Consider the following 111,598-nt stretch of genomic DNA (forward strand, 5'->3'; position numbering starts at 1 on the left):
CCAGCTCGCCATCCAGACCTTTCAGCCCAGCTCCACCAACCACCTCACAACCATCCGCCGTTCCCGACAAGCGCTGCGTTGTGATCAGCGAAGCCCACGACTGTAGCATAGGTTTTTCGGATGCGGAAGCCACGCCAGTTCTTTTACTGGATCAGCAGGCGGGAACGTATTCAATCGACGTTGGCTTGCAATGCTCGCCGTCAGAACGCCGTGAGTCCGGCCGACGACCGCGGACGAACGGCGTCACGGCGAGAGTCAGGCAGCCAGCGGGCGACCGTCAAGCCTCTTCGTGGAAAGCTTCCTCGCGCTTGCTCTTGATGGACGGCAGCATGACGACGACGATCATCAGTGCCGCTGCAATCAGCAATCCGGCGGATAGTGGACGGGTCAGGAATGTGCTCCAGTCGCCCCGCGCCAGCAGCAACGCCCTGCGAAGGTTCTCTTCCATCATGGGCCCCAGAATGAAGCCCAACAGCAGCGGCGCCGGCTCGCAGCTCAGCTTGTAGAAGACGTAGCCCAGCAGCGCAAACGCCGCAGTCATATAGACGTCAAAGCTGTTGTTGTTCAGCGAGTAGGTGCCAATGCAGCAGAAGACGACGATGGCCGGAAAGAGAAACCGGTAGGGCACTGTCAGCAACTTGATCCAAATGCCGATCAGAGGCAGGTTGAGCACGATCAGCATCAGATTGCCGATCCACATCGATGCGATCAGCCCCCAGAACAGCTCCGGGTTGCTCGTCATGACCTGAGGCCCCGGCTGAATGCCCTTGATGGTCATGGCACCCACCATCAGCGCCATCACAGCATTTGGCGGAATGCCAAGCGTGAGCATCGGAATGAAAGAAGTCTGCGCACCGGCGTTGTTGGCGCTTTCTGGGCCGGCGACCCCTTGGATGGCGCCTTTGCCGAAGGGCACACGAGGATTGCGGACGACTTTCTTCTCCAAGGTGTAGGACGCGAAAGAGGCCAGCAGCGCGCCGCCACCGGGCAACACTCCCAGCACAGCGCCGAGGGCCGTGCCCCGCAGCACCGAAGGCCAGGCCTCCTTGAAGTCTTCCTTCGTCGGCCACAGGCCTTTCACCTCCTTGGTGAAGACCTCGCGATGTTCTTCGGGCTGACCCAGATTGGCGATGATTTCCCCGAAGCCGAACACGCCCATGGCGATGACCACGAAGCCAATGCCGTCAGTCAATTCAGGAACATCGAAGGAGAAGCGCGCCGTGCCGGTGATGACGTCGGTGTTGATCTGCCCGAGCAGCAGGCCAAGCACGATCATTGCAATGGCCTTGATGAGCGATCCCGACGCGAGCACAACGGCGCCGACCAGGCCGAGCACCATCAGTGAGAAATACTCGGCCGAGCCGAACTTGAAGGCCAGCTCGGTCAGCGGCGGCGCGAAGGCCGCGATGATGATGGTGCCCACGCAGCCGGCGAAGAAGCTACCCAGGCCGGCGGCCGCGAGCGCCGCACCGGCACGGCCGCGCCGGGCCATCTGATAGCCGTCGATGGCCGTCACGACGGAGCTGGACTCACCCGGCACATTGATCAGGATGGCCGTCGTCGAGCCTCCGTATTGAGCGCCGTAATAGATACCGGCCAGCATGATCAGGGCAGGTGTGGCGTCCAGCGTGTAGATGGACGGCAGCAGCATCGCGATGGTCGCGACGGGCCCCAGACCGGGCAGCACGCCAATAAGCGTTCCCAGCACCGACCCGAAGAAGCAGTACATCAGGTTCTGCAGCGTCAGCGCCGTATGGAACCCAAGACCCAGATTGTTCAGCAGGTCCATGGTGCCCTCAGCCCGTGATGTAGATGGGCCAGAGCGGGATGGTCAGCTTCAGGCCAAGGATGAACAGCGCCCAACTGCCGACCGTCAGCACAACACTGCTGATCAACACATCACGCCAGTGGAACTCATTGCCGGCCAAGGCGGACAACGTGATGAGCAACGGCAGCGTGCAGGCCAGCCCCAGGCGGGGCAGCGCGACGCCGAAGACGGCGATGGCGGCGACGATGATGAGCAAAGGGCGCCAGGCAATGGCGCCGATGGGATCGCCGCCTTCTGATTCCAGCGTCAACGCCTTGAAAAGCACGAGGCCGCCCAGCAAGGCCAGCAGGATGCCCAGGCCGAAGGGGAAATAACCCGGGCCTGGTCGGGCCGAGGTGCCGAAGGAGTATTCCGTCGAGCCCCATGCGAACGCCACGCCCACCACCAGGAACATCAGCCCGGACCAGAAGTCCCGCTGGCTTTTGATCTTCATTGCTTGTCGCCTCCGGCGCGCCGCGGGCGCGCGTTTTCTTGCCGGTGATTCTGGCAGTCGGGTCGACGCTGCCCGACTGTGGATTACACGTAAGACAAGAGAGACTAGCCTTCCCAGGACGGCGTGCTGCGCAACACCTCCTCCACCGTCGTCACCCCTTCCGCCACCTTCATCGCGCCGGCCAAGCGCAGTGGGCGCAGGCCCTCCTGCATGGCCTGACGACGCAGCGCGGCCAGGTCAGCGACCGAGGCCTTGACGCCTTCTGAAACGGTCAACAGTTCGTAAAGGCCAGCACGGCCGCGAAAACCCGTATTGCGACATTCCAGGCAGCCCACCGGCTTGAAAGGCTTGACGCCTCCACCCAGGCGCCAGTGCCGCACCAGCTCATTGAGGTTCTCCCGCGTGACCATGGGGTCGGGCTGCTTGCAGTGCGGGCACAGGGTGCGCACCAGCCGCTGGGCCAGCACACCAATGACGGTGGCGCTGATCAGATAGCTCGGCACGCCCAGGTCCATCAGCCGCGTGATTGCCGATACCGAGTCGTTGGTATGCAAGGTGCTAAAGACGAGGTGACCCGTCAACGCGGCCTGGATGGCCATCTCGGCCGTCTCCAGGTCGCGAATCTCGCCGACCATGATGATGTCCGGATCCTGGCGCATCAACGCGCGCAGGCCTTCGGCGAAACCGAGATCCAGCACGTTCTGCACCTGGGTCTGGTTGAAGGCCGGCTCGATCATCTCGATGGGGTCTTCGATGGTGCAGACATTGACCTCTTCGGTCGCCAGGCGCTTGAGCGTCGAGTACAGCGTCGTCGTCTTGCCGCTGCCGGTCGGGCCGGTCACCAGGATGATGCCGTGGGGCTGCTTGACCAGGCTCTCCCAGCGGTCGGAGTCGTGCTGGCCGAAGCCCAGGGACGACAGATCCTTGACAGCGGTCTCGGGGTCGAAGATGCGCATGACCATCTTCTCGCCGAAGGCGGTCGGCAGCGTCGACAGCCGCATTTCGACTTCGTCGCCGGCTGGGTTGCGCGTCTTGATGCGGCCATCCAGCGGGCGGCGCTTCTCGACGACGTCCATGCGGCCGAGCAGCTTGATGCGCGAGGTCATTGCGCCCATCACCGTCGGTGGCAGCTGGTAGACCGTATGCAGCACGCCGTCGATGCGGAAACGGATGACACCCATCTCGCGGCGCGGTTCAAGGTGAATGTCCGATGCGCGCTGGTCGAAGGCGTATTGCCACAGCCAGTCGACGACCTGTACGACGCCCTGGTCATTGGCATCGAGCTGCTTGTTGGTCTTGCCGAGTTCGACAAGCTGCTCGAAGCTGGCCACCTGGCTCTGCTCGCCCGCCTTGGCTGCGGCGCGTACCGAACGTGCCAGCGTGAAGAACTCGGTCGTGTAGCGCGCGATCTCCAGCGGGTTGGCAATGACGAGCTTGATGGGCTTGCGCACATGCGACTCAATCTGCGCGACCCAGCTGATGTCGAAGGGCTCGGATGTCGCGATCGTCACGTCATTGAGGCCGAACTGCACCGGCAGGCAGCGCTTGGCTTCGGCATAGCCGATGGACATCACGTCGCCGACGCGGCCCACGTCCACCTTCAGCGGGTCGATGCGCAGATAAGGCAATTTGGCGCGCACTGCCAGCCATTCGGACAATGCGTCCACATCCAGTGGCTTGCCAGTCGACAGGCGCACCAGAGCGGCGTGGCCCAGGCGAACGAGGGGATGCAAGGCGCTATCGCCGGCCGCGAAGCGCTGCTCCGTGCGCTGCACCTGGCTTTCGTCGATGAGGCCATCCTCCTGCAGCCAATGCAGCAGCTGGCGCCATTCCAGGCGGCCTTCAGTCTTCGTGGGGGCAGCCAGTGGCTTGGACTTGGTCGACATCGAGGCTCGGCTTCTCAAAGGGCGTTGAGGATGCTCATCGGCAGCGGCCGCACCAGCCTAAGCCATTTGCGGGCCGGCAACTTGAAGCGCGATTCGATATTAGCTGCGCGCTGCTCCAGGATGTCACGATGTGGCACCTGCACGCCGCGCGCCGCGACGACGACGGTGTTGCCCTCCTTGGTGGGCGCCAGGCTCCAGACCTGATCCGACCCGAAGGCCTTGGCGATACGCAATGCGCTGCGCGCAAAGCTCGCGCTGCGACCGAACAGATTGACCGTCATCAGCCCGCCGTCCGCCAGCACGCCACGGCAGGCGGCGTAAAAGGCCTCGTCGTCCAGCACGGGCGACGCAGCGTCATGGTCGTAGAGATCCACGCTCAACACATCCACCGTCTGCAGGTTGGCGCTGTCATTGACCCAGGCCGCGGCGTCGCCGTTGACGACGCTCAACCGGGCATCGTTGCCCGGCAGACGGAACCACTGCCGGCAGGCGGCGATGACCTCGGGGTTGATCTCCACCGCCGTCGTGCGCATCTTCAGCTGGCCATGGCAAAAGCGCGTCAGCGCCGCGGCGCCCAGGCCGAGTTGCACGGCATGGCCTTCGCCCAGTGCGGCCGGGTCCCGCCACAACATCCAGGCGCACATGCGCTGGATGTACTCCAGCTCCAGCTGATCCGGCTTGCGAATGCGCATCGCACCTTGCACCCAGATCGAGTCCAGGTGCAGAAAACGCACGCCGTCGAATTCGCTCAGCGTCGCCGGGCCCCAGGTCGTTGGCTTGGGCTTCATCGCCCGGCCGTCAGCAGTCTTGTCATAGGCGGGATCCTAGGCCACCAGATACGGCGCCAGCCCGGCCCGCCAGGCGGCGATCTTGTCTGCCAGGCTCAGGCCGGCATGCGCTGGGCTCGTCGACGGCAGTCGCAGCACGGGCAAGGCCACGTCGCCCAGGGCCAGCAGCGTCTGCCGGTGAGCGAGCGCGCCGTTGCAGGCAATCGCGCGCAGCTGCGGCAGCCGGGCAACGAGATCCATCAGATCGCTCGGCTCGGCGGCTTCGATGGCCGTGTCCAGGCTGCCTTCGCGCCGGCAGGCAGCCACGGCGTCCCACAGCGCCACACGGCCGCGGCGCAATGCCTGCAGGCGCTCGGCATAGGGCCGCGTCGCCAGATCCGGTTCGCCCAGCAGCGCCGCCATGACGGGCCAGAAGGCATTGCGCGGATGCGCGTAGTACTGCGCTGCCTGCAGCGAAGCAGCGCCGGGAAAGCTGCCCAGTACCAGCAGACGGTCCTGGGCGTCAAACACCGGCGCCAGGCCGACAAGACGCTCGTTTTCGGGGTTTGGAGGCCTGGCAAACACGGCCGGCAGCTGCGACGATGCGCGGGTTTTCACAGAGAGTGACTCGACATGATGAATACGGAAGCCATCTGGCTGTTTCTCAGCACCCAGGGCGTGGACTTCGGCTTGAAGATTCTCGCGGCCATCGCGGCCTGGGTCGTGGGCCGGTGGCTCATTTCAATCGCTCTGCGCGTGTTCTCGGCCGCGCTGGAGCGCGGCAAGCGCATCGACTCGACGCTGGCCACCTATCTGCGCTCCATTCTCAGCGTGCTGCTGAACCTCGTCCTCATCCTCGCGATCCTGGACATCTTCGGCGTCAAGACCACGTCCTTCGCCGCCTTGCTGGCCGGCGCGGGCCTGGCTATCGGCACGGCCTGGGGCGGGCTGCTGACCCACTTCGCGGCGGGTGTCTTCATGCAGGTGCTGCGGCCTTTCAAGGTGGGCGACTTCGTGCAGGCGGGTGGCGTGACGGGCACGGTGACCGAGATTGGCCTCTTTGGCACCACCATCAACACACCGGACAACGTGCACACCCTGGTCGGCAACAACACCGTGTTCAGCAGCGCCATCCAGAACTACTCGGCGCAGGCGTTCCGCCGCGTCGACTGCCTGGCCAAGGTTGCCAACAGCGTGGACCCGCTGGACGCCATCGCGCGGCTGCGTCCGGCCATCGCGGCCATTCCCAATGTGCTGGCCAAGCCGGCGCCCGATATCGAGATCCTGCAGTTCACGCCCGAAGGCCCGCTGCTGTGCGTGCGGCCGTACTGCCACACGGACCATTACTGGCAGGTCTACTTCGACACCCACAAGGCCGTCGTCGCGACCTTTGGCGCCGCCGGCTACCCGGTGCCCGAAACGCCCCTCGCGCCGCGCAATCGCTGAACCTGGAGAAACCATGGCTGACCTGACCGCCCGCGTCGCCGGGCTGTGGCGCTACCCCGTCAAGTCGTGCGCCGGCGAAGCCGTCAATACCCTGCTGCTGGACGGCGACGGCTGGCCCGTGGGCGACCGCGGCTGGGGCATCGTCGACGCGGGCGGCGAGCTGACCTGGATGGGCGCGCACCCGCGGCTCGCACTGGTCCACGCCCGGCTGGTGGGCTCGGACCTTGAGTTACAGGCCCTGGGCCGATCGTTGACAGTGCCCGGCGAAGGCGGCGACGCGCTGGAAGTGCGCGGCTGGAACGGCGAACGCCAGGACTTCGACGTGCTGCAGGTCTGGGATGCTGGCGAAGACGCTGCCGCGCTGCTGAAGGCGACCACGGGCGAGCCGCTGCGGCTGGTGCGCTTGAGCATCGAGGCACAGCGCCGGCCCATCCTCAATGCACTGCATATCGTCGGCGAGGGTTCGCTGCAGTCCTGGCAGGACGCCATGGCCCAGCCGCTGAACGGGCCGGCACAGCGTGCGCGACCCAATCTGCTGCTCAGTGCCGAAGACGGCGGCGACCTGCCGCCTTTCATCGAGGACATCCTGATCGAGGCCCGCATCGGCGCACTGACGCTGCGCCGCACGACGGTCTGCGTGCGCTGCGTCGTGCCAACGGTGGACCCGGCGAGCGGCGAACCGCAGCCGGTCGTGCTGGACGCCTTGACCCGGCTCAGCGCCGAGCGCGCCCCGGGCGCACCGGTGCAGTTCGGTGTCTACGCGCGTGGCGACGGCGCGGGGACCCTGCGCATCGGCGACCGCGTGGACCTGTCGCTGAATTTCGGCGAGGCCTGATCAGCCCAGTCGCGGCAGCGCGGCGCGCGCGTTGGCGCTGGTGATTGCCGCCGTCTGCTCAAGCGTCCAGCCGCGCAGCTCGGCCAGGCTTTCGCCAATGCGCGGCAGCTCGGCCGACTCGTTGCGCGTCTGGCCAGGGCTGGCTTCACGCTGCTCGGCCGTCTTGTAGAGCCACTGCGGCGGGATGTCCGGCGCATCAGTCTCCATGACCAGCGCCGTATCCGGCACGCTGGCTGCAATGCGGCGGATCTGCAGGGACCGCTCGAAGGTCAGCGTGCCGCCGAAGCCGAGCTTGAAGCCCAGCTCGATGAAGGCTTGCGCCTGCTGCTCGCTGCCATTGAAGGCATGCGCAATGCCGCCCTGCGTGAAGCCGACACGGCGCAGGCCGGCCAGCAGCTTGTCGGCGCTGCGCCGCACATGCAGCAGCACCGGCAGGCCAGCGCGCTTGGCGAGCTTGAGCTGCTCGATGTAGAAATGCTGCTGGGTGTCGGGGTCGATGCCCTCGACGAAATAGTCCAGGCCGATCTCGCCGACGGCGACGAGGCGCGGATCGGCATGATGCGTCTCCACCGCTTCGGCGAGTTTTTCCAGATCGCCCGCGGCGGCGCCCATCACGCACAGCGGATGGATGCCCAGGGCGTAGGTGAAGTCGTGCTGAATGGCCAGCAGGCGCACCGTGTCGAGGTTGTGCGCATCGACGGCGGGAATGACGATCTGCGTGACGCCGGCGGCCCTGGCACGCGCGACGACGGCGTCGCGGTCAGCGTTGAACTCGGCCGCGTCGAGGTGGCAGTGGGTGTCGATCCACATGCCTTCCCTTGTATCTCAGCGGAAGACGACCGTGCGGTTGCCGTTGAGTAACACCCGGTGCTCCGCGTGCCACTGGATGGCCCGCGCCAGGGCCACGCATTCCATGTCGCGGCCGATGCCCACGAGCTGTTCGGGCGGCATGCTGTGGTCGATGCGGGCGACTTCCTGCTCGATGATCGGGCCCTCGTCGAGGTCGCTGGTCACGTAATGGGCCGTCGCACCGATCAGCTTGACACCACGCTCGTAGGCCTGGTGATAGGGCTTGGCGCCCTTGAAGCTGGGCAGGAAGCTGTGGTGGATGTTGATGGCCCGGCCGCTCAGGTCGCGGCACAGCTCGGGCGACAGGATCTGCATGTAGCGCGCCAGCACGACGAGGTCGATCTGGTTTTCGGCCACCACTTCGCGGATCTTGGCTTCCTGCGCCTGCTTCTGTGCGTCGGTGGCGCCCAGCAGCGGGAAGTGGTGGAAGGGAATGTTGTGCGAGGCCGCGAGCTGATAGAAGTCGCGGTGGTTGGAGACGATGGCCGGGATCTCGATGGGCAAGTGCCCGGTCTGCACGCGGAACAGCAGATCGTTCAGGCAATGGCCGAGCTTGGACACCAGCAGCAGCACACGGGTCTTGCGGGCGCGGGCCACCAGCTCCCAATCCATGTCGAACTGGGCGGCCAGCGGCGCAAACGCGGCCTGCAGTGCGGCCTCCTCGGCCTTGGCCTCGAACTCGATGCGCATGAAGAAGCGCGCATGGTCAGCGTCGCCATGCTGGTGGGAGGTCAGGATGTTGCCGCCTTCGCGCAGCAGCACACCGGTGACGGCATGCACGATGCCGGCGCGGTCGGGGCATGAAAGCTTGAGGATGAATCGCGGGGTCATGCGGTCGTTGCAGGGGCTTGGAACTGGCCCGCCACCAGCAGCAGCTGCCGATCGCAGCGCGCCGCCAGATCGCGGTCATGGGTGACGAGAACGAAGGCGGTGCCGGACTCGCGGGCGCGCTCCAGCATCAGCTCGAAGACGACCGCGGCGGTGTCGCGGTCGAGGTTGCCGGTGGGCTCGTCGGCCAGCACGCAGGCCGGGCGGGTGACGAGGGCCCGGGCGATGGCCACGCGCTGGCGCTCGCCGCCCGACAGCTCGGACGGGCGGTGCTGCGCGCGGTCCTTGAGGCCGACGCGGGCCAGCATCTCGGCGGCCGTTTCGCGCGCCTGGGCAGGCGTCTGGCGGCGGATGCGCAGCGGCATCGCGACGTTGTCCAGCGCCGAGAACTCGGGCAGCAGGTGGTGGAACTGGTAGACGAAACCCAGCTGCTGGTTGCGCCAGCGGCCACGCTCGGCCTCATCCATGGACGCCAGCGACCGGCCCATCAGCGTGACGGCGCCCGAGGTCGGCACGTCCAGGCCGCCGAGCAGGTGCAAGAGCGTGCTCTTGCCCGAGCCTGAGGCGCCGACGATGGCCAGCGTCTCGCCGCGCGACACATGCAGGTCCACGCCCTTGAGCACGGTGACGTCCAGGCCGCCTTCGCTGAAGCGACGGGTCAAGGCCGTGGCCTGAAGAATCTGATCACTCATAACGCAGCGCCTCCGCCGGCTGCACGCGGCTGGCGCGCCAGCTTGGGTAGAGCGTGGCGAGGAAGGACAGGGCCAGGGACACCAGCGCAATCGGCACGATGTCGCCTTGCTGCGGGTCGCTGGGCATCTGGCTGATGACGTAGATGCTGCCGGGCAGGAAGCTGACGTTGAGCAGGCGCTCGATGGTGGGCACGATGACGTCGATATTGCAGGCCACCAACAGCCCCAGGCCCACGCCAGACAGCGTGCCGATGACGCCGGCCACCGCGCCCTGCACGATGAACACGCCCATGATGGAGCGCGGGCTGGCGCCGAGCGTGCGCAGGATGGCGATGTCGCTCTGCTTGTCGGTCACGGTCATCACCAGGGTGGAAACAAGGTTGAAGGCGGCCACCGCGACGATCAGCGTCAGGATGATGCTCATCAGGCGCTTCTCGATCTGCACGGCGTCGAACCAGTTGGCGTTGGAACGCGTCCAGTCACGCACCAGGATGTCCGGGCCCATGGCGCCCTTGAGTTCGGCTGCCACGCGGCGGGCGTCGTGGACGTCACGCAGCTTGAGCTGCACGCCGGTCGGGCCACCGGTGCGGTAGAGCTTGGCCGCGTCGTCGATGTGGATCAGGGCCAGGCCCGAGTCGTACTCGTAGTGGCCGGCGCTGAAGGTGCCGACCACATTGAAGCTCCTGTATCGCGGCGAGGCGCCCATCGGCGTGACCTGGGCGCCGGGCGCGACGACGGTGATTTTGTCGCCCACACCCACGCCCAGCTGGCGTGCCAGCTCCGAGCCCAGCACGATGTTCCAGGCGCCGGGCTGCAGTTGGGCGAAAACGCCGTCCTTGAGCTGAGCACCAAGGCCGGTGACCGTCGCTTCCTCGGTCGGCGAGATGCCACGGATGATGGCGCCGCGCATGTCCTCGCCGCGCGCGATCAGGCTCTGGCTGGCGACAAACGGCGCCGCACCCATCACCTCGGGGTTCTGCCTGGCCTTGGCCGCCGTGGCCTGCCAGTCCGGCAGCGCCTGGCCGGTGTACTCCAGCAGCTCGATATGGGCGATGACGTTGAGCATGCGGTCGCGCACTTCCTTCTGGAAGCCGTTCATCACCGACAGCACGATGATCAGCGCCGCCACGCCCAGCGCGATGCCCAGGATGGACACGCTCGAGATGAAGCTGATGAAGCGGTTGCGCCGCCCGCCGCGGCCGGCGCGCGTGTAGCGCCAGCCGACCTGGAGTTCAAACGGCAGGGTCATGAGGCTTTGCAAAGGCGTACGGCATGGGGCCGGGATGGTAACTGGCAGGCCGTGGCGAGAATGGCACCCGACCTCTTCTGGAATCGCGATGAAGCCCTTGTCTGTCCTGCTGCCAGCCTGTCTTCTGACATTCGCCCTGGCCGCCCCGGCCGCGGCCGCGCCCGATCTCGTCATCCTGGTGCGCCACGCCGAGCGCGCCACCGAGCCCACGGGGGACCCCGCGCTGACGCCCGCTGGCGAGCAGCGCGCCCAGGCCCTGGCCCAGGCGCTGGCCGGCCTGCACGTGAACAGCATCCTGACGACGCAGTTCCGCCGCACGCGCGACACCGCCGCACCGCTGGCCAAGGCGCTGGGCCTGCAGCCGCGCGTGGTGGACGCCAAGGGTGCCGCCCATGTGCAGGCGGTGGCCGACGCGGTGCGCGCCCAGACCGGCGTGGTGCTCGTCGTCGGCCACAGCAACACCGTCACGGCCGTGCTGGCAGCGCTGGGCGGCCCGAAGCTGGCGGACCTGTGCGAGACGAGCTTTCATCACGCCTTCTTGCTGCAGCCAGCAACCGAGCCGCCGCGCTGGGCGCAGTTCAGCTATGGCGCGCCAAGCGGAGCGCCCGAAGCGAACTGTCTCTAGTGCAGCATCTGCTCCACCTCGGCCGCCGGGTCGCCGGTGGCGGCGATCTTGGCGGCGAGCAGGTCCAAGTCCAGATGCAGGTGCTCGATCAGCTCGGGCACGGCCACCTTCAGCGCATGCACGGGCTCGTCATGGTGCTCGGCGGCATCCGCCAGCACCTCGGCCACATGCAGCACGGCCGCGATCAGCGAGAAGGGGCGGATCTCCAGCGGCGTGTTGGCGTCCTTGAAGGCCTCCACCATCGCCTGCGGGAAATGCCAGTGCGCAGCCAGCGACGCGGTCACGTCGGCGTGGGTGCAACCGAAGCGGTGCTCCTCCAGCGAGAAGCGGCTGCCGGGCTCGGCGGCATGGGTCTCGACGTCGGCCACCAGATGCGGCTCGTCCAAGGCCATCAGCAGCTGGCCGGTGCGCAGCATCAGCCCCGCGAGGTAGGCGGTGTCGGCCGTGGCCGCATCGGCGCCCAGCATGCGGGCCAGGATGCGCGCGTAGTTGGCCGTGGCGACCCCGTGGCGCCAGAAGGTGGCCCGGTCCAGACCCTGGACCTTGGGAAAGGCACCGCTCAGGCAGGCGGCCATGGTGAGGTTGCGCAGCGTCTCCAGGCCCAGCGCATGGGCGGCGTCAATGACGGTAGCGATCTGGTGCGCGGGGCTGTAGTGCGCCGTGTTCGCCAGGCGCAACACCTTGGCGGTCAGCGCTGCGTCCTTCTCGATCAGCGCGGCGATCTGCGAAATGCCGACGTTGTCGTCGTCGAAGCTCTTCAAGAGCCGCGAGGCCACCTCGGGCATGGTCGGCAGGGCGTTGTGCCTGACGAAGAAACGTTCGGCAGCTGCACTCATCTTTGACCTCCGGGGCGATGACAGTCGGGCCAGTCTAGGACGAAGGCCGCGGACTCGCCACGGACTTCACGTCAGGGCCTGTTAACACCACGGCAATGGGCCGCGAAGGCTAGCCGCCAGGGGCCAATCAAGGCGCAGCGCGCCGCCCGCACTCATGTGCGGGCCAGCGGTGCAACGCCGAGTGGCCCCTGGCGGCTAGCCTTCCCTTCGGGTTGCGGCCGGAAAGGCCGCGCGCGGCGTTGCAAAATCCTCGCCGGGCACCCAGCCCGGCTGCGATTTGCGCCTTGCTCGCGGCCTTTCTGGCCACAACGCGGCCCGTTGCCGTGGCGTTAACAGGCCCTAAACGATCAGCAATGCGCGGAAGTCATTCACATTCGTGAAGCTCGGCCCCGGGACGAGCAGGTCGCCCAGCGGCGCGAAGAAACTGGCGCTGTCGTGCGCGTCCAGCAGGGCCTGCGGATTGAGCCCCAGGGCGCGGGCGCGGCCCAGGCTGCTGGGAGTCAGCAAGGCACCGGCATGGGGGCCGACACCGTCGATGCCGTCGGTGTCGGCGGCCAGCGCATAGACACCGGGCTCGCACTGCAGGGCCAGCGCACAGCCGAGCAGGAACTCGGTGGCGCGGCCGCCTTTTCCAATTGCGGCCGCGGGCCGGCTCGGGTCGACGGTCACCGTCGTTTCGCCGCCGGACAGGATCACGCAGGGCCTGGCAAAGGGCTCGCCGCGGCGTGCGACGGCGCGAGCGAGCGCCGCATGCATGCCGCCGACCACGCGCGACTCGCCTTCGATCTCGTCGCTGAGGATGTGGGCAGCGATGCCCTGCTCGCGGGCAAAGGCGGCGGCCGCCTCCAGGCTCATTTGCGGCGTGGACAGCATGACGAGTTCATGGCCGGCTTGAGCGAAGTCACCGGGCTTGGGCGTCTCGAAGGTGCCTGACTCGAGTCCGGCGCGGGCGGCGGCGGGCAGCTCGATCTTGTAGCGCCGGCAGATGGCCAGCGCATCGGCGCAGGTGGTCGGGTCGGCCACCGTCGGGCCGGAGGCGATGACGGCCGGGTCGTCACCGGGCACGTCGCTGATCGCCAGCGTCAGCACCCGCGCCGGCGCGCAGGCCGCGGCCAGCCTCCCGCCCTTGACGGCCGACAGATGCTTGCGCACGCAGTTCATCTCGTCGATGGCCGCGCCGCTGTTCAGCAGGGCGCGGTTGATCGCCTGCTTGTCGGCCAGCGTCAGGCCGGGCGCGGGCAGGCTCATCAATGCGGAGCCGCCGCCGGAGATCAGGCAGATGACCAGGTCGTCGGCAGTCAGGCCGAGGGTCAGGGCCAGCAGCTTCTCGCTGGCGGCCAGGCCGGCGGCGTCCGGCACTGGATGAGCCGCCTCGACGACCTGCAGCCGGCGCGGCTTGTAGTTCGGCGGTACATGGCCGTAGCGGGTGATGACGAGGCCCGACAGCTTGGCGTCGGCCGGCCAGGCGGCTTCCAGCGCCTGGGCCATGGAACCGCCCGCCTTGCCCGCGCCTAGCACCAGGGTGCGGCCCTTGGGCGGCGGCGGCAAATGCGCCGCCAACACCCGCCCGGGCAGCGCGCGCGCGACGGCCACGTCATAGAGCTGCCGCAGCAGCGCACGCGGGTCCAGGCTCATGCCAGGCTCATGGCTGCCGAGCCCAGCGGCCGATCAACGCGCGCTCTTCTTCCGTCAGGCCGGTCGCGTTGTTCAGCGGCATGGCGCGCTGCACGATGACCTGCTGGTAGATCTGGGCCTTGTGGGCGCTCAGGCCCTCGGCCGAATCCAGCCGCACGCCCTTCTGCGCCACCTCGCCGGTATGGCAGGCCAGGCAACGCTGGGCGGCGATCGCCTGAACCTGCTCGAGCGTGACCGGCGCGGCCGCGGCGGCCTGCGGCGCGGGCGCCATTCTGACGATGAGCCCACCGATGAGTAACGCTGCCAGGCCCAGCGAATCCCAGCCGTTCACGCCCTTGTGCCGCTTCACGAAGAAGATGCGGATCGACACGCCCGCGGCCATCAACACGCACAGCACCAGCCAGTTGTCCGGCCGCTGGTACAGCATGCCGTAGTGGTTGCTGAGCATGGCAATCAGCACCGGCAGGCCGAAATAGGTGTTGTGGACGCTGCGCTGCTTGCCGCGCTGGCCGTAGATGGGGTCGGGCTTCTGGCCGGCACGCATCTGCGCGATGACCTTCTTCTGGCCCGGGATGATCCAGTGCGCCACGTTGGCCGTCATCATGGTGGCCAGCGTCGCGCCGACGATCAGGAAGGCCGCGCGGCCGGCGAAGAGATGACAGGCCAGCCAGCTCTCCAGCACGACAAAGGCGGCGACGACGGCCATCACGCGGCCGTCATTGCCGATCTGGCCGTCCTTGGTGCGGCCGAGGGCCTGGCAGGCGATGTCATAGACCGCCGAGCCGACGACCAGGAAACCCAGCGCCGCCACCACGGCCTGCCAGGGTGCGCCCCAGGTATGGACGCGCGGGTCGATCAGCATCTGGCTGGCATTGCACAGGTAGAGCACGACGAACAGCGCAAAACCGCTCATCCACGTCCAGTAGCTCTCCCAATAGAACCAGTGCAGATCCTGCGGCAGGTTGGCCGGCGCCACCATGTACTTCTGCGGGTTGTAGAAGCCGCCGCCGTGCACGGCCCAGAGTTCGCCGTCCACGCCCTTGGCCTTGAGGTCATCGGCGGTCGGCCTGACGAGGTGGTTGTCCAGCCAGACGAAGTAGAAGGACGCGCCGATCCAGGCGATGACGGTGATGACGTGCAGCCAGCGCAGCAGCAGGCTGGCCCAGTCGAGGAGGTAGATATCCATGAGCGGTGGTGTTCTCGCACGGCCCCACCACGGCGGGTGCTGTGGGGCCCAGGGGTCGCGTCAGCGCAGGCTCAACGCCTCCGACACCGCTGCGACAGGGCGGAAGTGTATGCAGCAGCGGCGCCTTGGCGTCAGCCCTTCTTGAACCCGACGTAGGCCACGCCGATCACCGCACCGCGGCCGTCCTTGATCGGGCTGTAGCAGGCGTCGAACCGTTTGCCCAGCACTTCCACTTCGCCGCTGAAGGACTGGCCCCGGCTGATCATCTCGTAGGCCTTGGCTCGCGCCAGCGGCGTACCCACGCCGCGCGTGCCCTCGGGCGTGAGCACATTGGTGCTGATGCGCACGAACTCGTCGCCGGACTTCACGAACACCGTGGCCGTGGCACCGGTCTTTCGCTTGATGTCGTCCACCAGCTCGTAATCGTTGTTCAGCTTGCGCGCGCCGAAGTAAAGGCCCGGCACCTGCTTGCCGCCTGACGTTTCAGTGCCCCGGAGCTCGGGCTCACCGAGTTGTGCCAGGCGCGCCTGCATGTCGGCGATGAGGGCCTGGGGGTTGCCGGCCGCGTGCAGCCGGAAGAACGCAACGGCGCCGACGAGTTGCTGCGCCTGATCGCGCAGGCTTTCGGCGGCGGCGGCGCTCTGCTCCACCAGGGCGGCGTTCTGCTGCGTACTGCGATCCATCTGGCCGACGGATTCGCCCACGTCGTTCACGTGCCTGGCCTGCACGGCGCCAGCGGCGCTGATCTCGTTGACGATGCGGTCCACCTTCTGGATGGCGTCCACCACCTGCTGCATCGTCTCGCCCGCGCCGTCCACCTGCCGCGAACCCTGCTGCACCTGCTCGCCGCTGTCGGCAATGAGCTGCTTGATCTCCTTCGCGGCGTTGGCACTGCGTTGCGCGAGGCCACGCACTTCGCCGGCGACGACCGCAAAGCCTCGGCCCTGCTCACCCGCGCGAGCCGCCTCCACCGCGGCATTGAGCGCCAGGATGTTGGTCTGGAAGGCGATGCCGTCGATGACGCTGATGATCTCGGCGATGCGTGCCGAGCCGTGGCTGATGGCCTGCATGGTGCCCACCACCCCGCCCACCACGGCACCGCCGCGCTCGGCCACGCCGCAAGCCGTCGTGGCCACGCTGCTGGCATCGCGTGCATGGTCCGCACCGAGCAGCACCTGCTGACGTAGCGTCTCCATCGCGCCCGCCGTGCGCTGCAACTCAGCGGCTTGCAATTCGGTGCGGTGGGAGAGGTCGGTGTTGCCCGTGGCGATTTCGGCGCTGGCCATGGCCACGCTCTCGGCACCCTCGCGCACCTGAGCGACAACCGTGATGAGCCGCTGCTGCATCTGCGCCAGACCCGCCATCACGCTGGCCTGGTCGCCGGGTTTGACGGGCACGTGGTGGGTCAGGTCACCTTGGGCAACATACTGCAGTTGCTGCGCCACGACGCGCGGCTCGCCGCCCAGCTCGCGCAGCAGCGCACGCGACAGCACGACGGCCAGCGCCACGACGGACAGGAGGCTGGTGATCAGCAGGCTCCAGATGAGTGCCTGCCCCAGCGATTGCAGCGCCGCCACGCCGAGCGCCACCGTCAGCATGACCAGCCAGCCGAAGGCCAACCCAAGCTTGTGCGCGGTCGACAGTCCGGCCCGCTTCTCGTTCAACGCCATGTCAATTCTTCGTGCACGCGCCAACCGCAGCAGGCGCCGCCGCCGGCGTCGAAAGAACGGGTTGGGCCATCAAAATCTCCGTGTCGGGGCGCATGAGTGCAAACAGCAAAATTGATCCTGCAGCCCGGGAGTATTGGCTGCATCCGAAGGTGCCGAAAGCTCGACGCCGGCGTTGTAACACCGCGTGCCGCGATTTAGTTCACGGCAATGCAAGAACCTGTGCCAACGCCGCAATTGCGATGACCGCCGGCTGTTTGCCCGCCACGCCGGGCACCCCGATGGGGCAGACGACGCGAGCCAGGTCGGTCTCGGTGAAGCCACGGGCCTCCAGCCGTTGACGAAAGCTCGCCCATTTGGTGCGGCTGCCGATCATGCCGATGAAGACCAGGTCGCCCCGCTCGCGCTGGCGCCTCAGGCAGGCGGCAATGATCTCGAAGTCCTCGGCATGGTTGTGGCTCATGACGAGGACGGCCGAACCAGGGGAGAGATCGTCGACAGCATCGGCCGCTGGATCACAGACCTCCTGGCGCCAGCCGCGCTCGGGCGGTTCGTCGGGAAACTGACCCTCGCGGCTGTCGATCCAGTGCAGCGCAAGCGGCAGGTCGCGGGCGATGTGGGCGATGGCCAGGCCGACATGGCCGGCGCCAAACAAGGCCAGGGGCCGCTGCGGTGGCTGGGGCACATGGGCGGCCAGGTCTTCGCCCGCTGCGACGCGCTCGAAGGCCAGCCAGACCACGCCGCCGCAACATTGGCCCAGGCTGGGGCCGAGGGGATAGCGCACCTCCGCCTCCAGTTCGTCGCCATCCAGCGCCCGGCGGGCGCGGGCAATGGCGTCGAACTCCAGGTGGCCTCCGCCCACGGTGCCGGTGATGCCATCCGGCGTCACCGCCATCCAGGCGCCCTCCTCGCGCGGCACGCTGCCGGTGGTGCGGGCGACCGTGACGAGAATCAGCGGTTCAGCTGCCACGGTAGGTCGAGTAAGCCCAAGGCGATGCCAGCAGCGGCACGTGGTAGTGGCTGTCTTCATCAGCAATGCCGAAGTCCAGCGGCACCTCGTCCAGAAAAGCCGGCTCCGGCAACACCGTGCCAAGGGCGCGGAAATACGCAGCCACCTCGAAGACGAGGCGGTAGCGACCCGCTGTCAGGGCCGCACCGTCCAGCAGGGGGCCGTCGGCGCGGCCGTCCCCATTCAGGTGCAGGCTGCGCAGCCACTTGGGGCCTTCGGCGTCGAAGCGGTACAGGCGCACGGCCATGCCGGCGGCGGGGCAGCCATTGGCGGTGTCGAGAACATGTGTTGTGAGCTTGCCCATGGAATCTCCGTCGATTGATGCAAAGTGTAGGGATGAGCACGCCCCATCAGCCCCGGTATCCCCGCGACCTCGTCGGCTATGGCGAGAACCCGCCCCACGCGCAATGGCCCGGCAGCGCCCGGGTGGCCGTGCAGTTCGTCCTCAACTACGAAGAGGGCGGCGAGAACTCCGTGCTGCATGGTGACGCCGGCAGCGAGCAGTTCCTGTCCGAGATGGCCAACCCGCCCAGCTTCCCGGCGCGGCACCTGAGCATGGAAAGCATCTACGAGTACGGCTCGCGCGTGGGCGTGTGGCGGCTGCTGAAGGAGTTCGAGCAGCGCGCGCTGCCGTTGACGATCTTCGGCGTGGGCATGGCGCTGGAGCGCTCGCCCGAAGTGACCCAGGCCTTCGTCGAGCTCAACCACGAGATCGCCTCCCACGGCTGGCGCTGGGTGCACTACCAGAACATCGACGAGGACACCGAGCGCGCCCACATGGCCCAGGCAATGGCAAGCCTCAAGCGCCTGACGCTGGGCCGTGACCCGCATGGCCTGGGCTGGTACACCGGCCGCGACAGCCCCAACACCCGCCGCCTGGTGGCCGATTTCGGCGGCTTCGACTACGACAGCGACTACTACGGCGACGACCTGCCCTTCTGGCTGCAGGTCAGGAAGACCAATGGCGAGCTGGCGCCGCACCTCGTCGTGCCCTACACGCTGGACTGCAACGACATGCGCTTCGCCCTGCCTCAGGGCTTCAGCCATGGCGAGCCCTTCTTCGAATACCTGCGTGACAGCTTCGATGTGCTCTATGCCGAGGGCGCCGACAGCCCGAAGATGATGAGCATCGGCATGCACTGCCGCCTGCTTGGCCGCCCTGGTCGCATGCGCGCGCTGCAGAAGTTCCTGGACCACATCGAGGCGCATGACCGCGTCTGGGTCTGCAGGCGGCTGGACATCGCGCGACACTGGAAAACCGTTCACCCCTTTGACGCCAAGACGGCCTTCGTCTGGGAATGATGAAACTCGACGACCTCAACAACGCCAGCGCCGCGGACTTTGTCGCGCTGCTGGATGGCACCTATGAACACTCGCCGTGGATCGCCGAGCGCGCCGCGGCGGCGCGCCCCTTCAAGACACTGGCCGCACTGAAGGTCGCGCTGGCCCGTGTCGTACGCGAAGCGACGGTGGATGAACAGCTCGGCCTGATCCGCGCCCACCCTGAGCTGGCCGGCAAGGCCGCTGTCGCGGGCGAGCTGACGGCCGAGTCGACGAATGAGCAGCAGAAGGCCGGTTTGACCGCCTGCACGCCCGAAGAGTTCGCCAAGCTGCAAAAGCTCAACGCCGACTACAACGCGCGTTTCGGCTTTCCCTTCATCCTGGCGGTGCGGGGCCCGCGCGGCACCGGCTTCACGCGCACCGAGATCATTGCGACCTTCGAGCGACGGCTGCGTTCCCACCCCGACGTTGAGCGCGCCGAGTGCCTGCGCCAGATCCATCGCATTGCGGAGATCCGGCTCAACGACAAGTTCGGCGTTCGGCCCGAGCTGGGCGAGCAGCTGTGGGACTGGGCCGCCCAATTGGCCGTTCACAGCGAGGCCGAGGATTTCCTGACCTGCACCTACGCCACGCCCACGCACACAGCCGTCGCCGAGCAACTCATGACGTGGATGCGCGACTGCGGCTTTGACGAGGTCAGCCGCGATGCGGTCGGCAATGTCGTGGGCGTCTACAACGGCACGAGCGCCGACAAGCGGTTGCTGACCGGCAGCCACTACGACACCGTGCGCCGCGCCGGCCGCTTCGATGGGCGGCTGGGCATCTTTGTGCCCATGCTGGTCGTGCGCGAGCTGCATCGCGCCGGCAAGCGTCTGCCCTTTGGCCTCGAGGTTGTGGGCTTCTCCGAGGAAGAGGGTCAACGCTACCCGGCGGACTTTCTCGGCTCGAGCGCGCTGATCGGCGCCTTCCAACCCGCCTGGCTGGACCAGACCGACGCCGCCGGCATCACGCTGCGGGATGCGATGCAGGCCGCCGGGCTGCCGGGCACGGCGCAGGCTATCCAGACGGTCAAGCGCGACCCGTCGCGCTACCTCGGCTTTGTCGAAGTCCACATCGAGCAAGGCCCGGTGCTCGACAGCCTGGACCTGCCCCTGGGCATCGTCACCAGCATCAACGGCAGCCGCCGCTACACCGGCGAGATCATCGGCCTGGCCAGCCACGCCGGCACAACGCCCATGGGCCAGCGCCGCGACGCCGCGGCGGGCGTGGCCGAGCTGATCCTGTTCACGGAACAGCGGGCCGCAGCGGTGCCGGACGTCGTCGGCACGGTCGGCATGCTGGAAGTGCCTTCTGGCTCCATCAACGTCATCCCCGGTCGCTGCCGTTTCAGCCTCGACCTGCGCGCAACGACCGACACAGCCCGCGACGCACTCGACGCCGACGTGCGCGCCAAGCTCGACGAGATCTGCCTGCGCCGCGGCCTCAACTTCACACTGCAGCCGACGTTGGCCGCCAACGCGGCGCCGAGCGATGCGGCCTGGCAGATGCGCTGGGAGGCCGCCGTCACCGGGCTGGGCCTGCCCATCCACCGCCTGCCCTCTGGCGCCGGCCATGACGCGATGAAGCTGCACGAGCTGCTGCCCCAGGCGATGCTGTTCGTGCGCGGCGGCAATGGCGGCATCAGCCACAACCCGTTGGAGTCGGTGACGGTAGATGACGCCGACCTGTCCATCCGGGCATTTGAACGTTTGATCGATACCCTATGACTCAGAACCGCATTGATGCCTGGATCAGCGAGAACCTCGACGACGAAGTCCGCTTTCTCCAAGCCCTCGTCCGCATCCCTACCGACACCCCGCCCGGCAACAACGCGCCGCACGCCTACCGCACGGCCGAGCTGCTGGCGGAACTGGGCTTCGAGGCAGAGAAGCACACCGTGCCCGCCGCCGAGGTGCATGCGGCCGGCATGCAGTCCGTCACCAACCTGATCGTGCGCCATCGCTTCAGCGAGGACGGCCCGACGATCGCGCTCAACGCCCACGGCGACGTGGTGCCCCCGGGCGAAGGTTGGACGCATGAGCCGTACGGGGCAGAGATCGTCGACGGCAAGCTCTACGGCCGCGCCAGCGCGGTCAGTAAGAGCGACTTCGCGACCTACACCTTCGCGCTGCTGGCTCTCAAGAACTCGGGCCTGCCGCTGAAGGGTGCCGTCGAGCTGCACTTCACCTACGACGAGGAATTCGGTGGCGAACTCGGCCCCGGCTGGCTGCTCAGGCACGGCCTCACCAAGCCCGACTACCTGATCGCGGCCGGCTTCAGCTACCAGGTCGTCACGGCCCACAACGGCTGCCTGCAGATGGAGGTGACGCTGCACGGCCTGGCTTCGCATGCCGCCTATCCGAGCACCGGCATCGACGCGCTGCAGGCCGCCAACAAACTGCTGACGGCCCTCTACGCGCACAACGACGTGCTGAAGATGCGCCGCTCCGAGGTGGCCGGCATCACCCACCCCTACCTGAACGTCGGCCGCATCGAAGGCGGCAGCAACACCAATGTCGTGCCCGGCAAGGTCGTCATCAAGCTGGACCGCCGCATGATTCCCGAGGAGGACCCGGCCGCCGTCGAGGCGGAAGTGCGCGCGCTGATCGAGAACACGGTGGCCCAGAGCCCCGGCATCAAGTTGGACATCAAGCGCCTGCTGCTCGCCAACTCCATGAAACCACTGCCCGGCGCCGCGCCCCTCATCGCCGCGATGCAGAAGCATGGCGAGGCGGTGTTCGGCGAGCCCATCCCGACCTCGGGCACGCCGCTGTACACCGATGTGCGCCTGTACACGGCCCACGGCATCCCGGCCGCCATCTACGGCGCCGGGCCGCGCACGGTGCTGGAGAGCAATGCCAAGCGGGCCGACGAGCACCTGGTGCTGGACGATCTCAAGCGCGCCACGCAGGTGGTGGCACGAGCGCTGGCAGAGCTGCTGGCCACCTGACTCAGCCGCCCAGCACCTGCTGGCGCGTGGCCAGCTCTTCGGCGGTGAAGGGGCTCCAATCGGGCCGCTGCGCGTAGAGCCGGTACAGGGCCTTCAGGTTGGCGCGCACCAGCGTGTCGTTCGGGTCCAGCGCCAGCACGGCCAGCAGTTCGTCGGCCAGCACCTTGGCCGACGCCCCATCCAGCGGCCGCTGTGCCGCCATCATGACCGCGGCTGCCTGGCGCGCCGCGGCGCCGCCGGGCAGGCGCTGGGCGGCCAGCGTGAACTGGCGGCCTGCGGCGTCGCGCTGCTCCGCAACCCAGGCCAGCTGGCCACGCAGGCCGGCAGCCACGGCCCAGGCGTTGGGGGCCAGCTCCGCGGGCACGGCGCGCTCGTAGCGGGCCAATGCCGCGAGCGCCGCGTCGGCCATGGGCTGGCGCTGCGCGGTGGGCACGCCGCCGGTGCGCAGCCGCAGCCAGCCGGCCACGCCCTCGGCGAAGTCCAGTTCAGGCAGCCAGCGCGACAGCGACCACTCCGGCGTGTCGTCACCCGTGCGGGCACGCACCCAGCCCGCCGGCAGGCCGGGCCGCATGGGTGCCAGGCGCAGCCAGTCGCCGCGCGACTCGGCCACCCAGTAAGGGAAGCTCTGGTTCGTGGAGCGGCCGATCTCCACGCCGGGCGCGTCGAGGTCGGGGGCGGGCCGCACACGCAGCGCTGCGCGGAAGGCGGCATCGATGCGAGCCAGGTCCTCCAGCCGGATGCGGCGCGGCGCAAAGGACAGCGCCTGCGCGGGAAGTGCCGCCTGCAACTCCAGCGTCGCATCACCGGCGCGCAGTGGCACCTTGAGCACCTCGGGCACGAGGCCATCGACGCCCTGGCGCGCGAAGCGCAGATAGCTCTGCAGGAAGATCTCTCCATCCTGCTCGAACAGCCGCCCCCACAGCACGACGACGCCCTGCCCCGCCTTCAGCCGGCCACTGGCCACGCCGGTGCGGCTGACGCGGTTCAGCACCTGGTCCACGTCGCACACGCGGCCGGGCTCGGCCACCAGGTCCACCACGCCGATGGAGCCGAACTTCAGCATGGACATCAGCAGCTGCAACTGGGCCAGCGCGGACATCTGCCGGCTGGCGTCCTGCAGCGCCTGCGGGCCGGCCTGGGCGCGCCAGGGCAGCACCAGGGCGTTGACGGCCGCATCGCTGAACACGACGGGATCGGAGCAGGGCCGGATGTCCATCGCCAGCAGCCGCAGCGGCAGCAGGGCGAGCGACAGCGCCAGCAGCGCGTTCTGCAGGCGGCGCATCACTCGGCTCCCGCGCAAGGTTGGGCCGCCTGCTGCAGGCGCAGCGGGCCGGTCTTGGGGTAGGCCGCGTCGGCGAGCGCGTCGTGCAGCACGCGGCTGGCGCTGCCCCGCACGAAGTCGCGCAGCGCGGCCAGGTCGGTCTTGCTGCGACCGGTCAGCGGGCGCTTGAGCATGGCGCCCAGCAGGCTGCTGGCACGGCACAGATTGGCGTAGGCCGGCTCGTAGGCGCGTTCGCGCAGCAGCTTCAGGCCCAGGGCGCTGGCGATGAAGGCGTCCAGATCGAGCGGCTTGGAGATGAGCTGCACGGCGTCCTGCGTGGGCGCGGCGCCGGCCTCGGGGTAGCGCAGGCGCTGCAGGCCGGTCGGTACGGTCTCACGCTGGTCGGCCGCAAAGCGCAGCGGCACCAGCAGATAGTTGATCTGCGCGCTCAGCACCGGTGGCGTGCCATCGCGGTCGACGACGCCCCAGACCTCCAGCAGCACGCGCTGGTCATTGAGCTGCTCGACGACCTCGGCACTGAACTCGCTGCCGTCCAGTGCCGGCGCCCGCTTCGGGCAGGCGCGAAAGGCCACCGGCGTCGCGCCCGGGTTGATCCAATGCTCATCGCGCTCCTGGTCCAGCTCGAACTGCAGCTTATTCAGGAAGCGGTCGATGGCCGCGCGGTCCGCCATGGCGCCGCCGCTGGGCTCGCTGAGCAGCACCGTGAAGCGCCCCGGTGCGGGCGCGCAATTCACAACCGCGGCGACGGCGACCTGCGCGCTCGCGGCGCACAGCAGCAGGTTCAGCAAGAGGGCTCGCATGCTCACTCCAGGTTGGCGATGGCTTCGTCCACCGCCTGCTTCAGGCGCGGATAGGCCTCGGCAGGCGCGGCGATCTCGCCGCGGAGGCGCTGGCGCAGTTCGTCGGGCTTGCCGGCCACGGCCGCGTTGACGAAATCGCGGTAGCGGCGCAGCTGCGGCAGGGCCTTGGTGCAGCCGTTGTCACCTATAAGGCTGAGCAACGTGCGGTGGGCGCCGATCTCGTAGTGCTGGTTGCGCTTGAGCAGCAGTGGCGGCAGCACGCGGCAAAGCAGATCGGGCTCGCGCACGGCCATCGCCTCCAGGCCGTGGCCGGCCGCCACGCCATGCAGGTCGGAGCGGCGCAGCTCAATCAGCAGGGCCGGCAGCGCCGGCTCACCGAAGGAGGCCAGCACCACGGCCGTGTTCTTCAGCTTGGTGACGTCTTCCTCCTCGCTGAGCTTTTGCAGCAGGCTCTGCATCTCCTTGGTGTACGACAGATCAAGCTGGCGCTGCTTGATGGCCAGGTCCACCGAGTCCTTGATCCAGAAGCCCAGCACCAGCACGACGACACTGGCCAACAGCTTGGGGGCCTCCGCGCCCATCCAGCCGAGGATGCGGGCGGGCCAAGGCTTGGGAGGCGATGCCGGGGCGTCCATGGCGCAGTGTGGGCCGCCGACGGGCCGGCGCGCAATCCCACAGGGGTACGGCATCCTCTCGGCAGCGGATCGCGGTGGGGGTGACGTCCCGAAGACATCGGCCCACAGGCGGCACAATCCGGGCGACGCCTCACCCACGCCATGACGCCCGCTCGCCACGCCCGCCGCCACCCCCGCGCCTTTGCCGCGTGGTTGCTGGCCGTGCTTGTGCTGGGCCTGTTGGCGCCGGGCATCAGCGCGGCAATGGCACATGCGCGGGGTGACTTCTCCGCCTGGCAGGACATCTGCCGCGCATCCAACACCGCGGGCAAGGCCGCCGAGTCCAAGCCCATCGAAAAGGCGTTGGATGTGCTGGCCCACGGCCATTGCGCCGCCTGCCACATCGCCGCGGCCGACTTCGCGCCGCCGCCAGTGGTGCATGCCATTGCGCTGCGCACGGAACTGGGCTTCGAGGCGCCGGAGCGCTTCTGGACGGCCCCCGTCACCGCCCACGCCTGGCGCCCCGCCAGCGCACGCGCGCCACCCGGGCTGATCTGAGTCCAACGCCGCCGCGGCCTTGCAGGCCCGGCGTTTTGCCGTCCTCTGCTGTGGGCGACGGCGCGACCCAGATCCAGCCCTTCCATGAAGAAATCCACCCTTGCGCGCGCGGCCGCCGCTTGCGTCGTCCTGTCCGTGTGGCCAGCCGCGCAGGCCTGTGACGACTGCGACGACGCCTCATCTCCGGCCCAAGTTGCCGCCGCAGACCCCGACACGCCGACGCCGCGCAACAAGCTCGACCTCGTCCGCGTGCAGGGCGTTGCGCCCAGCTCCCTGCCCACCAACATCCCAACGACTCGGGAAGCCGTTACGCGCGAAGACATTGCGCGCAGCATCAACGCGACCGACTCGGAAGACGCGTTGAAGTACCTGCCCAGCCTGCTGGTGCGCAAGCGCTACATCGGCGACTACAACCACGCCATCCTGTCCAGCCGCGCTTCGGGCACCGGCAACAGCGCGCGCTCGGCCGTGTATGCGGACGGCGTGCTGCTGTCCAACTACCTGGGCAACGGCGTCGGCGGCCTGTCCTTCCCGCCACGCTGGGGCCTGGTGACACCCGAGGAGATCGAGCGCGTCGACGTCATGTACGGGCCCTTCTCGGCCGCCTACACCGGCAACTCAGCAGGCGCCGTCGTCGACTACGTGACGCGCATGCCGACCCAGTTCGAGGCCCATGCCAAGCTGGGCTATGTGTCCCAGCCCTTCGAGCTCTATGGCACCAAGGCCAACTACCGCGCCCGGCAGGCCAGCGCCTCGGTAGGCGACCGCGCCGGCGACCTCAGCTGGTGGCTCAACGTGAACCGCACCGACAGCGACGGCCAGCCGCTGACCTTCGCCAACCGCCTGGCCAGCACGGGCACCGTGGTCACCAACGGCACCCCGGTGGCGGGCGCCGTGCTGGTGCCCAACAGCAATGGCCAGCCCTGGTATCTGCTGGGCTCGGCCACGCAATACAGCACCCGGCAGGACCACGTGAAGATCAAGCTGGCTTATGAGCTCAGCCCCACGCTGCGCGCCAGCTATGTGATGGGCGTCTGGCACAACGATTCAGACGGCAATTCAGAGAGCTGGCTGCGCGACGCGAGCGGCAAGCCCGTCTATTCGGGGCCTGTCGTCATCGATGGCAAGCAGCTCACCGCGCCGACTGGTGGCGACTTCCCGTTGACGCGCGAGCAGCTGCTGCACGTCATGCACGGCCTGTCGGTCAAGAGCCGCGGCGGCGGTGAATGGGACTGGGAAGCCGCGGCCAGCCTTTACGACTACCGCAAGGACGACAAGCGCCAGAACACCGCCGGCAACCCACAGCCGGGCGCTCGGACGGGCGGCGCGGGCACGCTGGCCGACGGCAGCGGCACCGGCTGGAACACCCTCGCCCTCAAGGGCATCTGGCGCCCCGCGGGGACCGACCACGTCGTCGACCTCGGCCTGCAGCAGGACAGCTACCAACTCAGCTACCTGACGTCCAACATCGCCGGCAACTACCTCGCCGACGGCCCCGGCGCGATGGCCGCCAATGTCCAGGGCAAAACCCGCCTGCAGGCCGCCTATGCACAGGACGCCTGGCTGCTGGCGCCCGACTGGAAGGCCGTGCTGGGCCTGCGCGCTGAAGCCTGGCAGGCCCACGACGGACGCACGGACTTCTCGGCCACGGCCGGCCAGGCCTATGCCGCGCGCAGCGAGAGCTTCCTGTCACCCAAGGCGGCCCTGTCCTGGCAGGCCACGGCCGACACCGTGCTCAAGGCCTCCGTCGGCCGGGCCGTTCGCATGCCCACCGTGGCCGAGCTGTATGGCGCCACGTCGACGACGAACTCGGCGTACATCAACGACCCCAACCTCAAGCCCGAGAAGTCCTGGACGGCCGAGCTGAGCGCTGAAGCCACCTGGGGACCGCTGCAATCGCGCCTCACGCTGTTCGCCGAGACAACCCGCGATTCGCTGTACTCGCAGGCCCTCTTCGACCCGGCGGCCAACAGGAACGTCAGCCGCGTGCAGAACATCGACAAGATAGGCACGACCGGCCTGGAGGCCACGTTCGCCGCCAACGACTGGCTGCTCAAGGGCCTGGACCTGTCGGCCAGTGCGACCTACACCGACTCCAGGATCAAGGCCAACAGCGGCTTTGTCGCAACGCCGGGCGACACCCTGGGGCGTTGGCAGCCCAACATCCCGCGCTGGCGCGCCACCGCCCTGGCAGCCTGGCGCTTCGACGAACACTGGAGCGCCAGCCTCGCGGCCCGCTACAGCGGCCGCCAGTACCGCACACTCAACAATGCCGACGTGAACGGCTTCGCCTACATGGGCGTCAGCAAATATGCGACGGCCGATCTGCGCGTGCTGTGGAAGATTGACCGCCAGTGGAGCGCCGCCGTCGGCATCGACAACCTGAACAACTATCAATACTGGAACTTCCACCCCTACCCGCAACGCAGCTACTCGGCCGAGCTGAAATTCGATCTATGAAGACATACCTCACCGCCACTCTGCTTGCCGTCGCCGGCACCGCCCAGGCCCACATCACGCTGGAGCAGCCCGAGGCCCCGGCCGGCAGCAGCTACCGCGCCGTCTTCAAGGCCGGGCACGGCTGCGAGGGCGGCGCAGCGACGAAGGAAATCGTCGTCACCCTGCCTGAGGGCTTGCGCGGCGCCAAGCCCATGCCCAAAGCCGGCTGGACGCTGACTACCAAGCAGCGGCCGCTGAAAGTCCCCTACGACAGCCATGGCAAGGCCGTCACCGACGAACTGGCCGAGGCACGCTGGGTGGCCAATGGCGAGGCCAACTATGTGCAGGACGCCTGGTACGACGAGTTCGTGCTGCATGTGTCCCTGCCAGCCGAGCCGGGCGAACTGGCCTTTGCCGTGCGCCAGGTCTGCACCCAGGGCGAGTGGAACTGGGCCGAGCTGCCGAGCGCCGCCAACCCCAAGCCGCGCGCACCGGCCGTCAGGTTGAAGGTGCTGCCCGCCCGTACCGAGGCTCACAGTCACTGAGCCGAAAAAGCCCGGTCGACCCCGGCTGATCGCGGCTTTGTTTTCAGATCACTGCGCCGATGATTCAGCCCGTCACCAGTGCATGGCCCCCGGCAACGTTGCGGCCCCTGGCGAGGCGGCACGCGAGCCGCCCGCGACCATGAAAGCACGAGATTCGGGCCCGACTGCGTCACCTCCCGGTGTCGCCCTGCCAGGCCACCTGCGCTGTGATCCACGCCGCAGCCCCACGCCCCTCCGGGGTGCGTCCCGGGCGGCGTGAAGCGCTCTTTCGCCCCGAACGGCCTTGGCCGCTCGGGGCTTTACTTTGCCTGCATGCAAACGCCACTCGGCGTGCGCGGCGGCCTTCTGGGAACTGACCGGTAGCATCGCCACCTGTTGCAGCAGCAGGAGTTCTTCATGACAGTGCTCGCTCGATTCTGCGCGGCACTGTGGTTTGCGGCGGCGGTGCAGGCTGCGGCAGCCGTCGAGGTCGTGCGCATCCCGCGCCCCGAGGTTCGGGAAGACCGTCGGTCGGTCTACGCCGATCAATTGCTGGCGCTGGCGTTGGCGCGCTGCGGCACCGAGTATCGGATCGAGCATGCGGGTGTCACCATGAACCAGGAGCGCCAGGTCCTTGAGCTGGAGGCGGGGCGCATGATCGACGTGGCGCCCATTCCCGCCTCGCCCGAGCGCGAAGCCCGCCTGCTGGCGATCCGCATCCCCGTCAATCGCGGCATGCTCGGTTGGCGGGTTGGCCTCATCCGGCGCGGAGATCAGGCACGCTTTGCGTCGCTCAACTCACTGCAGCAGCTCCAGCAACTGCGGGTAGGCCAAGGCCAGAGCTGGCCGGACACCGAGATCCTGCGTGCCAACGGCATTCCGGTCGTGGCTGGCTCGGCCTATCTGGCGCTCTTCAACATGCTGCAGGGAGAACGATTCGACTACTTTCCCCGTGGGTTGACCGAGGTCTGGGATGAACTGGAGGAGCGCTCGGACCGCTTCGAGGTGGAGTCGCACGTGGTGCTGCACTACCCCTATGACGCCTACTTCATGGTGAACCGCAAGGCCACGAAGCTTGCCGCCGACATCGAGCGCGGACTGAACCAGGCGATGGCCGATGGCAGCTTTGACAAGCTCTTTGAGCGCTACTTCGGCGAACGGTTACGCCGTGCGCGCCTGCATGAGCGCGTGGTGATCGATCTCACCAATCCGCTGCTCACGCCCGGCACCGCCACGCCTGCCGAACGTCCGGAGCTCTGGTACGACTTCCGGCGCTGGCCGGCGAAGGCGAAGTAGGCAACGACGACCTCACGCCGACAAGGCAATTTGCCTTTAAGTCGCACGTAGGCCACCCACGCTCCCAGCCCGGGTGCGCTGCCTCAGCGCATCGCGACGATGCCGCCCTCGGCTGACGGCGCCAGCAGGAACAAGCCAGCCTCGCTGCGTTCGCCGCTGCGCACCTGCACGTCCACCAGGCAGGCCTGGCCGACGTCGGTGGCACGCAGCAGGCGCGTCTTGCGCTGCTGCGACGAACGGCCCAGACGCTCGATGAGTTCGCGGTAGACCGCCACGCGGCCCGGCTCGCCGGCAGCGCCCAAGCTGCCCTCCATCGTGAACTGGGCCGTCAGGCCCCAGGCGTCGCTGGCATTCCAGCGCGAATCGAAGTCATCCAGCCGGCGTTGCAGTGTCGCCTTGTCGTCACAAGGCGACGCGGCGGCATGAGCCTCGGCGGGCAGGACCAGCACACCGGCGGCCACCAAGCCCAGAGCGGTGACGATGGCCCAGCTCAGGCTGAGTGGGGCAGAAGAGGAATCAAAACGCTTCATGAGGATCTCCTGGAAAAGGATCAACGGGACAGAGACACGCTCGATGCGCCCGGGGCAGCTCGGCGCGCGCCGCCGGTGCGGCAGTGCTGAGCAGAAGGACGAGGTCGAGGCGTTGCATGGATCGCACTTTGCCGAGCAGGCCGGGCCCTGCCATCGCCCCGAAGAGCCATGCGACGAGCCACGACCGATGGCCCGTCGGGCATGGCCCATCAGCGCGATGGCAACCGCGACGCCGGCCGGAACACTGCGGCGCATCCGGCCCCATCACGCCGGCTCAAACGGAGCCTCCACCATGACCACCCTCCCCCCGCGCCTGGACCTCTACGCCCATATCCACAAGGCTTTGCGCCTGTTCATGAGCGACACACTGCAGCAGCTGAGCCGCCTCGATGTCGACGACCCGCTCGAGCTGGCCACCAGTCTGGGCCAGCTCGACGCGTTGCTGGATGCCGCCCGGCACCATCTCGACAAGGAGAACGAGTTCGTCCACCCCGCCATCGAAGCCCGCCGCGCGGGGGCCAGCGCGGCCATCGAGGTCGAGCACGAGGAGCACCTGGACGCCATCGCCGGCCTGCGCGCCGAGTCCGCCGCGCTGCGCGCCATGCCGTCAGCGAGCGCCGCCCAGCGCCTGTACCGCCGCTTCGCGGCCTTCGTGGCCCACAACCTCGAGCACATGGGCGTGGAGGAGAGCCGCCACAACCTGGCGCTGTGGGCCGCCTACAGCGACGCCGAACTGCTCGACATCCACCACCGCCTCCTGGCCAGCATCGGCCCGCGCGAGATGAGCGAGACGCTGCGCTGGATGATCCCGGCCTTGACGCCGGCTGAGCGCGCCCTTGTCATCGGCAGCCTGCCGCCGCCGGTTCAGGCGCCGGTGCTGGCCTCGGCGCGCGCGCTGCTCAACGACACGGCCTGGACCAAGCTGTGCCGGGCGCTGGGTCAGGCCAGCGTGCCGGGCCTGGTGGCCATCTGACGCTGGTTCCACCACGCGGCCGCCTCGCCGCGTGAGTTCAGGCCCAGCTTGTCGAGGATGTTGGCCACATGCCGCTTGACGGTGTGGGGGCTCAGGTCCAGCGCGCGGGCGATGTGCTTGTTGCTGGCGCCGGCGGCGATCTGGGCGATGACTTCGGCTTCGCGCTGCGAGAGCCGGTCGTCCCCGGAAACGGCGGCGGCTTCGACCACCACCCGCGTGGCCGGCCGCACGGCGTCGGCCCAGCCGCGCAGCCGGGCGAGGTCGACCGGGTCGAGCAGGTCGCCCCAGTCCTCGGCCGCCATCTGCAGCAGCTTCGGCACGGCCCACAGCAGGCCGCCGGGCTCGCGCCGGGCCAGCGCCGGCGCCAGCGCCTCGGCCGCGCCGCCACGGTCGCCGCCCTCCAGCAGCAGCGCGGCCAGACGCAGGCGCGCCTCGGCCAGCTGGCCGAGCAGGTCGCCGCCTTCGCCGTCCGCCAGCAGACCGCGCCAGGCGGCGATGGCTTCGTCGCGCCGGCCCTGCAGCGCGGCGAGCTGGGCCTGCAGGCCCAGCAGCGGCCGTGGCCGGTGCGGCATGACGAGGTCGGGCAGGTCCGCACCGATGCGCACCAGACACTCCAGGCCCTCGGCCAGCGCCTCAAGGTTGCCGATGGCGGCCGCCATGCGCGACATGGCAAAGGTCGCATGCCAAGCGCCCCAGGCACCATAGCCCGGCACATGCTCGGCCAGGCGCAGCCGCATCAGGGCCAGGGCCTCGTCATGGCGGCCGGCGATCAGGTCGAACATCGCATGCAGGGCCTGGCCCTGGTTGCGCGCGATGACGATGCGACCCAACCAGGCTGCATCGGCTTCGGCATGAGCCAGCATCTGCCGGGATTCGGCCAGGCGGCCCTGCCAGAACAGGTTCCAGGCCTGGGACGTGTGCGCGTTGACGCCGAAGGGCAGCGACCGGTTGCCCAGCACCTGCATCGCGCCACGGTACCAGCGGTCGGCCACCGGCGACATGCCGACGCAGCTGATCTGGCGCGGCGACGGCGAGCAGATGTACCAGCTCTCCAGCGTGGTCGTGTTCAGCAGCTCGGTGACAAGGGCGTCGAACAGCGGCGCAACGGCGTCGAAGCGGCAGCTTTCCATCGCATGCCAGGTACGGCCCAGCAGCGTCACGCGGCGCAGCTCGCCGCTCAGCGCAAACGGGTCGAGGTCGCGCAGCAGGGCTTCAGCCTCCTGGAGGCGGCCCTGCGCGATCAGCAGGATGCTGCGATGGCCGCGCGCGGCGAGCAGACCGGCCTGGTCGCCGCGCGCGTCGAACAGCGCCTCGGCGCGGCTCTGATGCCATTCGGCCTGCTGGGCCTCCCACAGCACCCACAGCGCCAGCGCCTTGACGCGGTGCAGTTCCGGGCTGGACTCGGCAAAGGCAGGGTCGAAGCGCCGGGTCAGGTCCAGCAGGCCCTGGGCGCCGAGCTGGTTCATCAGCAAGGCGCCGTCTGCCAGCAGCAGCTCGGCTGCACGCTCGGGGCGGCCCGCGGCCAGCAACAGGCTCTGCCGGCGCACCGCGTCCGTCTCCAGCATCGCGGCGCGCTCCAGCTGCTGGCGGTAGACCTCGGGCTGCTCCTGGCGCAGGCGCTGTTGCAGCATGTCGCGCAAGAGCTGGTGCAGGCGCAGCGTGTGGGGCGCCAGGTCGACGACGGTCACGAAGAGCGAGAGGCGCTCCATATCGGCCAGCCAGCCGGCTGCGTGGGCGTCCTCGCCCAGCGCCTGGCAGCGCTCGGCGTCCAGCTCGTGCAGCACGCTGGTGCGCAGCAGGAAGCCGCGCAGGCCCGGTTCGAGGCGGTCCAGCACTTCGGCGGCGAGGTAGTCGAAGGTGGCGCGGTCGATGGCTGCGGGCAGGCGCTGTTGTCCCGCGCCCAAAGCCAGGCGCAGGCCGGCGGGCCAGCCCTGGCAGCGCTCGTAGAGCCCCGCCGCAGCGGTTTCGTCCAGGCCCGCGGCCTGGGCCAGTTGCTCGACCTCGCCGCGCGCCAGCGCCAGCTCGACGGGGCCGAGGTCAGCCAGCTCGCCGGCGGCCCGCAGCCGCGCCAGGCGCAGCGCGGGCTCGTGGCGGGCGGCCAGTACCAGGCGCCAGCGCTCGCCCATGCGGGCCAGCCAGCGGTCCAGGAACTGCAACGCAGCCGGGTCGACGAGATGGTGGGCGTCGTCCAGCACGATCAGGCCATGCTCGACCTCGCAGGCCTCCAGCGCATTCAGCATCGCATCGGCCACGGTGACGATCTCGGTGCCGCCGCGCAGCGCCGCGTCTCGCAGGCCCTCGGGCGCCGTGCGCCAGGGCGGGTCATAAGGCTCGAAGGCGGCGAACAGGCAGTCCAGCAGGCGGCCGAGGTCGTCGCCTTCGTCCAGGGCCACCCAGGCAATGGCCGTGTCGGCGCCCGCATCGGCCAGGGCCTGGGTCAGCAACGACGTCTTGCCATAGCCGGCAGGCGCGCAGATCAACAGCACGCGGTGAGCATCCAGCGCGCGCTGCACGTCGGCCAGCAGGGCCGGGCGTGGCAGCAGCAGGCCGGCACGCGGGCGCGGCGCACGGGTCTTGGTGTGGGCGAGAGCCATGGGCGCGGATGCTAGTTCACAGACCCCGGGCTTGAGGGGGTGAGATGGCTCCATCGGCTAACGATTGCCTAACGGTCGCTCTCCAGACTGGCGCACAACCTGATCGGAGACCCCACCATGAAGCTTGCCCGACTGCTGCTGCCCCTGACCCTTGCCGCCAGCCTTGGCGCCCATGCCCAGCAGGGCGTGAGCCTGGCGACCGGATTCACCGATTTCACGACCTGGTCGCTGTACGGCAGCGCGACGGCGTCCAACACGACGCCGGGCAACGGCTTCACCTACAGCGACCTGATGCTGACGGCACCAGGTGTCGGCGGCCAGGGCGGCGCCGGCTTCGCGCCGAATGCCCTCACGCTGGACTTCAACCAGGCCTTCGCTTTCGACTTCCACTTCTTCATCCCCGTCAGCCAGGGCCTGCGCGGCGATGGCCTCACCTTCACGCTGAGCGACACGGCCGGCGTCGGCGGCGCAGGCTCGGGCCTCGGCTATGACGGCCTGAGTCCGGCCAGCGTGGCCTTTGCCATCGACACCTTCCACTTCAACGGCGAACCGGTGTCGCCCAGCCTGCAGATCCTGTCCGGCGGCTCTGTGGCGCCGCTGGCTGCTACCGAAACCGGCCTGGGCGACGCCATCCGCGACCCTGACTTCCAGTGGTATGCCTCGGTGCAGTACACCCCCTCGGGGCTGAACGACAACGCCGGCATGCTGACCGGCACCATCGAGCACTTGAACCTCGGCATCTACACGGTCAGCGCCCAGGTCAGCTTCGACCAGCTCGGCCTCGTCGGCACGCCGGTGTTCTACGGCTTCACGGCCGCCAATGGCCTGGCCACCGACGGCCACTTCATCACCTCGGCCGTGCCGGTGCCCGAGCCGGGCAGCGGGGCCCTGATCCTGGCCGGCCTGGCCTGCCTGGCCATGCTGGCCCGGCGCCGCCGCGCGCGTTGACGTGATCCAAGTCGCTGCCCTCGGCCCGCGGCCCGCGGCCCGCCTGCGGGACGCCCTTTGACTGTCACGCCTCGGCCGCGACGTTGTAGACACCTGCCTCGGACAGGCGAAAGCCACAACGGCTGTAGAACTCCCGCAGGTCAGGCTCGAAGTCGACGTGCACCCAAGTGACCCCGCGCGCCCTGGCTTGCTCCAGCGCGGCAAGAACCAACGCCGTTCCGATACCGTGCCGCCGGCAACTGGGATGAACCGTGGGGTCCAGGACAAACGCATGCGTCTTGCCGTCCCAGGCGACGTTGACGTAGCCGACAAGTTCGGCCCCCCGGTACGCGCAGACGTAAGCCATGCTGGAGCGCAAGACGGGTTGAAATGTCGCAGGGCAATGGTTCGCCCAAGATGCGGAAAACAACTCGTTCAGTTCCAAGTCACCCAGGGGTGGCGAGAGCTTGTATTCGATGGCGGGCGCTGAACTCATGGGCGGCACGTGGTTAGGCGTCACCCCACTCAGCGACGAACGCGGTAGCGGATGTGGGTGGCTTCCGGGGTGTCGATCACCCGGACAATCTCCAACTCGACGCGCGAAGGCAACATCTCGAATAACCGGCGGCCACCACCGAGCAGGACCGGGATCTGGTGGATCTGCAACTCGTCCAGCACACCAGCCTCGAGCGCCCGTTGCGCCGTGTACGCGCCAAGCATCAGCACGATGCGATCCCCGGCGGCGGCCTTTGCCTGCGCCATTGCGCGCTCGATGCCGTCGGGCACGTAGGTCACCAACGGATAGTTCGCTACCGAAGGGCCCGGCGGCCGGTGGCTGGGCACGATGATCGGGACACCGTGGTTGTCACCGCCCCAGTGATCGACCTGCTCCACAGTGCGCCGCCCCGCCAGAATCGCGCCAGGTGAGTTCCAGTCGTCCCACAATTGTCCGACCGCCCCAGATGGACGGGAGAAGTCCCCATACCACTCGTGCAACCGGTCGAATCCGTCGCCGCCGGGGTTGCCCACTTCGTCGTTCGGGCCAGCGATGTATCCGTCGAGTGACATAGACATGAAGAGCACCGATGTGGCCATTTGGGGTCTCCTGTTCTTTCGAAGAATGGTCAGACGTACGCGATGCCGCTTGAGTGACGCCTGACGTTGAAGCTGAGCCGATAGCGGCGGCCTGCCGACGCGAGTCGGCTCGAGAGGCTGGTTCGGCCTCACGCTCGCCGCGAGTGACGCGCTACGTACTGCTGAAGCACACCGTCCATACGAGACTGCCACCCCTCGCCGGTTGACTTGAAATACGCCACGACTTCCGGGCTATAGCGGACGGACACCAACAGCTTCTTGTTCTCAGACTTAGGCCGACCACGTACAGCCTTCATCGGAACCATGGCTTGCAACTGCTTCGGAGTCAGGGGGTGCGCGTCCGGATCGGCCTTTGCGGCTGCCGTAATCCCTTTGTCTTCCGCCACCGTCGGCATGACGATGGCCGGGCGCTTAGAAACTTTGGACATAGTGCTTCACCTCGCGTCGGTTGGCTTTGCGCAAGCTGATGATCCTTCGCGTTTCGCCACGACCTACAAATGCCACGTAGTACAGGATCCCGGTATCCGGCGCTAACGCGATCATGCGCAGCTCGCCGTACTCGTACCGTTCATCAACCCACACCAGTGATGCATCCCAATCGAGTCCGGCGGCCAATGCCAGCGATAGCCCCGTGCTTCTCCAGATTGCTCGCGTCTTTGGCAGGGTCGAACTCAACTTGCACGCTTTAATGTAGCTACATTAAATGCGGCCGCCAATCGCGGGGCATGGCGGCATTGGTGAGGCCGAACGTGCTAGCTCAGCGGGCGGCGAAGCCGTCCGCTGCAGTGAAGGGTTGAACGGCAACTATCTCGCACGGGGAACGCCTGTTGGCCTGTCATTGCAGCCTTCTCCGATGACCATCAAGTCAAGGAGCATGTAGAACTCGGCGGCCCTGGAAAGTCCTTTCTGTGTAGCCGGAACGTACTCGGCGCGACTCTCAATGGCTTTGGCAGCGGACAGAAGAGCGTCGAGCACCTGCTTTGAAATGACATGCTCGACCTTTATCAATTCGGCTTTCTCGCAGAGGTACGTCTTCAGCGCGGCAAATGCGTCGTCGTCGTAGGCATCCGCAGCGAGCAGCCGCCCAACTGACTTGCGGTGCAGTTCCTGCAGGTTTGAATCAAAGTCGCTGGCGGCCATTGCTGTATTGGGTTGCAGTTCAACGTCAAAGGTCAGCGGGCGGCGCAGCCGTCCGCTGCAATGACCAGTTAGACGGGAACCTATGGCTCATTTTGTTCCTTGATTCTGTGGATGTAGATCCAATACGCGCCATACCAGAACACTCCGGCCATAAAGAGATTGATTCCCAACGCGCTCCAAAACCCAACAGGGTCTTGAGCTAGCAGATGGACTACTTTGGATTTCCCGCCTGTCACGCGCCCTTCATAGACCGCTAGCGCCAAACCCGCCGAAAGCGCTATTGCGAATCCAACGACGGCCAAGCAGCACAACCAATTCATGAGCCTTTCAAAGCGCATCCAGTTCACCGTCTAACGTGTGCGCTCAGCGGGCGGCGAAGCCGCCCGCTGCAGCAAAAGGTTAGCAGTACCGCGCATCATGTTGATTTGAGACTGCACGACTGTACTTAGACTCGAACTCGGCTCGGCTTGCGGCTGACTCCCATAGGTCTGCAACGTACGCGAACTCCTTTTCGAACGGCTCTTCAAACGCGGGAACATCTGTGGCGTACTCGCAGTTGCGGCTGAGCAGATGCCCGACGCGCTCGCCCGCAAATACCCCAGGGCGGGTGCGAGCTGGGGCTGGTTCTGGGTCTTCCCGCAAGACCATCACGCCACGGACCCGCGCACCGGCGTGTTCCGCCGGCACCACCTTTATCACGAGACCTTCCAGCGTGCATTCAAACGGGCCGTCCAGGCTGCCGGCGTCGCCAAGCCCGCCACGCCTCACACGCTGCGCCATTGTTTTAGCTACGACATGACTTGGGTACAAGTCAGTCTTCACTGAACCTTCGGTTTGCCACCCACCTGCTGCAAGCCGGCAGCGACATCCGCACCGTGCAGGAACTCCTCGGCCACTCCGACGTGGCCACCACGATGATCTACACCCATGTGCTCAAGCTCGGCGGCGGTGCCGTGCGCTCGCCACTGGATGCACTGGCCATGGCTCGACAGGAGGCTTCATGAACCTGGACACCGAACGGATCGACGACGCCGTGCTGGCCTTGTTGCTACTGGGCCTGCATGACGGCCATCGGGCGTGGAAGTCCTTCGACTGGGATGCGATGGGCCGGCTGCACGAGAAGGGGTTGATCAGCGACCCGGTCGGCAAGGCGACGTCCGTGGCTCTCACCGATGAAGGCCTGCAGAGGGCGGAGGCCCTGCTGCAGTCGCTATTTGGCAAGGCGGGCTAAGCGGCTGAGGCCGCACTGCCGGAGCGGCGCAGGCCGATTCATCACCCCGCCAGCAACTGCTCCAGCCGCTGCTCGCGCAGACCATAAAAGCGCTTGATCTCGGCAATCTGCGCCAGCAGCTCCGGCCGGCGCGCAGCCAATGCCTCGGCGGCCAGGCCCTGCGCCTTCACGGCCAGGATCATCTTGTTCTTGCTGGTGTGCTCCAGCGCGATGAACTCGAACACCTGGGTGCGGTAGCCCTGGCTCTCCAGCAGCAGGGCGCGCAGCGAGTCGGTCACCATCTCGGCCTCCTGGCCGAGGTGGATGCCGTGCTGCAGCATGGGCCGCAGCACCGCTGGCAAGGTCATCTGCGGGCGCAGCTCCTTGTGGCAGCAGGGCGAGCTCATGATGACTTTGGCGCCCGACTGCAGGCCGACGTGCAGGGCATGGTCGGTGGCGATGTCGCACGCGTGCAGGGCAATCATCACGTCCAGCGGTTGCACGGCCTGCGTTCTCACGTCGCCCTGGTCGAAACGCAGGCCGGTCAGGCCCTCGTTGTCGATGATGGCACCGCACAACTTGACCATGTCGTCGCGCAGCTCGATGCCCGTGACGCGGGGGCTGAGGCCGTGGGACTGCAGCCAGGCGTGCACGGCGAAGGTCAGGTAGCCCTTGCCAGAACCGAAGTCCGCCACCCGCACGGGGCCTTGCAGTTCGGCCTCGTCGACGGCCGAGGACAGGATCTCGACGAAGCGGTTGATCTGCTTCCACTTGCGCGCCATCGCCGGCACCAGCGCCGGCTCGCCCTTGACAAGGTGGGTCAGCCCCAGCGCCGACCACACGGGATTGAGCATGTCCAGCGGGCGCTGCTTGGCCTTGTCGTGGGCAGCGGGAGCAACCGCTTCAGACCCATCGACGCGCGTCACCCGCAGCGTTTCGCGGCCCTTGCGGCTGACGGCGAACTGCACCTCTTCGGTCGCCGTGTGCAGATGGGCATTGCGAAAGCGCGCGCCCAGCAGCGTGGCGATCTCGGCCAGGCCCGCCTCGGGGGCGTGGTTCTTGGTGACGTCCTTGGTGCGGTGGCGCCAGAGAAAGCTCAAGGCCGGCTCACCGCGCAGTTCGACCAGGCGCACGGTGAGGCGCTCGACGTCCTCGTCATCACCCACGGGGCCGGACAGCAGCAACTTGCCAAACTGCCCGCCGGCCAGGGCCAGGCGGATGAGGTGCAAAAAGCGCTCGTGGGCCGGCGCGGTGGCGGCCGGCGGCGGCGTGATGAGGGACGTGAACAAGGGCGCGGCCATAGCCGCGCATTGTCAGTGAGCCCGTCGGCGCTGGCTCCACAGGCCGATGAAGCCCATGCCCGCCATCAGCAGTGCCAGGCTCTGCGGCTCCGGCACGGCGGCCGTGACCTGCAACGGCTCCCAGCTCATGGACACCAGGCCCAGGCGCTCGTCGGCGACGACGCCCGGGATCATGTAGCTGGGCCAGCCCTTGCTGTCGAAGCTGAAGAAGCGCACGCCCTCCTCGTTCTGGCTGAAGGCGGCCATGTGCGAGAGCGTGCCGCTGGAGAGTTCGAACTCCAGGCCGGCGCGTTCGCTGAAGCCGAGGTTGAAGGCCTGCACGGCGCGGTTGCCGGACCAGTTCAGCTCAAACTCGGTCAGCTCATAGGCATAGAGCCAGCCATTGCCGTCGAGGTCGCTGCCGGCGAAATGGCCGCTCAGCGTGGCACCATCGGCGTAGCCGGTCTGGTTGAAGCTGTAGCTCTGGGCCTGGGCCGGTTCAACGAAGGTGGCGGCCAGGCTGATCAGGGTGGCGAAGGCAAAAAGGCGGGGTGAAGACATGACGGAACTCCATCGGGGGTTGAGGAGTCGTCATGCTGCCGACCGGGTCGCACGGCCGCTTCGCCCAGGAGAGCCATGCCCAGTGCCGTCGGTATTGGCCCGTTTGGGGCCGGCGCGCTCAGGCGTGCGTGATGTGCGCCCGCATCTCCGCCGTATCCAGGTGCGGCAGCGTGTTGAACGTGACGAGGTGGTGGCGCTTCGGGTTGAAGGCAAACTCGGTGACAGCCGAGTTGCGGATGCGCAGGTTGAGTTCCACAAAAGTCTCGGGCGGCGTGGACAGCACCTGGGCCACGGCCGTGGCGATAGGCCCACCGCTGGAGACGATGAGCACCTGTTTGCCCACACCCAAAGCCAGCACGCGTGCCAGCGCATCGGCCACGCCGGCGGCGAAATCCGCGTGCGCCGGCATGCCCACCGGTGCCGTCTCGCCGCTCATCCAGGCCAGCAGGCCCTGGCGAAGCAGCCGGAAGTGGTGCTTGACGGCCTCGGGGGTCGTCGGGGCATCGATGGGGCCGGGGTGGATGGCGCGCACGACGGCCTCGCTGTCGTACTCGTTCAGCCCCGGCAGTGCGACGGCGGGCAGATCCTCACCGTAGCCCTCGACGATGCCCGCCAGCGACTGCTTGTGCCGCCGCAGCGTGCCGGTGAACACGGCATCGAAGCGCTGGCCGCGTTCGCGCCAGTAAGCGCCGAGATGGCGGCATTGCTCATGGCCCTTGGCGCTGAGCTGGTCATAGTCGGCCGCACCAAAGCTGGCCTGACCGTGGCGGACGAGATAAAGGCTTCCCATGAACGTGATCATGAACGGCAAGGGCAGCGCCCGCTGTCGCGACAATGACGCCATGACACTTCGAATCGCCACGCGCGACGACACTGCCGAGATCTGGCGCGTGCGCTATGCCGTCACCGAGAACAAGCTGACCCCGGGCCGCATCTCGGATGCCGAACTGCATGTCTATCTGGAAGATTTCGGCCGTGGCTGGGTTGTCGAACTGGAGCCCGGGCGCATTGCGGGCTTTGCCATCGGCGACGCCCGCGACGGCCACATCTGGGCGATGTTCGTGGACCCGGCGTTGCATGGGCAGGGCTACGGCCGCCAGTTGCACGACGTGATGGTGAACTGGCTGTTCGCCCAGGGCCACGGGCGCCTGGACCTGGGCACCCAGCCCGATTCGCGCGCCGAGGCCTTCTACCGTCGAGCCGGCTGGACGCCGACCGACGAAGGCCTGGACGACTACGGCGACAAACGCTTTGAACTTCGCATCGAGAACTGGAACCCCCATGCTTGAAACCCATGTCGTCGAGACCGGCCCCAATCCCGGCACGACGCTGATCGTGCTGCACGGCCTGGGGGCCGACGGCCATGACTTCGTGCCCATCTGCGGCGAGCTGGACCTGAAAAGCCTCGGCGCCGTGCGCTTCGTGTTCCCGCATGCCCCCGAGCGGCCGGTGACCATCAACGGCGGCTATGTGATGCGGGCCTGGTACGACATCCTCGGTGCCGACCTCGTCAAGCGCGAGGACGAACCCGGGTTGCGCGAGTCGCTGGCCCAGATCATGGAGCTGATCGACCGTGAACGCGCCCGGGGCGTGGCGGCGGACCGCATCGTCCTCGTCGGCTTCTCCCAAGGCTGCGCGATGGCGCTGATGACCGCCCTGCGCTACCCCGAGCGTCTCGGCGGCGCTGTCGGGCTGTCGGGCTATCTGCCGCTGGCCGCAACGACGGCTGCCGAGCGCTCACCCGCCAATGCCAACCTGCCCATCTTCATGGCGCATGGCACGCAGGACCCGGTCGTCGTGCCCGCCCGCGGCACGGCCAGCCGGGATGCATTGCAGGCCCTTGGGCACGACGTGGAATGGCATGAATACCCGATGCCGCACTCGGTCTGCATGGAGGAGATCGAAGATCTGAACGCCTGGCTGCTGAAGCAACTGGGCTGAAGTGAAGCCCCTCGTCCAAGGAGTACCTTGGCCGGTCACCCGGGGGGACGGCGATGCTTGCGGCATCAAGCCTCAAGCACATCGCCCAAGGCGGGCCGGCTAAGGAGCGGCCCGGCGCTCGGCCCGCGAATACCCAATAAAGAGCTGGGATGAGCGCTCATTTCGCTGAGCTGCATCGCCTGCGGCTCGGCGAAGATCAAGTAGTCATGGAGCGCCTGGCCGAACAGATCGTTGACTGGCACAACCGCCACCCGCTTGCGCGGCGCATCGCCGTGGGCGACGTGCACACCGTGGGCGTGGTGGCCCTGCCCTTTGTGCGCGCCTCTGCCGAGGCGGGCGGCTTGGTCGAGCCCGTGCTGACCGATGTGGTCAGCGCCTTCGACGCACTGCATGGCTCACCGCCCCTGTCACGCTGGGCGGCATGGAAGCAGCGCCTGACGCATCTGCCGCGCCTGATCGCCCGGCGCCCGCGCACGCAGTGGCGCGCCTTCAGCGAGAAATTCCTGCCCGGCCTGAGCGCGGCCCAGGTCGAGCGCTTTGCGCTGGCCCATGGCTTTGCCGAGCCGCCGGCCACCCCCGACAGCCGGCCCTGGCGCGTCATCGTCATCGACGAGACCCTGGCCAGCTCCCACGGCGGCTGGCCTTTCGAGCTCTATGTGATGACGGCGGGCGTCGATGTGGGCAGCGCCCGCACCCGCGTGCTGGCCGGCCGCGGCATCCCTTCGGAAATCATTGGCCGCCGGCTGTGGGACCCGATCCGCCTGGGCGCAGCGGGTGCCGTGCTGGCGGTCCTGATCGCCGTGGGTGCCTGGATGCTGTGGCCCCAACGCGCGGCCGAGCCGGCCGCTGCGCCGCCCCCGACGGCAGCGTCGGCGGCATCAGCGCCGGCCCTGCCTGTCTCCGCCTCAGCCGCTTCTGCGCCCGCCTCCGCTCCAGAGTCGGCCGTTGCGGCCGCTTCGGCCGCGCAAGCGCCCGCCAGCGAGGCCGCAAGCGACGCGCCACCGCCCGATATTCGCCCCCGCCTCGTGGAGCGCACCGACGGCATCAAGCGCCCGCCGATCCTGCGCTCGGACAAGCCAGCCGAGGCGCCTGCGGAAAAGCCGGGCGAAAAGACGGTCGACAAGCCCGAGCCTGCCGCCAGCAAGCCCGAGCCCGTCGACCCACGCCTGGCTCGCCTGGCCCAGTCATCGGACAAGGTCGTCGTCGCCCTCGTTGGCCCGCCGGGCAGCAAGGCCGAGGCCGAGGCGCTGCTGGGGAAGATGAAGACGGGCCTCGTCGGCGTGCACGGCAACCCCGACGCGCTGCAGGCCGATGTCATCCAGACGCCCGAGGGCTGGCGCGCAACGGTCTGGCCTTTCCCGAGCAGGGAGCAGGCCCAGCTGATCAACGCGACGCTGGTGGCTCGCGGCCTCAAGACCAAGGCCGTGAACTTCTAGGACCGGCGTATGACGAAGGCGCGCTTGTCGCCGCTGTCAAAGCCACAGCGCTCGTAGAAGGCCCACACGGCGGGGTCCTTGCGGCTGGTTGTCAACACGACCTTGTAGGCACCTGCGCCCCAGGCTTGATCAATCGCATGCCGGACGACGGCCTGGCCATGCCCCTGGCCGCGATGGTCCGCATGGGTGACGACGTTCTCGATGACGCCATAGCTGCTGCCGCCGCGCGTCAGGTTGGGGATGACGGCGAGGTTGCAGCTGGCGATGAGCGTCTCACCGTCAAAAAGCCCGAAATGGCGCAGCCACGGATGTGCGAACACGGCGTGTACCGCCTCTTGCGAAGGCGGCGCATCGCCGGCGTTCAGATGCTGATAGAGATCAAGCAGAGCGTCGACATCGCCGACGCCCAGGTCACGGATCACCACAGCACTGCTCATCGCCCTGCGGGCCGAGCGCTGGGCCGCTCCCGAGCCGGCCCGCGCTGGCGATGTGCTTGCGGCTCGACGCCGCAAGCATCGCCGTCACCTCGGGGGACCGGCTGGACTCGCCCGCGTTCAGCGGCGCGAGGCCGGACGAGGGGTCTCATTATTTGACTTCCAACTTCATCGTGTTGGCAATGAAAGCCAGGATGTCGCTGCGCTCCTCGATGATCTTGGATGTCGGCTTGCCCGCGCCGTGGCCGGCGTTGACCTCGATGCGGATCAGCTTCGGAGCCGCACCCGTGTCGGCGGCCTGCAGCGTGGCGGCGTACTTGAAGCTATGGGCCGGCACGACGCGGTCGTCATGGTCGCCGGTCGTGATCAGCACGGCCGGGTACTTGGCGCCGCTCTTGATGGTGTGCACCGGCGAGTAGGCGCGCAGCGCGTTGAACATCTCCGGGCTGTCGGCGCTGGTGCCGTAGTCGGTAGCCCAGGCCCAGCCGATGGTGAAGTTCTGGTAGCGCAGCATGTCCATCACGCCGACCTGCGGCACGGCGACCGCGAACAGGTCGGGGCGCTGGTTGGTGACCGCGCCGACCAGCAGGCCGCCGTTGCTGCCACCGTTGATGGCCAGCGTCGCGGGGCTGGCGACCTTGTGGCTGATCAACCATTCGCCGGCGGCGATGAAGTCGTCGAAGACGTTCTGCTTCTTCAGCTTGGTGCCGGCCTCGTGCCAGGCCGAGCCGTATTCGCCACCGCCGCGGATGGAGGCAATGACGTAGACGCCGCCCATCCTCATCCAGGTCGCGGCCGTCACGCCATAGCCCGGGGTGATGGAGATGTCGAAGCCGCCATAGCCGTAGAGCAGGGTCGGGTTGCTGCCGTCGAACTTCAGGCCCTTCCTCGCGGCGATGAAGATGGGGAAGCGGGTGCCGTCCTTGCTGGTGACGAACTCGCGGCGGGTCTCGAACTCATCGGGGTTGAAGGCCGTCTTGGGCCGCTTGAAGAGGCTGATCTTGCCGGTCTTGACGTCGTAGCGATGGATCTCGGCCGGGGTGGTCAGGCTGGTGTAGCTGAAGAAGGTTTCCTTGTCGCTCCAGCGCCCGCCGAAGCCGCCAGCCGTGCCGATGCCGGGCAGCTTGACCTCGCTGAGCTGCTTGCCGTCGGCGCCATGCACGCGCACGAGGGTCGCAGCGTCATGCAGATAGCTCAACAGGAAACGGCCGCCGACGGCAGAGGCTGCCGTCATCGCATCCGGGCCCTCGGGCACCAGCGTCTTCCAATTGGCCTGCGCCGGGTTCTTCAGGTCGACAGCGACGAGCTTGCCGCGCGGGGCGCCCTTGTCGGTCTTGACGATCAGCTTGCCGTTGACGGCGGCGACAGGGGTGTACTGGGCGTCGAAGTCCAGCGTGATGGGCTGGGGCTTGCCGCCGGCAAAAGCCCCCTTGGGCAGGGGCAGCACCATCAGGCCGTTCTTGCTGCCGGCGCTCTTCCAGACGCTGATGACCAGCAGTTGGCCGTCGTCCGACACCTCGGTGCCAAAGCCCCACTCCTTGTCGTCGCGGTTCTCGGCGACGAGCAGGTCCTCGCTCTGGGCCGTGCCGAGGCGGTGGTAATAGAGCTTCTGGAAGTAGTTGGCGCCCTTGAGCTTGTCGCCTTCCTTGGGCGCGTCATAGCGGGCGTAGAAGAAGCCCTTGCCATCGGCCGTCCAGGCGGCGCCGCTGAACTTGACCCATTCGATGGTGTCGGCGAGATCCTGTCCGGTGGCCAGGTCACGCACCTTCCAGGTCTGCCAGTCGGAGCCGGCACCGGCGATGCCATAGGCCAGCAACTTGCCGTCGCGCGAGGGCACGACGCCGCTCAGTGCCACGGTGCCGTCCTTGGACAGCAGGTTGGGGTCCAGCGCCACGACCGGCGTGTCGGCCAGGGACTTGGCCGTGTAGAGGACGTTCTGCTGCTGCAGGCCGTCGTTGCGGGTCCAGAAATAGCGGCCGCCTTCGCTGAAGGGGATGCCGAAGCGCTCGAAGTTGTAGAGCTCGGTGTAGATGCGGCGCGCCGGCAGGCGCTGCGGCATGGCGGCCAGGAACTTGTCGGTGACCTCGTTCTGCTGGACGACCCAGGCCTTGGTCTCGGCGCTGTTGTCGTCCTCCAGCCAGCGGTAGGGGTCGGCGACAGCCGTGTCGTGATAGGCGTCGACCTGGTCGACCTTGCGCGTGGCGGGATAGCTGAGGCCCTGGGCCTGGGCGCTGGTGGCGAGAACGGCTGCGAGGGTGATGGCAGACAAGGTGAGCTTCATCGAGCGGTGTCCGGGATGTGTTCCGTGAAGCCGCGGATTGTCAGCGCCGCCCGCAGGCGGCGCCGATCGTCATGCGATGAAGCCCTGACAGCAATAACCCTCAGCTTCGATAGTCCGCGTTGATGCTGACGTAGTCGTGGCTGAGGTCGCAGGTCCAGACGGTGGCGCTGGCCGAACCGCGGTTCAGGCCGACGCGGATGGTGATCTCGGACTGCTTCATGACGCGCTGGCCGTCTTCCTCGCGATAGGTCGTCAGGCGCCCGCCCTGGCGCACCACGGCAACGTCATCCAGGTCCAGGTCGATCAGGCCCTGGTCCAGGTCGCCAATGCCGGCATAGCCGACGGCCGCCAGGATGCGGCCCAGGTTCGGGTCGCTGGCAAAGAAGGCCGTCTTGACCAGCGGCGAGTGGGCGATGGCATAGGCCGCCAGCCTGCACTCGGCCTCGTCACGGCCGCCTTCGACGGTGATGGCAATGAACTTGGTCGCGCCCTCGCCGTCGCGCACGATGGCCTGCGCGAGTTCCTGGGCCAGCGCGATCAGCGCCTCGCGCAACGTCTTGGCCTCGGCGCTGTCCAGCGACGTGATCTCGGCATGCGCCGCGCGGCGCGACGCAATCAGCATGAAGCAGTCGTTGGTGGAGGTGTCGCCGTCGATGGTGATGCGGTTGAAGGAGGCGTCGGCCGCTTCTTTCACCAGCGGCTGCAGCAGGGCCGGGGCGACGTTGGCGTCGGTGACGACGAAGCCCAGCATGGTGGCCATGTTCGGCCGGATCATGCCGGCGCCCTTGGAGATGCCGGTCAGGGTGACGGGCACGCCGCCGATCTCGATGCGGCGTGAAGCGGCTTTAGGCAGGGTGTCCGTCGTCATGATGCCGGCGGCAGCCTCGGCCCAGTTGTCGGCCTTCAGCGCGGCCAGCGCCGCGGGCAGGCCGGCCGTGATGCGGTCGACCGGCAGGGTCTCCATGATGACGCCGGTCGAGAAGGGCAGGATCTGCTCTGGCTGGCAGCCGATCAAGCCGGCCAGGGCCTGGCAGGTCTGGCGCGCACGGGCCAGTCCGTCGGCACCGGTGCCGGCATTGGCATTGCCGGTGTTGATCAGCAATGCGCGGATGGCCGAGCCGCCGGCCAGATGCTCGCGGCAAAGCTGCACGGGAGCGGCGCAGAAGCGGTTGGTCGTGAAGACGCCGGCGACCGCGGCGCCCTCTTCCAGCGCGATGACGCTGAGGTCCCGCCGGTTGGCCTTGCGCACGCCGGCCATGGTCACGCCAAGGCGCACGCCCGGCACGGGCAACAGGGAGGCGGGATCGGGGGCGGTGAGATTGACGGGCATGGCGCGCTCGGTAGGTGTCAGGGAAAGCGCGAGGATTCTAAGAAGTGAAAAAGGCTCCCGAGGGAGCCTTTGCAAGGAGCTGAAAGTGGATCAGCGCGGCAGACGGCGGCGGGCCAGCAGACCGATGACGCCGAGGCCGCCCAGGAAGAGGGCATAGGTCTCGGGCTCGGGGACCGCGTTGACGGCGCTTGCGACGACGAGGTCCTGGTAGCTGGCGTTGCTGAGCTTGGTCAGGCTGTACAGCGCCGGACCCTCGTAGCCCTGCGCGGCGGCCAGGTAGTTGGTGGCCAGGGCCTGCACCGAATTGTTGATGCCATTTTGCTGGCCGGTGGCACCTTCCGTCCTCAGGAAAAAGCTGCCACTACCCTGGGCAACGCTGAGCGTGCCGCTGCTCTCGCGCATGATTTCCCAGACTGCGAGCTGGAAGGCGGCTTGCTGGTTGCCGGAGTGGACCGAAGCAAACTTGCTGGAGTACAGCGCCTGCAGCAGTGTGTCCTGGCTGCCACTGAAGCTGCCGACCGTGTAGGTCTTGAAGTTGGGCGTCACGCCGTCGCTCTTGAAGCTCAGCGCGAAGGACTGGGTCGGCTCGATGCAGTAGGCCAGGAAACTGCCGGTGGCGGCATCCGTGAAGTTCAGTCCACCGGTGACGTAGTTGGTCGTCAGCGAGGTGGTGAGCGCCGGATCGCCGGCATCACGGTCGACGAAGCGGATGCTGACGGTGTCGGCGGCGAATGCCGAAGCGCTCATCAGCAGGGCGGCGGCGAGGGTCAGAGGCTTGAACATGGTTGGACTGCTTTCGTGATTGGGGCGGCTGGACGCGACTCAGCGAGCGCGGCGACGGGACAGGCTCATTCCGGCCAGGGCCACGGCCACCAGGGCCAGGGCGGTGGGCTCGGGCAACTCGGTGGTCGACGTGCTGCCTTCCAGCGTGGCGGTGTAGCCCTCGAAGCCCTTGGCGCTGAAGCCGGCGCCAAGAACGTGCAGCTGCCAGGCGCCCGCCGACAGCCATTGCTGGCCCAGCGTCCAGGTCTCGATGCCGAAGATGTCGTTGTCCACGTCGATGCCGGCGCCGACCGGCGTCAGCGCGACGGACGTGCCACCCTGGGTGAGGTAGGCCGAGGTGATGTCGACGCTGGCCTGGTCTTCGGCCGAGAACGTGATGACGCTGCCGCCCATCAGCGTCACACCGTTCAAGGTGAAACCGAAGATGTCGTTGAACTGCGCGGCACCTGCGCCGTTGGACATGATGGCGTCGTTGGAAAAGCTGAACGACACCGGCGTCACCGCTGCGGTCGCATTGCATGCAGCGGCAACCAGACTGAGGGCGGCGAGCGCTTTAGACAACGTTTTCATCACGTACTTTCAGGTTCTCTATTCGGGTCTACCCGGAGTTTCACCGGGGAATGGCTGCACTCTAGGGGGGTGAGAGCGGTCCGAGCACCCCTCATGCGCGTGGCGCAGGCGGCGGGATGTGCCCAAACGCACGCTTTTCCCCCCACATGGGTGGGCTGCGCGGGGTGAGCCACCAATGAAAACGGGCCGGCAAAGCCGGCCCGTGGCGGGATGCGACCAGGAAAACTCAGGCCAGCTTGCCGTGGCAGAGCTTGAACTTCTTGCCACTGCCGCACGGGCAGGGGTCGTTGCGGCCCACGTGGCCGTATTCGGCCAGCAGCGTGGCGGGGTCGACGTCCTGGCTGATGGAGCCGTCCTCGTTGGGGTGCTGGTAGGTCACGTTGGACACCGCTTCGGCACGGCGCTCCATGGCCTCGGCGGCCTGGCTGGCCTCTTCCTGGCTCTGGATGCGCACATTCATCAGCGTGCGGGTGACTTCCATCTTCACGAGGTCCAACAGCTGGGAGAACAGCTCGAAGGCTTCGCGCTTGTATTCCTGCTTGGGGTTCTTCTGGGCATAGCCGCGCAGGTGGATGCCCTGGCGCAGATAGTCCAGGGCCGCCAGGTGCTCGCGCCAGCGCTGGTCGATGCTCTGCAGCAGCACCATGCGCATGAAGGGGTTGAACTGATCGATGCCGACGCGCTCGAGCTTGTCCTGGAAGAGCTCGTCGCCGGCCTTGGTGACGGTTTCCAGAATGTCGTCGTCGGTGATCGAGTCGCTCTTCTTGACGAGTTCGGTCAGTGACAGGCCAATCTGCCATTCGCCCTGCAACACCTGCTCCAGACCGGGCAGGTCCCACTGCTCTTCCACGCTCTCGGCCGGCACGAAGGTGCGCACGACATCGCTCAGCGTGGACTCGCGCAGCGAGGCGATCTGGGCGATGAGGCTATCGGCCTCGAGAATGTCGTTGCGCTGCTGGTAGATGACCTTGCGCTGGTCGTTCGAGACGTCGTCGTACTCGAGCAACTGCTTGCGGATATCGAAGTTGCGCGCCTCGACCTTGCGTTGGGCGCCTTCAATGCTGCGCGTGACGATGCCGGCCTCGATGGCCTCGCCTTCGGGCATCTTGAGCCGGTCCATGATGGCGCGCACGCGCTCACCGGCAAAGATGCGCATCAGCTGGTCGTCCAGCGACAGGTAGAAGCGCGAAGAACCCGGGTCGCCCTGGCGGCCGGCACGGCCGCGCAGCTGGTTGTCGATGCGGCGGCTCTCGTGGCGCTCGGTCGCGATGATGCGCAGGCCACCCTCGGCCCGCACCTTGTCATGCAGGCCCTGCCACTCGTCCTTGAGCTGCTGGATGCGGCGCGCCTTCTCGTCGGCGGGGACCGCCTCGTCGGCCTCGAGGAACTTGACCTGGTTCTCGACGTTGCCGCCCAGCACGATGTCGGTGCCGCGGCCGGCCATGTTGGTGGCGATGGTGATGACGCCCGGGCGACCGGCCTGGGCGACGATCTGCGCTTCCTTCTCGTGCTGCTTGGCGTTCAGCACGTTGTGCGGCAGCTTGGCCTGGTCCAGCAGCTTGGAGATCAGCTCGGAGTTCTCGATGGACGTCGTGCCCACCAGCACCGGCTGGCCGCGCGTGTGGCAGGCGCGGATGTCCTCGATGACGGCGTTGTACTTTTCCTTGTCGGTCTTGTAGACCAGGTCCAGCTCGTCCTTGCGGATGGTCGGGCGGTTCGGCGGGATGACGACGGTCTCGAGGCCGTAGATCTCCTGGAACTCATAGGCCTCGGTGTCGGCCGTGCCCGTCATGCCCGACAGCTTGCCGTACATGCGGAAGTAGTTCTGGAAGGTGATCGAGGCCAGCGTCTGGTTCTCCGCCTGGATCTCCACGCCTTCCTTGGCCTCGACAGCCTGATGCAGGCCGTCGCTCCAGCGTCGCCCGCTCATCAGGCGGCCGGTGAACTCGTCGACGATGGTGACCTCGCCGTTCTGCACCACGTAATGCTGGTCGCGGTGATAGACGTGGTGGGCCCGCAGCGCTGCGTTCAGGTGATGCATCAGCGTGATGTTGGCCGCGTCGTACAGGCTCGCGCCTTCCGGGATCAGGCCGGCCTCGGTCAGCAGCGCCTCCGCAACCTCGTGGCCGTCTTCGGTCAGGTGGATCTGGTGCGACTTCTCGTCCACCGTGAAGTCGCCCGGCTCGATGACGCCTTCACCGGTGCGCGGGTCGAGCTCGCCGATCTGCTTCTTCAGCTTGGGCACAACGGCGTTGATGCGCTTGTAGACGTCGGTGTGGTCGTCCGCCTGGCCCGAGATGATCAGCGGCGTGCGTGCCTCGTCGATGAGGATGGAGTCCACCTCGTCGACGATGGCGTAGGACAGGCCGCGCTGCACGCGGTCGGCCGTCTCGTAGACCATGTTGTCGCGCAGGTAGTCGAAGCCGTACTCGTTGTTGGTGCCGTAGGTGACGTCGGCGGCATAGGCCGTCTGCTTCTGCTCGCGCGGCATCTGCGGCAGGTTGATGCCGACCGACAGTCCGAGGAAGGTGTAGAGCTTGCCCATCCACTCGGCGTCGCGGCGCGCCAGGTAGTCGTTCACCGTGACGACGTGGACACCCTTGCCCGTCAGCGCGTTCAGGTAGACCGGCAGCGTGGCCATCAGCGTCTTGCCTTCGCCGGTGCGCATTTCGGCGATCTTGCCGTCGTTGAGCACCATGCCGCCGATCAGCTGCACGTCGAAGTGGCGCATCTTCAGCGAGCGCTTGCTGCCTTCGCGGCAGACGGCGAAAGCTTCGGGCAGGATGTCGTCGACCGTCTCGCCGGCAGCGATGCGCTGCTTGAATTCAGCCGTCTGGGCGCGCAATTCGTCGTCGCTCAAGCCCTCGTACTTCGGCTCCAGCGCGTTGATCTGCTGCACGGTGCGGCGGTACTGCTTGAGCAAACGCTCATTGCGGCTACCGAAAATCGAGGTGAGAAGCTTGGGCAACATGCTGCGAGGAATGAGGAGCTGCGCGGCACCGGGCGGGCTGTCCAACCGGTGGGAGGCGCGAATCTGAGGGCACGGCGAGGCATTGCAAGACGGACTTGCCCGGCCGCGCAAAACGGCGCAGTTTAGCAGTGGGCTTTTGGCCAGGATCGCCGCCTCACTACACTGCGGCTATGGCCAACCCGCCCCGCTACCTTGCTCCCAAGAGCGTGCGCGTCAGCGTCCCGTCGCCGACACCGGTGGCCGACGCGTTGCGTGCTCACGAGGGCCTGAGTCAGCTCAATGCGCGCCTGGAGGCGTCACGGCGGCGGCTGCGCATCATCGGGCCCGCGTTGCCGGGCAATCTGCTGGCCAGCCTGCAACCCGGGCCGCTGGACGAAGAAGGCTGGAGCCTGCTGGCCGCCAACGCGGCCGTCGCCGCCAAGCTGCGCCATCTGCTGCCCCGGCTGGAAGCCCTGCTGGCCCAGGCCGGGCTGCCTGGACATATCCGCGTGAAGCTGATCCAGAAATAGGCGCACATGAAAAAACCCACTGTCGCGAGACAGTGGGTTTTTGATTGGTGCCGGCTATCGGATTCGAACTGATGACCTACCGCTTACAAGGCGGTTGCTCTACCAACTGAGCTAAGCCGGCGAAAAACAGGCGAGATTCTAGTCGCTCACTTCACCCGTTTGAGTGAAGGCCGCGGGCCACCGCTGGGCGCGTCGGGTGGCGGGGGCGTGTCATCGCCCTCGTCGTCGCTGGCTTCGCTGGCCAGACGCAGGCCGCTGCGGCGCGGCTCCTGCGGCGCCGGGCTGGGCAGCGGTGCACCTTCGGCCAGCGCCTCGGGCGCCGGAAAGGCCATGCCCTGGCCGTTCTCGCGGGCGTAGATCGCGACAACATGATCCACCGGCACGACGATCTCTCGCGCGACGCCGCCGAAGCGCGCCTTGAACTGGATGAACTCGTTGCCGAGATCCAGTCCGCTGGTGGCATCGAAGCCGACGTTCAGCACGATCTCGTTGTTGGACACGTACTCCATCGGCACCTGCACCGAACGATCGACGTGGACCGCGATATAGGGCGTGAAGCCGTTGTCCGTGCACCAGTCGTGCAGCGCGCGGATCAGGTACGGGCGGGTGGACGTGCCGTTGCCCGCGCCACCTTCAACTCCTTGCGATTTATCCATGTACGACAGTCAACCCGGTCAGGGTGCAATACGGTCTGTAGACCCCGCGGCCGCCATGGAACCGGCTTTGCCGGGCCACTGACGGCGCCCCCTTGAGGGGGAAGCGCACAGCGCTTCGGGGTGGGCAATCAACGGCGCATGACCTTTTCCGAGGGCGTCAGCGCCTCGATGTAGGCCGGGCGGCTGAAGATGCGCTCGGCGTACTTGAGCAGCGGCAGCGCGTTCTTGGACATGTCGATGCCGTAGTAGTCCAGGCGCCACAGCAGCGGCGCGATGGCCACGTCGAGCATCGAGAAGTCGTCGCCCAGCATGTACTTGTTCTTCAGGAAGATCGGCGCGAGCTGGGTCAGGCGGTCGCGGATCTGCGAGCGGGCCTTTTCGAGCTGCTTGTCGGTCGCCTTGGTCGTCGTGCCGCGGCCCTCGAGGATGTTCACGTGGGCGAACAGCTCCTTTTCGAAGTTCAGCAGGAACAGGCGCACGCGGGCACGGGCCACCGGATCGCCGGGCATCAGCTGCGGGTGCGGGAAGCGCTCGTCGATGTACTCGTTGATGATGTGCGACTCGTACAGGATGAGGTCGCGCTCGACGAGGATGGGCACCTCGTTGTACGGGTTCATCAAAGCGATGTCTTCGGGCTTCGCGAACAGGTCAACGTCACGGATTTCGAAGTCCATGCCTTTCTCGAACAGCACGAAGCGGCAGCGGTGCGAGTAGGGGTCGGTGGTACCGGAGTAAAGGACCATCATGGCTTGGGCTCCCGAGGGGTCAGTCAATCAAAAACGCGCGACGGCTGGGGCCGCGCTGAAAAAGCAAACGCAGTGGGTGGCTACAAGCGCGCCCCACTGCGTGTTTCGACACCGCCCGAGAGCGGTGCCGGGATGGACGGGCTTACTTCACGTCCTTCCAGTACGAGGCGTTCAGGCGCCAGGCAAACACGGTCAGGATGGACAGGAAGATCAGCACGATCACGCCGAGCTGAAAGCGCTGGCCCTGCGCGGGCTCGCCCATCCACTGCAAATAGGCAACCAGGTCGGCCACGGCTTCGTCGTACTGGCGCTCGGACAAAGTACCTGGCGTCAGTTGCTGATAGCCGGCGAAGACGTGGGTCTTCTTGTCGTGGTCGTGCGGGTCGGCGACTTCCTCGAACTTGGCGGCGCGCTGGCCTTGCAGCTCCCACATCACATGCGGCATCGCGACGCTGGGGAAGGCCATGTTGTTCCAACCGGTGGCCTTGGTGTCGTCGCGGTAGAAGCTCCGCATGTAGGTGTAGAGATAGTCCGCACCCGAGCCCTTGGCACCGTCGGCACGCGAGCGGGCGATGACGCTGAGGTCGGGCGGGTTGGCGCCGAACCAGGCCTTGGCGTCCTTCGGGTCGATGCTGACCTTCATGGTCTCACCGACCTTCTCGGCCGCGAACAGCAGGTTGTTCTTGATGTCGGCCTCGGACAGGCCAATGTCGCGCATGCGGTTGTAGCGCATGTAGGCGGCCGAGTGGCAGTTCAGGCAGTAGTTGACGAACAGCTTGGCGCCGCTTTGCAGCGCCGCCATGTCCGACATCTTTTCCTTGGGGAACTTGTCCCACTCGATGCCGCCGGTGTTGGCCTGGGCGGCACCCACGAAGCCCAGGGTGGCCAGCAGGAGAGCGATCAGCTTTTTCATTGGTGTTGTTGCTCCGCGGCTCAGTGGGCGTGGAAGGTCACACGGTCCGGCACGGCCTTGGGCGTGCCGAGGCGGCTCCACCAGGGCATCAGCAGGAAGAAGCCGAAGTAGAACAAGGTGCCCACCTGGGCGACCAAGGTGCCCACGTCGCTCGGCGGCTGGATGCCGAGGTAGCCCAGCCACAGGAAGAAGACGACGAAGACGGCATACACATACTTGTGCCAGTCGGGGCGGTAGCGGATCGATTTGACCGGGCTGTGATCCAGCCAGGGCAGGAAGAACAGGATGATGACCGCGCCACCCATGACGACCACGCCCCAGAACTTGGCGTCGAAGACCTTGAGCAGGAAGATCAGCACGGCGGCCGCCACCAGCAGGGCCACCTTGGCGGCACCGCCGAACTTGCCCTTCAGGAAGCTCACGACGGCCGCGACGGCGACGACGCCGCACAGCACGTTGACCATGGTGTCGGTCGTCGCGCGCAGCATCGAGTAGAACGGCGTGAAGTACCAGACCGGGGCGATGTGAGCCGGCGTCTTCAGCGGGTCGGCCGGGATGAAGTTGTTGTACTCCAGGAAGTAGCCGCCCAGTTCCGGCGCGAAGAACAGGATGGCGGTGAAGGCCATCAGGAAGATGCAGACGCCGTAGATGTCGTGCACCGTGTAGAACGGATGGAAGGCGATGCCGTCCAGCGGGATGCCGGTCTTCGGGTCCTTGTGCTTCTTGATCTCGACGCCGTCGGGGTTGTTGGAACCGACATCGTGCAGGGCCAGCAGGTGGGCAACCACCAGGCCCAGCAGCACCAGCGGCACGGCGATGACGTGGAAGCTGAAGAAGCGGTTCAGGGTCGCGTCGCCAACCACGTAGTCGCCGCGGATCATCAGCGCCAGGTCCGGGCCGACGAAGGGCACGGCAGCGAACAGGTTCACGATGACCTGGGCGCCCCAGTAGCTCATCTGGCCCCATGGCAGCAGATAGCCCATGAAGGCTTCGGCCATCAGGCACAGGAAGATCGCGCAGCCGAAGATCCAGACCAGCTCACGCGGCTTGCGGTAGCTGCCGTAGATCAGGCCGCGGAACATGTGCAGGTAGACAACGACAAAGAAGGCCGAGGCGCCCGTGCTGTGCATGTAGCGGATCAGCCAGCCCCAGGGCACATCGCGCATGATGTACTCGACCGACGCGAAGGCCAGGCCTGCGTCGGGCTTGTAGTGCATCACCAGGAAGATGCCGGTGACGATCTGGATCACGAGGACCAGCAGCGCCAGCGAGCCGAAGATGTACCACCAGTTGAAGTTCTTCGGCGCGTAGTACTCCGACATGTGGACCTTGTAGGCGTCGAACGCGGTCGGGAACCGGTTCTCCAGCCAGGTCATGGTCTTCACGCCTGCCGAGGCGCCTGCGGGTGCTTCTTTGAATTCAGCCATGTCTCGTCCCGTGCTCCGTTAGGCCTTCTTGTCTTCACCGATGACCAGCCGGGTGTCCGACAGATACATGTATGGCGGCACTTCGAGGTTGTCGGGCGCGGGCTTGTTCTTGAACACGCGGCCGGCCATGTCGAAGGTCGAACCGTGGCAGGGGCACAGGAAACCGCCCGCCCAGTCATCCGGCAGCGAGGGCTGGGCGCCGGTTGCGAACTTGTCGCTCGGCGAGCAGCCCAGGTGCGAGCAGATGCCGACGACGACGAGGTACTCGGGCTTGATCGAGCGGTTCTCGTTCTTGGCGTAGTCGGGGATGGGGAAGGCCTTGCGGTCTGAGTTCGGGTCGGCCAGCTGGCCGTCGTTCTTCTTCAGGGCCTCGAGCTGTTCCGGCGTGCGGCGCACGATCCAGACCGGCTTGCCACGCCATTCGACGGTCAGCTTCTCACCGGGCTTGATGCCGGAGATGTCGACCTCGACGGGGGCACCAGCGGCCTTGGCGCGCTCGCTCGGCGCAAAAGTGCTGACGAAGGGCACGGCAGTCGCAACGCCACCAACGGCGCCGGCGCAACCGGTTGCAATCAACCAGGTGCGCTTGCCTTGGTCCACTTGCTGGTCACTCATGAGGGTCCTCTAAAGAGACTTCTGATCAGGGGCAGCCCAGGATTCTAACGGACGCTTACCCGAGGCTCGGCCAAGCGACGACCGACCGCAGGTTTACCCGCCTTCTAGCTCGCCGGACTTGGCGCCAACATCCGTCCGAGTCATCTCACAGACATCGCCATCCAGGAGCCCCGCATGAGTTTCTTCTCCGAGTTCAAGGAGTTTGCCGTCAAAGGCAATGTCGTCGACCTGGCGGTCGGCGTGATCATCGGCGGCGCCTTCGGCAAGATCGTCGACTCCCTGGTCGGCGACGTCATCATGCCGGTCGTCAGCAAGATCTTCGGCGGCCTGGATTTCAGCAATTACTTCATCCCGCTGGCCGGCCAGACGGCCACGACGCTGGCCGAAGCCAAGAAAACCGGCGCCGTGCTGGCCTACGGCAGCTTCCTGACCGTGTCGCTGAATTTCATCATCCTGGCCTTCGTCATCTTCCTGATGATTCAGCAGATCAACCGCCTCAAGCGCGAACCCGAAGCCGCGGCCGCGCCGGCCGAGCCGCCGGCCACGCCGGAAGACATTCAACTGCTGCGGGAGATTCGCGATTCGCTGAAGCGCTAAGCTCTCGCGCCGCCCGTCGCCCGGTAAGCAATGGTTACCGGGCTTTTTTGTGCCAGGAATTTGGCAACTGGTTGAAAACCCGCGCCTGTTGCAGGCGCGATACTTTCAATGCAGCTCGTGCCACCAGTTGATGAACGCGCCAGAGATACGCCTGAACCCGCACCTCGAAGCCTCGCTGACCCGCATTCGTCTGGCGGGTGAGCAGGCGGCCGAGCGCTGCGCGGAGGGTCTGGGGCTGTCGGCGTTGTCCTCCGGGCAGGTCAAGCGCCGCGACACCCTGCTCGCGGCTCAATTCGTGTTCCGCCAGCAACAAGGCGTGTTCTCGCAGCGTTTTGTGCAGAGCTTGCGCAAACAGGTGTCGGCCGAACAATCCGATACCAAGCCGCCGCAGGCGGCGCCCACGGCCAAAAAGGCCTGGGGCGAGCTTTCGCTGATGGACGACGACCAGGTCAACAACCTGGTGGCCGCGGACCGCATCGGCCTGGCCATTGGCCACCACTGCGAGTGGGAGTTGCGCGAGGTCGAGTCCTATGTCGCCGGCATTCAGGTCGGTGAACGCAACCCCTTGCGGCCCGAGCTCATCGGCCAGGGCCTGCTTGATGCCATCCAGGCCATCACCGACGACCCTGTCACCCGCCAGACGCTGACTGACGAATTGACTCGCGCGCTGGCCCAGGAGATGCGCGCCTGCTATGCCGATATTGCCGAGCTGCTGCGCTCGCGCGGCCTGCGACCCCAGGACTTGCGCGTGCGGGCGACGCCGGATGGCGCCGCCTCGCGCCTCGGCGGCCTGGGCGCAGCCACCCAACCCGGCGATCTCGATTCGGGCCATGGCGGCATGTCCAGCCGCGGCGGCTACGGCGGCTCGGCGCATGGTGGCCTGAGCAGCCAGGGAGGCCCCGGCGGCGGCCGCAACAGCGGCTTCGGTGGGGCCGGCGGCGGCTTTGGCAGCCGCGGCGGCGGAGGCAGCGGCGGCATTGGCCGGGTCGACCCCCAGATGATGGACCTGCTGCGCCGCCTGGCGCAGACGCCCGGCGCCTACGAGCCGGCCTATGACAGCCACGGCAACTCCAGCCGCATGGGCCTTGACACCCTCAGCGGCGAGCCCAGCGCCTGGGGGCAGATGCCGCTGCCGCCCAACCTGATCAACCAGCATCGCGACGAACTGCGTCAGATGGCCACGGGCCGGCTGGACCACATGGTCATCGACGTCGTCGCCGGCCTGTTCGACCAGATCCTGTCCGACCCCAAGGTGCCGCCGCAGATGGCGCGCCTGCTGGCCCGCCTGCAGCTGCCCGTGCTGCGCGTGGCCCTGGGCGACGAAACCTTCTTCTCCTCGCGCCGCCATCCGGTGCGGGTGTTCGTCAACCGCATGGCGTCCCTCGCCTGCGCCTTTGAGGACTTCAGCGACGATCCCGGCCGCTCCTTCCTGGCCCATGTGCGCGACCTCGTGCAGGACGTCGCCCAGGGCGATTTCGACCGCATGGACGTCTACACGTCCAAGTTGGACGCCCTGGAAGCCTTCATCACCGAGCAGACCCGCAGCACGCTGAAGGCTGCCGGCGACGCCGCTGCCGTCGTCGAGCGCCGCGAGACCGACCTGCGCCTGCAGCAGCGCTACGCCCTGCAACTGCAGCAGCAGCTCGCTCGTGTGCCAATGCAGGACTTCCTGCGCACCTTCCTGGCTCAAGTCTGGTCCCAGGCCATCGTGCTGGCTTCGCGCGAGGGCGCGCCGGAGCGGGCCCTGCGCCTGCGCACGCTCGGCCGCACCCTGGTCATGAGCGTGCAGCCCAAGGGCGGCACGGCCGCGCGCGCCGATTTCCTGCGTGAGCTGCCCAATCTGATGCGCACCCTCAACGAGGGCATGGACCTGATCCGCTGGCCAGACGGCCCGCGCAAGGACTTCTTCGGCGTGCTGCTGCCCGCGCATGCCGAATCGCTGAAGGGCCAGGCCGCCAGCGCCCTGGACACCAACCTGCTGATCAAGCAGCTCGACCAGATCTTCGGCGTCGCGCCACCGGCCGAGGCCGACCTCGCCAAGCCCATGGCCGGCGAAACCGCGCCCGGCGACCTCGACGCTAGCCAGCGCCTGACGCCCGCCGAGGCCAAGAGCCTGGGCCTCGTCGAGGAAGCCAGCGTCGACTGGAACGGCGAGCTGGACCTCGACCTGTCAGGCAACGACGCGGCGGCCGCGGCCGAACCGCTGCAGGCTGTGGACATCTCCATCGACGGCCTGCCCGCCGCCGAGGGCGCACCCGAGGCCAGCAGCGGCGCCCTGCTGGTGGACAACATGCAGCTCGGCTTCGCCTACCAGATGCACACCGGCAACGAATGGCAGAAGGTGCGCCTGGCCCATGTCAGCGCCGGGCGCAGCTTCTTCATCTTCACGCACGGCAACCGCCACCAGGAGACGGTGACGATGACGGCCCGCATGCTGCGAAAGCTCTGCGAGGCCGACCGCATGCGCGCCTATGAACACGGCCTGCTGCTGGAGCGCGCGACGGCTCGTGCCCGGGCGCAACTGGCGGCGCTCGGCGGCCGCTAGCCGCCGATCAGCCGTCGCGCCATCGCCAGTGCCGCGCCCAGGCTGGCCGGGTCGGCCAGGCCTCGCCCCGCGATGTCGAAAGCCGTGCCGTGGTCGGGGCTGGTGCGCACGAAGGGCAGGCCCAGCGTCACGTTGACGCCCTGCTCCACCCCGAGGTATTTGACCGGGATCAAGCCATGGTCGTGCACCATCGCCACGACGACGTCGAACTCGCCGCGCCGGGCGCGCATGAAGATGGTGTCGGGCGCATAGGGGCCGCTGGCGTCCATGCCCGCGGCACGCGCGTCGGCGATGGCCGGCGCGATATGCAGGATCTCTTCATCACCGAACAAGCCGCCTTCGCCGGCATGCGGGTTCAGCCCAGCCACGGCAATGCGGGGCGCGGCGATGCCCATGCGCTGCAGCGCCGCCTGCGTGATGCGCAGCGTCTCTCCCACGGCCTCACGGGTCACGCGGGAGATGGCCTCACGCAGCGAGCAGTGGATGGTGACGAGCACCGTGCGCAGCTCCTCGTTGGCCAGCATCATGCGCACCGGCACGCCCCCCGCCAGGGCCTGCAGCATTTCCGTATGGCCCGGGTAGGGCGAGCCGGCCGCATGCAGGGCTTCCTTGTGAATGGGCGCCGTGATGAGGGCGCGCGCATGGCCCGCCTGGATCAGGCCGACGGCGGCCTCGATGCACAGGGCTGCGGCCGCGCCGGCACGGGCATCGACCTGGCCCAAGGGGGCATCGATCAAGCCTGCGGGCAGGCCAGCGGGCTGCCAGACTGGCAGGCAGCGCGGCGGTACGCGGCCTAACTCATCGGCCGCATGCAATTCGGCGACCGCCAGGCCACCGCCGGCAGCAGCGACCGCGCGCCTCATGACGGCAACGTCGCCGACCACCAGGGCATCCCGCGGCATCTCGTGCCGCCACAACTTGGCGATGATCTCGGGACCGATGCCACAGGCATCACCCATGCTGAGGACCAGGGGCTGGCCTAGGGAGTTTTCCGGGGTCATGCCGCATTCTTTCATCACCCCGGCAGCGCGCTGGCAGACTGCCCACCGGCTCATCACGCCGTGGAGACTTTCTTGCGCAAGACCCTTGTTGCCGCCCTGATCGCCGGTCTGCATCTGACCGCCCCCGCCGCCACCCAGCCGGCACCCAAGGCCAATGCAGCCGCTACCGACGCTGCCGCCAAAGCCCATCAGGCCCTGCTGGCCCTGTTCGACGAAGCCTGGGAGTCCGAGGCCCATGCGGCGCCGGAATGGGCCACGCTGCGCGGTGACCTGCGCTTCAACGACAAGCTGAGCGACCGTTCCGCGGCCGGCCTGGCCGCCCGCGACGCTTTTGCCCGCGACATGCTGGCCCGCGCCCGCGCCATGGACGCCGGCCTGCTGGGCGACACCGACCGCGTCTCCCTGGCGCTCTTCATCAACCGCTACCAGCAGGAGGTGGCCATGCAAGGCTTCGCCGGCTGGCGCACCTTGACGCTGGGCACCCTGTACGGCGCGCAATCGGCCCTGGCCGGCTTCGCCCGCAATGTGCCGGTCAACAACGAGACCCAGGTCAAGCAGTGGCTGACGCGCCTGGCCGCCTACCCGGCGCGGGTTGACCAGGAAATCGCCATCCTGCGCCAGGGCCTGACCCTGGGTTGGGTCACCTCCAAGCCGGTGCTGGCGCGTGCCATTGCCCAGGTGGAAGGGCAGCTGACCGAGGACGTCACCAAGAGCCCGGTCTACGAGCCCTTCACGCGCATGACGGTGGACGCCAGCGTCAAGGCCAACTACCAGGCCCAGGGCCAGGCGGCCATGCGCGAGATCTTCTACCCGGCCCAGCGCAAGCTGCTCGCCGTCATGAAAGACGAGCTGATGGCCAAGGCCCCCGACAGCGGCTCGCTGTCGAGCTACCCCGGCGGCGACAAGGTCTACGAGGCGTTGATCCAGCGCCATGTGACGCTGCCGCTGGCGGCGGGCGACATCCACACCACCGGCCTGCGCGAGGCCGCGCGCATCCGCGCCGAAATGGAGAAGGTCAAGGCCGAGGTCGGTTTCGACGGTGACCTCGCCGCCTTCAAGAAATTCCTCTACAGCGACCCCAAGTTCTTCAACCAGACGGCCGACGAGCTGCTGGACGGCTACCGCGCCATCGCCAAGCGCATCGACCCTGAGCTGCCCAAGCTCTTCGCCCAGCTGCCGCGCTCGCCCTATGGCATTCGCGGCATGCCGCCCTATACCGGCGAAGGCGCGGCCGACAACTACAACGGCCCCTCGCTGGACGGCACGACCCCCGGCTGGTTCAACGCCAACGCGATCTCGTTCAAGCGCCGGCCCAAATGGGCGATGGAGACGCTGGTGGCCCACGAGACCGTGCCCGGCCACCATCTGCAGATCTCACGCCAGGTCGAGCTGGGCGAGCTGCCCAACTTCCGCCGCCAGTCGCAGTACTCGGTCTTCAGCGAGGGCTGGGCGCTGTATGCCGAGACGCTGGGCCCGCAGATCGGCCTGTTCCGCGACCCCTACGCGCGCTTTGGCCACTTGCAGGCGCAGATGTTCCGCGCCGCGCGCCTGGTCGTCGACACCGGCCTGCATGCGCTGGGTTGGAACCGCGACAAGGCCATCGCCTACATGATCGAGCAGACCGGCCACGACGCCACCTTCATGACGGCTGAGGTCGACCGCTACCTGTCCCAGCCCGGCCAGGCGCTGAGCTACATGATGGGCGAACTGAAGATCAAGGAACTGCGCGCCCGGGCTGAAACCGCCTTGGGGGCCAAGTTCGACCAGCGCCGCTTCCACATGGCCGTCATCGACCAGGGCGCCATGCCGCTGCCACTGCTGGAGCAGCGCCTCAATGCCTGGATCTTGAGCGAAAAGGCACGGCCATGAACTACGCAATCGGCATTCCCGGCCAGCCCTGGGGCCCGGGCGAGGTCGCCGCCTGGCGCGGGCGCCTCGTCAAGCAGCGCAGCTTTGCGGCTGACGTGCTCGCCACCATCGAGCCTCTGAAGCAGGATTTCGACGTCAGCGAATACGGCGCCGTGGTCTGCGACGGCGAACGCTTCCCGCTGCTGGCCATCCGCAGCCGCGGCTGGCGCGACGACCTGCCCATCTTCGTCGTGACCGGCGGCGTGCATGGCTACGAGACCAGCGGCGTGCATGGTGCGCTGCAGTTCGTCCGCGAGCATGGGCAGGAAGCTGCCGGCCAGGCCAACCTGCTGGTGGTGCCCTGCGTCAGCCCCTGGGCCTATGAGCGCATCCAGCGCTGGAACTTCGATGCAATCGACCCCAACCGCAACTTCCGCGAAGGCAGCCCCGTGGCCGAGTCCGCGGCCCTGGTGGCCTTGCTCGCACCGCTGCGCGGCCGCGTGCTGATGCACATCGACCTGCACGAGACCACCGACACGGACGAATCAGAGTTCCGCCCTGCCCTGGCGGCGCGCGATGGCGAGGTGTTCGAGCCCGGGCTGATTCCCGATGGCTTCTACCTCGTCGACGACGCCGAACACCCGCAACCCGAATTCCAGCGGGCCGTCATCGCCGCGGTGGCCCAGGTCACCCACATCGCCGAGCCCGATGCCAACGGCCAGATCATCGGCTGCCCGCTGCAGTCGCCCGGCGTCATCAGCTTCGCAGTGCGCAGCCGCAACCTGTGCGCCGCCATCACCGGCGCCCGCTTCAGCACGACGACCGAGGTCTACCCGGACAGCGCGCGCGCCACGCCCGAGCAATGCAATGCGGCGCAGGTCGCGGCCACCCGTGCCGCGATCGGCTACGCGCTGGCGGCCGAGATCTGAACCTCAGGCGGCGTCATTCGCAGACCAGCAGGCCTCTGGCACCCACCCCATGCGTGGACTGCAGCAAAGAGGTGGCATTTACCAGCCGCCCCATCCGGCGCCGCACGACGCCCTCGGCATCACGCTCGAGCTTGACGCAGAGGTCGGGGTCCAGCCCCATCGCGATGCGCTCCTCGAAGGTAGGCCTGGGTGAATTGCTGCGCGGGTCGGTTGTGGCCGGGTTGGCCAGGGCGCCGCGCAGGATTTCGGGGCTGGGCCTCAGGTTCAGCGCGCCGGGTGCAGACGCCGCCGCACCGGGCGACAGGGCCGCACCCGTCGCCGCGACCACGGGCGCGCCCTCGCCGTCCGGTGCGCCCGGCAGGGTTGGCGTGGGTCTTGGGCTGATGCCCGGTGATGGGGCGGTGGGCTGCCGCGCCTGCACGCGCGCCGCACGCTGGTGCAACTGCGGCGGCGGGGGCAGCAGGCGCAGCACCACTGAACGCCGCGCTTCTTCGCCTGCCGCTGGCCACCGCCGCGCCTGCCAGATGAGCAGCAGCAACGCCGCATGCCCCAACAGCACGGCCCAGACCGCCATCTGCCGACGCCGGGACGAAGCCAGGCGCCAGCGGCCTGGCCGCGTGACGGCCTCCGCGGCCTTCACGCGCCGGCCAGATGAAGGCCAAGCATCCCAAGGACACGAGTGGGCGAGAGGGCAACGCAATAGCAGCAGGAAGGCATGCCGGATGCTAGGAGCCGCGGCCCCGCGCCGGGTTACGCCAGGGTTAGGTCAGGCCGGGTTGTCCACGTCGATGAACTGCCAGGTGAGGCCCAGATCCTGCGCGACCTGGGCACCGACGCCCTGCACGCCGTAGCGCTCCGTAGCATGGTGGCCGGCCGCGATGAAGGCGACGCCGGTCTCACGGGCGTAATGGGCCTGGGGCTCGGAGATCTCGCCGGTGATGAAGACATCGGCGCCCGCCGCGATGGCTGGCTCGAAATAGCTCTGGGCGCCGCCGGTGCACCAGGCGACGCGGCGCAGCGGGCGGCCGTCGCCCGGCACGGCGGTCACGTTGCGGCCCAGCGCATCGCGAAGCCTCACCGTCAGCGCGGCAAGGTCGGTGGGCTCGATGGCCGCGCCGAAACCGAGATCCTGCTCGCCGAAGCGGCTGTCCGCAGTCCAGCCGAATTGCGCGCCAAGCTGCGCGTTGTTGCCCAATGTCGGGTGGGCGTCCAGCGGCAGGTGATAGGCGAAGAGGTTGATGTCATGCTGGATCAACCGCGCCAGGCGCTGCTTCATCCAGCCCGTGATGCGCCCATCCTGGCCACGCCAGAACAGGCCGTGGTGGACCAGGATGGCACCCGCCCCGGCGGCAATGGCCGCGTCGATCAGGGCCAGGCTGGCCGTGACGCCGCAGACGAGATGACCCACCTCGGCGCGCCCCTCGACCTGCAGACCGTTCGGCCCATAATCCTTGAAGCGCGCGGGCTCCAGCAGCTGGTTCAGGCGGAGTTCCAGCGCGGCGCGATCGGTCATGGCTTGATGGGGATGTAGGTGTTGAAACGGCTCTGGCTGATTTTCGCGCAGGCGGTCACCGTCGCCCTGGCCGCCCTCTTCGTCGTCTCGACGCTGAAGCCGCAATGGCTGCACGAGGCACGGTTACCCCATGCCACCGTCGCCCAGACCGCACGCCAGATCGCCTTGCCCTCCTCGCCTGCCGCCTCCGTCGTGCGCGCCGGTTTCTCGCAGGCCGCTCGCGTCGCAGCGCCGGCCGTCGTCAGCATCACGGCCAGCAAGGCGCCGTCGCGCGCGGGCCGGGCGCATGAACAGCTGTTCGGCTTCCCGTTCGGGCTGCGCCAGCCCCGCGGCAGTCCCCAGCTTGGCCTGGGCTCGGGCGTCATCATCTCGGCTGACGGCGTGCTGCTGACCAACAACCATGTCGTCGAGGGCGCCTCCGACATCGAGGTCATGCTCAGCGACGGCCGCCAGGCCCAGGCCAAGCTCATCGGCACCGATCCCGAGACCGATGTGGCCGTGCTGAAGATCAGCCTGCCCGATCTGCCGGTCATCGCGATGGGCGATGCGGCCAGCCTGGCGGTCGGTGACGTCGTGCTGGCCATCGGCAACCCGTTCAACGTCGGCCAGACGGTCACGTCGGGCATCGTGTCGGCGCTGGGCCGCAACCAGCTCGGCATCAACACCTTCGAGAACTTCATCCAGACCGACGCGGCCATCAACCCGGGTAATTCGGGCGGCGCGCTGGTGGACGCCGATGGCCGGCTGGTGGGCATCAACACGGCCATCTTCTCGCGCAGCGGCGGGTCCCTGGGCATTGGCTTCGCCATCCCGGTCGACGTGGCCCGCCAGGTGGCGACCTCGCTGCTGCAGGACGGCGTCGTCGCGCGCGGCTGGATCGGCGTGCAGACGCGCGAGCTGACGCCCGAACTGGCCGAGGCACTGAAGCTGGGCGATGCCAAGGGCGTGCTGATCGGCGGCGTCGTCAACGACGCGCCGGCGGCCAAGGCTGGCATCAAGCCGGGCGACGTGCTGACCCGCATCGGCGAGCATGCCGTCACGACGCCAGCCGAACTGCTGGCCAGCGTGGCGGCCCTCAAGCCCAGCAGTCAGGTCGAGGTGGGCGTGCAGCGCGCCGGCAAGGCCATGCACTTCCAGCTCGCCGTGGCTCAGCGGCCCAAGCCGCAGCGCGATCAGGACGACTGATCGGGGGTGGTCTGCTCGGCCTCGTCGGGCGCCTTGGTATGGCGCACGAAGTAGGTGGACGCAAACAGCCCCACCTCATAGAGCAGGCACATCGGGATCGCCAGTGCGAGCTGTGAAACGATGTCGGGCGGCGTGATGACGGCCGCAACGATGAAGGCCACGACGATGAAATAGCCGCGCCATTCGCGCAGCTTCTCCACCGACACGATGCCCATGCGCACCAGCACGACAACGACGATGGGCACCTCGAAGGCCGCACCAAAGGCGATGAACATGTTCATCACGAAGCCGAGATAAGCCTCGATGTCCGGCGCCGCCGTGATGCTCTTGGGCGCGAAGCTCTGGATGAAGGCGAAGACCTTCTTGAAGACGAAGAAGTAGCAGAAGGCCACGCCGCCGAAGAACAGCAGCGTGCTCGACACGACCAGCGGCATCACCAGGCGCTTCTCGTGCGAGTACAGGCCCGGGGCGACGAAAGCCCAGGCCTGGTAGAGCACGATGGGCAAAGCCAGCATGAAGGCGGCCAGCATGGTGATCTTGATCGGCACGAAGAAGGGCGCGATGACGTTGGTCGCGATCATCTTGGTGCCTTCGGGCAGGTTGGCCACGAGCGGCGCCGCCAGCCAGTCGTAAAGCTGGCTCGGCCCGGGGTAGAGGCACAGCACGCCGAAGCAGACCGCGATGGCGATGACGGCGCGCAGCAGCCGGTCGCGCAGCTCCATCAGGTGGGTGACGAAGGGCTGTTCGGTACCGGCCAGTTCGTCGTGGTCGGGGTTCTGGAAGGAGCTCATCTCAGTGCGTGCCGGGCCGCCCCAAGCGCACTGACGCCCCCTCGGGGGGCAGTGAGCGAAGCGAGTGTGGGGGCTTCATGTCTTGAGGCCTGGTGGGCGGAATCGCGCCACGCGGGCAGCTCCCGATTGGGTATGACGCTTCACACCGGCCTTCTGCTTGAACCACATCGGCGTCGACCCGCGCTTGAGGCGCCAGTTTTTCTTGGGGTGGCGGTACTCGAGCGGCGGTGGCGCGATCGTCGTGCCGGCTTCGTAGGACGAATCGCTGGTCACGTCCTGCCAGGTCTGATTCATCGCCTGCGTCGCGGTGTCCACCTCCTGGCGCACGCTCTGCTCGACGTCCTGGACCGCCGTCTGGAACTGGGTCTTCATCTTCTGAAGCTCCTCCAGTTCGATGGAGCGGTTGACCTCGGCCTTCACGTCCGCCACATAGCGCTGTGCCTTGCCCAGCAAGGTGCCCACCGTGCGGGCCACGCGCGGCAGCTTCTCGGGGCCGATGACGATCAAGGCCACCGCGCCGATCAGCGCGATCTTGTCGAAGCCGAAGTCAAGCACTTAGGACTTGGTCTTCGCGTCGACGTCGACCGTGTTCGGGTCATTGACCTTGCGGGCGGTGACCTGTTGGGGCGCAGCGGCTTGCTCTTCGGAAGTCGTGCCGTCCTTCACCCCATCCTTGAACCCCTTGACGGCAGCGCCGAGGTCGGAACCGACATTGCGCAGCTTCTTGGTGCCGAAGATGGCGATGACGACGACGAGGACGATCAGCCAGTGCCAAATACTGAATGAACCCATGATGTTGACTCCTTGTGGACTGGCTCAAATTCTAGGTGAGGGATGACCCTAGCATCCTGGGTCATTTCGAGGTCGATCGCGTTCCGGTGCGATCGTGCTCAGCCCTTAGGTTTGGTCACAACTCAGCCTTTCAACCACGGCCGAGGCCCGCCCATCACATGCAGATGCAGGTGCAACACCTCCTGACCGCCGTCCGGACCCGTGTTGATGACGTGGCGGAAGCCGTTGGTGACGCCCAGTTCCTTCATCAGCTTCGGGCCCAGCGCCGTCATTTTGCCCAGCAATGCGACCTCGGCCTCGGTCACGTCCGCCATGGAGGCGATGTGGCGCTTGGGGATGATGAGCACGTGGACCGGCGCCCACGGGTGGATGTCATGGAAGGCGAGGATGTCCTCGTCCTCATAGACCTTCTTGCTCGGGATCTGGCCGGCGACGATCTTGCAGAACAGGCAATTGGGGTCGTGAGTCATCTTTTGCTCGCTTCAGACCGGCATGGGCTTGCCGTCGTTCCAGTTCAAGAAGCCTTTGATGAGGCGATAGAGGAACCAGATGCCGTCCACGGCGAGGATCACGAAGCCCACGCCCAGCAGCAAGGTGGCAAAGCCCAGGATGCCCCATACCAGGCTCCACCAGAAGGTACGGATCTGCCAAGTGAAATGGCTGGCGTAAAGGGTGCCCGCGGCGTCCTCGCGCTTGATGTAGTTGATGATGATGGCCACGATGCCGGTGAAGCCGGTGAAGGCACTCAGCGCATAGAGGACATAGATCACCATCGTCAGCTGCTTGAGGCTGGCCAGCTTCTCGGCCGGCGCCGCGACATCCAGCACCACCGGGCTCGGATCGTTGTTCATGGAGCTTCCTTCGTCGGCTTGTTGCGGGACGCAAATTCTTCCAGGCCGGACAAGCCCTCGCGACGCGCAAGTTCCCTGAGCACATCCTCAGGCTTCAGCCCGAAATGAGCCAGCGCGACCATGCTGTGAAACCACAGGTCGGCCACCTCGTACACCACCTTCTGGGCGTCGCCATCCTTGGCGGCCATGACGGTCTCGGTGGCCTCCTCGCCGACCTTCTTCAGGATGGCGTCCAGGCCCTTGTCGAAGAGCTTGGCAACATAGCTGGTGCCGGGATCAGCGCCCTTGCGAGAGGCTATGACCGCGCCGACGCGAGAAAGGATGTCGTCACTCATAAATCTTGCTCGGGTCCTTCAAGACCGGCTCAGTGGCGCTCCAGACGCCGTTCTCCAGCTTCTGGAAAAAGCAGCTGTGGCGGCCGGTGTGACAGGCAATGCCGGGCTCATGGCCAAGTTGGGTGATGGTCAGCAGCACGACGTCGTTGTCGCAGTCCATGCGGATGGCATGCACCTGCTGGAAGTGCCCGCTCTCCTCACCCTTGTGCCACAGCTTGCTGCGCGAGCGGCTCCAGTAGACGGCCTGGCCGCGCTCGGCCGTCAGGGCCAGGGCCTCGCGGTTCATCCAGGCGAACATCAGCACGTCGCCCGTGCCCTGCTCCTGGGCGATGACGGGCACCAGACCCTTGTCGTCCCATTTGATTTCGTCCAGCCAGTTCATTGCCCGCCCGGCCGCCCGAAGGGCAATGGCGCCCCCTCGGGGGGCAGAGAACGAAGTGAGCGTGGGGGCAGCGTTTCCATGGTTTCAGTCTAGGTGAGTCGGACCGACGTGCCGGCGCTCTTCAGCGAACCACTCCAGCACCGGGATCGTCCCAGGCAGCACCGGCCGGACCTGCGCCGGCAGGCCGGACCAGGCCATCTGCTGGCCTTCCAGCATCTGGAAATCGCCCTGCCAGTCGTACACCTTGCAGAAGTTCAGCCGCACGCGGGCGTGCGGGTAGTCCATGACCAGCATCTTCCACGGATGGGCTGCGCCGATCTGCACACCCAGTTCCTCGCGCAGCTCACGCGCCAGCGCCTGCTCGATGCTTTCGCCCGGCTCGACCTTGCCGCCCGGGAATTCCCAGTAGCCGGCGTAGACCTTGCCCTCGGGGCGCGAGGTCAGCAAGAACTGGCCGTCAGGCGCGACGAGAACGCCAACCGCCACTTCGGTGATGGGACGTTCAGTCATTCGGCACGCCCTGCCATGTCGCGCGCAAACTGGTAAGCCACACGGCCCGAGCGGGAACCGCGCTCCAGCGCCCAGATCAGCGCCGGCTGGCGTGCCCCTTCAATGGCGGCATCGTCCACGCCAAAGTGACGCAACCACTGCGCCACGATGGCCAGGTATTCGTTCTGGCTGAAGGGATAGAAGCTGATCCACAGGCCGAAGCGCTCGGACAGGGAGATCTTTTCCTCCACGGCCTCGCCGGGATGGATTTCGCCATGCTCGCCATGGGTGCCCGCAAGGTTGTCGACCATCTTCTCGGGCAGCAGGTGGCGGCGGTTGCTGGTGGCGTAGATCAGCACGTTGTCGGTGGCGGCAGCGACGGAGCCGTCGAGCACGCTCTTCAGCGCCTTGTAGCTGGCCTCGCCTTCGTCGAAGCTCAAGTCATCGCAGAAAACCACGAAGCGCTCCGGGCGGGCCGCGACCTGTTCGACCAGGTCCGGCAGGTCCACCAAGTCGGCCTTGTCGACCTCGATGAGGCGCAGGCCCTGGCTCGAAAACTCGTTGAGCACGGCCTTGATCAGCGAACTCTTGCCCGTGCCCTTGGCGCCCGTCAGGAGCACGTTGTTGGCCGGCTTGCCGGCGACGAACTGGGCGGTATTGCGCAGCAGCCGCTCCTTCTGCGGCTCGACTTCCTGCAGGTCTGACAGGCGGATGCGGCTGACGGCGCGCACCGGCTCAAGCACCAGGGCGCCATGGCGCCGGCGGGCGCGAAAGGCGGTGGAAGCAGCCCAGTCGGGCGGCGTGGCGGCGTGGGGCAGAACGGCTTCGAGCCGGGTCAGCAGGCCCTCGGCGCGGGTGAGGAAGGAATCCAGAGCGGCAGACATCGCCGCAGTTTAGGCGGGCAGGCTCAGGCGATCGCCTTGAGCGAGGCTTCGAGCTGCTCCGTCGGCAGCCGCTTGAAGCCCGAGCGGGCATAGCGCTGCAGCCGGCCAATGATGAAGCTGACCCAGACCGAGGCCTGTGCATTGGCCTGCACGGTCGGCGTCAGTGAACCCTGCGCCTCGGCTGCGGCGCGCAGTACCTGGCGCAGCGAGGATTCGATGCGGTCGAAGAACTGGTTCATGCGGGCCACCAGCCGCTCGTTCTCGTAGACCAGGGCGTCGCCCACCATCACCCGCGCCATGCCGGGATTCTTTTCGCCGAACTGCAGGATGACGCTGGCGATGCGCGCGGCCTTGCCAGGCGGCGGCAGGGGATGCGGCGAGTCGGCGATCTGGTTGACCAGGCCGAAGACGCTGCTCTCGATGAAATCGATCAGCGCCTCGAACATCTGCGCCTTGCTTGCGAAGTGGCGGTACAGGGCCGCCTCGCTGACGTCGAGCTTGGCTGCCAGCGCCGCCGTCGTGATGCGGTCGGCGCCCGGCTGCTCCAGCATGCCGGCCAGCACCTGCAGGATCTGCGTGCGGCGCTCGCCGGGCTTGGGGCGCTTCTTGGGGTTGGCAGCGGGGCTGTCGGCGGCGGGCTGGTCGGCGTCCATGCCGGCGATGTTAGGGCCTGTTACAGCCCTAGTCGCGCAGCCAGCCCAGGCGGCGAGCTTCGTAGATCGCTTCCACTTTGGAGCGCACGTGCAGCTTGCGGTAGACCCGCTTGACGTAGGTCATCACCGTGTGCGGCGAGACCTGCATGAACTGCGCGATCTCATCGAAGGTGAAACCCTTGGCCGCCAGGTGCAGCACGCGCGATTCCTGCTCGGACAGGGCGACAACTTCCTCGTCGGCCATCGTCGCGGCCATGGCCTCCGGCGAGGGGCCGGTCGAGTTCTGCGACCCGGGGGCCAGACGCACCAGCAGGCGGCGGGCGATGACGGGGCTGATGGGGCTGCCGCCGGCGCGCAGAGAGCGCAGCTGGCCGGGCAGGTCCAGCGCCAGGCTGTCTTTCAGCAGATAGCCGGTGGCGCCAGCCTCGATGCTGGCGACCACATGCTGCTCATCGCCGAAGACGGAAATGACCATGACCTCGCACTGCGGCCGGGTCTGGGCCGCATGGCGGATCAGCTCGATGCCGCTGCCGCCAGGCAAGTCCAGGTCAACGAGCAGGACGTCGGGCTGCAACTGATCGAACATGCGCCGGCCCTGGGGCAGGTCGGGCGCGATGCCCAGCAGCTCGATGTCGGGCACGCTGCCCAGAGCGTGAGTGAAAGCCTCGCGGAAGCGGGCTTGGTCTTCGACGATCAGGACCGAGAACGGGGACATGGACTCTGTGGACTTTCCAAACGCGCGGAAGCCGCATTGTCAGGTGAGGATACCCCCTCATCCATGAGCGTCTTCCTTCAGAACAGGGGGTAGCGTAACAAGGCTGCCAGGGAACGCACCCGCTGGGTCACGTAGGCCGGGCGGTGCTGCAGGCGCCGGCCATCGGCCGCCTTGCGCAGCCAGCGCTGCATCCAGACGGTGCGCAGCCCCAGGCTGCGGGCCGATTTCTGGTGGATCAGCGTGTCTTCAACGAGGATGCAGCGTTCCGGCTTCAGCTTCAGGCGTGCCAGCACGATACGGAACATGCGCGTATCGGGCTTGGGGCGGGAGTGGCCGAAGATGATCATGTCCTCGACGCAGATCAGGCGCTCGAAGACGCCGGACAGCCCGATGGCCGCCAGCACGCGCTCGGCATAGCTGCGCGGCGCATTGGTCATCAGCAGCTTGCGCCCCGGCAGGCGGCGCAGCGCGGCCAGGTCATGGCCGTGGCCATGCAGATGGGCTTCCAGCCCGGGCAGGCGATGGGTCTCGCTGAGGAAATGCGCCGGCTTCACGCCATGGTGGCGCTGCAGCCCCGTCAGCGTTGCGCCATAGCGCTGCCAGTAGCGATTGCGCAGCGCCGCGGCCTGCTCTTCCGTCAGGCCGAGGTAGGTGACCATATAGGCCGCCATCGACGCATTCAACTCGGTGAACGCCCGATGCGAAGCGTTGTGCAGGGTGTCGTCGAGGTCGAACAGCCAGACCGGGTCGCGAGATTTCGTCACCCACCGATCATCGCAAGTCCTCGCCTTCGGCTCAGACGCGGCACGAGCATTTCGTCTCATCGAGACGAAATCATCGTGCCGTAGGCCTGATCGGTCAGTATCTCCAGCAGCATCGCGTGCGGCACGCGGCCGTCGATGATGTGCACGGCATTGACACCGCTCTTGGCCGCGTCAATGGCGCCGGCGATCTTGGGGATCATGCCGCCACTGATGGTGCCGTCGGCCACCAGCTCGTCGATGCGGCGCGGCGTCAGCTCGGTCAGCAGCTCGCCGTTCTTGTCCAGCACGCCGCGGATGTTGGTCAGCATCAGCAGCTTCTCGGCCTGCAGCACCGTGGCCAGCTTGGCGGCGACGACGTCGGCGTTGATGTTGTAGCTCTCGTTGTGCTCGCCAAAGCCGATGGGGCTGACGACGGGGATGAACTGGTCGTCCTGCAGGGCCTTCACGACGCTGGGGTCGATGGCGACGATGTCGCCGACCTGGCCGACGTCGTGCTCCTTGGCCGGATCGTCCTTGTCCATCATCTTGAGCTTCTTCGCGCGGATCATGCCGCCGTCGCGGCCCGTGAGGCCCACGGCCTTGCCGCCGGCGGCATTGATGAGGCCGACGATGTCCTGCTGCACCTGGCCGGCCAGCACCCACTCGACGACTTCCATCGTCTCCTCGTCGGTGACGCGCATGCCCTGCACGAACTCGCCCTTCTTGCCCAGGCGGCTCAAGGCGCCTTCGATCTGCGGCCCGCCACCGTGCACGACGATGGGGTTCAGGCCCACGAGCTTGAGCAGCACCACGTCCTCGGCGAAGTCCTGCTGCAGGGCCGGGTCGGTCATGGCATTGCCGCCGTACTTGATGACGATGGTCTTGCCGTGGAACTTGCGGATGTAGGGCAAGGCCTGGGAAAGGATCTCGGCCTTCTCGCGCGGGGCGATGTGGGAGACGTCGGTGGTGTGGGGGGTGGTCATGCAGCGGACTCCGGAAAGCAGCAGGCGGATTCTAGGGACGACGCCATGGCGGTTGCTCCCATGACCCGCCAGCTTGAGGATGCATCCGGCGCATGCCCGCGGGTCACTTGCCGGCGAAAAACACCTGCCGCACGAAGGCCTTCACATCCGCTCGCGATTGCCGGAAGGCCGATTCGTTGCGCCCGACATGCACGCCCCGGATGACGCAGCTGTCGAAGAACTCCCCAAGCCTCGCCGCGTCGATGGTCGCGCCGGTTCGCTCGGCCGTGATCTTCCACGCCTCGATGTCCCAGCGCAGCACGCCGCAGGGCGCTGCCGACGTGGCCCCCTCCAGCAGGAAGGGCTGGTACATGGCGTCCCAGGAATGCGGCGCCCCGGCGTAGTTGATGGTGCGAGCCGGCGTGCCCGCCTCGGCGTAGCGCTCGGCCAACTGCTCGCAGGGCCGCGCCGTGGCGTAGTCGTCTTCAGCGCCGACGAGGTTGAGCAGCGGCGCCTTCGTCACTCGCGGCGACCAGTAGACCTGGTTGCATCCCGCGTACACCGGGATGTGCAGGGCGAAGCTCAGGTCACTCTTCACCACGGCACGGCGCAGCGGTTCGATGGCGGTCTGGAAGGCCACGCTTCCGCCGCGCGAGAAGCCCATGATGCCGATACGGGAAGCATCGATGCGTGGATGACCGGCGAGCAGCATCAGCGCCTGGAAGGCGTCCATCAGGTCGGCCGAGTAGGGAACAAGCGTCTGGTTCTCCGCCGTGCGCTTGACGCCGCGCGCCTCAAAGACGTGGACGACGAAGGTAGCGACGCCGATGTCGTTCAAGGCGTCGACCCATTGCGACATGCTGCTCTCCACGCCGGCGCTGCCATGCATCAGCACCATGGCCGGGACCTTGTCGCCGGCGCCCCTGGGCAGGCTCAGTTCGCCCCAGACGCGCTGCGCCGCCCAGTTCTGGCGGCGCTCGCGGGCGAGGTCGAACATGGTCTTGGGCGTGAAGCTGTCGAAGTCGATGCGCCCCTGCGTATCGGGTTTCAGGTCCTGGGCCGGCGTCGCGAACGGCAACGCCAGCAACAGCATGGCCAGCAGGCTGGCCGCAACGCGTATCAAAGCGGCATTCATCATGGCACCCATTCTGCGGGGGCCTGCTGCGCGCCGCTGACAATGCCGCCATGCAAGCCAGCGCCTATCTCAAGCTCTCGGTCGCAGTCGCCCTCGTGACCATTGCGCTGAAGACCGCCGCCTGGTGGTGGACGGGCTCGGTCAGCCTGGCGGCCGACGCGTTGGAGTCCCTCGTCAACCTGGCCGGCGCCGTGTTCGCCCTGGCCATGGTGACGCTGGCCGCCCAGCCACCGGATGAAGGCCACCCCTATGGTCACCACAAGGCCGAATACTTCTCCAGCGGGTTCGAGGGCATCCTCATCATCGCGGCCGGCCTGGGCATCCTGTGGGGCGCTGCAGACCGCTGGCAACACCCCCAGGCTCTGGAAGCCATCGGCGTCGGCGTCACGCTGGCCGTCGTCAGCTCGGCGTTGAACGGTGCCATGGCCTGGGCCATGCTGCGCAAGGCACGCGAGGTGCGCTCGGTGGCACTGGAGGGCGATGCGCGCCACCTGATCACCGACGTCTGGACCTCGGCCGGTGTCGTGGCCGGGCTGCTGGGTGTCATGGCCACCGGCTGGCAATGGCTGGACCCGTTGCTGGCCATCATCGTGGCGCTGAACATCCTGCGCGAAGGCGTGCATCTGATGCGCGAGTCCACCGGTGGCCTGATGGACCAGGCCCTGGACGCCGAATCCATGACTCAGGTGATGGCGGTGCTGGACGGCTTTATCCATCCGCACGCCATCCGCTTCGACCACATCGCCAGCCGCGTGGCCGGCCAGCGTCGCTTCATCGACCTGCACATGCACATGCCGGCCAGCTGGACGCTGGGCCGCGCCGCGGCGCTGCGCGTGGACGTCGAGCAGGCGCTGATGAGTGCCGTGCCCGGGCTGCGCGCCAGCATCCAGCTGCTGCCCATGGACGTCGAGGCGCACAACATGGACGAGGAGGACCTGGTTTGATCGCGGTATTGCAACGGGTGCGCGAGGCACGCGTCGAAGTGGGCGGTGCTGTTGTCGGCGCCATCGGCCCGGGCTTGCTGATGCTGGTCTGCGCCGAACCCACCGACAGCGAGGCGACCGCCGAGAAGCTGATCACCAAGGTGCTGAAGCTGCGCGTCTTCAGCGACGACGCCGGCAAGATGAACCGCAGCCTGCAGGACGTGGCCGGCGGCCTGCTCATCGTCAGCCAGTTCACGCTGGCGGCCGACACGAGTGCCGGCAACCGGCCGAGCTTCACGGGCGCTGCTCCGGCGGAGCCGGGACGCCGGCTCTACGAGCACGCGCTGGCGTTTGCACGAAGCCAGCACCCTGTCGTCGCCAATGGCGAGTTCGGTGCCGACATGCAGGTCCACCTCATCAACGACGGCCCCGTCACCATCCCGATACGGATGGTTTAGGGATCCTTGAAGACGAGTTTGCACTGGCGCTTGTAGGCCCACCAGGCCGAGACCGTCGCCGTCATCAACGCCGTGAGCGCCGCCCAGGTCAGCACGGACCGGTAGGACGCCTCCTGTCCGCCATGCTGCAGGGCTTCGATGCCGCCCAGCACGGCGCATGCCAGCACGAACACCTGCAGGAAGCGCAAGAGCCAGAACTTCGCAAGGATCTTCACCACGAGGATCTCCTACCCGATCTCTATCGTCAGCCGCGACAGGCTGCCTGGCACAGGCCGCGCCAGCGCCAGTCCAGCCATGCGGTAGGCGTTCGCGCGCCGCATGGCCGGCAGCTCGGCGCCCGCCTCGTCCCGCACCCGCTCCACACCATATCCGCGCGAGCCGACGCGGTAGGTCAGCTCGAAGCGCAAGTCCGCCAGCACCAGCTGCACGGTGAGCCCGTCCAGCAACGGCGGCATGACAGGATCGACGACGAGGGCGCCCTGCTCCAGCCGCAGGCCGAGCAGCGAGTTGATGACCAGACCCAGCGCGATGCCCGGGCCGCTGGAATAGATGCGCCAGCCGCCGTCCAGCGCCACCTCGCCGGCCAGCGCTCGGCCGTAATGGGCCTGGGCCTCGTAGCGGTCGGGGAAGGCGGCATCGGAGCTGGAGTAGTAGCAATTGGCCTGGCGCCGGCTCGCGCTGGGCACGCGGTCGGTCAGTGCAATCGGGTGGGCCAGCGCGAGCGCCTGCAGGAAGGCTTCGGCGTGACCGAGATGGGCCAGCATCTGGGCATAGCGCAGATGGGCGTGCATGTACATGATGCCGATCTCGCGGCCGAAGAAGGTGCTGGTCTCGGCGCGCTGGAACAGCTGCGACGGGCCGCCGCGATAGGGTAGCGGCGCGTCGAACAGGCGGGCACCATCGGGGCCCTTCAGATGCTGCTCGATCAGCGCGGCCTGGATGGCGGCCTGTTCAGGGGTGAAGAGCTCGTCGATGACGGCATGCATCATCGGCAGCAGGCTGTAGCGCAGGCCGGTGCGGGTGTCCTGCGGGTGGATCCACAGCTCGCGCTCGCCCTGCTCAGGGAAAAGTGCATAGCCAGCGACGACATCGTTCTGCACCAGCAGGCGCTGGAACTCGGCGCGCACGCCCATGGCCTCGGCGGTCAGCGCGGCGGCGTCGTGGGCTCGGCCGATCTGCGTGAAGGCCGTCGCCAGCGTGTGCAGCATCTGGTGGTGCAGCGTGACCGTCCAGGCGCTGCACAGGCGCTCTCGCAGTGCCGGGTCGGCCGGCTGCAGCGAGTCGTTCCAGTCGCCATGCCAGTAGGCGGCCAGCCCCGTGCCGGGTACGACGCGCTGGCGGATCAGCGCCAGCGCCCGCTCCACATGCGCCGCCAGTGTGGCCGGCTCGCCGTCATGGAAGGGCAGCACCTCGTCGAGCAGGCCGGCGTCGCCGCTGGCGATGAGGTATTGCGCCAGGCCCAGCAGCGGCCAGAAGACGATGTCGCCATGCGAGTCGCCGGCACGGATCTTGGCCTCGCGCTCGAAGAACATGAACCACTGCGGCCAATCGCCATCCGGGTTCTGGTTGCTGAAGACACGCAGCAGCAGATCGCGCACCGGTGCGGTCTGGCCCAGGGCCAAAAGCATTTCCAGCGGCCCCTGGCAGACATCGCGCGTGCCCCAGCCACCGCCGGAGTACTGCTCCAGGCCACGCGGTGACAGGTAGTGCACCAGGGCGTTGTGGGCATACCAGGGCAGGATGTCGCTCAGCTGCACCAGGGCCGGGTGCTGCCAATGCGGCAGCGTCAGTGGCTGGGCGGGTGGCGGCGCGGTGTCGAGCAGCTCGCCGCGCAGCGTCAGCGAAAACGCCGACGTCGGCGAGAAGTCGAGGCAGACCAGCGGCTCGCCGCGGCTGACACCGTCGTCGAACAGCCGGCCGTCGTCGCCCACGATGGCCAGGCCCGGCGCGTCGATGACGAGGCCGCCACCGGGAAAGCGCTCCGCCAGCTCGCTGCCTTCGGGCGGCGTGATGCGCAGCCGGCTGCCACTGTGCTCCCACACGGGCTTGAATGGCGCGGCGCCATCGTCACCGCCCACGGCCAGGTTGAGGCTGGCCCGCAGGCGCAGCGCCCGGCCCTTGAGCATGCGCACGCTCAGCGCCATCGCATCCGGCGTGGCGGCGGCCGACGCGACGACCTCGATGACGCCGGCATCAAAGGCATACAGCCAGCGGCAACGCTGCGGCTGGATCTCGAAAGCCGACGGCAGGCCGAGCAGCAGCCAGTCGCTCACCTGTGGCTGCACGAACAGCCGCAAACCGGCCGTGCCGAACAGGCCGAGCAGGCTGCGCTGCGTGGACAGCAGGCGGTTGATGCTGACATGGCCCTGGGTCAGCATGGAATGGAAGACGCCGCCCATCCAGCAGGTGGACGTCAGCGCGCCCTCGTCGGGCACGAGATGGTCGCCGCTGCGCAGGATGTGGCCGTGGGGCCGCTGCACCAGCAGTTCCTTGGCGCGCAACACGACGTGGGTCGCCTCGCCGGTGAAGAAACTCAAGCGCTGGTTGCCCTGCCATTCCTCATGGCGACGCTCGCCGGGGATGTAGGCGGCCAGGTCCTCGTCGCTGAAGTCCCGGCTGGCCAGCATCGATGCGCTGGCGAACAGGCTGGGCGCCGGCAAGAGGCCCGGCGCGTCCAGCATGTTGGATGGCTGGGCCTCGGGCAGCGCCAGCAGCGTGGGCAGCCGGGCCAGGTCGGCGTCGCTGCTGGCCCCGGGATGATGGGCTTGCAGCGCCAGGAAAAAGCCCGCCGCCGCGCGCTCACCGGGCGCGAGCGGCAGGGCCTCATCCTGCAACCCGACCAGGGCGTGCTCGTGCTGCAGGCGCTGACCCGGCAGGCCGCTCAACAGCCCCGGCGGCAAGGCGCCCTCACGCGCGGCATGGCCCCAGACCTGGCTGGCATCGGTCGCAAAACTCTCCGCGCGGCGCAACGAGCCGGCCAGCAGCCAGGGGTGCTTGCCGCCCTGCGCCTGGTTCTGGCGCGCGGCCAGCAGCACGCCGTGGCCGGGGTGCTGCAGCGGCTGCAGGTCGATGTAGTGGCTGACGTAGAACTCGTTGGTGCGCGCGGCGCCATAGTCGGCCAGGCCCACGTCCTGCACCAGCACGGGTGCAATCTCGCAGGCGGTGTCGCTAACGTTCGCGGCCTGCAGATGCCAGAACAGCACGGGCTCATCTGCGGCCAGGCGCAGTTGCAGGCGCAGGGCCAGGCCGTCCCACTCACCGCGCATCTCGAAGGCACCTTCGTCGGTGTGCGCGCTCAGCGGCGAGAGCGGCCCCAGCAGCGCTGCGATGCGCCAATTGCCGCCCGCATCGCGCCGGCGCAGCCAGACATTGGCCGGCCCGCCTTCCAGCTCGTTGCCGGGGAAGAGGTTGAGCATCAGCGCCGGCCCGAACATCAGGCGGCGCAGCGCGCCATGGGACAGCAGCTCGGCCTCGAGGCCGACTTTGTTGCCAAGGGAGTGAACGGTCATGTTTGTCGCTGCGCCAACAGCCAGGGCAGCAGTCCAGGATCTTGATAGGCCGGCGTCCAGGAGTCGTGGCCGACACCGGGGTAAATGGTCAGTGATGCAGTGCCACCGGCCGCGCGCAGCGCCTCGACACAGGCGATGTGCGGCGCCAGCGGCACGACTTGGTCCTGCTCGCCGTGATAGCCGCGCACCGGCACGCTACGCATGGCGGAAACCTTGGCCGGATCGCCAAAGCCGCAGACAGGTGCGATGGCCGCGAGGTCGCGCGGGAAGGCCGTGGCCCAGTGCCACACGCCGAAGCCGCCGAGGGACAGGCCGGTACCGACGCAGCGCTGCGGATCGATATTGAGCCTGGCCTTGAGGGCGCCGAGCAGCTTGTGCAAGCGCTCGGGGTCCCAACGCAGGTTGTCCTCGAGCTGCGGGCTGACAACGATGCACGGATAGTCGGCGCCGACGGCGACCAGCTTGGGCGGGCCGTGGACCTTGACCTTCTCCAGGTCGGTGCCACGCTCGCCCGAGCCGTGCAGAAAGACAACCAGCGGCCAGGCTTCGGTGCGTTGGCTGTATTCGCGCGGCAGCCAGATCCAGAAGCGCTGGCCTTCGAGCTCCCAGGCGCGCTGCTCGCCGGCGGCCAGGCCGGCAGGCGTGGGCGGCAAGGCCGTGCAGGCGCTGAGCAGAGCCGGCGTCGTCAACAGCAACTGGCGGCGGTTCATCGTCATGGCGTGGGCTCCAGCTGGATGGTGGTGGCGTTGGCGGGCAGGGGCAGTTCGCGATCCTGCCAGCTCAGGCCCTGAGTCTCGACGTTAGCGCGCGGCAACCGCTCCGTACCCGGCCAGGCCAGGCGCAAATCACCAGGCAGTCGTTCGGGCCGGCGGTCGATATGCAGCGTCCAGCCGCCATCGGCGCGCCTGAGCAACCGGTAGTCGAGGCGGCCCCAGGCGGTGGACAGGCCAGCCACGCCGATGTCACCGGCCGCACGCCAGGCTGGCGACAAGCCAGCGCCGAGCACGAGGCTGCCAGTGGCTTCGCGCTCGTAGGCCAGCAGGTCCAGGGCCGCGCGCAGGTAGTCGGACGAGATCCAGGCATGCGGCATGTCGCCCAGGAAGCGGGCCTCGCGCGCATCGGGCCGCACCACCTCGGCCCACTGGTTCCAGCCCATCGGGCGCTGGTGCGTGAAGAACCAGGCCAGCAGCCGGTGCGCTTCATCCACCCGACCCAGGCGCACCAGGGCGCTGACATTGCGCAGTTCGTAGGGCGTGTAGTCCGCCCAGGCCTTGCGACCCGTGATGCGGGCCTCGGCTTCCGACACATAGCGGTCGAAGGTGCCGCGCAACAGCTCGGGTGGCAGCTTGTCGGCCTGGGCCGGGTTGAGGGCCATGGTCGTCGACGTCGCGTCGAAGTCGCCGCGGTCGGCGGCGCCGGCGATGTGGTCCAGCTGGTAGTGCCGGGCGGTCGCAGTGATGGAGGCGCCCAGTTCGGCCTCGAACTCGTCACGCGACACCGCCCAGCGCACGGCCTGCGCGGTGTCACCCAGGGCCTGGGCAATCTGCACCGCGTCCTTGTAGCCGCGCAAGGCCCAGAAGTCGTCCCAATAGGAATAGGCCGGCTTGTCGCTGTAGCCCTCGTGGCTGATGGACGGCGGCATCAGCCCCTTGAAGCGCGGGTCGGCACCCGGCTTGCGTTCACTCTGGCGCAGGGCCTCCATCCACGCCACGACGCGCTGCACCTTGGGCCAGTGGCGCTCCAGCAGCGCGCGATCCTGGGTGTGACGCCAGAGCTCGGCGACGGCAAACAGGTATTGGCCGTGGCTGTCGTTCTCGACGACGGGGTCGGCGCCGCGCTGGTCGACGCAGCAGGGCACCTTGCCCGACTCGAAGATATAGCCGCCATACCAGTCGACGAACTCGCGCGCGGCCTGGGCCTCACCCATGCGCACGAGGCCGGCCACCATCATGGCGCCATCGCGCACCCACGAGCGGGCATAGGAGCGCGTGCCGGGGCGCAGTGCGGGGCCGTCGCGGGACACGAGGATCTGCGCCAGCGCGCTGCGCATGGTGTCGGCGATGGGCTGGGCCTGGGGCGGCAGGTTCAGTTCCAGCACGCCGAGGCGGTCGCGCCATTGCGCGGCGGCGACGGCCAGGCGGGTGTCGAGGGCCCCCGCATCACCGCCCGTCACCCAGCCCAGGCTGCGTGCCTCGCCCGGTGCGAGTTCGATGTCGAAGCGCATCAGCGCGGAGGGCAGTAGCTCGGCGTCCGCCAGTTGCGTGAGGGGCGGCGCCTGCAGCAGCGTGGCGAAGCCGGGGCCGGCGCTCCACGACGCGGCGCGCACTTCGGCCGGCGTCTCGCGTGGCTGGATGGCCAGGCCGGCAGCAGTCAACTTGCCATCGGCCCAGGCCACGGTGGGCAGAGGACTGATGCCTCCTTGTGTCGACAGGAATTGCTGCGGCGGGTTGACCTGCCAGGGGCGCAATGCCAGCAGCAGCGAGTAGCGCTGCGGTTTGCTGGTCGGGTTGCGCAGCGTGTAGCGGGCCAGCAGCTGCGGCGCCTTGGCCGGGCCGTCGGCGCCGGCTTCGACGCGCAACTCGACGTCTGCATGCTGCCACCGCACGACGGGCAAGGCGTGCTCGATGAGACTGTGCCCCGTGCGCACCTGAGCCCAAGTGACGAGACGACCATCAGCCAGGCGCACGGTCGGCTCGATGCTGGGACCGCCGCGGGTCAGCTCGATGGCGCCGTCCTCGCTGACCAGGCCCGAGCGCTGGGCACCGCCATCCACGCCGACGACGGTCCAGTAGTTCTGCTCGCCAAGAAAGGCGCGCGGCAGCTCGCCGCGCGGCAGGGCCTTGGCCAGTTCGGCAACGGCGGCGTTGCCGTCGGGCCAGCGGGCCGCGTCACGCAACTCGACCTCAGGCGGCTTTTTTCCTTCGTAACGCAGGCGCAGCCAGCGCCATTCCTGCTCGCCGAGGAACAGCGCGCGGCCGGGCTGGGTGGACAGCGTCTTCCAGCGCCGGTTGTCGTCGGAGACCTCGATGCGCATGGCCGCGCCGCTGGCAAACCACAGGCCGTTGAACTCCCGCAAGGACTGGAAGTCCAGCGTCATCTCGCTGGCGCCCATCCTGCGACGCGGCGCAGGCCAGGCCTTGGGCGCGGGCTCGCGCGGCTCCAGGCCCAGGGCGCCGACGCACAGGGCGCCTGCCCCGCCGCCTTGCTGGCCGGCGACGACGACAAATTCGATGAACTGGCTGCGCTTGAGCACGCGGTCCTCGGTCGGCCCCCAGGCGAAGGCGACGTGGCGGCGCTTGAAGCGCGTCTCGGTCAACGTTTCTGGCAATGCGAGCGCGGGGCGATTGATCCACCAGACGTTGTCGCCGCTGGCGTCGACGAACTTGATCTGCACGTCGTTGCCGGTGGTCTTGCCCTTGAGCTGGGTGGTCAGCGCGAAGTCGGCCGGCCAGTCCAGCGGCAGTTCGCGGCGCAGCACGGCATAGCCGGAGACGCCGGCAAAGTCGTAGTCGAGGCAGAGGGAGTCGTCGCGAGAGTCTTGTCGAAGGGTAGCCTTGACCTGGTCGGAGGCGGTGGCTTTCCAGCGGGTGGCGTCCTTCATGTCATCGAGGATGGCGGCGTGAGACGCAAGGCACGCGAGCAGGGTGCAAGTCAGCAAGACGTAGAGAAACCTTCTCATGGCTTGGCGGCTGCAGGTTGAGAGGTAAGGCCCATGCCGGGAGTTCGCCCCGGCGGGCGACCTACTTTCTTGTGCGAACAAGAAAGTAGGCAAAGAAGTCGCCCCCGAACCGCCCGCCCCTTTGCTTCGCAGCGGGGTGCCCTGCGGTACTCAGCCCTTGAGGCCCCGCGCAAAACTCCCTTCGCTACGCTGCGGTCAAACAGTTGCGCGGAGTCAGTTCTTGAGGCGCGCTGCGCGCGCGGCCTCAAGGTCTTGCGTTCCTCGGCGGGCTCAAAGGGGGGGAGAAAACCACCTCGGTGCGAACGGCTTTCGGGTTTGGCTGTTGGCTGTTCGGCTGTTTCGAGAACTCCCCTTCTAAACCGCCGAGAAGCGCAGGAGCCCGGGGCGCGAGCGCAGCGAGCCTCAAGCTCTGACTTCGCGCCCCTTTGTTTGAACGCAGCGTAGCGAAGTGAGTTGGGCGCGGCCCCGGGTTCAGAGCATCGCAGGGAACCCCGCAGGGGCGGTTTCGCAGGGGCGACTTTTTGCCTTCTTTTTGGTCGCTCAAAAAGAAGGTCGCCCGCCGGGGCGAACTCCCGGCTGGGCATAGGCACAAAGCCACTGCAACGGGCCGTCATTTCACACTCCCCATCAACAGCCCCTGCATGTAATACCTCTGCAGCGCCACAAACAACCCCAGCACCGGCAGCACGGTGATCACCGCCCCCGCCATCATCAGCTCGCTGTCGTTCACATGCTCCCGCGACAACGCAGCCAATGCGACTGGCAGCGTGTGCATCTCGCCATCCGTCAACACGATCAACGGCCACATGAAGTCGTTCCAACTTCCTAAAAAGGCAAACACCGCTAGCGTCACCAACACCGGCTTCAACGTCGGCAGCACGATGTTCCAGAAGATGCGCCCCTCCCCTGCCCCATCCAACCGAGCCGCCTCCAGCAATTCATCCGGCACCCCTCGCGCGTACTGCCGCACAAGGAAGATGCCAAAGATCCCCGCCATGCTGGGAATCAGCACGCCCATCCATGTGTTCACCAGGCCCATGCCCTTGAGCATCAGGAACAGCGGCAGCATCGCCACCTGCCCCGGGATGACAAGCGCCGCGATCAGCAGCCCGAACACCCGCTCGCGGTGGCGAAAGCGCAGCTTGGCGAACGAGTAGCCCGCCAGCGTATTGAAGCTCACCGACATCAACGTGCTCACCACGGCCAGCCCCAGGCTGTTGACGAAGGCTCGCTTCAAGCCACCGTCGCCGAGCAACTGGCGGTAGTGCACCAGCGTCGGGTCGTGCGGGACCAGCGGCGGCGGCAGGCTGGAGGCGCTGCCGGCCGGCATCAGCGACACACACACCATCCACACCAGCGGGAAGGCCGCCAGCGCCGCAAAGGCCCACAGCAGGCCATTGACCAGAAGGGTCCTGGGCTTCATGCGCCCTCCCCCGTCAGCCGCCGCTGCACGGCGATCAGGCCCTTGCTGACCACCACGATGATGACAAAGAGCACAAAGGCCACGGCCGAGGCCAGGCCCAGGTTCCACCACTTGAAGCCTTCTTCGTACATCAGGTAGAGCACGCTGACCGTGCTCTGCAGCGGGCCGCCCTGGGTCATCACATAGGGCTCGGCAAAAAGCTGGAAGTACCCGGCCGTCGTCAGGATGGTGACCATCAGCAGGGTCGGCGCGATGCTGGCCAGCGTGATGTAGCGGAACTGCGCCCAGCTGCGCGCGCCGTCCAGCCGCGCGGCCTCGTACAGGTCATGCGGCACGGCCTGCAGCGCCGCGATGAAGATGATCATGTTGCCGCCGAAGTTCTTCCAGGCGGCGAACAGGATGATGGTGGGCATGGACCAGTGCGGGTCGCCCAGCCAGTCGACGGGGTCCAGGCCCAGGGACTGCAGCGTGTAGTTCACCAGACCGTATTTGACGTGGAAGAGATAGCGCCAGATGACGGCGACGGCCACCAGCGTGGTCACCACGGGGGCGAACAAGGCGGTGCGCAGCAGCGGCTTGAAACGCACCAGCTTCGACTGCAGCAGCACGGCCGCGGCCAGCGACACGCCGATCGACAGCGGCACGCCGAGCACGACGAAGTAGAGGGTATTGCCCAGCGCCTTCCAGAACAGCGGCAGGCTCAACACGTGCACATAGTTGTCCCAGCCTTGCCAGCGCAGGTTGCGCAGGTCGGCCAGCGCATAGATGTCGAAATCGGTGAGGCTCAACGCAAGGCCGGCGAAGACGGGCACGCCAAAGAACAGCGCGATGACGATCAGCGCCGGGGCGGCGAAGGCCCAGGCGGCGAGGGATTCGCGACCACTGTGCTTCATGCGGCGGTCTTTCGGTCCAGCATCCAGCGGCGCTTTTCCAGGATGCCGTCGACGAGGGCATCCAGCGAACGCACCGTCGTGTCGAGGTCGGTCACGCCGTGCACCGCGCGCGTGGCCGCGAGCTGCATCTCCTTCTCGATGCGCTCCCATTCCGGCACGGCCGGCGCCGCGCGCACGCGCTCGAGCTGGCGGCGGAAGGCGGCGGCGTGGCGGTCCTCGGCCAGCGTGGCGCCATTCAAAGGCAGGGCCCAGGCACTGCGCCGCGCCGGCAGGTCGCCCGTCAGGCGGTAGAACTCGAGCTGCACGTCGGGCCGGCTCAGGTAGCTGATCAGCGCCCAGACTTCGGGCTTGTGGCGCGAACGCTTGAACATGGCAAGGCTGGCACCACCGGCGATGGAGACGCCGGGGCCGTCCGGGCCAGGCAACTCGGCGGTGATCCAGGCATTGGCCAGTTCGGCCGGCAGGCGGCGCTTGAACTCGCCGATGTCCCAGGGCCCCGACATGTAGAAGGCGAAGTTGCCGCGGCCGAACTCCTGCCAGAGGTTACCGATCTGCACCTCGCTGACGCCGGGCGCCTCGCCGCGCTGGAAGCGCTCCAGGTAGAAGGACAAAGCCTTGCGAAAGCCCGGGCCTGAGAAGTTGCCATAGCGGCCGCCGTCACGCAGCAGCTCGCCCGGCTGCTGCATCGCCAACGCCAGCAGCGGTGCGGACTCGTTGGTCGGCAGCAGGATGGGTTTGTCCATGCCCTGCTCGCGCAGCCGGGCCAGCGCGGCGCGCCAGTCATCCCAACTCACAGGCATGGACGGGATGCCGGCCTTGGCCAGCAGATCCTGGCGCACAAACATCAGCCGCGTGTCGACATACCAGGGCAGGCCCACGCGCTGGCCGCCGGCCAGGTTGGTGGCCCAGATGCCTTCGAAATAGTCCGTCACCTGCAGCGACGGCGTGCGCGCCAGCCAGGGCTCCAGCGGCTCCAGCGCGCCCAGGGCCTGCATCTCGGGTAGCCAAGTGTTGCCGACCTGGGCCAGATCGGGCGTGGCGTCGCCGGCAAAGGCCGTCAGCAGCTTCTCATGCGCGGCCGTCCAGGGGAGTTGCTCGACCTTGACGCGCACGCCGGGGTGTTCACGTTCGAAGCCTGGCATCAACTCGGCCACGACCTCGCTCTCGCGGCCCATGGCCCAGAAGCGCAGTGTCGTCGTGCCATCGTGACGCGCACAGCCGGTCAGGGCCGCGGCGGCGGAAGCGCTGAGCAGGTCACGGCGGCGCATGTCAGCCGAGCCAGCCTCCGGTGAAGCCAGCCCGCTTCAAGCCCTTGATGAGGTGGGCGTTCTTGCGCATCGCCTGCCACACCAGCTCGCCGCGATGGTTGCCCATCATCGCGAGCAGCGGGCCCTGGTCGATGCCCAGCATGTCGGTGTCCACCCATCCCTTGCCGGGCTCGATGCGGCCATGCGTGAGGCGCACGTCGGGGAAGTTGAAGCTGGGGTTGAAGGCATCCCAGAAGCCGTAGCGGCCCCAGGTGTGCGGGTAGCGCTCCTTGATGGCCATCAGCGCCGGGATGACGATCTCGGGCGCGAAAGCAATGGAGCCGCCGGCCGCATAGGGCGCCAGCGTGCCGTCGTCATGCAGGCCCATGCCGCGGCCGGCATAGCTGATGAAGCGGCGCTTCACGGTCTTGCCAGCGGTGGTGGTGTATTGAAGCGAGATGTCGGCCGGGCCGTCGCTGGCGCTGACGCCCCAGACCTCGGCGCTGTAGCCCTGCCAGCCGAGCGGGTTGTCCTGGGCATAGGCCTGCTGCACATAGGTGGCGCGACGCGAGTTCTCGAAATAGTCCAAGCCCTTGTCACGCATGTAGGCGTCGCGAATACCGCGGAAGTCCACCCAGCAGTGCGTGAACTGGTGACCGAACAGCGGCGGGAAGCGCAGCAGCGTCTGCCCGTAGCTATCGCCCCAGCTCTGCTGGTCGTAGGTGCTGGTCCAGGCGTCCCAGGCCTCGGGCTTGACCGAACGGGTCGGCGAACCGAGTGCCAGCAGATAGACCAGCATGGCCTCGTTGTAGCCCTTCCAGTCGCTGCGGATGAAGCCCTTCTCGGGCGACCAGCCGTGGCTGATGGAGGGCGGGCGCACCTGGGCCCAGGCCCAGTCGACGCGGCCATAGAGCTCGTCCGCCAGTTTGCGGATGGCGACCTCGTCGGCATGCTCGCCATCAAAGAAGCTCTGAGCATGCAGGGCGCCCATCAGCAGCAGAGCCGTGTCGACGGTGGAGAGCTCGCAGCGGTCGAAGCGCAGGCCCTCCTTCATGTCGAGGAAGTGATAGAAAAAGCCCTTGTGGCCCGCCACGCCGGTCTTGCCCGGGCCTTGGGGCAGGCCGGCGAAGAAGCGCAGCGTCGTCAACGTGCGCTGGGCAGCCTGCGCTCGCGTGATGTAGCCACGCGCCACGCCGACGGGATAGGCGCTCAGCGCAAAACCGACGGCCGCGATGCTGGCGAATGACGGTGTGGGCCAGCGGTCGGGTGCGAGGCCGGTGCGGGCGTCGGTCGTCTCCCAGAAGAAGTCGAAGGTGCGCCGCTCAAGGTCGGCGAGGAAGGTGTCGGCGGCCTGCGCCGGCGCCTCGGCCCAGCTGGGCAGGTTGGCGGCCAGGGCAAGGCCGGCGCCGTGGGCCAGGACGGCGCGTCGGGTCAGCAAACTCATGATGGGGGTGATTGTGGGAGCCGGCCGCGCGTTCGGCGCGGCCGGCTTCCGGTCTTCAGGATCAGAACGAGTAGCTCACGCCCAGCTTGAACTGCCGCATCGAGCCGCGCACGCCGGTGCGGGTGTCGAAGTGGTCGTTATCGCCACCCAGCGCGTTCTTGGGCGGGGTGGAGGGGCCGCCGACCCAGTCGTCGTAGTAGCCCCAGTTGGCGGTGTTGAACAGGTTGAGCACGTCGGCACGGATCTGCAGCTCGCCGCCGTAGACCTTGAAGTTCTTGGCCAGCGCCATGTCGAGCTGCTTGAAGGTGTCGGAGCCGCGCGGCACGGCACGGCAGCCCGTCGGCCCGAAGCCGGTGTGGCAGTCGAGCACCCGGCGTGGCTGGCCGTCGCCCACGGTCAGCTTGCCGGACAGCTGCATGCCCCACGGCAGGCGGTCCATCAAGCCGCCAACGACGAGACGGTTCTTCTCCGCATCCAGGGTGGGGTTGAAGCCGTGAGTGGACTTGCCATAGGTCCAGTCGAAGATGCTATCCGACCATTCGTGGCTCGTGGTCTTTGCATCCGTGTGGGTGTAGGCAATCGTCATGCTCCACCCGCTGGCCTGGGTGTAGGGCTTCTCCAGCGATAGGAAGACGCTGGTGGCCTTGTTCTCGCCAACAAAATCACCCAACACGATGGTGCCGTAGTTGCGCGGAGCGCCGCCCCACAAGGGGTCCAGCGAGTTCGTATTGCCGAAGCCCCCGTTGGGGTCGCGGTTGCCGTTGAACCAGATGAACTGGTTCTTCGCATGAATGTTGGAGACCGCGATGTCCATGTTCCAGCTGCCGAGGGCCTGGCGCACGCCAAGGCTCATCTGGTCGGCAAACGGCATCTTGAAGTCGTTCTTGATCATCCAGATCTCGCCGTTGGGCGCTGCGTTCTTCTGCAGCTCGTCCAGCGAGTTGTTGGCCATGCGGCGGTCATAGCTGCGGCCCCAGCCGCCGTAGACGACCGTGGCCTTGTCGCTGAACACGTCGAAAGACGCACCCAGTCTCGGCGCGAAAGCTCCCTTGAAGGCCTTACGCGAGTTGCCAGTGGAGATGTAGTCGGCAATGTTGATGCCGCCCTTGGCCAGCGACTGGGCATAGGTCTGGCCCGCGGGTGCGGTGATGCCGTCGACGGTGCGGCCGTCCAGCGCGTTCAGCGCGGCGATGCGGTCGGCCGGCGTCACGTAGCTGTTGTTGAGCATGTTGTCTTCATAGTCCCAGCGCGCGCCGATGTTGAGCTCCAGCTGCTTGGTGAGCTTCCAGTCGTCCTGCAGATAGATGCCGTACTGGTTGTTTTTTAAGTTCGCCGACGCGGTGGCGATGGGCAGCCTGATGTTGCACTGGTCGCTGGACAAACCGCTGCTGCTGACGTTGGTGCCGGTGCAGGCCAGGCCGTTGAAGTAGGGCTGACCGGTGGTCGTGTTCAGTACGGTGTCGATCGCCGCGACCCGGAAGGCGGTGCCGCTGAGGTCGTACTTCATGGCCTTGAACTGGACGCCGCCCTTGATGACATGGCCGGCAAGGCCCGTGTAGCTGAGGTCGTCCTTCAGGTAGATGCCGCTCTGGCGGCGGTCCTGCGCATTGGGCGAGCCGCCGGTAAAGAAGACGTCCTGGACGTTGTTGATCGCGTTGGTGGGCGAGTACTTGTAGCGCACCAGCGGATCGGTGGAGTCCGACTGCGGGTTCCACTTCGAGCTTTCCCAGCCGACGCGCGCCTCGTTGAGCCAGGTGTCACCGGTGTATTCGTGGCTGAGGTCGACGCGGTACTCGTTGTTGTTGTTGTTGATGGCCGTGCTCGGCGCGAAGCGGTCACCGTCGACCGAGTAGCTGGTCTCCTTGCGCAGCGTGGTGGACAGGTCCAGCCGCTGGCGGTCATCGATCTCGGCCGAAAGCTTGCCGAACAGCAGATGCTCCTTGAACTGGCCCTTGAACGAGCCCTGCTGCGCAGCGATGGCGGGGACGATGCCGGGGCTGTTGGGGTACTTTTCCAGGTTCATCGCAGTCAACTGACGCGGCTTGTCGATGGACTTGCCGTCGTAGGCGACGAAGTAGTGCAGCGTGTCGGGCTTGATGGCGCCACCGATGCTGAAGCCGCCTTCGATCTGCTTGTACGAGGGGGGATCAATGTGATTCGCCTTGTCCCTCTCCTGGATGGGGCTCAGCGACGTCCAGTTGCTCCCGGTGCGGTTGACGTAGACGCTGCCATGGGTCTCGTTGCCGCCGGACTTGGTGACGGCGGAAATGGCGACGCTGGAGACCTGGTCGAACTCGGCCTTGTAGTTCTGCGTCAGCACGCGGTACTCGGCGATGGCCGTCTGCGGGAAGGGGTTGCCCTGGCTGGTGTCCTGACCGGTGAGGCCGCCGCGCAGGATGTTGTTCTTGTGGCCGACGCCGTCGATGAAAACGTTTACAGCGTCAATGTTTTGCGAGCCACCGCGCAGACGCGTATTGCCGCTGGCGTCGGTGTCGAAGCGCACGCCGGGAGCGAAGTCCGCGGCCGACAGGAAGTTGCGCGTGGCCTGCGGGATGGCCTCGATCATCTTGTTAGACACCGTGGTGCCGACCTGCGAATCGATGACGCCCTGGCGCTGCGCGCTGCCCTGGATCACGACGGTGCCGAGCTTGGCGTCCGTGCTGCCGAGGTCCAGCGTCGCGTTCTGGCCGACGGACAGCGTAACCACACTGCCGGTGGCAGCACCGGCCACCCGGACCTCGTAGTTGCCGGGGTTCAGGCCGACGAGTACATAGCTGCCGTCGGGCAGGGTCTTGGTCCGGTAGGTATTGCCGTTGGCCTTGTTGACGGCGACGACATCAGTGCCTGCCGGCGCCGTGGCGCCAGCCGCTGTGATGGTGCCGCGCACGGTGGCGCTGGCGCTCTGCGCCTGCGCGGGCAGGGCCGCCATCAGCAGCCCGCCGATCAGGCCGGCGGCGCAGAGATGGCGGGTGAGAAGCCTGGGTTTGGTGCGGGGGGTCGGGGTGCTCATGATGTCCTTGTCTCCTGTGTTGTGCTGTGGTTTGGACGGGATCAGGTCTTGGCGCTGCCGCACGACTGCCGCACAACGAGCTGTACCGGCATCACGGTGGCGCCGGCGTCGGTGGCGTTGCGCTCCAGGGTGTCGGCCAGCGCATCGAGTGCCTGGCCGCCCAGCGCGGCAATGGGCACGTGCATGGTCGTCAGCGCCGGGCTGACGTAGCGGGCGATGGGGATGTCGTCGAAGCCGGCAAGCGCGATGTCCTCGGGCAGGTGCACACCGCCGGCCTGCAGCGCACCCAGCAGGCCGATGGCCATGATGTCGTTGGCGGCGAAGACGGCATCGGGCCGCTGGCCCGCCGGCAGGGCCAGCAGCTCGGCCGCGGCGCGCTGGCCGCCTGCTTCGGAGAAGTCGCCCTCCAGCAGCCATGCCTCGGCCCCCACGGCCAAGCCGGCACGGTAGCCGCGCTCGCGTTCGCGCGCCTCGAAGTTGGCCTGCGGGCCGCCGAGAAAAGCGATGCGTCGCCGGCCGCTGCGCACCAGGTGCTCGGTCATCGCGCGCGCACCGCCGAAGTTGTCGACGGCGAAGACCCGCTGGCTCGCGCCCCGCACGCCGGAGTTCAGCAGCACGGCCGGCAGGGCAGGCGGCAGGTTCTGCGACAGGAAATCGTCGTCGGCGTGCGGCGACATGACGATGAGGCCGTCAACGCGGCCGTTCATCGCGCGCAGCGCGGCCGCGGCCTCGTTGGCATCGTCGTGGGAGCTCGACAGCAGCAGATGCAGGCCGCGCGCCCGGGCGGCCTGGTCGATGCCGCGGATCAGCTCGGAGAAGAACTCGCCATGCAGATCGGGCAGCAGGGCGCCGATGGTGTCGGTGCGTCGCGTGATGAGGCTGCGCGCCGCCCCCGACGGCGAATAGCGCAATTCGCGGGCGACCTCGACGATGCGCTGGCGCGTGTGCGGCAGCACGTTCTCGGCGCCGTTGAGCGCGCGCGAAACGGTGGCGACCGACACACCGGCAACGCGGGCGACGTCCTTGATCGTGGCGGGGGTGACCGTCATCTTGTTGTCAGAGGTTGGCGCCGTGGGAAGCGATGACTTCAGCATAGAAGCGCGCACTGGCCTTGGGGGTGCGCTGCTGTGTCTGAAAGTCCACATGCACGAGACCGAAGCGCTTGGCAAAGCCGAGCGCCCATTCGAGGTTGTCGAACAGCGACCAGGCGCAGTAGCCGCGCACGTCAGCGCCCCTTTGAATAGCGTCCTGCACGGCGGCGATGTGGGTGCGCAGATAGTGCACGCGCAGCGGATCGTCGACACGCCCATCGATGGCCGTCGGTGGGTCATAGAACGCGGCGCCGTTCTCGGTCACATACAGCGGCAGGCCGCCGTAGCGCTCGTGCATCCACACGAGGGTGTCGGCCAGGCTCTGTGGGTGCAGCTCCCAGCCGGTCTCGGTGTAGATGCCGCCGGGCTGGCGCTGCGGCACCGCCGGCACCGGCCAGGCCTTGGGATCAAAGCGCACGACGGCGCGGGTGTAGTAGTTCAGGCCGAGGAAGTCGACGGGGACTTTGAGTGCCTCGACCTCGGCGGCCGGCCAGTCGGGCCAGGCTTCACCAAAGACCTCGCGCAACTCGGCCGGGTAGCTGCCAAGCAGGGCCGGGTCGAGGTATTGCCGGTTCATGTAGGCGTCGGCGAGCCCGGCGGCGTGGCGGTCGTACTCGCTGGCGTCGGCCGGCAGGTGCTTGGGCTCGATGTTGACGACCAGGCCGATCCTGTTCTTTCCGGTCGCGCGGTAGGCCTGCACACCCTTGGCGTGTGACTGCATCAGCCGGTGGGCGACGATGGCCGCCTCGAAGGCGCTCTTGTGACCGGGCGCCAGCGCGCCATGCATGAAGCCGCCGTCGGCCACGACCCAGGGTTCGTTCAGCGTGACCCACATCGGCACGCGGTCGTCCAGCGCCTTGAAGCAGACCTGCGCGTAATCGGCAAACCAGTCGGGCATGTCGGGGTTGAGCCAGCCGCCACGGTCGTCCAGCGCCGCGGGCAGGTCCCAGTGGTGCAGCGTCACCATCGGCTGGATGCCAGCGGCCAGCAGTTCGTCGACAAGGCGCTCGTAGAAGCCCAGGCCGGCCGCATTCACGGCGCCGCGACCTTCAGGCAACACGCGGTTCCAGGCAATGCTGAAGCGATAGGCCGTGAGGCCGAGCTCGCGCATCAGCGCGACGTCGTCCTTCATGCGGCGGTAGTGGTCGCAGGCAATGTCGCCGGTATCGCCGCCGAGCACGCGGCCCGGCGTGCGCACGAAGCGATGCCAGTTGCTGACGCCGGCCCCATCGGCCAGCGGCGAGCCTTCGATCTGATAGGCGGAAGTCGCACAGCCCCAAAGGAAGCCGGGCGGGAACGGTTGTCTCATCCGTGTGCCAACTCCGCTTGCGCGGGTCGGTCGTTGTGTCGTCATGTAAACGTTTACATGCATTCTTTCCGTGATTACTTGACGAGTCAACAGCGTGTTTACCCCGGAGCGTCGCGCTCGCACCTCAGACTCCGCCGCTTCGCCCGCCACCAGAAGCAGAGGCAAGGGATGGATCAAGCACAGATCGACGCCACGCTGGCCCAAGCCAGGGCCCATGCCGATGCCGGCAGCGCCGAGGCCGCGCTGGATGCAGCGCGCCGCGCCCACCACGCCGCGCTTGAACGGGGAAGCGTGGCCGCCCAGGCGGAAGCCACGCACTGCATTGCCAGCGTTGAGCTGCGCCTGCTGGGTCATTTCGCTGCGGCGCTGGAATCCGCACGCCAGGCGGCATTCCAGTTCCAGCAGGCCGAGATGCCCGAGGGCGAATGCCGCGCACTCGCCACCCAAGCCATGGCCGCTGCACGCCTGGGCTACTACGAAACCTCGGTCGATTGCGCCCTGCTGGCGGTCAAGCTGTGTGCCGGCACGTCGGGCGACGGAGCCAGCGTGGAGCAGGTCGTGGCCCACCACGCACTGGGTGTCGCCATGTTCATCGGCCGCTCCTACGCCGAGGCCAGCGAGGCTTCACAGCGCGCCATCGAGTTGGCCTACCAGTGCGATCCCCCGGTTGACACCTATGTGCTGCATGCCGACCTGGGGTCCACCGAGGTCATGCGCACGCTCAGCGCACGCAGCGCCACCACGGCAGGCACGACCAGCCTGGAACTGCTGCGCGAACACCTGCGCCGTTGCGACGAACTGCTGCACGATGCAGCGCCATTGGCCAGCATCGGCATTGGCAGCCGCAGCAGCAGCGCCCTCACCCATGCCTTCAACAAGGCCATGCTGCTGATCTGGCAGGCCGACCTTGTGGGTGCCGCGGCGCAGGTGCGCCGGCTGCGCGAGGCGGTGGAATCTTCCCGCCGGCCCTGGCTGCAAGCCCTCGTGCTTTGGGCCGGGTCCGAACTGGCCTTGGCCGAAGATGACCTGCCGTTGGCCCGCAATCACGCCGAGCAGATGATTCGCATCGCCCTGGCGCAGAACCATGAAGGGCTGGTCAGCATTGGCCTGGGCCAGTTGGCTTATCTGGCGTCCACCGCGGGCGACCACGCCGCAGCCGCGCAGGCCCTGCGCGAGCTGGCCGAGCGCGAGCAGTTGGCCCGGTCTGCCAGCCTGCGCGGCCGCGTCGCCGACGTGGAGCGGCAACTGGAACTGCGCAGCCGGACCCGGCAGTTGCACGCCTCCGAGGCCGGGCGCGCGCACTTCCAGCAACTGGCGCTCGAGGATGGCCTGACCGGCCTGCCGAACCGGCGCCATTTCGAACTCCAGCTGCAAGGCCTGCTGGAGGAGGTGCGCACCCAGGGCAGCACGGCCTGCCTCGTCATGATCGACGTCGACAAGTTCAAGCAGATCAACGACGGCCATTCGCACAACGCGGGCGACGCGGTGCTGCGGGCCATCGCGGCGCAGATCCGAAGATGCGTGCGCGACAAGGACTTTCCCGCGCGGCTGGCCGGCGACGAGTTCGTCATCATCCTGCGCGATACCGGCGCGCAGGCAGCCCAAGCGCTGACCGAGCGGATCGCCGACGCGGTGTCCCGCCATGCATGGGGCGGCATCGCTGCCGGCCTGTCGGTCTCGGTGAGCCTGGGGCTCGCCGAAGTCCTGCCGACCGACACCTTGCGCACCGTGCTCAGCCGCAGTGACCAGGGCATGTACGCGAACAAGCGCGAAAAGGCCCGCCCCCACTGACGGCCAAGCGGCGTGCACGCCCGCACACAAGGCTGAGCGCCGCCCCGGCCGACGTTCGAAACAACGCTTGCTTGCTGGCTTGCGGGCCGAGCGCCGGGCCGCTCCCAAGCAGGCCCGCCTTTGGCGATGTGCTTGCTGGTCAATCCGGCAAGCATCGCCGTCCCCCAGGGGGACCGGCTGGACTCGCCTGCGTTCAGCATGGCGAGACCAGACGAGGGGCTCCATTTCAGTCGGCGTAGACCCCTGCCGCCTTGATGACCGGGGTGAGTTTGTTGATCTCGGCCTCGACAAACTTCTTGTGCTCTGCCGGCGCAAGGCGCGCGTCACTGATGATGACCGCACCCAGGGCCTCCTGGCGCTTGTGGAAGTCGGCGTCCTTCAGGGCTGCGCGCAGCGCCGTGTTGACCTTGTCGATGACGGCCTTGGGCGTGCCCTTGGGTGCATACATGCCGTGCCAGACGGCCAGGTTGAAGCCCTTCAGCCCTGATTCGTCGGCCGTCGGCAGCTTGGCCAGCGGGCCGCTGGGCAGGCGCTTGGCCGACATCACCGCATAGGCCTTGACCTTGCCGGCCTCGATCTGTCCGGTGGTGTTGGTGGTCTGGTCGCACATGATGTCGACCTGGCCGCCGAGCAGGTCGTTCATGGCCGGCGCGGTGCCCTTGTAGGGCACGGTCGTCATGTCGATCTTGATGGCCGACTGATACAGCAGGCCGCACAGATGGGAGGCCGAGCCGACCCCGGCGTGGGCGAGGTTGATGTTGCCCTTGTTGGACTCCAGCCACTTGGCCAGTTCGGCATAGTTGGCCGCCGGCAGATTGGGGCGGCCGATCAGCGTCATCGGCACCTCGTTGACCATGCCCAGGTATTCGAAGTCTTCCAGCGTCTTGTAGGGCAGCGTGCGGTACAGGGCCGTCGCGCTGGCGATGCCGATGTGGTGCAGCAGCAGCGTGTAGCCATCCGGCGCGGCCTTGGCCACCTTGTTGGCGCCCAGCGTGCCGCCGACACCGCCGACGTTCTCGACAATGACGGTGGCACCCAGGGGCTTGCGCAACGCCTCGGCGAGGTCGCGAGCGACCTTGTCGGTCGGCCCGCCGGCTGCAAACGGCACGATCACGGTGACCGGCTTGTCGGGATAGTCGGCGGCAGCGGTGCCGGCGGCCAGCAGGGCCGCCAGGGCAATCAGGGTCGTGCGCATGGGCTTGTCTCCAGGATGTGTGCGCACGATCTTAGGCAGAGTACCGCCCCCGGCGTCTCCGGGATGGCCCCAAGCCAGCGCCATCAGGGGTAGCTCAGCGTCAGCGCATAGCCCTGGGTGCCGCTGCTGCCTGAGTAGGCCCCCACGCGGATGTAGACCGCCAGCGCCGAGCTGCCGGTGTTCTTGTAGCTCAGGGACTCGGTGCAGGTGGCGCTCTCCGACGAGGTCAGCGTCGTGCCGCTGGCGTTGTGCAAGTAGATGTCGTAGTCATAGGCCGCCGGGCAGCTCATGTCGACACGCAGCGTCTTGCCTGCGGCCAGCGTGACCTTGAAGTAGTCCTTGTCGCTCGTGGTGGCCATGGTGCCGCTGATCGTCGTCTGGTTGGTGACGACGTTGGCAGTGGCGATGGTGCCGTTGGACTCGGTCTCGTTCAGCGCCGCGCTGGCATTGCTGATGCTGAAGTTGACGGCCGACGAGGCGCCCGAGTTGCCGGCGGCGTCGTAGGCGCGGGCGACCAGGCTGTGGCTGCCGTTGGCAAGCGTCGTCGAGTCCAGCGACAGCGAATAGGGCGCGCTGCTGTCGCTGCCCTTCACCGTGCCATCAACGACGAAGTCCACGCGCGCCACGCCGATGTTGTCGCTCGCCGTGGCCGACAGCGTGACGGTGCCGGACGTGCCGCTCTCGCTGGCCGTCGCGGTCGGCGGCGTGGTGTCCACCGGCCCGTTGGACTGCGTGACCCAGACGGGCGCTGTCCACAGCATCTTGCCGTCGTTCTGCGTGATCTTGGCGTAATAGAAGTGCTCGCCGATGGCCGGCGTGGTGCTGGCCGTGCCGCTGCTGGCCAGCAGTGTGACGGTGCCGTTGCGCTTGGGCACGCCTTCGTAGATCTGCACGCTGGTGGCCGTCTTGCCGCTGTTGCTGGCATAACCGACGCTCAAGGACAGCGTGCCGCTGTTGGTGAAGCGCTCACCCATGACGTGGCCGTTGGCCGTCAGCGCGATCTGCGCCGTCTTGTCCATCGTCGCGAAGACGCGGCGGGCCTTGATGGCATCGATGAAACTGGCCTTGCTGAGCGCAGTGCCATTCGGGATCAGCACGCCGGTGCGGTTGGTGTACGACTTGCCCCAGTTGGCGCAGTGGTTGTCCTGGTTGCTGGCGGGCGCCACGTGAAAGCCGCGCTCCAGCATCTTGTTGAAGGCGTCTTCAAAGTTGCTGAGGCCCGTCTCGGTCTCGGTCGTGTTGGACGAGAACGCCGAGCTGTTCAGGATCTCGCTCAGCACCATGACCTCGTCGCCATCGGCGCTGTAGCCCAGCGCTGTGCCACCGACAAGGAACTGGCCGGTCGTGTCGGGATGGTTGAACTGGCCGACAAGGCCGAGCTGGCGCATCGTCGCGTACAAGGCCGCGTAGTCGCTCTTGGCCGTGAAGCGGTCGCCAAAAAGCTGGTTGCTGCTGTTGTATTCCCAGGCGAACAACTCCGTGCTGTTGAAGATGTTCATGTGGCCGCCATTGCTGATGACGCCCCACTCCATGCCGTAGATCGCGAGGTAGTTCGATGTCGTCGCGGCGGTGGCGGCTACCAGGCCGGCCTGGTAGCGGCTCTTGGCGGTGGCGGCGCTGCCGCTGGCGTTGGTGCTCGAGGAGCCGTCGAAGTAGTGGTTGTGCTCGGACGACATCAGGATGTCCAGGCCGGCCGTCTTGCCATAGGCGAAGGCGTCGGCCGGGCCGAAGGCGCCGGTCTGCGCGGGCTGCGAAGACGAGCAGCTGCCCAGTGCCCCGCCGCCGTCGGAGTCATTCGTCTGGCTGTGCAGATTGGCGTAGTAGACCGTGTAGGGTAGGCTGTTGATGGCCGGTGCCGATTGCGCCTTGACGAGGCCGCGGCCGGCGGCCGTGGGCATGGCCGCATAGGGCGGCAGGTCGACGCTGGCCGGCTGGCCGAGGGCAACCGGCCATTGCTGCTCGGCATGGTCCAGCGGCGCGGCAGCGGCCAGCAGGCGCTCGGCGCGGCCGGTGGTCGCACCCTGGCTCAGCGCGGTGGCGGCGTCGAGGCTCGCGGCTTCGAGCTTGAGCTGGTAGAGGCCATCGGCCAGTGCCGTGCCGCCGGTGCCGCGGCCGGCCCAGCGCACGCTGGCCACCACCGGCGCACCGGCATAGCGCGATTCGCCGCTCCAGCGCTGCAGCACGTGGCCCTGCGCGTCGACGAGGCTGAGCGCCCACGCAAAGACCTGGCCGTCGGCAATGCCGGGGTGGTCCATCTGCACGCTGAACACGCGCTCGCCGCTGGCGGCCGTGACCGCGAAAGGCGCGGACAGCGTGGCCGAGAACTCGTGGTGGTCCGGGTCCTTGGCGCGCGGGCGCGCGGCGGCGGCTTTGGCCAGCTCGCTTTCGGCCTGGGAAGCTTGGGAAGAGACTTGGGGGTCGTTGCTGCCACCACCGCAGGCTGCAAGCAGCAGCACGAGCAGGGTGGGCGGAAGATGGCGGGCAAGGGTCATGTCGCGTCCTCGGCTGGTGCCAGCGGTGGCCGGCAAAGCGGCGGACTGTGGTGGCGCCGCCAAGCCGAGTCCATGCGGGCCTTCCTGTCACCGATTCAGGCTCAGGTCGGCCCCGAGGTCTTCAAACGCGCGTCACACGGGGCGGCGATCCTCGATGACCCGGCCGTCGTTGGGCAGGCTGCCCGCCGCCAGCAGCTCGACCTCGCCCCGCAGCTTGGTGATGTCGCGCAGCGCCGTCTGCAGCTGCTCCACCAGGCCCTCGGCCGGCGCGGCCTCAAGCTGCAGGCACATGCGGTCATTGGCCAGCTCGCCGTCGACGATGAGGCGCGCCCGGCCGCGCTGGCCACAGCGCGCCAGCACCTCGGCCACTTGGCCCGCGTGCACGAACATGCCACGCACCTTGGCCGACTGGTCCGCCCGGCCCAGCCAGCCGCGCAGGCGCTGGTTGGTGCGGCCACAAGGACTGGCACCGGCCAGCACGGCAGAGAGGTCGCCGGTGGCAAAGCGGATCAGCGGGTAGCCGGCGCTCAGCGTCGTCACGATGACTTCGCCGACCTCGCCGTCCGGCACAGGCTCAGCAGAGCCGGGCCGCACGATCTCGACGATGACGCCTTCGTCGACGACCAGGCCTTCACGCGCCGTGGTCTGGTAGGCGATGAGGCCGAGGTCGGCCGTCGCATAGCACTGGTAGGCATCGACGCCGCGTGCGGAAAACCATGCAACGAGCGCCGGCGGGCAGGCCTCACCGCTGACCAGGGCACACTGCAGATAAGGCAGCACGTGCCCGCCCTCGGCCGCCTTCTCGAGCAAGATGCGCAGCAGGCTGGGCGTGCCGGCATAGGCCTCGGGCTGCAGGTCCAGGAGGGCCTGCAGCTGCAATTCGGTATTGCCAATGCCGCCGGGAAAGCTGGCAGCACCGATGGCGCGCAGGCCCGCTTCCATCATGGCGCCAGCCGGGGTCAGGTGATAGCTGAAGCCCACATGCGCGAGCTGGCCGGCGCGGATGCCCGCCGCATGCAGTGCGCGGGCGACGCGCCAGGGGTCGGCGCCGTCGGCATCGGGCTCGGGTTCGTAGAGCGGCCCGGGCGACTGGAAGATGCGCCGCGGCATGCCGGCCGCAAATCCGCCCAAGCGCAGTGCGCGCCGAGCGGCCTGGGCGGCGGCGAGGCTGCTCTTGCGCGTCAGCGGCAACGTGGCCAGCGCGGCCCGCGACGTGATCGCGTTCGCATCGACGCCGACCAACAGCTCGGTGTAGGCCGGACTGCTGGATTGGGCATGCGCGATCTGTTCCGGCAGCGCAGCCATCAGCGCGGCCTCACGCGCGGCCGGGTCGCGCGTCTCCAGCGCGTCGAAGAACTCCGAGCTCATTGGTGCACCCTTCGGCCTACGGTCTGTCCCGCCAAGCGGGAGCGAGCTTGCTTGGGGCGGCCCGGCGCGGCGCTCACTCCTCGTCCTTCCAACGCGTGAGCCGGCGCTTGATCTCGTCCTGCAACTTGCGCAGCTCGGTCGCGGACTTCAGCGTGAAGGTGTCCCACTCGGGCGTGCGCGCCGGGCGCTTGGTGAGCTGGACCTTGACGGTCGCACCCTCCACCGCCAGCTTGAGCACCACGTCGGCGCCCAGCATCCAGCCTTCGCCCCGCTCGGCCAGCACGCGTTGGTCGCGCGCGAAGCGCTTCATCGTCAGCAGCGCCGAATCCGCATCAAAAGGTGGCGGCGCCATCTCCCAGTTGTCGTCACTCATGCCAGCCACCTCTTCCTTCGCTTGTAGCTCTTCACGTCCTTGAAACTGCGTCGCCCTTCCCCGCCCACGCCGAGATAGAACTCCTTGACGTCCTCGTTCTCGCGCAATGCGCTGGCAGCGCCGTCCATGACGACGCGGCCGTTCTCCAGGATGTAGCCGTAGTCGGCATAACGCAGCGCCATGCTGGTGTTCTGCTCGGCCAGCAGGAAGGTCGTCCTCTCCTTGGTGTTGAGGTCGCGCACGATCTCGAACACCTCCTCGACGATCTGCGGCGCCAGGCCCATGGACGGCTCGTCCAGCAACACCATCTTGGGGTTGGCCATCAGCGCGCGGCCGATGGCGCACATCTGCTGCTCGCCGCCCGACGTGTAGGCCGCCTGGCTGGTGCGGCGCGTCTTCAGGCGCGGGAAGTAGGTGTAGACCTTGTCCAGCGTCGCCGCCACGGCCCCACGCCCGTCCTTGCGCGTGTAGGCGCCGGTCATCAGGTTCTCCTCGATGGTCAGGTGGGCGAAGCAGTGCCGGCCCTCCATGACCTGCACCACCCCGCGCTCCACCATGGCCGAGGTGGACAGCTTCTCGATGCGCTCGCCGCGCAGCTCGATGCTGCCCTTAGTGACCTCGCCGCGCTCGCCTTCCAGCAGGTTGGACACCGCGCGCAGCGTGGTGGTCTTGCCGGCGCCATTGCCCCCCAGCAAGGCCACCACCTGGCCCTCGGCTACCTGCAGGGACACGCCCTTGAGCACGAGGATGACGTGGTTGTAGATGACTTCGATGCCGTTGACGTTCAGGAGGGGGGCTGTCATCGCAACTCTTTCCTCAGCATGGATGCTCTCGCGGGTGGCGCCCCTCCCCGTGGGGGAGGGGACAGGGGTGGGGCCTCAGCACCCCGCCCTCACGGAGGGCGGGGAAGGGGTGGGAGCGGGGCATTGCCAGCTCGAAGAGCTGAGCCGCCGCGCGGCTCAGCTCTGGCACTCAGCAGGCGTCCGCCGAGTAAGCTTCTTCTCTCCCGCGTACTTGTCCGCCGCCGCCTTCACCATCGGCTTGATGATCTGTGCGTCCGCCTCGTACCAATCGCTGCTGAAGCTCCACTTCGCGCCGTCCCAGGTGTGGATGCGCGCCCAGGTCGAACCCTGGTGGTCATAGCAGCTGGTGCTGATCGGGCGGATCACGCCGTTCAGGCCCAGCGAGGCCAGCTTCTTGTCGTCCAGCGCCAGGTTCTCCAGGCCCCAGCGCACTTGCTCGCCGGTCATGACCTTGCCCTTGCCGAAACGCTCCTGCGCACGCCGCACGGCCTCCACGCCGAGCGCCTGGATGACCAGGCCGCGCGTGTAGAGCACCGAGCCGACCTCGTCCTTCGGGCCCGTGCCCTGTCCCTTCTCATGCACGAGCTTGAGGATGTCCTGGATGACCTTCGGGGTCTGGCCGGAGGTGTTCAGGTTCAACGCGTTGTAGCCCTTGGCGCCCTCGCCCACGTCCTTCACATCGGGCTCGGCGCCCGACCACCAGACGCCATACATCTTGTCGCGCGGGTAGCCGGTGGCCTGGGCCTCTTTCAGCGCGGTGGAGTTCATGACGCCCCAGCCCCACAGCAGCGTGTAGTCGGGCTTTTGCTGGCGCACCTGCAGCCAGGCGCTCTTCTGCTCCACGCCGGGCGCGGTGACCGGGATCTTCACCAGCTCGAAACCATGCATCTTGCTGCGCTCTTCCAGCAGCGGGATGGGCTCCTTGCCGAAAGGGCTGTCGTGATAGACCAGGGCGATCTTCTTGCCCTTGAGCTTGTCCAGGCCGCCTTCCTTCTTGGCGATGTGCTGGATGAGGATGTCGGCCGCCGTCCAGTAGCTGCCCATCAGCGGGAAGTTCCACGCGAATACGCCGCCATCGGCCGAAGCGGACAGGCCGTAGCCCAGCGTGATCAGCGGGATCTTGTCGTTGGGCACCTTGTCGGTCAGCGCAAAGGTGATGCCGGTGGCCTGCGGGTCGAACAGCGTCGCGCCCTTGCCCTTCAAGCGCTCATAGCACTCCACGCCCTTGTCGGTGGCATAGCCGGTCTCGCACTCCTCGAACGTGAGCTTCACGCCGTTGACGCCGCCATCGCGGGCGTTGATGAGCTTGATGTAGTCCTGCTTGCCATTGGCCCAGGGCGTGCCATTGGGTGAGTAAGGGCCCGTGCGATACACCAGCAACGGGAAGAACTGCTCCTTGGCTTGCGCCATAGCCGCGGGGGCCGCGAAGAGTTGCAGGGCGGCCAGGGCCGCGCAGGTGATGAGAGTCTTCATGGGGCTGTCTCCTTGTCGTTGTGGGTATCAATGCGGGAAGGGCCAGAGTCTGAGCTTTTCCTTGGCGGTCGCCCAGAGTCGCGCGAGGCCGTGTGGTTCCTTGATCAGGAAGAACACGATGAGGGCGCCGAAGATCATCAGCGCGAGGTGCGAGGCGGTGGCGGTGTCGATCGGCAGGCCGGTCCAGTAGGGCAGCTTGTCCAGGATCAGCGGCAGCACGACGATGAAGGCCGCGCCGAAGAAGGCGCCCGAGATCGAACCCAGGCCGCCGATGATGACCATGAAGAGCAGGTCGAAGCTGCGGTTGATGCCGAAGGCGGCCGGCTCCCACGAACCCAGGTGCACGAAGCCCCACAGCGCACCGGCCACGCCGATGATGAAGCTGCTGACGGCAAAGGCGCTGAGCTTGGCCTGCATGGGGCGGATGCCGATGACGGCGGCCGCCACATCCATGTCGCGCATGGCCATCCACGACCGGCCGATGTGGCCGCGCACGAGGTTCTTGGTTGCCAGCGAGAAGACGACGACGAAGGCCAGGCACAGCAAGTAGCGCGATGCCGGCGACTCGACGCTGAAGCCGAAGAGGCTCAGCCCCGCCACACTGACCGACCCTGAGGAAGAACCGTTGGTGACCCAGGGCAGGCGCAGGCAGGCCCAGTCGACAAAGAACTGCGCCGCCAAAGTTGCCACCGCGAGGTAGAGGCCCTTGATGCGCAGCGACGGCAGGCCAAAGGCCACGCCCAGCACGGTGGCACCCAAGCCGCCGGCCAACAGCGACACGATCAGCGGCATGCCCTCGAAGCGAGCCTGGCAGTTGTAGGCCACATAGGCGCCCACGGCCATGAAAGCGCCCGAGCCCAGCGAGATCTGTCCGCAGTAGCCGACCAGCACGTTCAGGCCTAAAGCGGCGAGGGACAGGATCAGGAAGGGGATGAAGATGGCGCGCAGCAGGTACTCGCTGGACACCAGCGGAACGACGACAAACGCAGCGATCAGCATCAGCGCCATTGCGATGCGATCCTGCCGGATGGGCAGGATCTGGCTGTCCGCCGAGTAGCTGGTCTTGAACTGGCCGTTCTCTCTGTACAGCATGGTTCAAACCCGATCAATGATCTTCTCGCCAAACAGCCCTTGAGGCCTGACGAGCAGCACGACAAGAACCAGCACGTAACCGAACCAGTATTCGATGCCGCCGCCGAGCATGGGGCCCAGGTAAGCCTCGGACAACTTCTCGCCAACACCGATCAAGAGTCCGCCGACGATGGCACCCGGCACGCTGGTCAGCCCGCCGAGGATGACGACCGGCAACGCCTTCAGCGCGACAAGAGACAGCGAGAACTGCACCCCCAGCTTGCTGCCCCAGATCATCCCGGCCACCAGCGCGACGAAGCCGGCCACGCTCCAGACGATGACCCAGATGCGCGACAGCGGGATGCCGATGCTCTGTGCGGCCTGGTGGTCGTCAGCCACGGCGCGCAGCGCGCGGCCGGTGGCGGTCTTCTGGAAGAACAGCGACAGCCCCGCGACCAATGCTGCCGCGATCAGCGCGGCATAGAGGTCTTCCTTGCTGACGAGGATGCCGCCCTGAAAGACGTCCTCGAACAGGAACATCGGGTCCTTGGGCAGGCCGATGTCGATCTTGTAGATGTCGTTGCCGAACAGCGTCTGGCCCAGGCCTTCAAGCAGGTAGGCGATGCCGAGCGTGGCCATCAACAGCGTCACGCCTTCCTGGTTGACGAGCTTGGACAGCGCCAGCCTCTCCACCAGCCAGGCGACAACGACCATCACCGCAAGCGCGCCCACGAAGGCCAGCAGGTTGACGACGACCTTGCCGTCCAGGCCTGTGTATTTCTGAATCCACTCGGCAAAGCGCGCCATCGCCAGCGCTGCAAACAACACCATCGCGCCCTGGGCGAAGTTGAAGACGCCGCTGGCCTTGAAGATCAGCACGAAGCCCAACGCAATCAGCGAATAGAGCATCCCGGCCATCAGGCCGCCGATCAGGGTTTCGAGGAAGGGTCCCATCAGTGGCTCGCTCCGAGATAGGCCTTGATGACGTCTTCGTTCTTGCGCACCTCATCGGGCGCGCCATCGCCGATCTTCTTGCCGTAGTCCAGCACGACGACGCGGTCCGAGATGTCCATGACGACGCCCATGTCGTGCTCGATCAGCACGATGGTGGTGCCGAACTCGTTGTTCACGTCGAGGATGAAGCGGCACATGTCCTGCTTCTCTTCGACATTCATGCCGGCCATGGGCTCGTCCAGCAGTAAGAGGCTGGGCTCCATGGCCAGCGCGCGCCCCAGGTCGACGCGCTTTTGCAGGCCATAGGGCAGGCGGCCGACCGGCGTCTTGCGGTAGGCCTGGATCTCGAGGAAGTCGATGATGCGCTCCACCGCCTCGCGCTGTTCGCTTTCCTCGCGCCGCGCGGGGCCGAGGTGCAGGGCCTGCCAAAACAGGCCGCGCTTCATGCGCAGATTGCGGCCGGTCATGATGTTGTCCAGCACGCTCATGCCCTTGAACAGGGCCAGATTCTGGAAGGTGCGCGCCACACCCATCTCGGCGACCTGGCGCGGGCTCATGCCCTTGAAGGTGCGGCCGCGCAAGGTGATGGCGCCCTGCTGGGGCTGGTAAACGCCATTGATGCAGTTCAGCATCGAGCTCTTGCCGGCGCCGTTGGGGCCGATGATGGCGCGCACCTCGTGCTCTCGCACGTCAAAGCTGATGTCGGTCAGCGCCTTCACGCCGCCAAAGGCCAGCGAGATGTTCTTCACCTCCAGGACGACGTCGCCGATCTTCTTCATGCGGCCTGGCCTTTCACGGCCGGAAAGGTGCGCGCCTCGACGATGCGCAGGTCGGCCGCGACCATGGAGGTGCGGCCGTCCTCGAACTTGACCTGGGTCTCGATGTACTGCGAGACCTTGCCGTCGTAGAGCGCATCGATCAACACGCCGTACTTCTCGGCGATGGCACCGCGGCGGACCTTGCGCGTGCGCGTCAGTTCGCCGTCGTCGGCGTCCAGCTCCTTGTGCAGCACCAGGAAGCGGCTGATCTGGCTGCCGGCCAGCAGCTCGTCCTGGGCCAGGTCGGCGTTGACCTTCTCGACGCAGTCGAGGATGAGTTCATAGACCTCTTGGCGCTGGGCCAGGTCCGTGTAGCCCGCATACGGCAGGTTGCGGCGCTCGGCCCAGTTGCCGACGGCCTCGAAGTCGATGTTGATGAAGGCGCAGACCTTGTCGCGCTTGTCGCCAAAGCAGACCGCCTCCTTGATGTGCGGGAAGAACTTCAGCTTGTTCTCGACATACTTGGGCGCAAACATGGCGCCGTCGAAGGCGCCGCCCATCAGGCGCCCGACATCCTTGGCGCGGTCGATGATCTTCAGGTGGCCGCCCGGCGTCAGGAAGCCGGCGTCGCCGGTGTGGAACCAGCCATCCGGCGTCAGCGCTTCGGCCGTGGCGGCGTCGTTCTTGTAATAGCCCTTGAGCAGGCCGGGCGAGCGCACCAGCAGTTCGCCGCTGTCGGTCAGCTTGATCTCCACGCCGTCGATGGGCACGCCCACCGTGTCGGAGCGCGCCTCGTGGTCGGGCTGCAGGCAGACAAACACGGCCGTCTCCGTCGAGCCGTAGAGCTGCTTCAAGTTGATGCCGATGGCGCGGTAGAAGCTGAACAGGTCGGGGCCGATGGCCTCGCCGGCTGTGTAGGCGACCCGCACGCGCGAGAAGCCCAGCGTGTTGCGCAGCGGGCCATAGATCAGCACATCGCCCAGCGCATAGGCGATGCGGTCCAGCAGGCCCACCGGCTGCTTGTCCATCAGCCGCGGGCCGACGCGGCGGGCCAGCGTCATGCAGCGCTCGAACAGCCAGCGCTTGATCGCCGACGCATCCTCCATGCGGATCATGACCGTCGTCAGCAGACCTTCGAAGACCCGCGGCGGCGCGAAGTAGTAGGTCGGGCCGACTTCTTTCAGGTCGATGCTGACGGTGGACGCCGACTCCGGGCAGTTGACGACATAGCCCACGGCCAGCCACTGCGCATAGCTGAAGATGTTCTGGCCCACCCAGGCCGGCGGCAGATAGGCCAGCACCTCTTCGTCGGACGTCAGCTTGTCGAAGCGCTGGCCGGCCTGGGCGCGGTCGATCAGCGTCGCATGGGTGTGCATGACGCCCTTGGGGTTGCCCGTCGTGCCGGAGGTGAAGAACAGCGCCGCGACGTCACCGGGCAGGCAGGCCGCCACCTCGGCGGCGAAGAACTCGGGTCGCTCGGCCGCATAGGCGCGGCCCCGCGTAGCCAGCTCGTCCAGCGAAGCGAGACCCGGCTCGTCGTAGTTGCGCAGGCCGCGTGGGTCGTCGAACCAGATGCGCTTCAACTGGGGGCATTGCTCGCGCAGCTCCAGCAGCTTGTCGACCTGCTCCTGGTCCTCGACGATGGCAAACGCGATCTCCGCGTTGTTCAGCGGGAAGACGAATTCGGCGGCGACGGCGTCTTGATAAAGCGGCACTGGGATGGCGCCCAGGCATTGCGCGGCCAGCATGCTGGCGTACAGGCGCGGCCGGTTTTCGCCGACGACCACGAGATGCTCACCACGACGCAGGCCGGCGGCCGACAGCCCCAGAGCCAGCTCCTGCACCAATGCCGCCAGCCGCGCCCACGACAGCGTCTGCCACACGCCGTAAGCCTTCTCGCGCAACGCGGGCGCGTCTGGCCGCTGGGCGGCGTGGTCGAGCAAGAGCCGGGGGAAGGTCGTCAAGCCTGTCTCCAATGCGCGGGCTGGAGCCTGCGTCTGTGAGCCCCATTCTGGTCAGTACTTTGACGCCCATCTGTCCGTACGACGACAATTTAGGGGTCTTCACGGCCCAGACTTTCCCGCCCCCATGGCCAACACGCCGCTGCCGCTCAGACAACGCACACGCCGGCCAGCGCCGGCTGAGCTGGATGCCATCCCCTGGCTGAAGCTGCTCGACGGCCCGTTGCGCGAGCGCGCTCTCACGACGCTGGAGGTCGGCGATGCCGAGCCCGGCGAGCGGCTGTGCCGCATCGGCCGACCAGCCACCTTGTGGTTTGGCGTCGTCGAGGGCCTGCTGAAGATGAACAACGACGACTCGCTGGGCGCAGCCGTCACCTTCACCGGCATCCCGCCGGGCGGCTGGTTTGGCGAGGGCACCCTGCTCAAGCGCGAGGTCTACCGCTACAACATCCAGGCCCTGCGGCCCAGCGTCGTGGCCGGCCTGCCCATCGAGAGCTTCCATGCGCTGCTCGACGGCAGCATCGCCTTCAACCGCTTCGTGCTGGACCAGCTGAACGAACGCCTGGGCCAGTTCATCGCTGCGCGAGAGACCGACCGCATCCACGACCCCGACGTGCGCGTCGCCCGCAACCTCGCCGCCCTCTTCCACCCGACCCTCTACCCAGGCGTGGGCAACTGGCTGCGCATCACGCAGCAGGAGCTGGGCTATCTGGTGGGGTTGTCGCGCCAGCGGGTGAACCAGGCGCTGCACCGCTTGAGCGATGCCAACCTGATCCGCATCGAATATGGCGGCCTGCGGGTGCTGGACCTCGTCGGCCTGAGGCGGTTTGCGGGTTGAGTTTCAGGCTCAGGCCGCGAAGGCGATGGCTTCAGGTTCGACCTTGGGCAGGGCAGCCCAACGGTCGGCACCCAGCTCATAGAGCAGCGCAGCGGCGCTGCCGGGGCCATCGGCCAATGTGCCTTTCATGCGCAGGCCCAGACACTCCAGCGTCTTGCGCGTTGGCGCATTGCTGGGCAAAACGGCAGCGACGACGGTACTTTCGTGGTGCTGTTCGAAAGCCTGGCTCATCGCATGCTGGGCCATTTCCGATGCCAGGCCGCGGCCCCAGGCCTGGGGCGTGATGCGGTAGTAAAGGTAGAGGCCGGCGTGGCCGGCAACGCTGCGGTGCATCAGGCCGCCAAAGCCGATCAGCGTCTCAGGTTGTTCGCGCTCGGCGATGGCCCAGTGGCCGAAACCCCGCGTCTGCCAGTGAGCAAGCCAGGCCTGCAACTGGGTTTCGGTGGCCGCGCGGCCGTGCGGCGTCGCGGCGGCACAGAAACGGTTCACCGCCGGGTCGGCATGCAGCGCCGTCAGGGTATCCAGATCGCTTTCCCGCGGTGGCCTCAACACGAGGCGTCGGGTCACCATGGCCGCTGGCACGGCCGCAACAGAGGCGCAGAACTCACTCGGAACCATGTACGACGCAAACTCGGTGGAAACCCTAGGAGGGTAGCCGCGAGCCGGCCGAGGCGAAAGCCCGGGGGCACGGGACCTGTCGCAAAACCGTCACAAAGCCACGTAAAGAGCGCAGAAGCAGGGCCGACTCGGCGGACCAGCAAGGCCGCCGGCGCCCAGACCGGCCCGGACTCAAGGACCGGGCCTGGCGCTGAACTACAGCGCCGCGACGGTCAACCCGTCAGCAGCGCGTTGACGCGCTTCACATAGGCCGCCGGGTCTTCCAGGTGACCGCCTTCGGCCAGCACGGCCTGGTCGAACAGCACCTGGGCGAGGTCGTCGAAGTGATCGCTGCCATCCAGCTTCTTCACCAGTGCGTGCTCGGCGTTGATCTCCAGCGTTGGCTTGCTCTCAGGCGCGGTCTGGCCGGCCTGCTTCAACAGGCGCGCCAGATGGCCGCTCATGTCGCCCTCTTCCACGACGATGCAGGCGGGCGAGTCGACCAGGCGGGTTGTCACGCGCACGTCCTTGGCACGGTCCTTCAGCGCTTCTTTCAGCTTGTCCAGCAGCGGCTTCAGGCTCTCTGCCGTCTCGTCGGCCTTCTTCTTCTCGTCCTCGTCCAGCAGCTTGCCCAGGTCGACCGCGCCCTTGGCGACGGACTGCAGCGTCTTGCCTTCGAATTCATAGAGGTGGCTGAGCATCCACTCGTCGACGCGGTCGACCAACAGCAGCACCTCGATGCCCTTCTTGCGGAAGATCTCTAGCTGTGGGCTGTGCTTCGCAGCAGCGAGCGAATCGGCGGTGATGTAGTAGATGACGTCCTGGCCGTCCTTCATGCGCGACACATAGTCGGCCAGGCTGACGTTGGCGTCCGCATGCGTCGAGGCAAAGCGGAACAGCTTGGCCAGGCGTTCCTGGTTCTGGTGGTCTTCGCCGATGCCTTCCTTGAGCACCTGGCCGAAGTCCTTCCAGAAGGCGGCGTACTTGTCCTTGTCGGCCTGCTCCTCGCTGTTGGCCAGGCTTTCCAGCATGCCCAGCACGCGCTTGGTGGAGCCCTCGCGGATGGCCTTCACGTCGCGGCTTTCCTGCAGCAGCTCACGGCTGACGTTCAGCGGCAGGTCGGCCGAGTCGATCACGCCCTTGACGAAGCGCAGGTAGACCGGCATCAGCGCCTCGGCGTCGTCCATGATGAAGACGCGCTTCACGTAGAGCTTCACGCCGCCGCGCTTGTCGCGGTTCCAAAGGTCGAAGGGCGCCTTCTGCGGGATGTAGAGCAGCTGGGTGTACTCGCTGCGGCCCTCGACGCGGTTGTGCGTGTAGGCCAGCGGCGCGTCGCTGTCGTGGCTGATCTGCTTGTAGAACTCTTCGTACTGTTCTTGCGTGACCTCGCTCTTGGAACGCGACCACAGCGCCGAAGCCTTGTTGACCGGCTCCCATTCGTCGAGCACGACCTGCTTGGCGTTGTCCGCGTCCCACTCTTCCTTCTTCATCAGGATGGGGAGCGAAATGTGGTCGCTGTACTTGCTGATGGTCGACTTGACGCGCCAGGTCTTCAGGAACTCTTCCTCGCCGTCGCGCAGGTGCAGGATGACGTCGGTGCCGCGGCCAGCCTTGGTGATGGTCTCCAGCTCGTACTCGCCGGTGCCTTCGCTGCTCCAGCGCACGGCCTGGTCCACCGGCAGACCGGCACGGCGGGTCTCGACGGTGATGCGGTCGGCGACGATGAAGCCGGAGTAGAAGCCCACGCCGAACTGGCCGATCAGCTGGGCGTCCTTCTTCTGGTCGCCTTCCAGCTTGGCCATGAACTCGCGCGTGCCGCTCTTGGCGATGGTGCCCAGATGCGAGGCAGCCTCGTCGGCGCTCATGCCGATGCCGTTGTCGCTGATGGTCAGCGTCTTGGCTTCCTCATCAAAGCTGACGCGCACCTCCAGGCTGGTCTGGTCTTCCCAGAGCGCCGCGTTGTCCAGCGCCTCGAAGCGCAACTTGTCGCAGGCGTCGCTGGCGTTGCTCACCAGCTCACGCAGGAAGATCTCCTTGTTGGAGTACAGCGAATGCGTGACGAGGTGCAGGATCTGCTTGACTTCGGCCTGGAAGGCGTGGGTTTGCTTGGTC

105 protein-coding genes, 1 tRNA gene and 1 pseudogene (1 of these 107 cut by a window edge) are annotated in these 111,598 nt (G+C 67.4%); 27 read left to right on the forward strand and 80 right to left on the reverse strand.

The genetic code is table 11. The features are described from left to right. Positions 1 to 277 precede the first annotated feature (277 nt). The 5 genes from ASC91_RS04095 to ASC91_RS04115 form a co-directional block, all read right to left on the reverse strand. Positions 278 to 1,789 carry a tripartite tricarboxylate transporter permease gene (locus ASC91_RS04095; protein WP_056192690.1) on the reverse strand — a complete coding sequence of 504 codons (1,512 nt, stop codon included), beginning with the start codon at positions 1,787 to 1,789 and terminating at the stop codon, positions 278 to 280. A gap of 7 nt (positions 1,790 to 1,796) precedes the next feature. Continuing rightward, entirely contained in the window at positions 1,797 to 2,261 is a 465-nt protein-coding gene (locus ASC91_RS04100) for a tripartite tricarboxylate transporter TctB family protein (RefSeq protein WP_056192693.1), read from the reverse strand. 104 nt (positions 2,262 to 2,365) lie between these two features. Next, positions 2,366 to 4,147 (reverse strand): GspE/PulE family protein, encoded by a 1,782-nt coding sequence (locus ASC91_RS04105; protein WP_056192696.1) that lies wholly within the window; start codon positions 4,145 to 4,147, stop codon positions 2,366 to 2,368. 14 nt (positions 4,148 to 4,161) lie between these two features. Then, positions 4,162 to 4,935, reverse strand: a complete 774-nt coding sequence (locus tag ASC91_RS04110; protein ID WP_056192699.1) for a spermidine synthase — start codon at positions 4,933 to 4,935, stop codon at positions 4,162 to 4,164. 36 nt (positions 4,936 to 4,971) lie between these two features. Continuing rightward, the gene (locus ASC91_RS04115; RefSeq protein ID WP_235531814.1) at positions 4,972 to 5,532 is read right to left on the reverse strand and encodes a DNA-deoxyinosine glycosylase; all 561 of its coding nucleotides are present in this window, start codon (positions 5,530 to 5,532) and stop codon (positions 4,972 to 4,974) included. An 18-nt stretch (positions 5,533 to 5,550) separates the two neighbouring features. Here ASC91_RS04115 and ASC91_RS04120 point away from each other — a divergent pair, with 18 nt between their 5' ends. Together ASC91_RS04120 and ASC91_RS04125 are read left to right on the forward strand one after the other, a co-directional pair. Further along, complete coding sequence (locus ASC91_RS04120) at positions 5,551 to 6,360, forward strand: mechanosensitive ion channel family protein (protein WP_056193115.1); 810 nt, start codon at positions 5,551 to 5,553, stop codon at positions 6,358 to 6,360. 13 nt (positions 6,361 to 6,373) lie between these two features. Then, positions 6,374 to 7,195 (forward strand): MOSC domain-containing protein, encoded by an 822-nt coding sequence (locus ASC91_RS04125; RefSeq protein ID WP_056192704.1) that lies wholly within the window; start codon positions 6,374 to 6,376, stop codon positions 7,193 to 7,195. Here ASC91_RS04125 and ASC91_RS04130 read toward each other — a convergent pair whose 3' ends face one another. Genes ASC91_RS04130 through ASC91_RS04145 form a run of 4 tightly spaced genes read right to left on the reverse strand, consistent with a single transcriptional unit; the run spans position 7,196 to position 10,813 of the window. Continuing rightward, positions 7,196 to 8,005, reverse strand: coding sequence for a TatD family hydrolase (locus ASC91_RS04130; RefSeq protein ID WP_056192707.1), 810 nt, complete (start codon positions 8,003 to 8,005; stop codon positions 7,196 to 7,198). Between the two features lie 15 nt (positions 8,006 to 8,020). Continuing rightward, positions 8,021 to 8,875 carry a formyltetrahydrofolate deformylase gene (gene purU, locus ASC91_RS04135; protein WP_056192710.1) on the reverse strand — a complete coding sequence of 285 codons (855 nt, stop codon included), beginning with the start codon at positions 8,873 to 8,875 and terminating at the stop codon, positions 8,021 to 8,023. Next, positions 8,872 to 9,564, reverse strand: a complete 693-nt coding sequence (lolD, locus tag ASC91_RS04140; protein WP_056192712.1) for a lipoprotein-releasing ABC transporter ATP-binding protein LolD — start codon at positions 9,562 to 9,564, stop codon at positions 8,872 to 8,874. Before lolD ends, purU begins: the two co-directional genes overlap by 4 nt. After that, a complete protein-coding gene (locus ASC91_RS04145; RefSeq protein ID WP_056192715.1) occupies positions 9,557 to 10,813 on the reverse strand; it encodes a lipoprotein-releasing ABC transporter permease subunit in 1,257 nt (418 codons plus the stop codon). Before ASC91_RS04145 ends, lolD begins: the two co-directional genes overlap by 8 nt. A gap of 88 nt (positions 10,814 to 10,901) precedes the next feature. Between ASC91_RS04145 and ASC91_RS04150 the strand changes: the two genes are divergently transcribed. After that, complete coding sequence (locus tag ASC91_RS04150) at positions 10,902 to 11,438, forward strand: histidine phosphatase family protein (protein ID WP_056192718.1); 537 nt, start codon at positions 10,902 to 10,904, stop codon at positions 11,436 to 11,438. Here ASC91_RS04150 and ASC91_RS04155 read toward each other — a convergent pair. The 6 genes from ASC91_RS04155 to uraH all read right to left on the reverse strand — a co-directional run bounded on the left by ASC91_RS04155 (position 11,435) and on the right by uraH (position 18,075). Further along, positions 11,435 to 12,274, reverse strand: coding sequence for an HDOD domain-containing protein (locus tag ASC91_RS04155; RefSeq protein WP_056192721.1), 840 nt, complete (start codon positions 12,272 to 12,274; stop codon positions 11,435 to 11,437). The two genes, ASC91_RS04150 and ASC91_RS04155, sit on opposite strands and share 4 nt — an antisense overlap. Before the next feature lie 339 nt (positions 12,275 to 12,613). After that, the gene (locus ASC91_RS04160) at positions 12,614 to 13,909 is read right to left on the reverse strand and encodes a glycerate kinase (RefSeq protein WP_056192722.1); all 1,296 of its coding nucleotides are present in this window, start codon (positions 13,907 to 13,909) and stop codon (positions 12,614 to 12,616) included. A 7-nt stretch (positions 13,910 to 13,916) separates the two neighbouring features. Continuing rightward, the gene (locus tag ASC91_RS04165; protein WP_056192725.1) at positions 13,917 to 15,095 is read right to left on the reverse strand and encodes a urate hydroxylase PuuD; all 1,179 of its coding nucleotides are present in this window, start codon (positions 15,093 to 15,095) and stop codon (positions 13,917 to 13,919) included. Between the two features lie 131 nt (positions 15,096 to 15,226). Then, positions 15,227 to 16,765: a methyl-accepting chemotaxis protein gene (locus tag ASC91_RS04170; RefSeq protein WP_056192727.1), complete on the reverse strand. Its 1,539-nt coding sequence runs from the start codon at positions 16,763 to 16,765 to the stop codon at positions 15,227 to 15,229. 199 nt (positions 16,766 to 16,964) lie between these two features. Next, entirely contained in the window at positions 16,965 to 17,732 is a 768-nt protein-coding gene (gene xdhC / locus ASC91_RS04175) for a xanthine dehydrogenase accessory protein XdhC (RefSeq protein WP_235531815.1), read from the reverse strand. Continuing rightward, on the reverse strand, positions 17,722 to 18,075 hold the full coding sequence (gene uraH / locus ASC91_RS04180; RefSeq protein WP_056192733.1) for a hydroxyisourate hydrolase: 354 nt from the start codon (positions 18,073 to 18,075) through the stop codon (positions 17,722 to 17,724). Before uraH ends, xdhC begins: the two co-directional genes overlap by 11 nt. Before the next feature lie 32 nt (positions 18,076 to 18,107). Between uraH and puuE the strand changes: the two genes are divergently transcribed. Genes puuE through ASC91_RS04195 form a run of 3 tightly spaced genes read left to right on the forward strand, consistent with a single transcriptional unit; the run spans position 18,108 to position 22,041 of the window. After that, positions 18,108 to 19,073 carry an allantoinase PuuE gene (gene puuE, locus ASC91_RS04185; protein ID WP_056192736.1) on the forward strand — a complete coding sequence of 322 codons (966 nt, stop codon included), beginning with the start codon at positions 18,108 to 18,110 and terminating at the stop codon, positions 19,071 to 19,073. Next, complete coding sequence (gene uraD / locus ASC91_RS04190; protein WP_056192739.1) at positions 19,070 to 20,818, forward strand: 2-oxo-4-hydroxy-4-carboxy-5-ureidoimidazoline decarboxylase; 1,749 nt, start codon at positions 19,070 to 19,072, stop codon at positions 20,816 to 20,818. The genes puuE and uraD overlap by 4 nt, the downstream gene beginning before the upstream one ends. After that, complete coding sequence (locus tag ASC91_RS04195) at positions 20,815 to 22,041, forward strand: M20/M25/M40 family metallo-hydrolase (protein WP_056192742.1); 1,227 nt, start codon at positions 20,815 to 20,817, stop codon at positions 22,039 to 22,041. The genes uraD and ASC91_RS04195 overlap by 4 nt, the downstream gene beginning before the upstream one ends. A 1-nt stretch (position 22,042) precedes the next feature. Here ASC91_RS04195 and ASC91_RS04200 read toward each other — a convergent pair whose 3' ends face one another. The 3 genes from ASC91_RS04200 to ASC91_RS04210 are packed head-to-tail and all read right to left on the reverse strand — an operon-like array spanning position 22,043 to position 24,758. Beyond that, on the reverse strand, positions 22,043 to 23,323 hold the full coding sequence (locus ASC91_RS04200) for a hypothetical protein (protein WP_056192745.1): 1,281 nt from the start codon (positions 23,321 to 23,323) through the stop codon (positions 22,043 to 22,045). Continuing rightward, entirely contained in the window at positions 23,323 to 24,123 is an 801-nt protein-coding gene (locus ASC91_RS04205; protein WP_056192748.1) for a hypothetical protein, read from the reverse strand. Before ASC91_RS04205 ends, ASC91_RS04200 begins: the two co-directional genes overlap by 1 nt. A 2-nt stretch (positions 24,124 to 24,125) precedes the next feature. Then, positions 24,126 to 24,758, reverse strand: a complete 633-nt coding sequence (locus ASC91_RS04210; protein ID WP_157281133.1) for a hypothetical protein — start codon at positions 24,756 to 24,758, stop codon at positions 24,126 to 24,128. A 141-nt stretch (positions 24,759 to 24,899) separates the two neighbouring features. Between ASC91_RS04210 and ASC91_RS04215 the strand changes: the two genes are divergently transcribed. The 4 genes from ASC91_RS04215 (at position 24,900) to ASC91_RS04230 (ending at position 29,554) form a co-directional block, all read left to right on the forward strand. Then, positions 24,900 to 25,295: a DUF2946 family protein gene (locus ASC91_RS04215; protein WP_056192754.1), complete on the forward strand. Its 396-nt coding sequence runs from the start codon at positions 24,900 to 24,902 to the stop codon at positions 25,293 to 25,295. Between the two features lie 84 nt (positions 25,296 to 25,379). Continuing rightward, positions 25,380 to 27,755 (forward strand): TonB-dependent receptor, encoded by a 2,376-nt coding sequence (locus tag ASC91_RS04220; RefSeq protein WP_056192757.1) that lies wholly within the window; start codon positions 25,380 to 25,382, stop codon positions 27,753 to 27,755. Continuing rightward, the gene (locus tag ASC91_RS04225) at positions 27,752 to 28,279 is read left to right on the forward strand and encodes a YcnI family protein (protein WP_056192758.1); all 528 of its coding nucleotides are present in this window, start codon (positions 27,752 to 27,754) and stop codon (positions 28,277 to 28,279) included. The genes ASC91_RS04220 and ASC91_RS04225 overlap by 4 nt, the downstream gene beginning before the upstream one ends. 375 nt (positions 28,280 to 28,654) lie before the next feature. Beyond that, positions 28,655 to 29,554, forward strand: a complete 900-nt coding sequence (locus tag ASC91_RS04230; RefSeq protein WP_056192761.1) for a transporter substrate-binding domain-containing protein — start codon at positions 28,655 to 28,657, stop codon at positions 29,552 to 29,554. Positions 29,555 to 29,637: 83 nt separating this feature from the next. Here ASC91_RS04230 and ASC91_RS04235 read toward each other — a convergent pair whose 3' ends face one another. Further along, a complete protein-coding gene (locus ASC91_RS04235) occupies positions 29,638 to 30,084 on the reverse strand; it encodes a hypothetical protein (RefSeq protein WP_157281135.1) in 447 nt (148 codons plus the stop codon). A 292-nt stretch (positions 30,085 to 30,376) separates the two neighbouring features. On the opposite strand from ASC91_RS04235, the gene ASC91_RS04240 reads away from it, so the two are divergent. Continuing rightward, positions 30,377 to 31,057 carry a hemerythrin domain-containing protein gene (locus ASC91_RS04240; protein ID WP_056192767.1) on the forward strand — a complete coding sequence of 227 codons (681 nt, stop codon included), beginning with the start codon at positions 30,377 to 30,379 and terminating at the stop codon, positions 31,055 to 31,057. Here the strand turns inward: ASC91_RS04240 and ASC91_RS04245 are convergent. Beyond that, complete coding sequence (locus ASC91_RS04245) at positions 31,024 to 33,651, reverse strand: LuxR C-terminal-related transcriptional regulator (protein WP_056192770.1); 2,628 nt, start codon at positions 33,649 to 33,651, stop codon at positions 31,024 to 31,026. The genes ASC91_RS04240 and ASC91_RS04245 overlap by 34 nt on opposite strands. Before the next feature lie 117 nt (positions 33,652 to 33,768). Between ASC91_RS04245 and ASC91_RS04250 the strand changes: the two genes are divergently transcribed. After that, positions 33,769 to 34,599, forward strand: coding sequence for a PEP-CTERM sorting domain-containing protein (locus ASC91_RS04250; protein WP_056192773.1), 831 nt, complete (start codon positions 33,769 to 33,771; stop codon positions 34,597 to 34,599). Between the two features lie 64 nt (positions 34,600 to 34,663). On the opposite strand, the gene ASC91_RS04255 is transcribed toward ASC91_RS04250, so the two are convergent. From ASC91_RS04255 to ASC91_RS04270, 5 genes are all read right to left on the reverse strand, one after another. Further along, on the reverse strand, positions 34,664 to 35,074 hold the full coding sequence (locus ASC91_RS04255) for a GNAT family N-acetyltransferase (protein WP_056192776.1): 411 nt from the start codon (positions 35,072 to 35,074) through the stop codon (positions 34,664 to 34,666). Positions 35,075 to 35,103: 29 nt separating this feature from the next. Next, positions 35,104 to 35,673 (reverse strand): dihydrofolate reductase family protein, encoded by a 570-nt coding sequence (locus ASC91_RS04260; protein ID WP_056192779.1) that lies wholly within the window; start codon positions 35,671 to 35,673, stop codon positions 35,104 to 35,106. Between the two features lie 128 nt (positions 35,674 to 35,801). Further along, entirely contained in the window at positions 35,802 to 36,101 is a 300-nt protein-coding gene (locus tag ASC91_RS28710; protein ID WP_082532422.1) for a BrnA antitoxin family protein, read from the reverse strand. Then, positions 36,085 to 36,348, reverse strand: a complete 264-nt coding sequence (locus ASC91_RS04265) for a BrnT family toxin (RefSeq protein ID WP_327082869.1) — start codon at positions 36,346 to 36,348, stop codon at positions 36,085 to 36,087. The genes ASC91_RS28710 and ASC91_RS04265 overlap by 17 nt, the downstream gene beginning before the upstream one ends. A 129-nt stretch (positions 36,349 to 36,477) precedes the next feature. Then, positions 36,478 to 36,813: a hypothetical protein gene (locus ASC91_RS04270; RefSeq protein ID WP_056192781.1), complete on the reverse strand. Its 336-nt coding sequence runs from the start codon at positions 36,811 to 36,813 to the stop codon at positions 36,478 to 36,480. A 570-nt stretch (positions 36,814 to 37,383) separates the two neighbouring features. Here ASC91_RS04270 and ASC91_RS28715 point away from each other — a divergent pair. Together ASC91_RS28715 and ASC91_RS04280 are read left to right on the forward strand one after the other, a co-directional pair. Further along, positions 37,384 to 37,817: pseudogene (locus ASC91_RS28715) on the forward strand (tyrosine-type recombinase/integrase); the annotation flags it as partial. Further along, entirely contained in the window at positions 37,814 to 38,044 is a 231-nt protein-coding gene (locus ASC91_RS04280; protein WP_056192786.1) for a DUF6429 family protein, read from the forward strand. The pseudogene ASC91_RS28715 and the gene ASC91_RS04280, both read left to right, overlap by 4 nt. 41 nt (positions 38,045 to 38,085) lie before the next feature. On the opposite strand, the gene ASC91_RS04285 is transcribed toward ASC91_RS04280, so the two are convergent. From ASC91_RS04285 to ASC91_RS04295, 3 genes are all read right to left on the reverse strand, one after another. Beyond that, the gene (locus ASC91_RS04285) at positions 38,086 to 39,324 is read right to left on the reverse strand and encodes an SAM-dependent methyltransferase (protein WP_056192790.1); all 1,239 of its coding nucleotides are present in this window, start codon (positions 39,322 to 39,324) and stop codon (positions 38,086 to 38,088) included. 12 nt (positions 39,325 to 39,336) lie between these two features. Next, complete coding sequence (locus ASC91_RS04290) at positions 39,337 to 39,864, reverse strand: PEP-CTERM sorting domain-containing protein (RefSeq protein WP_056192793.1); 528 nt, start codon at positions 39,862 to 39,864, stop codon at positions 39,337 to 39,339. A 118-nt stretch (positions 39,865 to 39,982) separates the two neighbouring features. Continuing rightward, a complete protein-coding gene (locus ASC91_RS04295; protein ID WP_056193121.1) occupies positions 39,983 to 40,654 on the reverse strand; it encodes a histidine phosphatase family protein in 672 nt (223 codons plus the stop codon). 52 nt (positions 40,655 to 40,706) lie between these two features. Between ASC91_RS04295 and ASC91_RS04300 the strand changes: the two genes are divergently transcribed. From ASC91_RS04300 to ASC91_RS28720, 3 genes are all read left to right on the forward strand, one after another. Continuing rightward, a complete protein-coding gene (locus tag ASC91_RS04300; RefSeq protein ID WP_162247735.1) occupies positions 40,707 to 41,153 on the forward strand; it encodes a GNAT family N-acetyltransferase in 447 nt (148 codons plus the stop codon). Next, positions 41,146 to 41,805, forward strand: coding sequence for an alpha/beta hydrolase (locus tag ASC91_RS04305; protein ID WP_056192799.1), 660 nt, complete (start codon positions 41,146 to 41,148; stop codon positions 41,803 to 41,805). Before ASC91_RS04300 ends, ASC91_RS04305 begins: the two co-directional genes overlap by 8 nt. Positions 41,806 to 41,954: 149 nt before the next feature. Further along, entirely contained in the window at positions 41,955 to 43,241 is a 1,287-nt protein-coding gene (locus ASC91_RS28720; protein WP_157281137.1) for a hypothetical protein, read from the forward strand. Here the strand turns inward: ASC91_RS28720 and ASC91_RS04315 are convergent. The 6 genes from ASC91_RS04315 to secA form a co-directional block, all read right to left on the reverse strand. Next, positions 43,238 to 43,663, reverse strand: coding sequence for a GNAT family N-acetyltransferase (locus ASC91_RS04315; protein ID WP_235531819.1), 426 nt, complete (start codon positions 43,661 to 43,663; stop codon positions 43,238 to 43,240). The two genes, ASC91_RS28720 and ASC91_RS04315, sit on opposite strands and share 4 nt — an antisense overlap. A gap of 163 nt (positions 43,664 to 43,826) precedes the next feature. Further along, positions 43,827 to 45,956 (reverse strand): prolyl oligopeptidase family protein, encoded by a 2,130-nt coding sequence (locus ASC91_RS04320; RefSeq protein WP_056192801.1) that lies wholly within the window; start codon positions 45,954 to 45,956, stop codon positions 43,827 to 43,829. Between the two features lie 100 nt (positions 45,957 to 46,056). Then, positions 46,057 to 47,286 carry a bifunctional glutamate N-acetyltransferase/amino-acid acetyltransferase ArgJ gene (gene argJ, locus ASC91_RS04325; protein WP_056192804.1) on the reverse strand — a complete coding sequence of 410 codons (1,230 nt, stop codon included), beginning with the start codon at positions 47,284 to 47,286 and terminating at the stop codon, positions 46,057 to 46,059. Between the two features lie 90 nt (positions 47,287 to 47,376). Continuing rightward, positions 47,377 to 48,069 (reverse strand): PEP-CTERM sorting domain-containing protein, encoded by a 693-nt coding sequence (locus ASC91_RS29945; protein WP_056192807.1) that lies wholly within the window; start codon positions 48,067 to 48,069, stop codon positions 47,377 to 47,379. 39 nt (positions 48,070 to 48,108) lie between these two features. Continuing rightward, positions 48,109 to 48,639, reverse strand: coding sequence for a PEP-CTERM sorting domain-containing protein (locus ASC91_RS04335; RefSeq protein ID WP_157281139.1), 531 nt, complete (start codon positions 48,637 to 48,639; stop codon positions 48,109 to 48,111). A gap of 226 nt (positions 48,640 to 48,865) precedes the next feature. Continuing rightward, positions 48,866 to 51,610 (reverse strand): preprotein translocase subunit SecA, encoded by a 2,745-nt coding sequence (secA, locus tag ASC91_RS04340; protein WP_056192814.1) that lies wholly within the window; start codon positions 51,608 to 51,610, stop codon positions 48,866 to 48,868. 170 nt (positions 51,611 to 51,780) lie between these two features. On the opposite strand from secA, the gene ASC91_RS04345 reads away from it, so the two are divergent. Then, positions 51,781 to 52,119: a hypothetical protein gene (locus ASC91_RS04345; protein ID WP_157281141.1), complete on the forward strand. Its 339-nt coding sequence runs from the start codon at positions 51,781 to 51,783 to the stop codon at positions 52,117 to 52,119. A gap of 45 nt (positions 52,120 to 52,164) precedes the next feature. Here the strand turns inward: ASC91_RS04345 and ASC91_RS04350 are convergent. From ASC91_RS04350 to petA, 6 genes are all read right to left on the reverse strand, one after another. Next, positions 52,165 to 52,240, reverse strand: a tRNA-Thr gene (locus tag ASC91_RS04350). A gap of 25 nt (positions 52,241 to 52,265) precedes the next feature. Then, positions 52,266 to 52,775: a ClpXP protease specificity-enhancing factor gene (locus ASC91_RS04355; RefSeq protein ID WP_056192817.1), complete on the reverse strand. Its 510-nt coding sequence runs from the start codon at positions 52,773 to 52,775 to the stop codon at positions 52,266 to 52,268. A gap of 128 nt (positions 52,776 to 52,903) precedes the next feature. Then, complete coding sequence (locus tag ASC91_RS04360) at positions 52,904 to 53,521, reverse strand: glutathione S-transferase N-terminal domain-containing protein (protein ID WP_056192820.1); 618 nt, start codon at positions 53,519 to 53,521, stop codon at positions 52,904 to 52,906. Between the two features lie 142 nt (positions 53,522 to 53,663). Further along, complete coding sequence (locus tag ASC91_RS04365) at positions 53,664 to 54,434, reverse strand: cytochrome c1 (RefSeq protein WP_056192823.1); 771 nt, start codon at positions 54,432 to 54,434, stop codon at positions 53,664 to 53,666. Positions 54,435 to 54,454: 20 nt separating this feature from the next. Then, positions 54,455 to 55,861: a cytochrome bc complex cytochrome b subunit gene (locus ASC91_RS04370; RefSeq protein ID WP_056192833.1), complete on the reverse strand. Its 1,407-nt coding sequence runs from the start codon at positions 55,859 to 55,861 to the stop codon at positions 54,455 to 54,457. A gap of 18 nt (positions 55,862 to 55,879) precedes the next feature. Continuing rightward, a complete protein-coding gene (gene petA / locus ASC91_RS04375) occupies positions 55,880 to 56,476 on the reverse strand; it encodes a ubiquinol-cytochrome c reductase iron-sulfur subunit (RefSeq protein ID WP_056192837.1) in 597 nt (198 codons plus the stop codon). Between the two features lie 174 nt (positions 56,477 to 56,650). Between petA and mscL the strand changes: the two genes are divergently transcribed. Next, the gene (mscL, locus tag ASC91_RS04380; protein ID WP_056192848.1) at positions 56,651 to 57,073 is read left to right on the forward strand and encodes a large conductance mechanosensitive channel protein MscL; all 423 of its coding nucleotides are present in this window, start codon (positions 56,651 to 56,653) and stop codon (positions 57,071 to 57,073) included. A 130-nt stretch (positions 57,074 to 57,203) separates the two neighbouring features. Further along, a complete protein-coding gene (locus tag ASC91_RS04385; RefSeq protein WP_056192850.1) occupies positions 57,204 to 59,618 on the forward strand; it encodes a DUF1631 family protein in 2,415 nt (804 codons plus the stop codon). Here ASC91_RS04385 and pdxA read toward each other — a convergent pair. Continuing rightward, the gene (gene pdxA / locus ASC91_RS04390) at positions 59,615 to 60,619 is read right to left on the reverse strand and encodes a 4-hydroxythreonine-4-phosphate dehydrogenase PdxA (protein ID WP_056192855.1); all 1,005 of its coding nucleotides are present in this window, start codon (positions 60,617 to 60,619) and stop codon (positions 59,615 to 59,617) included. The genes ASC91_RS04385 and pdxA overlap by 4 nt on opposite strands. Before the next feature lie 72 nt (positions 60,620 to 60,691). Between pdxA and ASC91_RS04395 the strand changes: the two genes are divergently transcribed. Both ASC91_RS04395 and ASC91_RS04400 read left to right on the forward strand, forming a co-directional pair. Then, positions 60,692 to 62,488 carry a DUF885 family protein gene (locus ASC91_RS04395; RefSeq protein WP_056193131.1) on the forward strand — a complete coding sequence of 599 codons (1,797 nt, stop codon included), beginning with the start codon at positions 60,692 to 60,694 and terminating at the stop codon, positions 62,486 to 62,488. Next, on the forward strand, positions 62,485 to 63,396 hold the full coding sequence (locus ASC91_RS04400) for a M14 family metallocarboxypeptidase (RefSeq protein WP_056192858.1): 912 nt from the start codon (positions 62,485 to 62,487) through the stop codon (positions 63,394 to 63,396). Before ASC91_RS04395 ends, ASC91_RS04400 begins: the two co-directional genes overlap by 4 nt. 13 nt (positions 63,397 to 63,409) lie before the next feature. Here the strand turns inward: ASC91_RS04400 and ASC91_RS04405 are convergent, their stop codons facing one another. Next, a complete protein-coding gene (locus tag ASC91_RS04405; protein WP_056192861.1) occupies positions 63,410 to 64,036 on the reverse strand; it encodes a hypothetical protein in 627 nt (208 codons plus the stop codon). 126 nt (positions 64,037 to 64,162) lie between these two features. Further along, positions 64,163 to 64,909, reverse strand: coding sequence for a Nif3-like dinuclear metal center hexameric protein (locus ASC91_RS04410; protein WP_056192863.1), 747 nt, complete (start codon positions 64,907 to 64,909; stop codon positions 64,163 to 64,165). A 21-nt stretch (positions 64,910 to 64,930) separates the two neighbouring features. Between ASC91_RS04410 and ASC91_RS04415 the strand changes: the two genes are divergently transcribed. Continuing rightward, positions 64,931 to 66,094, forward strand: a complete 1,164-nt coding sequence (locus ASC91_RS04415; protein ID WP_056192866.1) for a S1C family serine protease — start codon at positions 64,931 to 64,933, stop codon at positions 66,092 to 66,094. Here the strand turns inward: ASC91_RS04415 and tatC are convergent. From tatC to ASC91_RS04485, 14 genes are all read right to left on the reverse strand, one after another. After that, positions 66,082 to 66,885: a twin-arginine translocase subunit TatC gene (gene tatC, locus ASC91_RS04420; protein WP_056192870.1), complete on the reverse strand. Its 804-nt coding sequence runs from the start codon at positions 66,883 to 66,885 to the stop codon at positions 66,082 to 66,084. The genes ASC91_RS04415 and tatC overlap by 13 nt on opposite strands. A gap of 75 nt (positions 66,886 to 66,960) precedes the next feature. After that, on the reverse strand, positions 66,961 to 67,440 hold the full coding sequence (tatB, locus tag ASC91_RS04425; RefSeq protein ID WP_056192873.1) for a Sec-independent protein translocase protein TatB: 480 nt from the start codon (positions 67,438 to 67,440) through the stop codon (positions 66,961 to 66,963). Continuing rightward, a complete protein-coding gene (tatA, locus tag ASC91_RS04430) occupies positions 67,441 to 67,677 on the reverse strand; it encodes a Sec-independent protein translocase subunit TatA (protein WP_056192876.1) in 237 nt (78 codons plus the stop codon). 122 nt (positions 67,678 to 67,799) lie between these two features. Next, positions 67,800 to 68,147: a histidine triad nucleotide-binding protein gene (locus tag ASC91_RS04435; protein ID WP_056192879.1), complete on the reverse strand. Its 348-nt coding sequence runs from the start codon at positions 68,145 to 68,147 to the stop codon at positions 67,800 to 67,802. 12 nt (positions 68,148 to 68,159) lie between these two features. Continuing rightward, positions 68,160 to 68,528, reverse strand: a complete 369-nt coding sequence (locus ASC91_RS04440; protein ID WP_200955215.1) for a hypothetical protein — start codon at positions 68,526 to 68,528, stop codon at positions 68,160 to 68,162. Further along, positions 68,525 to 68,863 (reverse strand): phosphoribosyl-ATP diphosphatase, encoded by a 339-nt coding sequence (locus ASC91_RS04445; RefSeq protein WP_056192882.1) that lies wholly within the window; start codon positions 68,861 to 68,863, stop codon positions 68,525 to 68,527. Before ASC91_RS04445 ends, ASC91_RS04440 begins: the two co-directional genes overlap by 4 nt. Next, positions 68,856 to 69,245 (reverse strand): phosphoribosyl-AMP cyclohydrolase, encoded by a 390-nt coding sequence (hisI, locus tag ASC91_RS04450; protein WP_056192885.1) that lies wholly within the window; start codon positions 69,243 to 69,245, stop codon positions 68,856 to 68,858. Before hisI ends, ASC91_RS04445 begins: the two co-directional genes overlap by 8 nt. An 84-nt stretch (positions 69,246 to 69,329) precedes the next feature. Then, entirely contained in the window at positions 69,330 to 69,755 is a 426-nt protein-coding gene (locus ASC91_RS04455; RefSeq protein WP_056192887.1) for an NUDIX domain-containing protein, read from the reverse strand. Beyond that, complete coding sequence (locus ASC91_RS04460; protein WP_056192890.1) at positions 69,752 to 70,618, reverse strand: ATP-binding protein; 867 nt, start codon at positions 70,616 to 70,618, stop codon at positions 69,752 to 69,754. Before ASC91_RS04460 ends, ASC91_RS04455 begins: the two co-directional genes overlap by 4 nt. Positions 70,619 to 70,641: 23 nt before the next feature. Further along, entirely contained in the window at positions 70,642 to 71,271 is a 630-nt protein-coding gene (gene slmA, locus ASC91_RS04465) for a nucleoid occlusion factor SlmA (RefSeq protein ID WP_056192893.1), read from the reverse strand. A 28-nt stretch (positions 71,272 to 71,299) separates the two neighbouring features. Beyond that, positions 71,300 to 71,986 (reverse strand): response regulator transcription factor, encoded by a 687-nt coding sequence (locus tag ASC91_RS04470; RefSeq protein WP_056192896.1) that lies wholly within the window; start codon positions 71,984 to 71,986, stop codon positions 71,300 to 71,302. A 77-nt stretch (positions 71,987 to 72,063) separates the two neighbouring features. Beyond that, positions 72,064 to 72,750: a pyrimidine 5'-nucleotidase gene (locus tag ASC91_RS04475; protein ID WP_056192898.1), complete on the reverse strand. Its 687-nt coding sequence runs from the start codon at positions 72,748 to 72,750 to the stop codon at positions 72,064 to 72,066. A gap of 56 nt (positions 72,751 to 72,806) precedes the next feature. Then, a complete protein-coding gene (argB, locus tag ASC91_RS04480) occupies positions 72,807 to 73,712 on the reverse strand; it encodes an acetylglutamate kinase (protein ID WP_056192901.1) in 906 nt (301 codons plus the stop codon). A gap of 103 nt (positions 73,713 to 73,815) precedes the next feature. Next, entirely contained in the window at positions 73,816 to 74,829 is a 1,014-nt protein-coding gene (locus ASC91_RS04485) for a dienelactone hydrolase family protein (RefSeq protein ID WP_235531822.1), read from the reverse strand. 47 nt (positions 74,830 to 74,876) lie between these two features. On the opposite strand from ASC91_RS04485, the gene ASC91_RS04490 reads away from it, so the two are divergent. After that, positions 74,877 to 75,770, forward strand: coding sequence for a cation diffusion facilitator family transporter (locus ASC91_RS04490; protein WP_056192904.1), 894 nt, complete (start codon positions 74,877 to 74,879; stop codon positions 75,768 to 75,770). Continuing rightward, entirely contained in the window at positions 75,767 to 76,207 is a 441-nt protein-coding gene (gene dtd, locus ASC91_RS04495) for a D-aminoacyl-tRNA deacylase (protein WP_056192908.1), read from the forward strand. Before ASC91_RS04490 ends, dtd begins: the two co-directional genes overlap by 4 nt. Here the strand turns inward: dtd and ASC91_RS04500 are convergent. The 11 genes from ASC91_RS04500 to ASC91_RS04550 form a co-directional block, all read right to left on the reverse strand. Further along, a complete protein-coding gene (locus ASC91_RS04500; protein WP_056192911.1) occupies positions 76,204 to 76,425 on the reverse strand; it encodes a hypothetical protein in 222 nt (73 codons plus the stop codon). The genes dtd and ASC91_RS04500 overlap by 4 nt on opposite strands. Positions 76,426 to 76,434: 9 nt before the next feature. Further along, positions 76,435 to 79,716 carry a GH36-type glycosyl hydrolase domain-containing protein gene (locus ASC91_RS04505; protein WP_056192914.1) on the reverse strand — a complete coding sequence of 1,094 codons (3,282 nt, stop codon included), beginning with the start codon at positions 79,714 to 79,716 and terminating at the stop codon, positions 76,435 to 76,437. Continuing rightward, positions 79,713 to 80,432, reverse strand: coding sequence for a dienelactone hydrolase family protein (locus tag ASC91_RS04510; RefSeq protein ID WP_157281145.1), 720 nt, complete (start codon positions 80,430 to 80,432; stop codon positions 79,713 to 79,715). Before ASC91_RS04510 ends, ASC91_RS04505 begins: the two co-directional genes overlap by 4 nt. Beyond that, positions 80,429 to 83,317: a hypothetical protein gene (locus ASC91_RS04515; protein ID WP_056192919.1), complete on the reverse strand. Its 2,889-nt coding sequence runs from the start codon at positions 83,315 to 83,317 to the stop codon at positions 80,429 to 80,431. The genes ASC91_RS04510 and ASC91_RS04515 overlap by 4 nt, the downstream gene beginning before the upstream one ends. A 688-nt stretch (positions 83,318 to 84,005) precedes the next feature. Then, entirely contained in the window at positions 84,006 to 84,725 is a 720-nt protein-coding gene (locus ASC91_RS04520) for a carbohydrate ABC transporter permease (RefSeq protein WP_235531826.1), read from the reverse strand. Positions 84,726 to 84,814: 89 nt separating this feature from the next. Further along, positions 84,815 to 85,711 carry a carbohydrate ABC transporter permease gene (locus ASC91_RS04525; protein WP_056192924.1) on the reverse strand — a complete coding sequence of 299 codons (897 nt, stop codon included), beginning with the start codon at positions 85,709 to 85,711 and terminating at the stop codon, positions 84,815 to 84,817. Next, positions 85,708 to 86,979: a sugar ABC transporter substrate-binding protein gene (locus ASC91_RS04530; protein WP_056192927.1), complete on the reverse strand. Its 1,272-nt coding sequence runs from the start codon at positions 86,977 to 86,979 to the stop codon at positions 85,708 to 85,710. The genes ASC91_RS04525 and ASC91_RS04530 overlap by 4 nt, the downstream gene beginning before the upstream one ends. A gap of 1 nt (position 86,980) precedes the next feature. Further along, complete coding sequence (locus ASC91_RS04535; RefSeq protein WP_082532428.1) at positions 86,981 to 88,402, reverse strand: glucoamylase family protein; 1,422 nt, start codon at positions 88,400 to 88,402, stop codon at positions 86,981 to 86,983. A gap of 61 nt (positions 88,403 to 88,463) precedes the next feature. After that, positions 88,464 to 91,412: a TonB-dependent receptor domain-containing protein gene (locus ASC91_RS04540; RefSeq protein WP_157281149.1), complete on the reverse strand. Its 2,949-nt coding sequence runs from the start codon at positions 91,410 to 91,412 to the stop codon at positions 88,464 to 88,466. 41 nt (positions 91,413 to 91,453) lie between these two features. Then, a complete protein-coding gene (locus ASC91_RS04545) occupies positions 91,454 to 92,461 on the reverse strand; it encodes a LacI family DNA-binding transcriptional regulator (RefSeq protein WP_056192932.1) in 1,008 nt (335 codons plus the stop codon). Between the two features lie 7 nt (positions 92,462 to 92,468). Beyond that, positions 92,469 to 93,812: a GH1 family beta-glucosidase gene (locus ASC91_RS04550; protein ID WP_056192935.1), complete on the reverse strand. Its 1,344-nt coding sequence runs from the start codon at positions 93,810 to 93,812 to the stop codon at positions 92,469 to 92,471. A gap of 168 nt (positions 93,813 to 93,980) precedes the next feature. Between ASC91_RS04550 and ASC91_RS04555 the strand changes: the two genes are divergently transcribed. Next, on the forward strand, positions 93,981 to 95,603 hold the full coding sequence (locus tag ASC91_RS04555; protein ID WP_056192937.1) for a diguanylate cyclase: 1,623 nt from the start codon (positions 93,981 to 93,983) through the stop codon (positions 95,601 to 95,603). A gap of 226 nt (positions 95,604 to 95,829) precedes the next feature. Here the strand turns inward: ASC91_RS04555 and ASC91_RS04560 are convergent, their stop codons facing one another. From ASC91_RS04560 to ASC91_RS04605, 10 genes are all read right to left on the reverse strand, one after another. Continuing rightward, entirely contained in the window at positions 95,830 to 96,798 is a 969-nt protein-coding gene (locus ASC91_RS04560) for a tripartite tricarboxylate transporter substrate-binding protein (protein WP_056192940.1), read from the reverse strand. 83 nt (positions 96,799 to 96,881) lie between these two features. Continuing rightward, a complete protein-coding gene (locus ASC91_RS04565) occupies positions 96,882 to 99,290 on the reverse strand; it encodes a CehA/McbA family metallohydrolase (protein ID WP_082532429.1) in 2,409 nt (802 codons plus the stop codon). A 132-nt stretch (positions 99,291 to 99,422) separates the two neighbouring features. Then, complete coding sequence (locus tag ASC91_RS04570; RefSeq protein ID WP_056192942.1) at positions 99,423 to 100,658, reverse strand: phenylacetate--CoA ligase family protein; 1,236 nt, start codon at positions 100,656 to 100,658, stop codon at positions 99,423 to 99,425. 73 nt (positions 100,659 to 100,731) lie between these two features. Next, on the reverse strand, positions 100,732 to 101,031 hold the full coding sequence (locus tag ASC91_RS04575; RefSeq protein WP_057300574.1) for a hypothetical protein: 300 nt from the start codon (positions 101,029 to 101,031) through the stop codon (positions 100,732 to 100,734). Further along, positions 101,028 to 101,834 (reverse strand): ABC transporter ATP-binding protein, encoded by an 807-nt coding sequence (locus ASC91_RS04580; RefSeq protein ID WP_056192949.1) that lies wholly within the window; start codon positions 101,832 to 101,834, stop codon positions 101,028 to 101,030. Before ASC91_RS04580 ends, ASC91_RS04575 begins: the two co-directional genes overlap by 4 nt. 156 nt (positions 101,835 to 101,990) lie before the next feature. Beyond that, positions 101,991 to 103,307 carry an ABC transporter substrate-binding protein gene (locus ASC91_RS04585; RefSeq protein ID WP_056192952.1) on the reverse strand — a complete coding sequence of 439 codons (1,317 nt, stop codon included), beginning with the start codon at positions 103,305 to 103,307 and terminating at the stop codon, positions 101,991 to 101,993. 27 nt (positions 103,308 to 103,334) lie between these two features. Beyond that, complete coding sequence (locus ASC91_RS04590; protein ID WP_056192954.1) at positions 103,335 to 104,399, reverse strand: branched-chain amino acid ABC transporter permease; 1,065 nt, start codon at positions 104,397 to 104,399, stop codon at positions 103,335 to 103,337. Between the two features lie 3 nt (positions 104,400 to 104,402). Next, positions 104,403 to 105,332 carry a branched-chain amino acid ABC transporter permease gene (locus tag ASC91_RS04595; RefSeq protein ID WP_056192957.1) on the reverse strand — a complete coding sequence of 310 codons (930 nt, stop codon included), beginning with the start codon at positions 105,330 to 105,332 and terminating at the stop codon, positions 104,403 to 104,405. Further along, a complete protein-coding gene (locus ASC91_RS04600; protein ID WP_056192959.1) occupies positions 105,332 to 106,111 on the reverse strand; it encodes an ABC transporter ATP-binding protein in 780 nt (259 codons plus the stop codon). Before ASC91_RS04600 ends, ASC91_RS04595 begins: the two co-directional genes overlap by 1 nt. After that, positions 106,108 to 108,054: a long-chain fatty acid--CoA ligase gene (locus tag ASC91_RS04605; RefSeq protein ID WP_056192962.1), complete on the reverse strand. Its 1,947-nt coding sequence runs from the start codon at positions 108,052 to 108,054 to the stop codon at positions 106,108 to 106,110. The genes ASC91_RS04600 and ASC91_RS04605 overlap by 4 nt, the downstream gene beginning before the upstream one ends. A gap of 124 nt (positions 108,055 to 108,178) precedes the next feature. Here ASC91_RS04605 and ASC91_RS04610 point away from each other — a divergent pair, with 124 nt between their 5' ends. Next, entirely contained in the window at positions 108,179 to 108,889 is a 711-nt protein-coding gene (locus tag ASC91_RS04610) for a Crp/Fnr family transcriptional regulator (RefSeq protein ID WP_056192965.1), read from the forward strand. A gap of 9 nt (positions 108,890 to 108,898) precedes the next feature. Here ASC91_RS04610 and ASC91_RS04615 read toward each other — a convergent pair whose 3' ends face one another. Together ASC91_RS04615 and htpG are read right to left on the reverse strand one after the other, a co-directional pair. Beyond that, a complete protein-coding gene (locus ASC91_RS04615; RefSeq protein ID WP_162247736.1) occupies positions 108,899 to 109,459 on the reverse strand; it encodes a GNAT family N-acetyltransferase in 561 nt (186 codons plus the stop codon). 260 nt (positions 109,460 to 109,719) lie between these two features. Beyond that, positions 109,720 to 111,598: the 3' portion of a molecular chaperone HtpG gene (gene htpG, locus ASC91_RS04620; protein ID WP_056192970.1), read on the reverse strand. Its footprint extends 2 nt past the window's final position; 1,879 of the gene's 1,881 nt are visible here — the last part of the coding sequence; the start codon is cut by the window's right edge — 1 of its three bases falls inside, at position 111,598; the stop codon is at positions 109,720 to 109,722.

The sequence above is a fragment of the Pelomonas sp. Root1237 genome (assembly GCF_001425055.1).
In the GTDB taxonomy this organism is placed as follows: Bacteria; Pseudomonadota; Gammaproteobacteria; order Burkholderiales; family Burkholderiaceae_C; genus Pelomonas.

Excerpts from the sequence above, each read along its gene's own strand:
- puuE (WP_056192736.1), top strand. The coding sequence starts at position 18,108 with ATGAGCACGCCCCATCAGCCCCGGTATCCCCGCGACCTCGTCGGCTAT.
- lolD (WP_056192712.1), bottom strand. The coding sequence starts at position 9,564 with ATGAGTGATCAGATTCTTCAGGCCACGGCCTTGACCCGTCGCTTCAGC.
- ASC91_RS04445 (WP_056192882.1), bottom strand. The coding sequence starts at position 68,863 with ATGAGTGACGACATCCTTTCTCGCGTCGGCGCGGTCATAGCCTCTCGC.
- ASC91_RS04515 (WP_056192919.1), bottom strand. The coding sequence starts at position 83,317 with ATGAAGGACGCCACCCGCTGGAAAGCCACCGCCTCCGACCAGGTCAAG.
- ASC91_RS04615 (WP_162247736.1), bottom strand. The coding sequence starts at position 109,459 with ATGGTGACCCGACGCCTCGTGTTGAGGCCACCGCGGGAAAGCGATCTG.
- ASC91_RS04125 (WP_056192704.1), top strand. The coding sequence starts at position 6,374 with ATGGCTGACCTGACCGCCCGCGTCGCCGGGCTGTGGCGCTACCCCGTC.
- hisI (WP_056192885.1), bottom strand. The coding sequence starts at position 69,245 with ATGAACTGGCTGGACGAAATCAAATGGGACGACAAGGGTCTGGTGCCC.
- uraD (WP_056192739.1), top strand. The coding sequence starts at position 19,070 with ATGATGAAACTCGACGACCTCAACAACGCCAGCGCCGCGGACTTTGTC.
- ASC91_RS04200 (WP_056192745.1), bottom strand. The coding sequence starts at position 23,323 with ATGCGCCGCCTGCAGAACGCGCTGCTGGCGCTGTCGCTCGCCCTGCTG.
- ASC91_RS04410 (WP_056192863.1), bottom strand. The coding sequence starts at position 64,909 with ATGACCGATCGCGCCGCGCTGGAACTCCGCCTGAACCAGCTGCTGGAG.
- purU (WP_056192710.1), bottom strand. The coding sequence starts at position 8,875 with ATGACCCCGCGATTCATCCTCAAGCTTTCATGCCCCGACCGCGCCGGC.
- ASC91_RS04220 (WP_056192757.1), top strand. The coding sequence starts at position 25,380 with ATGAAGAAATCCACCCTTGCGCGCGCGGCCGCCGCTTGCGTCGTCCTG.
- ASC91_RS28720 (WP_157281137.1), top strand. The coding sequence starts at position 41,955 with ATGAGCGCTCATTTCGCTGAGCTGCATCGCCTGCGGCTCGGCGAAGAT.
- ASC91_RS04170 (WP_056192727.1), bottom strand. The coding sequence starts at position 16,765 with ATGGCGTTGAACGAGAAGCGGGCCGGACTGTCGACCGCGCACAAGCTT.
- ASC91_RS04580 (WP_056192949.1), bottom strand. The coding sequence starts at position 101,834 with ATGACAGCCCCCCTCCTGAACGTCAACGGCATCGAAGTCATCTACAAC.
- ASC91_RS04305 (WP_056192799.1), top strand. The coding sequence starts at position 41,146 with ATGCTTGAAACCCATGTCGTCGAGACCGGCCCCAATCCCGGCACGACG.
- ASC91_RS04550 (WP_056192935.1), bottom strand. The coding sequence starts at position 93,812 with ATGAGACAACCGTTCCCGCCCGGCTTCCTTTGGGGCTGTGCGACTTCC.
- ASC91_RS04570 (WP_056192942.1), bottom strand. The coding sequence starts at position 100,658 with ATGAGCTCGGAGTTCTTCGACGCGCTGGAGACGCGCGACCCGGCCGCG.
- ASC91_RS04575 (WP_057300574.1), bottom strand. The coding sequence starts at position 101,031 with ATGAGTGACGACAACTGGGAGATGGCGCCGCCACCTTTTGATGCGGAT.
- uraH (WP_056192733.1), bottom strand. The coding sequence starts at position 18,075 with ATGGGCAAGCTCACAACACATGTTCTCGACACCGCCAATGGCTGCCCC.
- ASC91_RS04610 (WP_056192965.1), top strand. The coding sequence starts at position 108,179 with ATGGCCAACACGCCGCTGCCGCTCAGACAACGCACACGCCGGCCAGCG.
- ASC91_RS04525 (WP_056192924.1), bottom strand. The coding sequence starts at position 85,711 with ATGAAGCACAGTGGTCGCGAATCCCTCGCCGCCTGGGCCTTCGCCGCC.
- ASC91_RS04160 (WP_056192722.1), bottom strand. The coding sequence starts at position 13,909 with ATGAGCCTGGACCCGCGTGCGCTGCTGCGGCAGCTCTATGACGTGGCC.
- ASC91_RS04530 (WP_056192927.1), bottom strand. The coding sequence starts at position 86,979 with ATGCGCCGCCGTGACCTGCTCAGCGCTTCCGCCGCCGCGGCCCTGACC.
- ASC91_RS04130 (WP_056192707.1), bottom strand. The coding sequence starts at position 8,005 with ATGTGGATCGACACCCACTGCCACCTCGACGCGGCCGAGTTCAACGCT.
- ASC91_RS04260 (WP_056192779.1), bottom strand. The coding sequence starts at position 35,673 with ATGGCCACATCGGTGCTCTTCATGTCTATGTCACTCGACGGATACATC.
- ASC91_RS04345 (WP_157281141.1), top strand. The coding sequence starts at position 51,781 with ATGGCCAACCCGCCCCGCTACCTTGCTCCCAAGAGCGTGCGCGTCAGC.
- ASC91_RS04110 (WP_056192699.1), bottom strand. The coding sequence starts at position 4,935 with ATGAAGCCCAAGCCAACGACCTGGGGCCCGGCGACGCTGAGCGAATTC.
- ASC91_RS04215 (WP_056192754.1), top strand. The coding sequence starts at position 24,900 with ATGACGCCCGCTCGCCACGCCCGCCGCCACCCCCGCGCCTTTGCCGCG.
- ASC91_RS04440 (WP_200955215.1), bottom strand. The coding sequence starts at position 68,528 with ATGAACAACGATCCGAGCCCGGTGGTGCTGGATGTCGCGGCGCCGGCC.
- ASC91_RS04400 (WP_056192858.1), top strand. The coding sequence starts at position 62,485 with ATGAACTACGCAATCGGCATTCCCGGCCAGCCCTGGGGCCCGGGCGAG.
- ASC91_RS04240 (WP_056192767.1), top strand. The coding sequence starts at position 30,377 with ATGACCACCCTCCCCCCGCGCCTGGACCTCTACGCCCATATCCACAAG.
- ASC91_RS04270 (WP_056192781.1), bottom strand. The coding sequence starts at position 36,813 with ATGGCCGCCAGCGACTTTGATTCAAACCTGCAGGAACTGCACCGCAAG.
- ASC91_RS04165 (WP_056192725.1), bottom strand. The coding sequence starts at position 15,095 with ATGGATATCTACCTCCTCGACTGGGCCAGCCTGCTGCTGCGCTGGCTG.
- ASC91_RS04195 (WP_056192742.1), top strand. The coding sequence starts at position 20,815 with ATGACTCAGAACCGCATTGATGCCTGGATCAGCGAGAACCTCGACGAC.
- ASC91_RS04470 (WP_056192896.1), bottom strand. The coding sequence starts at position 71,986 with ATGTCCCCGTTCTCGGTCCTGATCGTCGAAGACCAAGCCCGCTTCCGC.
- ASC91_RS04560 (WP_056192940.1), bottom strand. The coding sequence starts at position 96,798 with ATGCGCACGACCCTGATTGCCCTGGCGGCCCTGCTGGCCGCCGGCACC.
- mscL (WP_056192848.1), top strand. The coding sequence starts at position 56,651 with ATGAGTTTCTTCTCCGAGTTCAAGGAGTTTGCCGTCAAAGGCAATGTC.
- ASC91_RS04565 (WP_082532429.1), bottom strand. The coding sequence starts at position 99,290 with ATGACCCTTGCCCGCCATCTTCCGCCCACCCTGCTCGTGCTGCTGCTT.
- argB (WP_056192901.1), bottom strand. The coding sequence starts at position 73,712 with ATGACCACCCCCCACACCACCGACGTCTCCCACATCGCCCCGCGCGAG.
- ASC91_RS04535 (WP_082532428.1), bottom strand. The coding sequence starts at position 88,402 with ATGAGTTTGCTGACCCGACGCGCCGTCCTGGCCCACGGCGCCGGCCTT.
- ASC91_RS04555 (WP_056192937.1), top strand. The coding sequence starts at position 93,981 with ATGGATCAAGCACAGATCGACGCCACGCTGGCCCAAGCCAGGGCCCAT.
- ASC91_RS28710 (WP_082532422.1), bottom strand. The coding sequence starts at position 36,101 with ATGTCCAAAGTTTCTAAGCGCCCGGCCATCGTCATGCCGACGGTGGCG.
- ASC91_RS04485 (WP_235531822.1), bottom strand. The coding sequence starts at position 74,829 with ATGATGAATGCCGCTTTGATACGCGTTGCGGCCAGCCTGCTGGCCATG.
- ASC91_RS04255 (WP_056192776.1), bottom strand. The coding sequence starts at position 35,074 with ATGAGTTCAGCGCCCGCCATCGAATACAAGCTCTCGCCACCCCTGGGT.
- ASC91_RS04205 (WP_056192748.1), bottom strand. The coding sequence starts at position 24,123 with ATGCGAGCCCTCTTGCTGAACCTGCTGCTGTGCGCCGCGAGCGCGCAG.
- ASC91_RS04145 (WP_056192715.1), bottom strand. The coding sequence starts at position 10,813 with ATGACCCTGCCGTTTGAACTCCAGGTCGGCTGGCGCTACACGCGCGCC.
- ASC91_RS04320 (WP_056192801.1), bottom strand. The coding sequence starts at position 45,956 with ATGAAGCTCACCTTGTCTGCCATCACCCTCGCAGCCGTTCTCGCCACC.
- ASC91_RS04435 (WP_056192879.1), bottom strand. The coding sequence starts at position 68,147 with ATGACTCACGACCCCAATTGCCTGTTCTGCAAGATCGTCGCCGGCCAG.
- ASC91_RS04245 (WP_056192770.1), bottom strand. The coding sequence starts at position 33,651 with ATGGCTCTCGCCCACACCAAGACCCGTGCGCCGCGCCCGCGTGCCGGC.
- ASC91_RS04385 (WP_056192850.1), top strand. The coding sequence starts at position 57,204 with ATGAACGCGCCAGAGATACGCCTGAACCCGCACCTCGAAGCCTCGCTG.
- ASC91_RS04225 (WP_056192758.1), top strand. The coding sequence starts at position 27,752 with ATGAAGACATACCTCACCGCCACTCTGCTTGCCGTCGCCGGCACCGCC.
- ASC91_RS04250 (WP_056192773.1), top strand. The coding sequence starts at position 33,769 with ATGAAGCTTGCCCGACTGCTGCTGCCCCTGACCCTTGCCGCCAGCCTT.
- ASC91_RS04300 (WP_162247735.1), top strand. The coding sequence starts at position 40,707 with ATGACACTTCGAATCGCCACGCGCGACGACACTGCCGAGATCTGGCGC.
- ASC91_RS04510 (WP_157281145.1), bottom strand. The coding sequence starts at position 80,432 with ATGACGATGAACCGCCGCCAGTTGCTGTTGACGACGCCGGCTCTGCTC.
- ASC91_RS04365 (WP_056192823.1), bottom strand. The coding sequence starts at position 54,434 with ATGAAAAAGCTGATCGCTCTCCTGCTGGCCACCCTGGGCTTCGTGGGT.
- ASC91_RS04505 (WP_056192914.1), bottom strand. The coding sequence starts at position 79,716 with ATGACCGTTCACTCCCTTGGCAACAAAGTCGGCCTCGAGGCCGAGCTG.
- ASC91_RS04105 (WP_056192696.1), bottom strand. The coding sequence starts at position 4,147 with ATGTCGACCAAGTCCAAGCCACTGGCTGCCCCCACGAAGACTGAAGGC.
- ASC91_RS04585 (WP_056192952.1), bottom strand. The coding sequence starts at position 103,307 with ATGAAGACTCTCATCACCTGCGCGGCCCTGGCCGCCCTGCAACTCTTC.
- ASC91_RS04490 (WP_056192904.1), top strand. The coding sequence starts at position 74,877 with ATGCAAGCCAGCGCCTATCTCAAGCTCTCGGTCGCAGTCGCCCTCGTG.
- ASC91_RS04600 (WP_056192959.1), bottom strand. The coding sequence starts at position 106,111 with ATGAAGAAGATCGGCGACGTCGTCCTGGAGGTGAAGAACATCTCGCTG.
- ASC91_RS04335 (WP_157281139.1), bottom strand. The coding sequence starts at position 48,639 with ATGAAAACGTTGTCTAAAGCGCTCGCCGCCCTCAGTCTGGTTGCCGCT.
- ASC91_RS04290 (WP_056192793.1), bottom strand. The coding sequence starts at position 39,864 with ATGTCTTCACCCCGCCTTTTTGCCTTCGCCACCCTGATCAGCCTGGCC.
- secA (WP_056192814.1), bottom strand. The coding sequence starts at position 51,610 with ATGTTGCCCAAGCTTCTCACCTCGATTTTCGGTAGCCGCAATGAGCGT.
- ASC91_RS04545 (WP_056192932.1), bottom strand. The coding sequence starts at position 92,461 with ATGACGGTCACCCCCGCCACGATCAAGGACGTCGCCCGCGTTGCCGGT.
- ASC91_RS04210 (WP_157281133.1), bottom strand. The coding sequence starts at position 24,758 with ATGGACGCCCCGGCATCGCCTCCCAAGCCTTGGCCCGCCCGCATCCTC.
- ASC91_RS04460 (WP_056192890.1), bottom strand. The coding sequence starts at position 70,618 with ATGTCTGCCGCTCTGGATTCCTTCCTCACCCGCGCCGAGGGCCTGCTG.
- slmA (WP_056192893.1), bottom strand. The coding sequence starts at position 71,271 with ATGGACGCCGACCAGCCCGCCGCCGACAGCCCCGCTGCCAACCCCAAG.
- ASC91_RS04370 (WP_056192833.1), bottom strand. The coding sequence starts at position 55,861 with ATGGCTGAATTCAAAGAAGCACCCGCAGGCGCCTCGGCAGGCGTGAAG.
- tatC (WP_056192870.1), bottom strand. The coding sequence starts at position 66,885 with ATGAGCTCCTTCCAGAACCCCGACCACGACGAACTGGCCGGTACCGAA.
- pdxA (WP_056192855.1), bottom strand. The coding sequence starts at position 60,619 with ATGACCCCGGAAAACTCCCTAGGCCAGCCCCTGGTCCTCAGCATGGGT.
- ASC91_RS04280 (WP_056192786.1), top strand. The coding sequence starts at position 37,814 with ATGAACCTGGACACCGAACGGATCGACGACGCCGTGCTGGCCTTGTTG.
- tatA (WP_056192876.1), bottom strand. The coding sequence starts at position 67,677 with ATGGGTTCATTCAGTATTTGGCACTGGCTGATCGTCCTCGTCGTCGTC.
- argJ (WP_056192804.1), bottom strand. The coding sequence starts at position 47,286 with ATGCCCGTCAATCTCACCGCCCCCGATCCCGCCTCCCTGTTGCCCGTG.
- ASC91_RS04540 (WP_157281149.1), bottom strand. The coding sequence starts at position 91,412 with ATGAGCACCCCGACCCCCCGCACCAAACCCAGGCTTCTCACCCGCCAT.
- ASC91_RS04155 (WP_056192721.1), bottom strand. The coding sequence starts at position 12,274 with ATGAGTGCAGCTGCCGAACGTTTCTTCGTCAGGCACAACGCCCTGCCG.
- ASC91_RS29945 (WP_056192807.1), bottom strand. The coding sequence starts at position 48,069 with ATGTTCAAGCCTCTGACCCTCGCCGCCGCCCTGCTGATGAGCGCTTCG.
- ASC91_RS04095 (WP_056192690.1), bottom strand. The coding sequence starts at position 1,789 with ATGGACCTGCTGAACAATCTGGGTCTTGGGTTCCATACGGCGCTGACG.
- ASC91_RS04360 (WP_056192820.1), bottom strand. The coding sequence starts at position 53,521 with ATGATGGTCCTTTACTCCGGTACCACCGACCCCTACTCGCACCGCTGC.
- ASC91_RS04120 (WP_056193115.1), top strand. The coding sequence starts at position 5,551 with ATGAATACGGAAGCCATCTGGCTGTTTCTCAGCACCCAGGGCGTGGAC.
- ASC91_RS04285 (WP_056192790.1), bottom strand. The coding sequence starts at position 39,324 with ATGGCCGCGCCCTTGTTCACGTCCCTCATCACGCCGCCGCCGGCCGCC.
- ASC91_RS04150 (WP_056192718.1), top strand. The coding sequence starts at position 10,902 with ATGAAGCCCTTGTCTGTCCTGCTGCCAGCCTGTCTTCTGACATTCGCC.
- ASC91_RS04355 (WP_056192817.1), bottom strand. The coding sequence starts at position 52,775 with ATGGATAAATCGCAAGGAGTTGAAGGTGGCGCGGGCAACGGCACGTCC.
- ASC91_RS04455 (WP_056192887.1), bottom strand. The coding sequence starts at position 69,755 with ATGACTGAACGTCCCATCACCGAAGTGGCGGTTGGCGTTCTCGTCGCG.
- ASC91_RS04295 (WP_056193121.1), bottom strand. The coding sequence starts at position 40,654 with ATGGGAAGCCTTTATCTCGTCCGCCACGGTCAGGCCAGCTTTGGTGCG.
- petA (WP_056192837.1), bottom strand. The coding sequence starts at position 56,476 with ATGAGTGACCAGCAAGTGGACCAAGGCAAGCGCACCTGGTTGATTGCA.
- ASC91_RS04590 (WP_056192954.1), bottom strand. The coding sequence starts at position 104,399 with ATGCTGTACAGAGAGAACGGCCAGTTCAAGACCAGCTACTCGGCGGAC.
- ASC91_RS04100 (WP_056192693.1), bottom strand. The coding sequence starts at position 2,261 with ATGAAGATCAAAAGCCAGCGGGACTTCTGGTCCGGGCTGATGTTCCTG.
- ASC91_RS04235 (WP_157281135.1), bottom strand. The coding sequence starts at position 30,084 with ATGAAGCGTTTTGATTCCTCTTCTGCCCCACTCAGCCTGAGCTGGGCC.
- ASC91_RS04595 (WP_056192957.1), bottom strand. The coding sequence starts at position 105,332 with ATGGGACCCTTCCTCGAAACCCTGATCGGCGGCCTGATGGCCGGGATG.
- ASC91_RS04520 (WP_235531826.1), bottom strand. The coding sequence starts at position 84,725 with ATGCCGGCCGGCAGCGCCTCCAGCCTGCCGCCGCCGCTGGTCCCGCAC.